The organism is Pantoea sp. X-Soil-OKNW-556, assembly GCF_059730695.1.
In genome coordinates this window covers 115,344-230,686 of the sequence record NZ_AP035991.1, presented here as the reverse complement: position 1 = coordinate 230,686, position 115,343 = coordinate 115,344, and the positions used below count along the sequence as shown (strand labels likewise).

Below are 115,343 nucleotides of genomic sequence, written 5' to 3'. Positions count from 1 at the left end.
GGACAGGCCGATTTTATCCGTCAGGTACAGGCGTATGACGAAAAACAGGCCACCGCACAAAACTTCCCGATTTATGCGGCCCCCACGCGTGGTGTCAACGACAGCATCAGTTTTCGCCCGGATAACCCGCTGGTCAGCGATGTGAAGGTGCGCCAGGCCTTGCTGCATGCCACCAATGCGCAGCAAGTGGTGCAAACCCTGTTCTCTCCCAATTATCCGCAAGCGACGTCCGTGATTGCTGCCTCAGCGGCGGGTTACGTCAACCTGAGTGACAAGCTGAAGTACGATCCGGCACAGGCGAAACAGCTGCTGGAGGAGGCAGGCTGGCATACCGACAGCGATGGCATCCGTGAAAAAGGCGGTCAGAAACTGGCGCTGACGGTGTATGAATCCCCGCCTCAACCACAAAACAAAGAAGTGCTGCAACTGGTGGCGCAGCAGTGGCGTCAGGTGGGCGTGGTGCTGACGGTGAAAGCCGGTGATGCGGGCAGCAAAACCCTGGATAACCTTGATCCGCTGAAAACGCCGCTGACGGTGTCGGAAGTGGGACGTGCCGATCCGGATGTAGTAAAAAGTATGTTCTATCCCACCAATCGTGATGCGCTGCTGCAAAAAGGCGGCTCCAGCGACAAGGTGAAAAATTTCCGTGACGACCAACTGAACAGCTTGCTGGTCAATATCTCGGCGGAAGTCGCACCACGAAAGCGTCTGCAATTAACCGCAGACGCCCAGCGTTACCTGCTGGACCACGCCTATGTCATCCCGATCTTTGAAGAACCGCAGGTGTTTGCCGGTGCGCCCTGGCTGAAGGGCATCAGTTTTGAAGCCGTAGGCCGTCCGTCATTCTACGGCGCGTGGCTGGAAAAACACTAACGGGGGCTGACGATGCGACACTCTCTGCTGCACAGGTTGGGACAAAGTCTGCTGGTGCTATGGGCGGCGTTTACCCTGTCATTCTTTCTGCTCCAGGTGCTGCCGGGCGATGCGATTCTGATTAAGTTTCAGAACCCGGACCTCGGCCTCAGCCCGGCGCAAATTGCGCAAATGCGGCTGGCGTACGGGGCCGACAGCCCGATCTGGCAGCAGTATCTCCATACCCTGCTGGCGATGTTGCGTGGTGATTTTGGTTATTCGGTACAGGCTGGGGTCGCGGTGAGCGCATTGATCGCCAGTAATCTGCCAGCCACCCTGAGCCTGGCACTACCGGGTTTTCTGTTGGCGGCATTGCTGGCGTTTGCCCTGGCGGCGTTGTCACGTCTGCCGGGCCTGCGTGGGCTGCGAACATTTTTGCAATCAGTCCCGGCGTTATTTATCTCGTTACCCACCTTCTGGCTCGGCATCGCCTTGATCCAGATGTTCTCCTTTCAACTGCGCTGGATCCCGGTCATCAACCCTTCCCCTCTTCAGGGCTTGATTCTGCCGGTGATCACCGTGGCGATCCCTATCTCCGCGCCGCTGGCGCAGATTTTGTTGCGCAGCATTGATGAAGTCGCTACCCAACCCTTTGTCGCGGTGGCGCGCGCCAAAGGGGCCAGCGAAAACCGGGTGTTATGGCGTCATGTGCTGCGCAACGCGCTGCTGCCGGTACTGAACATCGCCGGTTTACTGCTCGGCGAATTGATTGCCGGGGCGCTGATTACCGAAACCGTGTTTGGCCGCAGCGGGCTGGGCCAACTGACGCAACAGGCGGTCAACAATCAGGATGTCGCGGTACTTCAGGCGGTGGTGATGATCTCGGCGCTGGGGTTTGTGCTGATTAATTTGCTGGTGGATGTGTTGATGCCATTGCTCGATCCCCGTTTGCAACCTATTCCAGGAGGCCACTGATGAGTCTGGTGGATTACGCAGCCGCACGCCGTGGCGAACGCGTGTCTGGCCCACGCGCCAGGTTATCGCTACAACCGGGTTTGTGGCTGGCGTGGGGGGTGATAACGCTGGCGCTGTTAGCCGCCCTCGCGCCGGGACTGCTGACCCATTTCAGTCCCACCGCAGGCATCGCCGGCGCGCAGCGATTGCCGCCGCAGGCCACTTACTGGCTCGGCACCGACCAACTCGGACGCGACCTGTTCACCCGCATCGTGTATGGCGCGTCGCAGTCGCTGGCGGCAGCCTTTGCCGCCGTGGCAATGGGGTTTGTCGGCGGCACCACGCTGGGGGTGATTGCCGGGGCCGTCGGACGACGTACCGAAAGCGTGCTGATGCGGCTGGTGGACGTGTTGCTCTCCATCCCTTCCTTGCTGCTTTCCCTCAGCATCCTGATTTTGCTGGGATTTGGCACAATTCATGCGGCACTGGCGGTGGGTATTGCTTCGGTTGCCAGTTTTGCCCGCCTGGCGCGCGGTGAAGTGGTACGCGTCAGACGCAGTGAATATGTCGAAGCCGCATACGGCAGCGGCGGCAGTTTCTGGCGCGTGTTATGGCGGCACATTTTACCCAATTCGCTGACGGCGGTGGTCGCCTTTGCCGCTCTGCAATTTGGTCAGGCGATTCTGGCGCTCTCCACCCTGAGTTTTCTCGGTTATGGCACCCCACCACCGACACCGGAGTGGGGATTGTTAATCGCGGAAGGTCGCAATTATCTCGCCACCGCCTGGTGGCTGACCCTGTTTCCCGGCATCGTGGTGGTCGCCGTGGTGCTGGCAGCCAACCGCATCAGTCAACAATTGGCCGGAGGCGCAAAATGAGCGCATTGCTGACCCTTGAAAACCTCACCCTCAGCTATCGCCAGCAGGGGTTATGGCGTCCGGTGGTGCATAACGTCAGCTTCAACTTGCAGGCGGGCGAAATGGTGGCGCTGGTCGGCGAGTCCGGCTCCGGTAAAACCACCACGGCTCAGGCGATTATTGGTTTGCTGGCGGAAAATGGTCGCCGCGACCACGGGCGGATTCTGCTTAACGGCACTGATATCAGCAACTGGTCCGCCAAACGGCTGGATAGCCTGCGCGGGGTGCGCATCAGCCTGGTGCCGCAGGACCCTGGCAACTCGCTCAACCCGGTCAAGACCATCGGTGAACAGGTGGGTGAGATGTTGCAACTGCATCTGCGCATCAGCCGTCAGGAGCGGCAGCAGCGGGTAATTGAGTTACTGAGCCGCGTCGGCCTCAGCCATCCCGAGCAGCGTGCTGCCCAGTACCCGCATCAACTCTCGGGTGGGATGAAGCAACGGGTGTTGATCGCAATTGCCCTCGCCCTGCGCCCGCAAATTATCATCGCCGATGAACCGACCAGCGCGCTGGATGTGACGGTACAGAAGCGCATTCTCGATCTGCTGGATGTGCTACGCCGGGAATCCGGCACCGCCGTGCTGTTCGTCACACACGATCTGGCGCTGGCCGCGGAACGGGCGGATCGTTTGCTGGTGTTTCGTCACGGTGAGATTCAGGAACAGGGTGACACCGCGCGAGTGATCCATGCTCCGCAGCATCCCTACACCCGCCAGCTTTTGCAGGATGCTCAGCTTAATCGCCTGGCACAGGCTCCGCAGGTGAACGCGGCGTTTTCCACCCCGGCGATACAGCTTTCTGCCATTGGTAAACAGTTTCGACTGGGACGACGGCAGCAGTTTCATGCCCTGCGCGAGGTCAGCGTCAGCGTACCGCGTGGCACCACCCACGCGCTGGTGGGTGAGTCCGGCTCAGGTAAAACCACCCTGGCGCGCATTCTGGTCGGTTTTGAGAAAGCCGACAGTGGCCGCGTTGTGATTGATGGCATTGACGCCAGCGGCCTGAGCAGCGAAGCACGTCGCCAGCTGCGACGCAAAATTCAGTTCGTTTATCAGAACCCGTACGCATCGCTCGATCCGTGCCAGACGCTGTTTGCCATCATCGAAGAACCGCTGCGCAATTTTGAGCGTCTGAGTCGTGACCAACGCCGTCAGCGGGTTGAGGCGGTAGCGCAACGCGTGGCACTGCCGCTGGAGCTGCTGACACGCAAAGCACGCGAATTGTCCGGTGGACAGCGGCAGCGGGTGGCGATCGCCCGCGCGCTGATCCTCGAACCGGCCATTCTGGTGCTGGATGAAGCCACCTCAGCGCTGGATGTCACGGTGCAGGCGCAGATTTTGCAATTGCTGCAACAGCTCCAACGCGATCTTGGCCTGACCTATCTGTTTATTACTCACGATCTCGCTACGGTGCGGCGGCTGGCGCATAGCGTCACCGTGCTACGCGCCGGGGAAGTGATAGAGCAGAGTGACGTTGTCACCTTGTTCACTGCCCCACAGCATCCCTACACCCGGTCATTGATCGAGGCGATTCCCGCTTTCCGTCCGCTGATTAAGGAGTCTGCATGACGCGCAAACGCATTGGTTTTTTTACCCGTCTGCTGGATGAAGGCAGCGCCCAACAGCGCTACCGGCTGGCGACCGAACAGATTCAACACGCCGAGCGCTGCGGCTTAGACAGCGCCTGGATCGCGCAACACCATTTTCATGAGCACGAAGGCGGGCTGCCTTCCCCGCTGGTGTTTCTCGCCTATATGGCCGCACATACCCGCACCATCCGTCTTGGCACCGGCATCATTACCCTGCCACTGGAGAATGCGCTGCGCGTGGCGGAAGACGCGTCAGTGCTGGATTTGCTCAGTAACGGGCGTCTGGAGGTCGGTTTTGGCTCCGGAGGCACGGCGACCTCGTTTCTGCCGTTTGGTCTGACAATCGAGCAACGCGCGCCTTTTTTTGCCGAACAATTGCATAGCGTATTGAGTGCCTGGCGTGGCGATAGCCTGGCGCACCCCGATAACCATCTTTATCCGGCGGCCACTTCATTGCCACAGAGGGTGTGGATCGCCACCTTTTCGGTGGAGGGAGCCGCACGCGCCGGTCAGGCGGGGCATGGTTTGATGCTATCGCGTACCCAACCGCGTCCCGCCGAACAGCCCGATTTGCCGCTGGATGCGTTGCAAAACCCGATGATCGACGCCTATCTGGCGGCGCTACCGGCAGGGATTGCGCCACGTATCCTCGCCTCCCGCACCGCCTTTGTCGCGGATTCCAGCGGCTATGCGCGGCGTCTGGCGCAAGCCGGTTTGCAGCGTCAGGCCGACCAGTTTCGCGCCAGTGGACATCACCTGTTCGGTGATTCACTGGATGACCATATTCGGCAGTTTGACGCCCATCTCGGCGATGTCGCAGCGGTGCAGGCCTCACTGGCGCAGGACAGTGTGCTGGCGCGCGCCACCGATATCACCTTCCAGGTGCATTCGATTGATCCTCCCCACGCCGATATTTTGCGCTCGATTGAACTGATTGCCGACCACATCGCGCCACAACTGCGCAATGCTTAACAGGAGAAAGAGATGTCTCAAGTGAATGATTTGCTCGCGGCACTGGCCGATATCGATCCGGCATCGGAACTGGCGCAGGCGCGTGCCCAACGCGATGCTGCCACCCGCCATACTCAGGGCAGCTATGAGGTGCTCTTTGGTCAGCATGACGACGATTTCCCGCTCCCGGCGCGTTTTGCACTGGCGGCACAGGTGGCGGCCTGGCATGGCGAAGTGGCTTTGCAGGCGCATTACCAGCAGCAGGCTTCGGGCGCGCAGCATAGCGCGCGCGATGAGGCGGCGCGTGCTTTTGCCGAACGCCTGAGTTTCCGTCCTGTCGAAGCAACACCGCAGCATATTGCCAACCTGCACAGCGCCGGCTGGACACCACGCGGCATCGTCACGCTGGCGCAGTTGGTCGCCTTTGTCAGCTTCCAGAGTCGGCTACTGGCCGGGTTCCGCTTACTTAACGGCGACAGTTTAGCGTCTACACAACACGCGGTAGCCGGTATCTGGCATAACGCCCCGCGCACCCATAGCGGGAAAACCGCCCTCACGGCTTTCACGCAGCAGGAACTGGGCTGGGAACCCTGGCTGGCGGCTAAACCGTTGCATGAATTTACCACCGAAGAAAAAGCCACGCTGGCGCGCTTTGGTCACAGCGATTCTGATTACTTCCGCCTGTTGGGTCGCAACCTGCCACTGCTGGAACAGCGTACCCTGACCGATAAAGGCATCTTTTATACGTCCGGCGGTTTAGCGCGTGCGGAGCGTGAGCTGGCAGCCACGGTAGTGAGTAAAGTCAATGGCTGCATCTATTGCGCCTCAGTGCACGCACGTAAAGCCAGCCAGTTAGCGAAAGATGATGCGGCGGTGCAAAAGCTGCTGAATGTGTCACCTGGCGCGGAGTTATCCCACGGTCAATCGCCGCGCTGGCAGGCCATCATTGATTTCAGCGCCGCACTCTCCGTCACTCCCGCCAGTGCCAGCCAGGCACAGCTACAGGCGCTGCGCGCGCAAGGGCTGGACACCCTGCAACTGCTGGATCTGGTGCAGTCCACCGCCTTCTTCGCCTGGGCCAACCGTCTGATGCTAACCCTCGGTGAACCCTTTCTCCCCGCTGATGCTCAAGGATAACCATGACGGCCATTTCCACAGAACAACTGATCCACTGGCGACGTGAACTGCATCAGCACCCTGAGTTATCCAATCAGGAACACGCCACCACCGCACGGATTACCCGCTGGCTGCAACAGGCAAACATTCGCGTGTTGCCGCTCGGCCTGAGCACCGGGGTGGTCGCGGAGATTGGTCAGGGCGACGCGGTGATTGCGTTACGCGCTGATATTGATGCCCTGCCGATTGAGGAATTGACGCAGCAACCGTGGCAATCCCAACAGCCGGGCGTGATGCATGCCTGTGGTCACGACCTGCACAGCAGCGTGATGCTGGGGGTGGCGCATCAGCTCAAACGCATTGAAGCGCAACTGCCTGGCCGGGTACGCATCCTGTTTCAACCCGCAGAGGAAACCTTCAACGGTGCACAGCAGCTGATTGATGCAGGCGCGCTGGAGGAGGTGCAGGCGATTTTTGGTTTACACAACGCGCCAGATTTGCCGGTTGGCACGCTGCGTACCCGTGGCGGTGCGATGTACGCCAATGTCGATCGTTTTCAGATCAACATTAGCGGCAAAGGCGCCCATGCCGCGCGCCCGCATGAGGGCATTGATGCGATCGTTATTGCCAGCCATATCGTCACCGCGTTGCAACATCTGCCCAGCCGGGTATTCAGCGCGCTGGCATCGGTGGTGGTCAGCGTGACGCGTTTTACCGCAGGCAATAGCTGGAATGTGTTGCCGCATCAGGTGGAGCTGGAAGGGACGGTGCGTACCCATGATGCCGCCATCCGCGCAGAGATTCCGCAAAGAATCCGCAGTCTGATTGCCGGTATCGCCGCAGGCTTTGACGGTGGCGCCGAGCTGGTGTGGCAACCTGGCCCACCTTCGCTGATCAATACCCCGGCGTGGGCAGAGGTGGCGCTGCATCTGGCGCAACAGCAGGGATATGACATCCATACCGCGACACCGCAGATGGGCGGCGAGGATTTTGCCTTTTATCTGCATCAGGTGCCGGGGGTATTTGTCAGCATCGGCAGCGCCAGCACACACGGGTTGCATCATCCCGCCTTCGACCCGGATGAAGCGATGCTCGCCCCGGCGGTGCAATATTTTACGGCCCTGGCACAGCGGGCGCTGGCTGAGGTGCAGCAAGCGCAGGAACTGGCCTCGTGACGGTGAGAACAAGGAGAAAACCGATGGCGATAACCGTTCCGCTGCCACGTCTCGATCATGTGGTGATCAACGTGGCAGATCAACTCGATGCAGCCAGCACGCTGTTTCAGCGGCTGGGTTTTCAACTGACCGAACGTGGTCACCACTCGCTCGGGTCCAGCAATCATCTGGCGGTGTTTGGCGAGAATTATCTGGAGTTGCTGGGTTATGAAGCGGCGCGCGGCAATCTGCGTCAGGATCTCTGGCAGTCCCCCCTCGGATTGAGCGGCCTGGTGTGGAAAAGTGATGATGCTGACGCAGTGTGGCGTTATCTGGAGAGCCTGGATATTGATGGCGAGCCACCCGCCAGTTTTTATCGGCCGGTGACGCTGCCGGATGGTTCAGCGCAACAGGCTCGCTTCCGTACCGTGCGTTTACGCAGCGATCTGGTGCCGAATGGCCGCAGCTTCTTCTGCCAGCATGAAACACCGCAGGCGGTCTGGCAACCGGCATGGCAGCAGCACCCGAACGGGGTCAGCAACATCGTCGAGTTTGTGGTGGTGGCGCAGGATCCGGCAGCCGCCGCGCTGGTGTATAGCCGGCTGTTTGGTGCCGGACGGCTGGTGGCCTGTCAGGAAGGGGCTTTTGTGCTGAAAGCCGGTGCCGCAACGGTGCGCTTCGCTGCCGCCGAGTACGTGGTGAAGCGATTTAACAGCCTGCCGGACGATTACGATGGCAGCGCACGCATGGCGGCACTCAGCCTGCACACCCTGGACCTGAGTAAGGTGAAAGCCTGTTTGCTGCTGGGGGACGTGCCCTTTAGCGAGGCGGAGAACGCGGTGAGGGTGGCGGCCGAACACGCGTTCGGTGTCGCGTTACGGTTTCAGCACTAAACACCTTGCGCGATAAATCGCAAAACATTGCGCGATAAATCGCGCCGCTACGGGGGAGTATGACGTGTAGCGGCGCGATTTATCGCGCGTTTCTCAGGCTGCCGCTCGCTCTGCCCCCAGCAGATCGAGAATGCGGCTGCGCAGCGCCACCAACTGTGCATCGTCGCGACGGCGCGGCCAGGGTAAATCCACCGTGATGATATCCAGCACTTTCGCCGGACGCGGGCTGAACACCACCACGCGATTCGCCATGACCAACGCTTCTTCCACATCGTGCGTCACCATCAGGGTGGTGAATTGTTGCTCCTGCCACAAATCGACGATCTCCTGCTGCATACGCAGGCGGGTTAATGAATCCAGCTTACCCAGCGGCTCATCCAGGATCAGCAGACGTGGATGATTGACCAGCGCCCGCGCCAATGCGGCACGTTGCGCCATACCGCCGGATAACTGGTGCGGCCAGGCACGGGCAAACTGCGTCAGGCCGACGCGATCCAACATCGCATTGATACGCTGTTCCCGCACCGTGCGGCCCTCACCACGGATTTGCAGGCCAAGACCGACATTGTCGTACACCGTCCGCCACGGATAGAGCGTGGGGTCCTGAAACACCACCACGCGCGACGGATCGGGCGCGGTGATGGCGCGCCCCTCTTCCGCCAGCAAGCCGCTGACCGGTTGTTCGAGGCCAGCCAGCAGACGCAGCAGCGTCGATTTGCCACAGCCCGACGGCCCGAGCAATGCCACAAATTCTCCGGCGGCAACGTGCAGATTAATATTTTCCAGTACCGGTAACGCCCTGCCTTCAAGGCTGAAATGGTGGCTGACTTTTTCTATCGCAATATTCACCCCTGACAGTTCACCCGCCATATATTTGCTCCCACTGTTCAGAAAAATAAAAAATAATTAGCACGCGCCTTCTCGCCCACGAAATAGCAATTTCGGCAATCAATACCCCCGAAAAACATAAAGGGAAATCGCATGAAGACATGCGGGATTGTTATTTGGTGGCGCAGTCAGGCTTTGCCATAGTGCCTGAAGTGATTTTTTTACATGGAAGGAATGATGGCAATGCACAATATCTCTCTCACTCGCCGCCGCTTATTACGTGGATTAGGTTTGCTGGGTGCCGCTAGCGCGGTAAATCCGACGGTATTTGCGGCGGATAACACGCTGAAAACCGTCAAACTGGCCTGGGGGCAAACCGCTGTCTGTCAGGCCCCCATTTCCGTCGCGCTCAAACAAGGTTTCTTTAAAAAATATGGCCTGAATGTTGAGCCGGTTAACTTTAGCGGGCCAACCGATGCGCTGTTGCAGGCAATCGCGACCGGACAGGCGGATGGCGGCATCGGCATGGCGCTGCGCTGGCTTAAACCGCTCGAGCAGGGTTTTGATGTCGATCTTACTGTCGGTACCCACGGCGGTTGTATGCGTCTGCTGGCACCGCAAAACAGCGGTATCCATCGGGTGAAAGATCTGGTGGGCAAATCCGTGGCGGTGAGCGACCAGGCCAGCCCGATCCGCAACTTCTTCGCCATTCAACTGGCGAAACAGGGCATCAATCCTGATACCCAGGTGAACTGGCTGCAATATCCCTCTGACCTGTTCGGGGAAGCCCTGCGCAAAGGTGAAGTGCAGGCGCTGGCGACCGACGATCCCCAGGGCTGGTTGCTGAAAAAGCAGCATAACCTGGTGGAGGTGGACAACAACCTCAACGGGGAATACGCCCACCTCACCTGCTGTGTGCTGGGCCTGCGTGGCTCGCTGGTGCGTGACGATCCGGCCACCGCGCGGGCAATCACCCAGGCGATTGTCGATGCTCAGCAGTGGACCGCCGACCACCCCGATGAAACCGCGCGCATTTTCCAGCCGTTTGTCCCCGGCTCAGTACCGGTAGCGGATATTGCCGCCATGCTGCGCGAGCATACGCACCATCACCACTCCACTGGCGCGCAATTGCGCAGTGAAGTCGCGGTGTATGTCGATGAATTGAAGAAAATCAATGTAATCCGGCCAGATACGGATGCGCAGCGCTTTGCCGAGCACTACGTCCCGCAGTTGCTGACCGAGTCCTCCAGCCACCAGCACGCCAGCACCCTGGCGTCGATGAGTAACATGTCCAGCTAAGGAGACAATGATGGCCAGTGAAACGCTGACGATAACCCGCAGTCAGGCAAGCGTACGCCGGGTGCAGCCCGCCATCTGGGGTGCGCTGGTGTTGTGGTGGGCGCTGGTAGCGCTGATGGTGGCGGTGCCAGATAAGCCAGTTGGCTTCGCTGCGCCGCGTTTTGTCGATCAAACCCATGAACTGTTTGCCGCTCTGGCGGGGTTACTCAGCGTGCTGGCGATTATTGCCGGTCTGTTTCCCCGGTTGCAGGCACTTTCCCCTCTCAAGCGCAGCGGCCCCTGGCTGATGGTACTGGCAGTGCTAATCGGCGTGTGGGAGATCGTCACCGCCAAGCTGGCGTTGCTGCCCGCCCCCTTCTTTGCGCCACCGCGCGCGCTGATTGAGGCGTACGCCACCGACTGGCCGCGTCTGCTTGACAGCGTGCTCAACTCGCTGCGCCTGCTGGCATTGGGGTTTCTCTACGGTAGCCTGGTTGGCTTTGTCACCGGTGTCGCCATCGGTTGGTCGCGTGGGTTGGGATATTGGGTCCATCCGATTTTACGCTTCCTTGGGCCGGTGCCCTCAACGGCGCTGTTGCCGCTGTCACTCTATTTCTTCCCGTCCAGCTTCTCGGCGGCGGTATTTTTGATTGCGCTGGCAACCTGGTTCCCGGTGACGGTGCTGACCTGGTCGGGCGTCGCCAGTGTCGATAGTCGTTACTACGATGTGGCGCGCACCCTGGGGGCAAACGCGTGGTTCCTGGTGCTGCGGGTGGCAGTCCCGGCCGCGTTACCTCATCTGTTCGTGGGTTTGTTTATGGGATTGGGTGCGTCGTTTTCGGTGCTGGTAGCGGCGGAAATGATGGGGGTGAAATCAGGCCTTGGCTGGTATCTGCAATGGGCGCAGGGCTGGGCGGCTTACGCCAATATGTATGCCGCGCTGATCGTGATGGCGTTGTTGTTCTCCTCACTCATCTCCCTGCTGTTCCTGATTCGTGACCGCACTCTGGCGTGGCAGCGTAGTGCGGTGCAATGGTAACCCCTGACTACATGAGGTCGACTATGGTGGCAAAGATTGCTGGTTCCATCACCGAACTGATTGGCAACACTACGGGTGGCACCCTCACCGGCACCGGACGCTACCTGAAGGCGCAAAATCCGGCAGTGCAGATCATCGCGGTGGAACCCGGTATCGCTTCGCAGCCCAGCGAATTACGCCCGGAACCGCTGGAGATCACCGGTGTGCATGCCTTCAGCAACCAGACGCCGGAACGTATCCCCGCTAATCTTGACCATCGCGTCTATGACGAGGTGATTGCGGTAGACACCTGGCAAGCCTACGCCGCCGCACGGCAACTGGCGTTAAGTGAAGGTGTGCTGGTTGGTGATTCGTCCGGTGCGGTGTTGTGGGCGGCGCAGCAGGTGGCGGCACGCGAGGAGAACCGAGGCAAACGCATCGTGTTGTTACTGGCGGATGGCGGCAGCAGTGACCTTTCAACGCAGCTTTATGCTCACCAGGTTCCGGCGGAAAGCCTGAAACTGGCGAGTGCAGTGCAAACCTCGCAGAAGATTGCCTGATTACGACCGTAACGGCGCGATGCGCAAGGTATCGCGCCGTTACGGTCAGACCAATACATTCGAGGTAATCCCTTTGGCGAACAGCAGCGGATCGGTTTCTGGTCGCAATACGTTGATGGCTTTCAAATCCCGCGCATAGATATCAATCTCTTGTACAAACGCATTGCCCACCGAGTAATGGCCGTGGGTATGGGTTTTCAACACGCTGGCGATTTCCTGTGGCGTGGTGTTGAGCGCTTTGCCGTTAAACGCCTGAGCGACGACCTCCGGGTGTTGTGCGGCGTAAGCGTGGGCCTGCAAAATCGCGTGGGTGATCGCCGCAGCGACGTCCGGCTGATCGCGGATCAAACTGCCACGCGTCCCCACCACGCAGCAACTCAGGTTGGCGTATTCATCCATCAGGTTGGTCGCCACTTCGCGATAACCCGGCTGCTGGGTTAAACGCCACATAATCGGGTCGGAGCCGCTGGCGGCCTGAATCTCGCCTTTTTGTAACACCATCGGCAGCAGGTCCTGCGGAAAGACGCGCCAGTTCACGTCGGTAGTGGGATCAACGCCGTGCTTTTTCAGCAGCAGCGAGAAAAAGTTCTTATCCGCGCCAGCCATATCGGTCACCCCAATGGTTTGGCCTTTCAATTGTTCCAGCGAACGCGGGCCATCATCACGCGTCAGCAGGCGCATACAGCCACCGTGGGTTCCGGCGGTCAGCTTGACATCAAAACCCTGTTCCAGCGCCTTTAGCCAGCGCAGCGCCATGCCAATCGCCGCTTCAGCCTTACCGGTGGCGATCGATTCCAGTAACAGTTCAGTCGAGTTGCCAAAATTGACGAACTCCACTTCGAGGTTGTGCGCTTTAAAGAATTGATGCTGGTCGGCCACCACCACCGGCGCGAGGCAAATGGCGTTCAGATTGACCGCCATGCGAATGTGGGTGGGTTTAGCCAACGCCCATTTTCCCGCTCCGCCCTGCAATAAATCGCCGGACATGTGCATTCCGGCCATCGCATCGTCAGCGAACACCTGGCCTGGTGCCAACATAGCGGCAGCGGAATAACTGAGAAAATGGCGGCGTGAAAGTGAATAATTAACTGGCATGGTTTTACTCCCAAAAATAAATGCAGGTTGAGATGTTGTTGCTGTAATAATTCTTTTCAGGAGCAGGCAGGTTAATCGTAATTAACCGTGGCAACCAGCCGCAGAATTATGCCGATTACGCATGTGGTTATCCGCTTTATTGCTTTTACATCCCCGGCATAAAAATAAACAATCAGACCTTATTAAAAATATGCATGAATAAGGCGGCACGTAATGGCGGATAATATTTCTCTGCTCAACGAAATTTTACCGGTGATGACCCGTTCGTTAGAAAGCCAGGCAGCCGCCGTGGATGAAAACGGCGATTTTCCCCACGCCATTTTTGCGCTGCTGCGCCAGCACGGTTTGTTGCATTACGCGTTGCCGCTGGAAGCCGGTGGCAGCGGTGCGACGTTGCGTGAATGTCAGGCGGTTATCGCTGCCGTGGCACGCGGAGAGCCTTCCAGCGCGCTGATTCTGATCATGCAATATCTCAATACCCGCCGTCTGGGCAAAGACGCTGACTGGCCTGACGCCGTACGCCAGCAGGTTGCCGCCAGCGTTCGGCAGCACGGTGCTTTAATCAATGCGCTTCGGGTGGAACCCGAGCTGGGCACTCCGGCACGCGGGGGGTTACCGCGTACCCGGGCACGGCGTACCGCCGAGGGCTGGCGTGTTAGCGGTGAAAAGATTTACTCCACCGGCAGCCACGGTTTGCACTGGTTTCTGGTGTGGGCCAGCAGCGATGATGCCGATCCGCTGGTCGGTGGCTATCTGATACCCGCCAGCGCGCCTGGCATCCGTATTATCGAGGAGTGGGATCATCTGGGTATGCGTGGCACCTGTAGCCATCGGGTGGTGCTGGATGAGGTGCTGATCCCCTTCGATTACGCGGTGAACGTCGCCCCCTGGAGCACACCCAAACCGGGATTGAGTGACGAGGAGCAGATATGGATGGCAACGCTGCTTGGCACCCTGTATGACGCCATCGCCCGAAGCGCGCGCGACTGGTTTATCGCTTTCCTGCAACAACGCGTTCCGGCCAACCTTGCCGCGCCACTCGCCTCCCTGCCTCGTTTTCAGGAGATAGTGGGACGAATCGACACCCGGTTGTTTACCAATGCCTGTTTGCTGCATAGCTGCGCGCAGGGAGAGATCGCCAGCGCGCATGCCTCCCAGGTGAAACAGGTGGTGACGGAGAACGCCATCCACGCTGTACAACTGATGGTGGAGAGCATCGGCAACCACGCCTTAACCCGCCAGAATCCGTTACAACGTCACTTACGTAACGTGTTGTGTGGCCGTATCCATACGCCGCAGGATGACGCTATCTTCACTTCGGTGGGAAAAGCCGCCCTGGGCGCGGCGACATAACATCCCCTGTAGTGGCACAGTTTTGTAACAGCGCGATGAATCGCGCCGCTACGCATGGAGGCACCCGGCATGAGATAAAAAACAGTGATATCAAATATCATAACTATCAATTTCACTTATATGAAAAACAGGCTCATGCTAATCCCATCAAAACACATGAGAGGTGATTACCATGAAAATGAATGCCATTGTCTGGCCGGAAGGCTTTATCCCCGGTTTTACCGATAACTACTGTTCTAATGAAGTGATTGTTGCGGGTCTGTCTGCCGCAGACATTTGGCCGCTGCTGGTGACACCGGCGCTGTGGCCGACCTACTACAAAAACTCCGCCAATGCCCGTTTCTACGACAACAAAGGACCGGTACTGGCACAGGATGATCGCTTCTACTTTGAAACCTTTGGTTTCCCGGTTGAAGCCCGCGTAACAGAATACGTTGCGCCGTCAGCCGATGAAGCGGGACGTGTTGCGTGGCACGGCTGGGCTGGCGAAGAAGGGGCGGCAGATCGCCTTGATGTGCTGCACGCCTGGCTGGTGGAAGATTTATCTGACAACCGTGTGCGCATCCTGACCCAGGAAACGCAAAACGGTAACCCGGCGAAAGAGCTGGCTAAAGCCCAGCCGAACCCGATGATTAATGGTCATCAGGACTGGCTGGATGGCCTGGTGGCCGCCGCCAGAGCGCAAAAAGGTCAGTAATATTCATTCGTCGCGGCGCGATTAATCGCGCCGCGACAGAAGACGCCGCAGAGGCGTCTTATTATCAGAAGCGGAAAGTCGCGCTGACCGAGAAGTTTCGCGGTTCACCGTAGACAATGCCGCCGCTGCCGACGTTGGTGTCGTACTCTTTGTCAAACAGGTTATTCAGGTTGGCCTGTAAGCTAACGTTTTTGGTGACGTCATAACGGGCAAACAGATCCACCAGCGTATAGCTACCCTGACGGGCACGCCAGGTGCCATTGCCGTCCGGACCACTCACATCTCCCCAGGTTTTTGATTGCCAGGTCGCGCCGCCACCCAGTGTTAACGCGTCCAGTTGCGGCAGGCGATAGCTGGTGAACAGGTTGAACGAGGTGCGTGGCAGCTGCGAGTTGTAGGCATCGCCATTACGATCTTCCGCCAGATAGGTGGTGCCGCCGAAGGTCATCTGCCAGTTATCGGTCAACGCACCATTGACTTCAAATTCGACGCCTTTGCTGACCACGCCATTCTTGCCTTCATAAATGGTGTTGCCGGTGCTGGCATTCACCTGCCCGGTGCTCACCGCAACATTGTCCAGCTCAGAACGGAATACGGAGAACGTGGTGGTCAGACGGCTGTTATACCAGTCCGATTTCACGCCAGCTTCGTAGTTTTTGCCAATCACCGGGGAGAGGTAACCACCGGAAGCATCCTGATAATCCTGCGGCTGGAATACCGAGGTGTAGCTGGCATAGGCTGACCAGTTATCCGAGATGTCATAAATCACACCACCATAGGGGGTGATGTTGTTTTTCTCCATCTCTGCACTCATGGTCTGGCGGTTCCAGTTGGTATAACGGGCACCGAGGATCACATGCAGTGGATCGGCCAGAGAAATGCGTGTCGCAAGATAGGTCGATTTCTGCCGCACCAGTTGGCTGTCGCTGGACTCGGTACGCGGGTTCCAGTCGGTTTCCGGGTACTGTCCGTTGAAATCGCTGTAGTCACCCAACTGGGTTGGAGAGATATTGTCCCAGGCGCTGTAGTATTTGTTGTCCTGGCGGCTGTAGCTCACGCCCACCATCAACTCATGCTGACGACCAAAGAGTTCATACGGACCGCTGGCGAAGGCATCCACCGCATCGACTTTACGTTTTCCGGTGTTATAACCGGTGCCACCGATGACTGGATAGTTGGCATACGGCGAGGTGCCGATACCGGTGGATTTATCGAAATAGCCATCGACATACAGCATCTTACTGTCGAGAAACATCTCGTTGTGCGTGCCGTTCAGCGTGATGTTCCAGCCGTTATCGAAGTTTTGTTGCAGATTAACAAAGACCTTTTTGTTCTCTTTGTCGTTATAGGCCCAGTCCGGCGCGGTGTTATAACCACGGCGGGTACGAATCTGCGTGCCGTCGGTGTACCAGCGCGGCGCACCACTCCACATCGGTGAATCAGTATTAACCTGGCTGAATTCATAACCGACCGAGAGTTTGGTGGAATCGGTCAGATCGGCGTCCACCACGGCATAGACAAACTGTTTCTGGTTATTGTAACGCTCGATAAAGCTGTCACGGTCCTGATAACCCGCCACCACGCGACCACGCACGCGGCCATCTTCGCTCAGCGGTGCGGAGAGGTCAGCAACATAGCGTTGCTTATTCCAGCTGCCATAGCTGGCTTCAAGGCTGCCGGTAAATTCTTTGCTGTCGGCGTGTTTGCGCACCATGTTGATGGCGGCTGAAGGGTTGCCCGGACCGGTGAGCAGGCCAGTCGCGCCACGCACCACTTCCACGCGCTCATAAAGGGCCATATCGGTCTGCACATCGCCGAGGTTCCAGCGTGAAGCAAACGCGGTGGGAATGCCGTCGATCATGTAGTTATCAATCAGGAAGCCACGCGAATAGAACAGTGGGCGGTCCATATCCTGACTGACACTTTTGATACCGGTGGTATTTTTCAGCACGTCATTCAACGTTTGCAACTGCTGATCTTCCATACGTTGCTTGCTGATAATGCTGACTGATTGCGGAATATCACGCGCGGTCAGCGCCATTTTGGTACCGGCACGGGTCACAGGCACGCTGTAATCCTGTGCGCCCTGCTCCTGCTGGTCGGCATTCGTGGCACTGGCATTAACCGTCAGCGTTTGTTCTTTATTGGCCGTATCTGCCGCATGGGCGATACCCGAGGTAATCAACATCGCCAGCATTGACAACCGCAGCACGCGCTGCGAAGTCCGGGCGTGTTCCCTGACGCGCTTTTCTTCGAAAGACATAATATTCCTCAATTTTTTGTTATTAATGACGACATGCCCGCTGGCGTCTGCTGGCATCCGGCCATAAATAGCTGTTGAAGAATAACGGTCAGGAGGAAATAAGCGCCTGACTGTGCCGTCCCGGCACGTACAGTGCGACAGTAAAGATGTCGTCAAGAAAGCAAATGAGAAATATACGCATTAAGATTTTCATTGCAAGTAATTGTTTCCAGTTGCGTAGAATTTTTTCGTGGAAAAATCACTTATTCTTCAATGATTAAGGAAAGATGAGAGTTTCTGATGGCAATCATCACTCAAGGAAAGCTCCGTAGCGGCGCAATTTATCGCGCGAGCCGTTGCGTATTGAGGCAAAAGCGCGATAAATCGTGCCGCTACGGATCACGAAGATCGTATTACCAATGCCAGCGTTTTTCCGCTAAATCAACCAGTAAACGTGAGGCGGGGGAAAGCTCGCTCAAAGAGCGGAACTGCCAGCCAAAGGTTCGGGGCATGGTGACCAGCGGCAGAGGAATCTCCACCAGCGAAGCATCTTCGCCCTCGCCTTTCAGCAAACGCCGCGAGAGAAAACTCAGCAATTGCGTACTGGCGATGACCTGACGCAGCGGCGACAAGGTATTACTTTCCATTTGTACGCGCGGGGGCGCATAGCCTCCGCTGCGTAAACGTTGCTCCAGCCACTGACGCGTCGCCACCTGCATGGAAGGCAACAGCCAGTTAAATTGATCAAGCTGTTCCGGTGTCGGATGGATATTCGCCAGCGGATGCCGTTTGCTGGCGGCAATCACCACCGGATCGTCAATCAGCGGGCGGGTAATAAACTCGCTGTTGCCATCCGGCAAATAACCGAGGATGAGATCGATCTTGTTTTCCCGCAGCATTTTTTGCAGCAAGTCATTCATCCCCACGGTCACTTCCAGCCGTGCCGTTGGCGCTTTATGTAGCAAATCACGACTCAGCATTGGCAGCATAAATTCTGCCGCGGTGGCAGCCACGCCGAGGCGGATCACCCCCGCCGTCCCTGCCCCCAACGCCTGTAAATCCTGGCGCGTCACCTGCATCATGTGCACGACTTTTTGAGCACGTTCACAAAGTAGCAGTCCCGCTTCCGTCAGTTGCATGCCACGCCCGACCTTCAAAATCAGTCGGGTGGCGTAGAACTTTTCCAGCCGCTGCAAACATTTGGTCAGCGCAGGCTGAGTGATACCAAGGGATTGCGCCGCTTTACCCAGATGCCCGGTCTCCTTCACCGCCAGCAGATAATGCAGATCTTTCAGCTCCATTCATTCCCACCAGGAATTAATTGATAAAAATCAGAGAATATAATTTATCACTCCGGACTGCCAGGATGGAAAGACATTAACAACAGAGCAACAAATAACCTGCCATGTTCAGAAGGAAGATAAGGATGAAGCATTCGCTGCAAGCGCTGATCGCGGCGCTGACCGTAACCGTCGCCGCACCGCTACTGGCACAGGATACCCTGCCGGTTAAGCTACCCACCCAACAAGATAGCCGCCTGCAACAGGTGACCACCTCCCCACGGGTGTGGAATGGCATCACCGTCAGCCACGATGGCCGCATTTTTGCCTCTCTGACCCAATCGGAGGGCAGCGGTTTACAGCTGGCTGAAGTGGTGAACGGTCAGCTTAAGGCGTATCCCGATGCGGCCTGGAATCAATGGCAGAGCACCGATCCTGAGCATCATTTCTATCACGTTAATGCCCTGCGGATTGGCCCGGATGGCGATCTCTGGGTGATGGATGCCGGTAACAAAGGCATCGGCACCGGCGATCACGCGGTAGCAGGTGCAGCCAAACTGGTACGCATCAATCTGCAAAGCGGCAACGTGGTCGGCAGCTACGTGTTTAACGCTCCGGTACTGAAAGCCACCAGCTATCTGGATGATGTGCGTTTCAATGGGGATTACGCCTATCTGACCGATCCCGGTGCGGTGGGGTTGGTGGTGTTAAATATGAAAAGTGGTAAAAGCTGGCGCGTACTGGATGATCATCCGCTCTCTATCGATCATCAACCAATCTATGCCGACGGCAAAAAACTGTTCCTGCGCGATGGCCGGGAAAAACGTGTTGGCCTCGATCAGCTGGAAGTCTCACCTGATGGCAAATGGCTCTACTATCAGGCTATTCCCGGACCGCTGGCGCGCATCGAAACCCGTTATCTGAATGACGAGAAACTTTCACCGGCTGACGTGGCACTACACGCTGAGAAAGTGCGCGACACCTGGAGCACCGGCGGCACGGCGATTGACGCCGCGGGCAATATCTATGCCTCGGATATCAATACCCGCAGCATCAAACGCATTGCGCCGGATGGTGCCGTGACCACGGTGATTCAGGATCCACGCCTCGTTTGGATTGATGCGATGTGGATTTCTAAAGGGGCGTTATGGATGCCTTCGGCACAAATTAACCGCACGCCTGCCACCACCGGCGGGAAACCTTCAACCGTAGAATATCCGGTGAAACTTTATCGCCTGCCATTACCGATTGCGCCTTCACCACGCGATCACGGTTAATTTATGCGCCCGGTTGCAGTGGCCGGGCGTGTTTTATTTCTTCGCGATATGGTTGAGGAGCGCAAATAATACCGCGATAAATCATAACCTGAAGCGATTTTAATTTTATTAAAAATAAGAAGTTGCACGCATTTTTCCCATAAATGCACCTTGCTCTCGTCAAAATAATTTCCGGATAATAATGTCCGAATGATGAGGGGAAAAAAGGTGTGACTGAACAATAAATAGTCGTTTGTTTTTATACCCGAAACCTCTGAACAGGACACCTGCCATGCTGTTAATCCTCAGTGTGCTTATGATCGGCTGTTTTATCGGCTTATTAATGAGCAAGAAACTCTCCGCCTTAACGGCATTGATTATTATCCCAACAATTTTCGCGCTGTTATCCGGCCAGGGTGCGGAAATGGGTGCCATGGTGATTAAAGGATTACGTACCGTTGCCCCCACCGGTGTGATGTTGATTTTCGCCATGCTTTATTTTATGAGCGTCACCGATGCCGGAATGTTTGATCCGATTATTAAACGCATCGTATCCGCCGTTGATGGTGACCCGGTCAAAATATTTATCGGCACCGCCCTGCTGGGTTTTATTGTGGCGCTGGATGGTGACGGCGCAACGGTATATATGATTGTACTGGCGGCTTTTATGCCGATATATGAACGCGTTGGCTTATCAAGACTGAGTGTGGCCTGCCTGCTATTACAATGCACCGGCCTGGGGAATATGTTTCCCTGGGGTGGCCCGACAGCGCGTGCCGCTACGGCGGTGCATGCCGATGTTGCCACCTTGTTTGTGCCAATGCTGCTGCCGCTGCTGGCCTGCGTGGTCTGGACCTTTGTCATGGCCTGGTTGCTGGGCCGCCGCGAGCGCACCCGCATTGGGTTTCACCGCGGGCACTCAGCAACGCTGAGCGGATTGCAGTTTGAAGAGAAACCCTGTGTGGCCTGGCGTTTCTGGTTTAACTGGGCGCTGACAATCGCGCTCATGACCTTGCTGGTGCTGGATGTGGTGCCGATGGCCTATTTGTTTATGCTGGCAACCGCCATCATGTTCGTCGTGAACTATCCGCAACTCAGTCAGCAGCAGGAGCAAATTGCGCGCCATGCCCCGGCCATCCTCGCCGTGGCCGGGTTGATCTTCGCGGCTGCGGTGTTTACCGGCATCTTCTCAGAAACCGGTATGGCAGATAGCCTGGCAACCGCGATAGTGAACGTGATTCCGCCTGCGCTTGGCCCTTATCTGGCGGTAATTACCGCGTTAATAAGCATCCCGGTCACCTGGATGGTTTCCAACGATGTGTTTTATTTCGGCATGTTGCCAGTGCTAGTTCAGGCGGCAGGACATTATGGTATCGCGCCAATTGAAATGGCACGCGCCGCGTTGGTGGGACAACCGGTGCATATTCTCAGCCCGCTGGTCGCCTCAACCTATTTACTGATTGGCATGCTGAAACTGGATTATGCGCAAGCTCAACGCTTTACATTACGCTGGTCGTTTATAACCTGCCTGGTGTTATTGCTGGTTGCGCTGATTACCGGCTGCTTTCCGTTTTATCGTGATGCCTAAAATATCCTCGCTTTGAACGACGGGATATCAGGTTATAGTTTGCCATCCTGATATCCCGATATTTTTCAGGACTAATCTGGCTGCGACAGAATATTTTCTTTTGCCTTCATTTCCCGTAGAATGCCCTTTTTTGATTGAGTCATACCATTACTAAGGGTTTATTTATGAGCGATGCACTGAAGGCATTGAACAATCTTCGTACACTGCGTGCCCAGGCGCGTGATATTGAGGTTGAAGTTTTAAACGAAATGCTGGAAAAGCTCAGCGCGGTGATCGCCGAACGTCGTGAAGAAGCTGCGGCGGAAAATGCCGCACAGCGCGAGAAAGAAGAAAAACTGGCGCTGTATAAAGAAATGCTGCTTAACGACGGTATTGATATTAATGAACTGGCGCAATTAACTCACGGCGAAAGCAAACCTAAAGCAAAACGCGCACCGCGTCCGGCGAAATATAAGTTTACCGATGAAAACGGTGAAGAGAAATTCTGGACCGGTCAGGGCCGTACGCCTTCCCCGATCAAAAGCGTACTCGACGCTGGCGGTTCGCTGGATGATTTCCTGATCTAATATTCAGGGAAAACGCCTTGCTCCATCGTGGGCAAGGCTTGCCCTTCTCTTCCAGGCTACGTAGCGGCGCGATTTATCGCGCGTTTTTTTCCATCGTAAAGGTCAAAAGAGCGCGATAAATCGCGCCGCTACGGTGACGTGCAATTAAATCAATGCTGCACAGGCACGAGCAATGCGATGCCCTGCCTCGGTGACACTCGCAATATCCGTGGCAATCGACAGACGAAAATACGGCGACAAACCGTAGGCACTGCCGGCGACACCGGACACCCCACTTTCCAGCAGGTAGTTCAGCACATCATCTTCACTTTCCAGCCGTTTGCCATCCGGGCGGGTTTTCCCCAGCAGACCAGCACAGCGACAGAAAATAAAAAACGCCCCTTCCGGGTTAAGCACCTCAATACCCGGCACCTGACTCAGCGTTGCCATGATGGCATCACGTCGTTGCTGATACGCTTCGCGCTGCGGCGGCAGAAAATCCAGCCCCCCGTTAAACGCAGCGACCGCAGCGGCCTGGCTGATGGCGCTGGCACCGGAGCTGTTTTGCGACTGCACCACGGTCATGGCGCTGATCAATTTTTTCGGACCGGCGCCAAAGCCGATGCGCCAGCCGGTCATGGCATAGGTTTTCGATACCCCGCCGACCAGCAAGATGCGTGGTGTTAAATCTGGCGCAACGTGCAGCAGGCTAACGTGCTGACGACCATCAAACAGAATATGTTCATACAACTCATCCAGCATGATCAGGACGTCGGGATGATCGCGTAGCACTGCCGCCAGCGCGGTCAACTCTTCGTGGCTGTACACCATACCTGAAGGGTTGCCGGGGTTATTCAGCACCAGCCAGCGTGTCTTGTGGGTGATTGCCGCAGCCAGTTGTTGCGGTTGCAACTTGTACTGCTGCTCCAGCGGGCACGCCAGTAACACCGGCTCGCCACCGTTAAAACGCACGCTGTCCGGGAAGGTCGGCCAGTATGGCACCGGCACAATCACCTCATCGCCCTCGTTGAGGGTGGCAGCAAAGGCGTTGAAGATAACCTGCTTAGCGCCATTGGCGATGGCGATCTGCTCCACCTCATACCACAACTGATTTTCCCGCGCCAGCTTCTGCTGTACCGCTTTGCGCAGCGCCGTGGTGCCGGGCGTAGGCGTATAACGGGTTTCGCCCGCTTCCATTGCTACCACAGCCGCCTGGCGGATAGGGGCCGGGGTATCGAAATCAGGCTCCCCGGTGGTGAGGTCGAGAATATCCACGCCCTGCTCCTTAAGCTGGCGCGTCAACTGACGCGCCGCAGCATTGGCGGAGAGAGACACGGACTGCACACGCTTTGATAAGGTGACCATGCTGTTCTCCAGTCGTTACACCACAGGCAGGCCGAGGTTTTCGCGCAGGGTGGCAAATTCATACTCATCACGGAACAGGCCGCGACGACGCAACTCCGGGATCACCAGTTCAACGAACAGGTCAAGCTGCTCCGGCATAATCGCTGGCATGATGTTGAAGCCATCCGCGCCCCCCTGCTCCAGCCACAGCTGGAAGTCATCGGCGATATCTTCGGCGGTGCCGACAATCACGCGGTGTCCACGGGAACCGGCAGCAACCGCGGCCAGCTCGCGCAGCGTCAGGTTTTCGCGCTTCGCCATATCGGTCATCAGCTTGACGCGACTCTGGTTACCTTCACCCAGCGGCACTTCCGGCACCGGACCATCGAGCGGATACTGGCTCAGATCCATGCTGAAACGCAGGGAGAGCTGACGCAGACCGTTTTCGATATCCACCAGGGTGTTCAACTCTTTCCACAGCGCTTTGGCTTCTTCACGGGTGTGACCGACAATCGGCATCACGCCCGGCATAATTACCACATGGTCCGGGTTGCGTCCGGCGGCAATCACCTGATCTTTCTGCGAACGGTAGAATGTCTGCGCTTCTTCCAGGCTGGCTGCCGCAGTGAAGATTACTTCGGCGGTTTCCGCCGCCAGCTTCTGACCATCGGCAGAGGAACCGGCTTCGATAATCACCGGACGCCCCTGCGGCGAACGGGTGATGTTCAGTGGCCCCTGAACCTGGAAATGCTCGCCTTCGTGGTTGATCGGCTGGATCTTGTCATCAATAAAATATTGGCCGGTGGCTTTGTTTGGCTGCACCGCATCTTTTTCCCAGCCTTCCCACAATTTGTAAGTTACTTCGAGGAACTCACGCGCCCGCGCATAGCGCTCAGCGTGATTTGGCATATCGCTGCGGCTAAAGTTGCGCGCAACGTCGGTGGAGAAAGAGGTCACTACGTTCCACGCCGCGCGACCACGGCTGATATGGTCCAGCGAGGAGAAGCTGCGCGCCATAGTGAACGGGTCGCTAAAAGTGGTGGACGCCGTTGCCGCCAGGCCGATGCGTTTGGTATTGACCGCGAGGGCTGACAGCATGGTCAACGGCTCAAGGCGTGCCATAGTGGAAGGCAGGCGGTACATACTGGTCGCCAACGCATCGCCAACAAAAAACAGGTCAAATTTGCCTGCTTCCGCTTTTTTCGCGATGGTGATCAGCCAGTCGATATCGGTCGGATCGCCGAGTTGCTGCGTCAGACGCCAGCCACTGACGTGTTGACCAACGGGTTGTACAAAAAGGCCGAGTCGCAGGCGACGAGATGAAGTTGCGCTGTCCATAAAAGATGTCCTGGTCTGTAAAAGAGAAAATGTGCGCCGCAGCGCACGCTTAAAATGCGTTGTCGGTTGCCAGCAACGCCTGTTCCAGCGCCTCTGCGGACAGGCTAAACGGCAGACGTTCGGCACTGGCGGCCGGAAATTTAATTTGCTGCGCGATGGCACGAATACGCTCAGCGCGATCGCCGCTTAGCGGAGCCAGCGTCAGCGGCATATCGTATTGACGCAACAGCGCCAGCAATTCAGCATCCGGTACGCCATCATGTTCGATGAGCGACTGAACCAGCAGGCTGTAGCCGACCTTTTCGCCATGCAGCCAGTGATGCAGCTCCGGCTGGTGGGTCAGGCGATTATGAATGGCGTGAGCAAAACCTGGGGTGGGCAGCACGTCGCGTACGCTGTTCGCCAGCCCGGCCAGCACGATATTGGCATCAATGACTTTTACCAGCGCCGGGGTGACCTGCTGCTGCTGATTGGCGGCCACCGCCTCAGCGCCAAACTGACGAAAGGTATCCAGTGCGCGTAACGCGGTCATCACCTTGAGATCGAGCGCCAGGTCGTCGGGGTTGTGGCGTTGATAAGGGCGGAATTCGTAGTATTTTGCCAGCGCATCAACAATACCCGCCTTCAGATAACGGGCGTCGCTGCGCGCGATCACCTCACTATCTACCAGCACCAGTTCAGGCATTTTGCCAAGCGGCTGGCTGCGAACATGCCCGCCCTCCGGGGTGTAGATAATCGCGACCGGCGACCAGGCGGCACAGGTGGCGGCCAGCGTGGCGAAATTAATCACCGTCAATTCCGGCATCTGGCTGCCAACGGCTTTGGCGGCATCCAGCACGCGACCACCACCAATGGCAAACAACAGTTCCGCGCCTTGCTGCTCAACATTGTGTTGCAAGGTGGCGATGGCGTCATCGGTGCATTCACCGTGCAGATATTCCAGTTGCCAGCGAATGCCATGCGCCTCAAGGCTGGTGGTTAATTCTGGGTTCACCGCCTGCCAGGCGTTGGGAGAAGTGAAGATACGGATATGTGTGGCGTAAGGTTTAATAAACTCACCAGCGCGTGCGCGCAGGCCCGCCTCATGCGCATAGGCGCGCGGAGATTTAATCGCTAACACGGCGTTACCCTGATAAAAAGAAAGGCTATAACGGATAAAATTGAGTTGTTACAGAGAGTTAATGCGAATTTGTTATAGCGCTGTATGCTTTCTGCATACTACGGTAAATAAGGATTTAAGCAATAAAAAAGCGGTGATTTCATTTTCACAAATATGCATTAGCTTAGTTATTTTTTAGATATAGCGCGCATAGCCTTTGCTGTTAATCTCATTACCCTTCACGCGTGCCTTAATTATCATGCGCGTTGCCATAAATTCGTAGCGGCGTGATTTATCGCGCGAATCGCAGACCAGCGCGATAAATCGCGCCGCCTTAAACGCCAACAGGGCGGTTTTTCCGGGGAATACTATGCAACTCGATTTTCGCCAGGTCAGAGAAGACGAAGTTGAAACTTACCAGGCGCTGATGCATGCCGCTTACGCGTCCACCAAAGCACTGGGAATAAAATTCGATGCCGCCAGCGCCGATCTTGAAAAAACGCTGCGTCATCTGCAAAGCCACGGGGTGTATGGGTTATATGCCGATGGCGAAATGGTTTCTTCCATTACCATCCGCTATCCGTGGGGACCGCTACCCGGTCCGTTTGGCTTGCCGCATATTGGCTGGTTTGGCGCGCATCCCAACTATCCCGGTCAGCAATATGGTCGCAAGATTCAGGACTGGCTGGAGCAGGAGATCATCATCGGTCAGTTGCGCGCCCCAGCGGTATCGTTGGGGACCGCCATCAGCCATCCGTGGTTAAAGGAAATGTACCTGAAGCGTGGCTTCCAGCCGATGCATACCACCGACCTGGGTAAAGGTCATATCACGCTCTATATGAAGAAAGTGCTGGATGAAAGCGCACATGATGCCTGGCTGACGCGCCAGGCAGCACAACAAGGGAACAAGGCATGAGTACCATTGATGAATCCGCGCTGGGTGACTATCTCGTCGCTTTCCGCCAGGAATTGCACCGTTTTCCAGAACTGTCTAACCAGGAATTCGAAACCACCGCGCGTCTGCGCCAGCAACTGGAACACCATCAGATTCGCATTCTCGATTTGCCGCTGAAAACCGGCCTGGTGGCTGAAGTCGGCCCGCAACAGGGGCCGTTGATAGTGCTGCGATCCGATATCGATGCCCTGCCGATTGAAGAACAATCTGACGTCAGTTTTCGTTCCGAACGACCGGGCGTCATGCATGCCTGCGGTCATGATTTCCATAGCTCAGCCGCGCTGGGCGCAGCAATTTTGCTTAAAAAGCAGGAAGCCACCCTTCCCGGCCGCGTGCGTATCTTGTTCCAGGCGGCGGAAGAGACGGGCCAGGGTGCCCCGGACGTGATTGCCACTGGCGCATTGCAGGATGCTGTGGCCATTTTCGGCATCCATAACGATCCTTCATTGCCGCCCGGCCTCATTGGCAGCAAAGCCGGACCTCTTACCGCCGCCGTGGACCGTTTTGATATCACCATTACCGGCACCGGCAGCCATGCTGCCAAACCGCATGAAGGTAACGATCCGATCATCGTCGCCGGGCAGATTATCGCGGCGGCGCAAACGCTGATCAGCCGTAACGCCCCGTCGGCTGATAATGCCGTGGTGTCGATTACCCAGGTTCACAGTGGCAGCACCTGGAATGTGATTCCCGACAGCGCCTGGCTGGAAGGCACGGTGCGTTCGTTTTCGCAAACCACCCGTGAACGGCTGGAGCAGCGTTTTCGCGAAATCGTGCAGGGAATCGGTGCCGCCTTTGGCGTAGTGGTGAAATTTAACTGGCATGCGGGGCCGCCGTCGGTGGTCAACGATGCGTACTGGGCCGATTTTGCGTTACAGCAGGCCAGCGCCAGCGGTTTTGAAGCCCGCGTAGTGGAAGCCAGCCCGATTGGCGAAGACTTTGCCTTCTATCAACAGCAATTACCCGGCGCCTTTATGATGATTGGCACCGGTGAGCCTTATGCGCTGCATCATCCGGCATTTCGCATCAACGATCAGGTGTTGCTGCCGACGTCGCGTTACCTGGCAAATCTGGCCGTGGCCGCATTGCTCAGCCTGGAGCCACAGCCATGACCCTCACACGCGCGTTGGCAGAACGTATTGTTCACAGCCAACCCGATTACCTGGCGCAGACCAAAGCGCGCGAAGGCATACGTGATTTCCTCGCGGTGAGCTGGCCGGTGCTACGCGGCCAGGTACCGGACAGCGGCTTACCGGCGCTGCGCACCGTTTACGGCGATGGCAGCATCCGTTCCCAGGCGTTGTTACTGGGCTATGCCAGCCATGCGCTGGATTACGATGATTTCCATGCTGATTTTCGTGGCCATCCCAGCGTGGTGATCCTGCCGGCGTTGTTTGCCTGGCATCAGCACCAGCCACAAGCCACGCCTGAGCAGTTCCTCGATGCTTACGCCATCGGCGTGGAAGTAGCCGGACGGCTCGGTCTGGCGGCCAGTCAGCAACATTACGCGCTGGGATATCACAACACCGCCACGCTTGGCACCCTCGCTGCGGCTGCCGCGCTGGCCCGTTTTCTGCGGCTGGATGTCGCCGCAACCGCGACCCTGTTGGGCATTGCCGCCACCCAGGCGAGCGGGTTACGGGCGCAATTTGGTTCTGCCATTAAACCGTTGCACGCCGGATTTGCGGCGGAACGGGCTGTTGCAGCGGCGCAGCTGACGCTGGCCGGAATCGATGGCAAACAGGATGGCGTGCTTGAGGCTTTCCTCGCGGCCAGCAGCAACGGTCAGGCACAGCCGGAAAAGCTGTCAGAAAACTGGGGCACTCCCTGGCGTATCATCACCCCGGGGCTGGAGTTCAAACCTTTCCCGACCTGTGCCGGGACTCACAGTGCCGCCGAGGCTGCGCGCTTATTAAGGCAGGAGTGGCTGGCAAGCGGGCAACCGCTGGAGGCATTGCTGGATAACATCGTCGATATTAGCGTCGCGTTCCCGCCGGGTGGCGATATTGCGGCGTCGATACAAGTGCCAGCCAACGGCATCGAGGCACGCTTCAGCCTCGAATATGTTATCGCCGCAATGTTGATGTATGACGACCTGCGTCTGGAGGATTTTGCCGAAGGCGACCTCAACCATAACGTGATGCCGCTGGCGGCAAAAGTACGGCGTACGCCAGATGAATCCGCCCCACCGGATGCAATTAACCCGGCGCTGCGCTTTCATGAAGTGACATTGTCACTGAAAAATGGCACGCAACTGCGTCAGCGTCGTACCCGGCAGGAATCGCTGGCCGATGCGGTAGATGTGGCGGGCAAACTGCGTCTGGCGCTGAGGCAGGAAACGGCAGAACGCCAGGCTTTGTTGTGGCAAAGCAGTGAGTTAAAGACGTCAGCAGATTTGCAGGCGTTGGCAGACGTGTTGCGGGGATAGATGCCTGTCATCAAGTAACAGCGCGATAAATCGCGCCGCTACGTGATCAAAATATCCGACGCGATTTATCGCGCGCCGTTACGGATGGGTTAGCAATACGGCGGAATAAATGCCTGTACCGGCGTGAGTTCCCCGGCATACTTCCTGACCTGCACCACGGTAATTTGCCCGCTACAGCCCTGAGTTAATGACGAGGTGCCAATATCCAGCGTCAGCACGTTGGGATTCCCATGACGACACAACGGCCGCTCAGCGGTGGGATCAACCGGATCGTACCAGGCTCCCGTCGGTAGTTGGACCACGCCCGGCATGATGGTATCGGTGACGCGCGCGCTGGCCAGCACATGTCCCCGCTGGTTGTATAACTCGATAATGTCGCCATCATTGATGGCTAACCGCAACGCATCCTGCGGATTCAGGCTGCATACTTCCCGGCCATCACGTTTCCCACTCAGACTGTAATCACCAAAATCCAACTGGCTATGCAGACGCGTGGCGGGTTGATTGGCAATCAGCCAGAACGGATGTTCATCGTTCGGTTGTTGCTGTGGTTCGCGCCATACCGGGTGTCCGGGGCAGTTTTCATAATCAAAACTGGCGATGGTGGCCGAGTAGATTTCAATTTTTCCGCTCGGCGTCGGCAGCGGTGCCGCATCCGGGTCGGCGCGGAATGCGTTGATCATGCGCCCGCCGTCCTTCAATTGCGGCAACTCCACAACGCCCTGTTGCCAGAACTGCTCAAAGGTTGGGACCGTGACCTGATGCGCCGCAAGCTTTTCCTGCAACTGCTGGTAATGATGTTGCAACCAACCGCGCGTATCGCGTCCTTCGGTAAACGCCTCTTCCCGGCCCAGCCTGCGTGCCAGTTCACTGAAAATCGCGTAATCATCTTTCGCCTCAGCATAAGGTTGCGCCACGGGTTGCATGGCGAAGAGATGGCGATCGGTTGGTGCTCCACCTATATCTTCGCGCTCCAGCGTCATGGTGGCGGGCAACACAATGTCGGCGTGTCTGGCGCTGGCCGTCCAGGCAATTTCATGGACAATCAACGTATCCAGCTGACAAAACGCCTGGCGTAAGCGCGCCAGATCCTGATGGTGGTGGAACGGATTGCCGCCCGCCCAGTAAGCGAGGCGGATATGGGGATAGGTCAGGCGACGGCCATTGTAATCAAACTGCGTGCCGGGGTTGAGCAGCATATCGGCGATGCGCGCCACCGGGATCAGGCGGTCGATACCATTTTTACCCTGCGGCAACGCCGGGAAGCTGACCAGGTTATGATGCTTACCATAGTGACCGAGTGCGCCGAGGGCGTAGGTGTATCCGCCGCCGGGCAAGCCGGGTTGCCCCAATGCCGCCGCCAGCACCAAACCCAACCACACCGGCTGTTCGCCATGTTCGGCACGTTGCAAGGCGTGCGCCACCGTTACCAACACACGTTTACCCTGTAACTGACGGGCAAATTGGGCGATAAACGCCGCATCAACACCGCAAATCGCCGCCGCCCAATGCGTATCTCGTACCGTGCCATCCTCTTCGCCGCGAATATACGCCACCATCTGCGGCCAGCCGACAGTGTAGCGGGCGAGGAAGGCTTCATCGGTCAAGCCTTCCGCAATCAGTACCGAAAGCACGCCAAGGATAAACGCCGCGTCAGTACCAGGATGTAGCGCCAGCCACTCACCCTGAGCTTCATCCGGTAAATCACTTTTTAATGGGCTGACGGAGATAAAGCGCGTGCCGCGTTGTGCCGCCTGCTGCATAAAGCCACGTTCGGTGTGTTCGCTCAGGCCACCACTGGCCACCTGTGAATTTTTCAGCGCCAGACCGCCAAACGCCAGCACCACGTCGCTGTGTTGGGCAATCTCTTCCCAGCTTACGCCGCGGCGGGCAATCTCGTTCATATCGCCCACGATATGTGGCAACAGCACGGACGCCGAGCCGGAGCTGTAGCTGTTAACCGAGCGTACATAGCCACCCAGGGTGGTATTGAGAAAACGATGTACCTGGCTTTGCGCATGGTGGAAACGCCCCGCGCTCGACCATCCGTAAGAACCACCAAAAATGCCTTCCGGGCCATAGTTTTCGCCAACACGTTTTAATTCGTTTGCCACCAGGGTATAGGCTTCTTCCCAACTGACGGCAACATACTCATCGTTACCACGGCGTTGATCCGGTCCGGGGCCATTTTCCAGCCAGCCACGACGTACCATCGGACGCGCCACGCGCGCCGGATGGCTGAGGGCGTGACGGAAATTTTGTAACAACGGGCTGGGATCGGGATCGCGGTGGAATGGCTCAATGGTGAGTTGATCGCCCTGCTGTTGAGCATGGAAAGCTCCCCAGTGTGCGCTGTGCATGACTGGTTTCTGCGTCATCATTGTTCCTGGCTAAAAAAGAAAAACGGTGCTTAAAGCACCGTTGCAATAAAGTTTCTCACGCGCCCGTTTTCCGGGTCGTCGAGTACCTGCTGGGTCGGACCAGCGGCGACAATTTTGCCACCTTCCATAAACACAATGTTGTCGGCCACTTCACGGGCAAAGCCAATTTCGTGCGTGACGATCACCATAGTGATGCCGGAATGCGCCAACTGTTTGATCACCTGCAACACCTCACCCACCAGTTCGGGGTCGAGTGCGGATGTCGGTTCATCAAACAACATCACACCAGGGTCCATCGCTAACGCACGGGCAATCGCCACGCGTTGCTGCTGACCACCAGATAGATTCTGCGGCCATTCATCTTCACGGCCCGACAAGCCCACCTGTTTCAGCAACGCCAGCGCTTTGCTGGTAGCCTGCTGGCGACTCTGCTTTTTGATGCGCATCGGGGCATCGATGATGTTCTGCAACACGGTACGATGTGGAAACAGGTTAAACTGCTGAAATACCATGCCAATTTCCGCACGCTGACGCGCAATCGCGCTACTGCTCAACTCGTGCAGTGCCTGACCTTTCTGCTTGTATCCCACCATTTCGCCGCCGATACGGATGGTACCGCCATCCAGCTTTTCCAGATGGTTGATACAACGCAACAGCGTCGATTTCCCGGAACCGGAGGGACCCAGGATCACCGTCACCGAACCCGCCGGAATATCGAGGTTAACTTCATCCAGGATGGTGACACCGGAGAAACGTTTGGTCACCTTACGCAGCGCGATTGCCTCAGCCATTGCTCACGCTCCTTTCGGTCTTGGTGGCAGAAAAACGTGGCAGCGACTGCCACAGGCTGCGTTTCTCACGACGTGTCACGCCGCGACCAAAATAGCGCTCGACATAATATTGTCCTATCGACAGGACCGAGGTCATCAGCAGATACCATAACGTTGCGACCAGCAGCAGCGGGATCACTTCATAGGTGCGCTGATAAATAATCTGCGCGGAAAACAACACATCCTGTAGCGAAATAACTGAAACCACCGCCGTGGTTTTTAACTGACCAATAATTTCGTTACCCGCTGGCGGCATAATGGCGCGCATCGCCTGCGGCAGGACGGTATGGCGGAAGATCTGCGCCGGACGATAACCCAACGCACGGGCCGCTTCCAGCTGACCATTACCTACGCTCTGGATGCCCGCGCGAACAATTTCTGCCGCATAAGCGGATTGATGCATTACCAGCGCGATCACTGCCGCACTGAACGGGCTAACCAGCGAGTTGGACTGAGCGCTCCAGATCTCACCCAGTCCCGGAATCCACAGCGAAATTTTGGGATAGAGCGCCGCAATGTTGTACCAGAGAAACAGCTGCACCAGCATGGGCACACCACGGAAGAACCAGGTATAGGCCCAGCTCACCGCGACCAGTACCGGATTGGATGACAAACGCATCAACGCCAATACCGTACCGAAGGCAAAACCCAGCACCACGGATATCACTGTAAGTTGCAGCGTCATCAAGACGCCCTGCAAAATGGAGGGGCCGGTGAAGTTCTCCGCAATCACCCCCCATTCAAAACGCGGGTTGTTGATCATGGAGTGCGCCATCGCCACGACGCACAACAGTACCACCAGCGCACTCAGCCAGCGTCCGTAGTAGCGTTTGCCGACGATTTTCAGATCGTCGGTGTGGTCCTGAAAATCACTCATTTAAAGATCTCGTCATTACGTTTAGCTTCGGTCACAGCACCAAATCCAATCCCCCAGTTGTCGAGGATTTTCTTGTAGCTACCATCTTTGATTAATGAGTTCAGGGCCGCCTGGACAGCCGGTTCCAGTTCAGACTCTTTCGGGAAGGCAACGGAAACCGGGTAGTCGGTTACGCTGATCTCACCACTCATGGTCAAAGGTTTGATGACTTTAACCTGCCACAGCAGACCTTCGTACGGACCGAGGAACATCGGCACGCGTCCACTCACCACCGCCTGAACACCAGCCGGGCGGTCCGGGAAGACCGAAACTTTGATTGGCGGTTTGCCCGCGGCTTCACAAGCTTTGCTGGCTTCTTCCAGACGGGTTACCTGAGTGGTGCCAGAACCCGCCCCCACTTCTTTGCCGCACACGGCATCAAAGGATTTGAAAGGGGCGATATTGGCGTCTTTCTGCGAGATGATGCCAAGCAGGCTGGCATTGTAGTAGCTGACGAAATCTACCTGTTTAGTACGCGCTTTAGTCGCGTTGATGTTGGAGAGCGCGACATCATAACGACCGGTTTTCAGGCCAGGAATGATGTTGTCGAAGCCACCGGTATCTTGCCAGTGCACCGGGATACCGAGGCGCTCACCTACCGCATTCATAATGTCGATTTCACGACCGGCCAGAGTTTTGTTGTCTTCTTTATAGAAGGTGGTCGGTGGCGTGTTGGGGTTGGTTCCGGCAACAATGTAGCCACGTTTCACGATATCCGCAGGTAACAGGCTTTTCAGCGCCGGATCGGCTTTAACATGGACTGAGCTGTCGGTGGGAACAGATTGTTCAGCGGCAAACGTGGTGTGCGCACTCAGAGCAAGTGCGAAAAGGGTCATTCCTTTTGCGAATTTCACTGGAACCTTTCTCCTGATATTTAAAATGTTTCCCCAGCGGGAAAAGGCATTGGAGGTAGCGATGTATTGTTCACCTCATAAGCCACATTTATTTTGTGCCTTACGGGTTTATTCATCCTCGTAATGTCCCGTGGTCATTTTCTGTGAATATATGCAGGGATCACAAATGCGAAAAACAGATATCTATTGCCGAAATCTGGCAATAGACTTTTTCAGTGAGTCGGAGGAGACACGAAGTTGTGGTCAGCAGCGGAATTACAGGGATTTTGGCAGAGAATCAATGGGCTACAAATGCAGCACTCACCTCTCTTTTTATTCTTAGACATAACCATGTTTTCTAAGCGATTGCAAAACGCGTGAGGACAAACATCCATCACCCAATAACCGTGAGTGCCTGATAAAATTTCTCCGCAGCACAATTGACTCAGAACAGCGCGATATTTATCAGCAACGCCGGGAATTTTCCCATCCTTCAGTATGTTGTAATTAAATACCCCTCCCCTGATGCGAATCGAACGAATGTTAAGCAATTAAGGAGAAATCAGGGAGATTCCTTACTCAATATATACAATGAGAATTATTCTCATTATCATGCGCATTTGCTTACAAACGTTAACATATCAGGGAGAAATCTTAAGTGAATGTAACCAGATGTAGCCAAAAGCGACCTGTCGCGCTGTTTTTGGCCAGCCTGCTGAGTACGTCAGCTTATGCTGCCAATGAGGAGCCAACCGAAAAACTGGCTGACGATGAATCAATGATCGTCACGGCGGAAGAGGAATTGAAGCAACAGCCGGGTGTTTCAACCATCACGGCGGAAGACATCCAGAAAAGTCCGCCGGTTAACGATTTGTCCGACATTATTCGTAAGATGCCCGGCGTGAATCTCACCGGTAACAGCGCCAGTGGCAGCCGGGGCAATAACCGTCAGATCGATATTCGTGGCATGGGACCAGAGAACACCTTAATTATGATTGATGGTGTCCCTGTCACCTCGCGTAACTCAGTACGGTATAGCTGGCGCGGCGAGCGAGATACACGCGGTGATACCAACTGGGTGCCCGCTGAAATGGTTGAGCGCATTGAAGTCATCCGTGGTCCGGCAGCATCACGCTACGGCTCAGGAGCGGCGGGTGGCGTGGTGAATATCATTACCAAACGCCCGACTAACGACTGGCACGGCTCATTGTCATTGTTCACCAATCAGCCGGAAGATGATAAAGAAGGTGCGACTAAGCGCGCCAACTTCAGCCTGAGCGGACCGTTAGCCGGAGATGCGCTGACCATGCGTTTGTATGGCAACATCAATAAAACGGATGCCGACGCTTACAACATCAATACCGCGGAAAACGGTTCCTACGCGGCAGGCCGAGAAGGTGTGCGTAATAAAGACATCAACACGGTGTTTTCCTGGAAAATCACCCCGCTACAAATTGTTGATTTCAGCTATGGCTATAGCCGCCAGGGCAATATTTATGCGGGTGATACGCAATACAGCAACGGCAATATCAGTCCGAATGGTTTGGTCGAGTCACTTTATGGTGATGAAACCAACCGCATGTATCGTCAGAGTTATGGTGTAACTTACAACGGCATCTGGGATTGGGGTACGTCTAAGCTCAATTTTAATTATGAGAAGACCAACAACACCCGCTTGCAGGAAGGTTCGACCGGTCGCGTTGAAGGGATGATCAACAGCAATGACTACGCAACCAGCCGTCTCGAAAGTTATCGCGCGGGGGGTGAGATTAACTTCCCGGTTGAATTGCTGGTTGATCAAACCATGACATTGGGTGCCGAATGGAATCGTGATGAATTGAATGACCCCGCTTCCATGACCGCGACCGATGCATCAGGTGTGATTATTGATGGCGTTTCGGGTGACCCAGCCTCACGCAGCAGTAAAAACAGCGCCACCATTAGTTCGCTTTATTTTGAAGATAACATCGCCGCCACCGACAGTACTGAGGTGATTCCCGGCCTGCGTTTCGATTATCACAATAAATTTGGTGCTAACTGGAGCCCGAGCCTGAATATTTCTCAGGGGCTGGGTGATTATTTCACCCTGAAAGCGGGTATCGCTCGCGCCTTTAAAGCACCGAATCTGTATCAATCAACGGAGGGTTATTTGCTCTCGACCCGTGGCAACGGCTGCCCGGTGGGGATCTCTACCGGAAGCTGCTATTTATTAGGTAATGAAAATCTCGATCCTGAAATCAGCGTCAATAAAGAAGTCGGGATCGAGTTCCATAATGACGGTTACACCGCCGGTATTACCTGGTTCCGCAATGATTATAAAAATAAAATCGTCGCGGGTGACGAGGCAGTGGGCTACACCTCAAACGGATACAATGTGTTGCGCTGGGAAAACGGTGGCAAAGCCATTGTTGAAGGTCTGGAAGGCAACCTGACAATTCCGGTGATCGACGATACGCTGGAGTGGCGTACCAACGCTACCTATATGTTCCGTTCGGAAAGTAAGAAGACCGGTAACCCATTGTCGGTGATCCCGGAATTCACCATCAACTCGCAGTTGGACTGGCAGGTCACGGACAAACTGGACGCCAATATCAACTGGACACAGTACGGTCGTCAGAAACCGCGCCAGTACGCTGAGATTCGTAACGAGTCCGGTGCCATTTCTAATCGTGAAATCAGCCCCTACTCTATCTTTGGTCTGAACGTAAATTACGCTATCACCAAAAATCTGCGTGCCAACGCGGGTATTAACAACCTGTTTGATAAGCGGGTTTATCGTGAGAATGATGGCGCATCCACCTATAACGAGCCAGGTCGGGCTTATTATGCAGGGGTGACGATGTCGTTTTGATGAATGCCACCACCCTGTTGGATATTGACAGGGTGGTTGTTCTGAAGTGGATAGTTATTTGCCAGACGGGTGCGAAATGATGTTGAGTTCAATGGCGAGACTGATGGCATGTTTAGCGTTATTCACACCGAGCTTTTTCACAACTTTACCCATGTGAAACTTGACCGTACTTACCGTAATATCCAACATACGTGCGATTTCAGGGTAGGTTTTCCCAGTACTGCTCCAGTAGAGAATTTCGTTTTCGCGGGCTGAGAGTGCATTCCCCTCAGCAGTAGGCGTCTCATTTTCTTCACGATAGAGATGAAGTAGCATTTCATGGGTATCGATTAAAAGTCCCTGAATATCATTTTTATTTTTTGTTATATTATCATACATTTCTGCTTCTAAGTACTTATTCACATACAATGATAATGTAACCAAATTGTTTTTTTGATCATGCAAGATAAACGTATGGCCACTCACGATATTATAAGGCGTGACCGATTCAAATATTCTTTCGATAACCCATCGAGAATTAATCATTAAACTATCATCCCAAATAATTGGAGAGATACGGTTTAATGCATTTATTATAACAGGATCTATATTCTGATACTTGCTCTCCAGATAAACCTGTGAAAAGTAATCTGGCAAATCGGAAATGATAATCATGTCATCTGAATTACGCTTATTCATTACTGCAAATGCATAATTCATATCACCATATTTTTTTAGCTGTTTTTCCAGATGTTTCTTTACGATTTTATTTTTTTGAGGATCTGAGAAAAACTTACTATTCATTCACTTATTCCCCTGAACTCATTACACTACAACAAATGTTGCAGTTGAGAATAGTATCGTATCCAATGATATAGCACAAACATAAATCACAAAAGACGGCATGATGTGAGCCAGCCCACTAAAAGGCTGGTTCGTTTTTTAGTAGCCTGCATCAAACCGATGCCAGCAGTGGAGCAGATACTTCGAGGAAAGCACCTCTAATTGACTTTAAACTCAACCTATTGAATTAGGTTCACGCCAGATTGGGAAAAGTTCAGGAAAACCTTCAATTTGCAAAGGTTTGCCCGCATCACGATAACCAAAACGCCTGACTAAAGTACGTGTACTAAAAGCTGTACATTCGGCGTAGCACGGCAGCTTTGCCTTATCCAGAATAACATTCAGCTTGCTGAACAATGCTTTTACAATTCTTCCCCCTCTGTTAGCGCGTGAAACTGCGACAAGGAAAATATAAAAATGCGGTGGTGTTCGAGGATGATACTGGTCAAGCCCGCTCATAAAGGCTGAGGCTGTAGTGTAATCAACCCCACACTCCTGCTTAAGCAAACTATCGATTCGTTCATTTTCTTCTTTAGTCATTTCCATCAACTGCGGATGAAAATATACCAGGACGCCAACGTCGTCCTCAGCCAGAAGAACGCCGCCATTTTGTTGAGCAAGATCCACATAAATACGGAAAAATTTTTTCATTGTACCCAGACGTCTTGACATATTCTCATCAGTAAAGGCGAATTTGAGTACTGGATCGTGATAAAATTCTGAAGCCAATAACTCACAGACTTTTTCCAGTTCGGAAGTTTTCGCATGTCTACATTTCATTGTTCATTCCCCTAATAATTTAATAATCATTCCATTATATTTTATATTCAGACCAGTGCTTGCTTATTCTTTAACTCAGTAATAAGACTATCAATTGCTGCTCGTGTCACATGCGGCATAATAACGATATGTGCTAACTTTCCTCTGCCACTGAGTTGGAATAGATTGAAGATCTCTTCTCTCGGACGGCTAAAAATCACCACCAGCGATTGCGGTCCACGCTCAACACAAAATGAAGGATGAATCGCTTTTATCGATTGCATCTGTTGATAAGCATAAGCGGCAAGTTTCTCGCAGCGTGCTGCAATAGCAGCCTGCATCGTGGGTGTCACCGTATTTATGGCGTACCAGAGAATTAATGCGGCCAAACCATTGCGCGTCCCCCCCAGCGTGGTATCCGGTGTATCGACATATTCAGGCAATGTCGCCGGAAGCATGCGATACTTTTCCTTGCTCATGTAAACGCCTGAAGCAAAGGGTGCACCAAACCATTTATGGGTACTCATCACGATCGAATTCACAAACGGCAGGCGAAAATCAAAAAGCGACCCTCTCTCTGACGTTAGCCGCTGTTCACTGGCTAACTCCAGGTAAGGCAGATACGCGGCCCCCAATGCCCCATCAATATGAATCCAGCAGTCCGAATGATCACAACCATGCCGTTCCAGAATGCCTGACACCTGCTGCCATACCCGCACGGCGTCATCGAATCCACCCAGAAATGTCGTACCCACATTCAAAACAATAATCGGTGGATGCCCTCTGGAGACGAAGAAATCGACCAACGCCGACAATGCTCCCACATCCACCGCACCATGCTGGTCCACCGGTACGCCATTAGGCCATTGACCATCTGGGGTGACAGGACACTGCCCCGGAAAGTATTTATTACCCGCTTCCTGAAAAGCGGTAATATCCAAAACATTTGCACATTTTTCTAGTGAATAATGCGCTTCCTGAGAATAATAAAGTACAGGTTCACGCATCGTATTCTGGCATATTCCCCTGGCTCTCGCCCGTGAGCTGAAATATTCACGCGCACTCCATAATGCGTACATGTTCCCCTCCGTGGCCCCCATGGATAACACATAGCCCCAAAAGGAATCCTGAGTCAAAGGCGAGCGCGGAAGCGCATGCCAGAGCTTGCAAAAGTATTCCAGCACCTCTTGTTCCAGCTCGCGTGTATTCAATAAGGTCGAGTTGGCTTCGTAAGGGTCACCGAGATTATTCAGGTGAACATCGATAAATGGTGCCAGTGCCGAATAGTCGAAGTTTTGATTAAGTGGATAACCTAAAGATAATTTCTGACGACCGATGACTTCACTGTAAATATTTCTCAACCGCTTCATCACTTTTTGCTGCACCAGTTCTTCAGGACAGGCTAACAAATGAGGGTTGTAATCCCCGCACCTCCCAAGCTCACTCGAAATGGCTTTATTTACGTCAATTAATTTTTCCATAAAAATACTCCATAAACGCGTACTGACGTATCACCCAGACAACCATTGAAATATCTCGCTGACTGTCATCCTTAAACAAATCTTTTTTATCCTGCCATATTTCTAAATGATTTGTCGCGTTAATGGTAACAACTCAGACCAAATAAATATATCTGGCTCACAGATGATATATATTCATTTCTGAATATATAATAGTTTTCGTGAATTTCGTTATTTATGTATTCAGGTATAGCAGTTATTTCCCTACCCCGCCTCCACCAGCAAACGTCCCAATTCCCCCGCCAGTTCTGAGTTCGCCTGCCCGGCCCGCTGCACCAGCCCTACCTCGCGGTAAAACGTCTCCGCTCCCATCTCCACCACCCGCACCGTCTTCGGCCAGCGCTGAGTCGGTTGGGTTTGTGGCACCAACGCCACCCCCAACCCATTCGCCACCAGTTTTACAATCGCCTCCAGCTCATCCACTTCGCACAGCTCCTGCACATCGATACTGCGCTCCCGCAGATAACGGTCCACCTGGCGGCCACCAAATGAAGTACGGTCATAACGAATAAACGGATGTGTCGCCAGCAATTGTGCCGCTTCATCCCCCGTCACCTGACGCGGCACAATCAATCGGTAAGGTTCGCGACGTAAGGTGGTCCAGTGCAAATCGGTTTGCAGCGCAAACGGCGGGCGGATCACTGCCGCCAGATCCAGCTCCCCGGCGTCCACCAGGTTGACCAATTCCAGCGACAAACCCGGTACGATGCGCGTCTGGCAACCGGGAAACTGCTTATGAAATCGCGTTAACGCAGTGGGCAACAGCGAACGCTGAATAGAGGCAATTGCACCCAGGGTGACGCGAGCTGCCGGACGGGGCAGTTCGGCCTTATCACCGAGATGGCGGTATAGCGTCAGCAGCTCATCCACCTGCGGCAACAATTGTTGACCGCGCAGATTAAGCCTGGCGCTGCGCCCGCTGCGGTCAAAAAGATCAAAACCTAACTCGGCTTCCAGTCTGAGCATTTGCGCGCTCACCGCTGCCTGGGTCAGACCAATTTTGTCACCCGCTGCGGCAAAGTTGCCCTCCTGCACCACCACCATGAAGGTTTTTAGTTCCCGAATCATCGATGACACTCAAAAATTATTTGTATTAACCCCAACTATATATTGTTTTTATTCAAACAAAACCATTCGTATGATTTTGAGCAGATGCTGCACCAGCGGCGCACCGCCCCCTCTTTTTGATGCTGGAGACACTATGAGCCTTTCCCCTTTTCACCTTGCCATCCCGGTTTACGATCTTGATGCAGCACGCACCTTCTACGGCACCATTTTTGGTCTGGCAGAAGGTCGCTCCAGCACCCAGTGGGTCGATTTTGATTTTTATGGTCATCAGTTGGTGATCCACGAGCACCCCAAAACCGCCTCCCAGGAAAACGTACATTCCAACCCGGTCGACGGCCATGATGTGCCTGTGCCGCACTTCGGCATTATTCTGCATTGGGATGAGTGGGAAGCGTTGGCTGAACGCCTGCGCGGGTTCAACACCAAATTCGTGATCGAACCCTATATTCGCTTTAAAGGGCAGGTCGGCGAACAGGCTACGATGTTCCTGTTCGACCCGTGCGGTAACGCGCTGGAATTCAAGGCGTTTAAAGATATGAGCCAACTGTTTGCCAAATAAGTTTTTGGTGTCAGCCCGCGTGCTTAACGGAAAAAGTGCGCCAGGGCAGCGGCCAGCGCCAGCGGTTGTTCATCCGGGATGAAATGGCCACTTTGGGCGATAGTGATCCCGGTGACATCGTCGGCAAACTGCCGTAGCGGTGTCGCCATATCGGGGATGGAACCCTGATCGGCGCTGATTGCCAGCAGCGGCAGCGTCAGTTTGCCCTGCTCACGCAGCGCCCGATTCTGCTCCGCCGATTGCGTCACTACCCGATAGGGTGCCAGTCCGGCGCGCAACGCGCCATTCTGACGTAGCAAACGCACATATTCAGCCATGTCAGCGTCGCTGAATACCATCGGGCTGGCGGTTTTACGCCGCAGAAACCACTCCAGATAAATCTCCTCGCGCCCACTGATTAAGGCTTCCGGTAAATCCGGCAATAAATGGAAGGCAAAGTGCCAGGTCTTCCAGGCTTTATCCGGCGTGGCTGGAAGCGCCTCGGGCAATGTGATCCCCGGAATGCCCGCGTCCAGCAGCGCCAGTTTGATAACTTGCTGGCTGTAGCGCACGGCATACGGCCAGGCGACCCAGGCTCCTACGTCATGCGCGGCCAGGTAATAGCGCGGATGACCAAGCTGTTGCATCAGCCCCTGAACCTTAGCCGCCAGTGCCTGAGTATCGTAACCAGCCGACGGTTTGTCAGAGTCACCCTGTCCGGGCAAATCCGGCGCGATAATGAAATACCGATCGGCCAACTGCGCCATGACCTGATGCCAGGCGTACCAGCTTTGTGGGAAGCCAGCCAGCAACAGTAAAATTTCTCCCTGCGGATTGCCGCCGCTGACATAGTGCAGACGAACGCCCTCCACGGTGGCGTAGTGATGCGCAAAACCGGGCAGATTCGCCACCGGTTGGGACCAGGGTTGGGCGATAGCATGATCGGACATGTAAACCTCCAGTTATTTAGGAAATGATTATTTCCTTATTAGGTAAAAAATTTTAATTCAGCAGCGTCAGGGCGCTGGCTATCAGTCGCTCACGCGCCGGTAAATCCTGCATTTTTCCAGCCACGCGCATTCCCAACACCAGACAGAGCAACACGCCTCCCACGGCTTCAGCGTCAAGTTGTGGATTAACCGAACCATCCTGCTGCCCCTGCTCCAGCAATTGCAGCATCGATTGCTGGTTGCGTTCGAGCGCCGCACGCACCAGTTCAGCAAGCTCTGCATCCAGTACCTGGAGCTCGATAGCACTCCCCACCACCAGGCAACCGCGCCGCCCTTCAATATCACTGGCGGATTCAAGGTAAAAACGCAGCACTTCAGCAATACGCGACCGGCCATCCGGTTGTTGCGCCAGCCGCTGGCGCAGCGCCTGATTACGTAGCGAGGTATAGCGCGCGAACACCTGCAAAAACAGGCCGCGTTTGTCGGTAAAGGCTTTGTAGATACTGCCGGCGGTAAGTTGCATCGCTGCGCTGAGATCGCTGATTGACGCGCTGTGGTAGCCCTTTTCACGAAATACCAGCATGGCACGATCGAGCGCGGCATCGGTGTCAAACTGACGCGGGCGACCGCGTTCACGGGGCTGTACAGACATCTTATTACCATTTAGGAAATGATTGATTCCTAAATGATGCCACAGTTTTGTTTTGAGGGGAAGCACGACAGCTCGCGGCTGATTTCATATTCTAATCACCTTGCCACTTGCCCTGTTTAAATTTACAGTGTCGCCCTTACCCAATCCTTCATCAAAGAAAACCTTATGCGAACAACGGATACGTTACGCCTCCTGCTGCTGGCAGCCATCTGGGGAGCCAGTTTTTTGTTTATGCGCATTGCCGTTCCGGCATTAGGTGCCGTCAATACCGCGTTTCTGCGCGTGGTTTGCGGCAGTATCGGCCTGCTGGTGATTATGGCTGTGCTGAGAATGCCGCTGCGTTTCGACGGCAAACTGCGCTGGGCAATGCTGCTTGGGGTGATCAACTCCGGGCTGCCGTTCCTGATGTATTGCCTCGCTGCACGCGTGTTGCCCGCTGGCTATTCCGCCATCCTGAACGCCACTGCGCCGCTGATGGGCGTAATCATGGGTGCGGCCTTCTTTGCCGAAAAACTGACGTTGAAGAAAGTGATGGGTATGGTGGCGGGGTTTGCCGGTATCCTGCTAATCAGTACCACCGGTGAAGCACATCTTACCCGCGCGTTAATCCTTGGCATTCTGGCTTGTCTGGTAGCAACCACCTGCTACGGCATCGCTGGGTTTCTCGCCAAACGTTGGATCACTGCACGCGGAGGGATGGATGCCACCAAAGTGGCGTTTGGTAGCCAACTGGGGGCATCCTGCTTTCTGCTGCCGTTCTTTGCCGTTACCGCGCCGCAGACCGCAGCCAGCCAGTGGCAAATCCCGGAGGTCTGGGCTTGCATTCTGGCGGTGGGCTTTATCTGTACGGCGCTGGCTTACATTCTTTATTTCCGCTTGCTGGCAGATATCGGCCCACTGCGTACCCTGACCGTGACTTTCCTGATCCCACCTTTCGGCATTTTCTGGGGTTGGCTGGTACTGGGCGAGGCGTTAAATCAAGGATTTACCGCCGGAGCGTTGCTGATCGTTTGTGCGGTTTGGCTGGTGGTCAAAGCTGACCGACCAACCCCGCAGGTCGCCAGCGTAAAATAACCCGACTACTTTTTGCTGGTCGGTTTCATGCTGCGATTCAGATCCTGAATGCGCTTCATGGTTTTGACGGTGCGCGTCGCATTGGCCGACGCCACCGACAAAATCAGCATTTCCAGACACACCAGCACCGCGCTATGCAACGGCATACGGCCATCTTCCCCGCCGCGTGGCACATTGATCACCACATCCGCTTCTTTGGCGAAAACAGAATCCGCGGCATTGGTCAGCAAAATAATCGGGATCCCCAGACGTTTTGCTTCCTTGATGGTGGTAATCCCTTCCCGATGCGCCGATTTTTGCGCCATCATGATCAACACGTCACCACGTTGTAAGGCGATAAGTTGTTCCGCCAACGCAATACCGGAGCGATTTATCGAGACTGCCGGAATACCAATACGCACCAATAAGCGGCGGCTATAATCCGCCAGCACACCTGAGGCATTAATGCCAAATAAGCCAACCTGACGCGCCTCAATTAATAATGCCACCGCGGCGGCAATGGCCTGGCGATTATGCGGTTCAGCTAACGCATCACAGGCGCGTTTATGTCCATCCAACACAAAATCGATCCCGGAGTTAATATCGCAGGAAAGCTCACTGACGGTGGTGGCCATTTTTTCTTCGGAATTCATGACCGGGCCAAACCAGACTTCCAGCGTTTTTTTTAAATCTCGTAATCCGGCAAAACCTAATGCCTGCACCGCACGGACTACCGTGGCATCTGAACTGTTGGTCGCTGCCGCAATCTCCATTGCCGTGGCTTCCACCACCGCCTCACGATTTTCATGGATATAGCGCACCACGGTTTGTAGCTGTGGTGAAAGCGAAGCAGCCCGCGCGCGATAGCGTTCACCCAGAACATCGACACGATTTTTTATTTTATTTACTGACGCCATATTATGTCCGATCTGTTTGTTTTAAATGAGATTGTTGCCGACTGGCGCACTCCCCACGGCCACATCCGTAGTGACACCAAAGGAATTTCACAACAAAAACTACAGGGAAATGTGACGGAAAACCATCGCCTTATATCTTTATAATGGATATTATTCAATAGGTTATTAATAAAATGACTGGTTCAAAAATGTCGCTATTGTCGCTGTAGCGACTCGGGTGTTTTTTAAATTTACTACTACATTCCCTCATGGTTGAATGATTCTCAATTACATCATAACCCACCAAATTCGCTGAGAAAGAGAGGCGATCGTTGAATTCTAAGGCGTTAATCATCCGGCCATTACGCGGGGTAATGGCCCTGTTTTTACTGCTGCTGAGTAGTCATGCGTTGGCAAAAACCATCACCGATATTGATGGCAATCAAGTCACCATTCCTGACAATCCACAGCGCATCGTGCTGGGCGAAAGCCGTATGCTGTACACGCTGGCAATGCTGGAACCGGGTGATCCGTTCAAATATATTGTCGGCTGGCCGCAGGACCTGAAAAAGTATGACAGCCAGACCTGGGACATCTTTGCGCGTCAGTTTCCGCAGATGCTGAAGATCCCGACGCTGGGTTCCGGTGGTATCAATGATATAAACCCGGAGCAGGTGCTGGCGTTAAAACCGGACGTGGTGATCCTGCCAAGCCTGGCACGCTATGACGACGGCGATTTGCGCCTGGCAGCGATGCTCAAGGCGGCGCACATTCCGGTGGTTAAAATCGACCTGCGCGTACATTTGCTGAAGAACACCACGCGCAGCGTCGCAATCTTTGGTGAAGTACTGAACCAGCAGGCACGAGCCAACGCCTTCAATGATTTCTACCGCGCGCACATGCAGGTGATTCAGCAGCGTCTGGCGAGTTATCAGGGGCCAAAACCGACGGTGCTGCTGCAACTCCATCTCGGACGTCGCAATGAATGTTGCGTCACCGCCGTAAAAGGCAGCCTGGGTGAATTGCTGAACGCGGCCGGAGGCGACAATATCGCCAGCAAAACTGTGCAAGGCGTGTTTGGGCGTCTGAGTGAAGAGACGGTGATCGCCACGCAACCGGAATACTACATCGCCACGGGTGCAGGGGATAACGATGCGCAAAGCGCGCTGAAGTTAGGTCCGGCAGTGGCTCCGCAAGCAGTGCAAAGCAGCTTTAACGCCATGACCGCAAAACAGAACGGCCTGCGTGAACTGAAAGCACTGCGCAACGGTCATGCGGCGGTGATTTGGATGAATTTCTACCTCAGCCCGTGGCATATCGCCGCCACTGAGTTTATGGCGAAGACGCTGTACCCGGATCTGTTTAAAGATGTCGAACCTGAGCAAACCCTGAAGCAAATCTTCCATGACTATCTGCCGATTCCGTATAGCGGCACGTATTTCCTGCAACCACAGCCATAAAATGCCTACCTTCTCGTAGCGGCACGGTTTATCGCGCAATCCTGTGCATGATGCAGGAAAAAGCCGCGCGATAAATCGCGCCGCTACTGCCCGTGCAGAATTGCGTATCTGCCTGCGATAAATCGCGCCGTTACGGAAAACATGCCACCGTAGTCTATGCTTGTTTCTCACAGGCTAATCCCTGACCACCCCGAAATTTATAGCTCGCATTACCGTATTAGAAACTGCGCGACGTCGTTGACAGCTCACTTCTGGAACCAGCGAGGCGATAAAATGGAGTCCAATACCTTTAACAAAAGTTGGGGTGCTGAGTATGCACCTGACGGCAGCGTGCGCTTTCGCCTCTGGGCCTCCGGCCAGCGCAGCGTCACACTGCGTCTGGCGGGCGATGATCATGTGATGGAAGCCAGTGGCAACGGCTGGTTTACATGGCAGGAGAGCCATGTGACGCCAGGCACGCCTTATCAGTATCTGTTGGCCGATGGCACGCTGGTGCCCGATCCCGCCTCACGCGCGCAACAATCCGATGTGAATGGCCCCTCGCTGGTGATTGATCCCAACCACTATCCCTGGCAGCACCCTGACTGGACCGGACGCCGCTGGGAAGAGAGTGTTTTCTACGAGCTGCATATCGGCACTTTTACACCGCAGGGCACGTTTCAGGCGGCGATTGAAAAGCTGCCGCACCTGGCGGAACTGGGCATCACCATGATTGAGCTGCTGCCGGTTGCGCAGTTTGGCGGTAACCGTGGCTGGGGTTATGACGGCGTGCTGCTCTATGCCCCCCATTCGGCCTACGGCACGCCCGATGAGCTGCGGGCGCTGGTGGATGCCGCGCACGGGTTGGGTATCTCAGTGGTACTGGATATCGTGCTTAACCACTTTGGCCCGGAAGGCAATTATCTGCCGCTGTTATCACCGGATTTTTTCCACCAGCAACGGATGACGCCCTGGGGGGCCGCAATCGCCTATGATGTCGCGCCGGCACGTCACTACATTGTCGAAGCGCCCTTGTACTGGCTGAAAGAATTCCGCTTTGATGGCCTGCGCTTTGACGCCATCGACCAGATCAAAGACCCATCCGGGCAACACGTATTGCTGGAAATCGCTGAGCGTATTCGTCAGGAGATCAGCGACCGGCAGATTCATCTCACCACCGAAGACAGTCGCAACGTTATTTTTCTGCATCCACGCGACCCGGACGGCAGCGCGCCACTGTTTACCGGCGAGTGGAATGATGACTTCCATAACGCGATTCATGTCCTCGCCACCGGTGAAACCCATGCGTACTACACCGATTTTGCCGACCAGCCGGAAAAACTGCTGGCCCGCATCCTGACGCAGGGCTTTGCTTATCAGGGCGAAGTTTCGCCCCACAGCGGCAAGCCACGCGGAGTGGACAGTTCCGGGCAACCGCCGGTGGCTTTTGTCGATTTTATTCAAAACCACGACCAGGTCGGCAACCGCGCCCAGGGTGACAGGCTGCTTACCCTCGCCGGAAAGGCTCGCACTCAGGTATTGTTTGCCACCTTGCTGCTCGCACCACATATTCCATTGCTGTTTATGGGTGAGGAGTATGGCGAGACGCACCCTTTTCTGTTCTTCACCGATTTCCACGGTGATCTGGCAAAAGCCGTACGCGAGGGGCGTGCCCGCGAGTTTACCGGCCATGCCGGACATGAGGCTGACAGCGTGCCGGACCCAAATGCCCGCAACACCTTTGTGAGGTCGAAGCTCGACTGGTCGAAAACCAGCGGCAGCGAGGGACAAGCGTGGCTGGCGTTGACCCGGCAACTGCTGGCGTTGCGTCAGCAACATATCGTGCCATTACTGAATCACACGCCCAAGGGCCGGGTTATCACCATCGCGCCAGGTTTGGTTGCAGTCAGTTGGCATTTTCCCGCAGGGACCCTGTCGCTGGCGCTGAATATCGGCGAGCAAGCACAGCCGCTGCCAGCGCTGCCCGGTACTACCCTGTTTAGCTCGACTCCGGTGACCGCTTCGTTGCCACCCAATTCGGTGATCGTACGGCTGGCGCTGGAGGATCAACCATGACCATTCCAACCGCAACTTACCGCATTCAGTTTCGTGACGGCATGACGTTTGATCGTGCCGCCAGGCTGGTGCCTTATCTGAAAAAGTTGGGCGTGAGCCATCTGTATGCCTCCCCCATTTTCACCGCTACCACCCATTCCACCCACGGTTATGATGTTACGCGGGCCACGCAAATTGACCCGGCATTAGGTGGACGGGCGGGTTTTGATCGCCTGGTGCAGGCACTGCAAAACGCCGGTCTGGGGCTGATCCTCGATATCGTGCCCAATCATATGGCGGCTTCGCTGGAAAATCCGTGGTGGCGTGATGTTATCGCGCACGGCGAGCACAGCCGCTACGCGCATTTCTTTGATATTGACTGGTCGCGCCCGCTGACGCTGCCGTTTCTCGGCACACCTTTTTCCGAAGCGTTGGAAAAGGGAGAAATCAGCGTCAAAGCCGATCCCCTCACCGGTCTGCCCGCTTTCGCGTATTACGACAATGTTTACCCACTGACACTGGATAGCTGGCAGGGGCTAAATCTTCAGGACAAGGTGGACCTTACCGCGCTGCACGAACGCCAGCCCTATCGGCTGATGAGCTGGACCGATGCACCGCGCGATCTTTCGTATCGGCGTTTTTTCGAAATCACCGGGCTGGTCGGCGTGCGGGTCGAAGACCCGGAAGTATTTGACGCAACCCATCAGCTGATTCTCGAACTGGTGCACAGCGGTGCGGTCAACGGGTTACGTATCGATCATATTGATGGTCTGGCCGACCCCAAAGGTTATCTGACACGACTGCGTCAGCAGGTCGGCCCGGCGTGCTATATCACGGTGGAGAAAATTCTGGCAGGCGATGAAGCGCTGGCCGCAGACTGGCCGGTATCTGGCACCACCGGTTATGAATTTATCGCCGCCCTCGCCGATGCGCTGGTCGCCGGCCCTGGCATTCAGGCGCTGCGCCACGCTTACAACGCGGTAACCGGCAAGTCACTGAATATGGACGCTGAATTACGGGCGGCGAAAGCGCTGATGGTTGATCGCAATTTCGCAGGCGAATTTACCCGGCTGCTGGCACTGGCGCAGCAACTGGTCGCCACTGACTCACTGGAGAACGATCTACGTGAATTGCTGCTGGCCTTCCCGGTATATCGCACCTATGCCACCGCTGCGGGGTTACCTGCGACTGATGACCTGCTGCTGCAAAAAATTGTGGCGCAAATCGGGGCGGATACCCCGCTAACCCGGCTTTTTCGCGGTACGGCGCCAGATGACGCTACCGCGCTGTTTCGCACCCGCTTTCAGCAACTTAGCGGCCCGCTGATGGCAAAATCGGTAGAGGACACCCTTTTCTTCCGTCAAAGCGTGGCGCTGGCGTTGAATGAAGTGGGTGCAGAGCCACTGGCAGGTGACTTCTCGCCAACCCGTTTCCACCGCGCAATGCAGGCACGACAGCAACAACAACCCGCCGGACTTTCCAGCACCTCCACCCATGATACCAAGCGCGGCGAAGATGCCCGCGCCCGTTTGTATGCCCTCAGCGAAGCGCCAGAGCGCTGGGCAGCCGCGGTGGCGCGCTGGCGACAGCTGCATCAGCCATTCGTCCGGCAGTTGCGCGATGGCCCGGCCCCGGAACCGGCGGTGGAGTGGCTGCTGTATCAGGCGCTGGCAGGGGTGTGGCCGGTAACGCTGAAACCCGATGACGCGCCAGCATTACAGGCGCTGGAAACACGTTTTATTGATTTTGTCGAAAAAGCCCTGCGCGAAGCGAAACTGCGCACCGACTGGGCGGAGGACAATCAACACTATGAACAGACGGTGCTGGCCTACGCCCATCAGTTACTGTCGCCCGACAACCCGGACTTTTTGCAGGATTTCACCACCACGCTCCAACCGTTTATTCATGCCGGGCTGGCAAACAGCCTGAGTCAGACGCTGATCAAGCTGGTCGCGCCAGGCGTGCCGGATATCTATCAGGGGAGCGAAGCACTGAATTTTAGTCTGGTCGATCCCGACAACCGTCAGCCACCCGATTTTGCCCGGCTACAACAGATGCTGGCTGAGTCGCCGCCCTACAGCTGGCTCAATGGCCAGATAAAACAACAGGCGATCGCCGCGTTACTGTCTGTGCGCCAGCAACATGCGCCGTTGTTTGACACCGGTGCTTATCTGCCGCTGGCAACCTCACGGGACGATGTGATTGCCTTTGCGCGCACCGACGGAGACGCAGCGCTGTTGGTGGTGGTGCCGCGTCTGCCGTTCACGGCGTTTCAGGGGCAGTTGCCGCATCCGCTGCCGCGGGCACCGATTGATCTGCCCGCATCGCTGACTGCACGCCGCTACCGTGACGTGCTGCAAGGCGGCGAAATTGACGTGGGCGATACGTTGATCAGCGCTGAGCCTTACCTGGTTTTATTTAGCAGCTCACAATAACTGCGCGATAAATCGCGCCGCTACCGGATTCATACGACTCGTAGCGGCGAGATTTATCGCGCATATCGAAATCAGGTGTTTATTTACAGGAGAGGGAACCATGTCACACACCAAACCTGGCGTTATTACCGCCGGTTACAGCTATCCGCTGGGGGCCAATTTCGATGGTGATGGGGTGAACTTTGCCCTGTTCTCCGCGCACGCTGAGCGCGTCGAACTCTGCCTGTACGATGACAGTGGACAGCATGAAATCGCCAGATTTGACCTGCCGGAGTACACCCATGAAGTCTGGCATGGTTATATTCCTGGCCTGCAACCTGGCGCGCTATATGGTTATCGCGTACACGGTCCGTTTGATCCGGAAAATGGTCACCGTTTTAACCCGCATAAGCTGCTGCTGGACCCCTACGCCCGTGATCTTTCCGGTGATATCGCCTGGAACGAGGCGCATTTCGCCTATGATTTACATCACGACGGCGAAGACAAGGATCTGACGTTTGATACCCACGACAGCGCCGCCTTTACACCAAAATGTCGGGTTATCGATCCCAACGAATTCGACTGGCACGACCAAAACCGCCCCGTTATCCCCTGGTCGCAGGCCATCATCTATGAAACCCATGTCAAAGGCTTCACCCAGCTTAACCCGGCCATTCCTGAAGCGCTGCGTGGCACCTATGACGGCATGTCGCATCGCGCGTCGGTGAATTATCTCAAAAGCCTGGGCATCACCTCGGTCGAGTTATTGCCGGTGCACTGGTTTCCCGACGACCAGCATCTGCTGGATAAGGGACTGAAAAACTTCTGGGGTTACAACACGCTGAACTTCTTTTCCCCTGCGGCGCGCTATTTTGGCCCACGCGGTATCCAGGGGTTTCGCGATATGGTACGCGCGCTACACGATGCCGGTATCGAGGTGATTCTTGATGTGGTGTATAACCACACGGCGGAGGGCAACGAACTGGGACCGACCCTGTCGTTTAAAGGCATCGACAACTACTCCTATTACCGCACCCTGGCGGATCAGCATCGTTACTACGTTAACGACACCGGCACCGGTAATACCGTCAACACCTCACACCCACGAGTGTTGCAGATGATTATGGATTCCCTGCGCTATTGGGCTGAATCGATGCATATCGATGGTTTTCGCTTCGATCTTGGCACCATTCTGGGACGTGAACCCGGAGGGTTCGACCCACGCGGCGGCTTTTTTGATGCCATGACCCAGGACCCGGTGTTAGGGAAACTGAAACTGATCGGTGAACCCTGGGATATCGGCCCTGGCGGTTATCAGGTTGGCGCATTTCCACCTGGCTGGGCGGAGTGGAACGACAAATATCGTGACACGGTACGTGAATACTGGAAAGGCGACAATGTCTCCAGCGATTTTGCCGCGCGTCTGCTCGGATCCGGCGATTTGTATGATCAACGTGGTCGCCGCCCGTGGGCCAGCATCAATTTTATCACCGCCCATGACGGCTTTACCCTGAATGACCTGGTGTCGTACAACGAAAAACACAATGAGGCCAACGGCGAAGAGAACAACGACGGTCACAACGACAATCGTTCGTATAATTACGGCGCAGAAGGCCCAACCGACGACGAACACATCAATGCGGTGCGTGAACGCCAGAAGCGCAATTTTCTCGCTACCCTGCTGTTTTCCCACGGTACCCCCATGATGCTGGCCGGTGACGAGTTTGGCCGCAGCCAGATGGGCAACAATAACGGTTACTGCCAGGACAGCGAAATCTCGTGGGTTCACTGGGAAAACCTGCCCGCCAGCGCCGACGCGCTGCGCGAATTTACTCGCCAGCTTATTCGGTTGCGCGCCAGTCAGCCGCTGCTGCATCGCGAGAACTGGCGCGACGGCATGGTGATTGAATGGTTCAACGCCGGTGGCGGCCTGCAACAGTCGGAGCACTGGGAAGAAGGCACGACCCTCGGCATGTATATTGGCCGTCCCGACCTGCAAACCGTTGAGGGTATCTGGCATGACGTGTTGATGCTGTTTAACCCATTTGAAGGCAACGTGCCGTTCCGTATCCCACAGTTTGGTGAAGGAGGCTGGGTGCTGGAACTGAGTACCAGCGACAATTATCAACCCGGATTAGTGATCACCAAAGAGAAAGATTTCGAGCTGGAAGGCCGCAGCCTCGCGCTGTTCAGACGCCCCTGAGACGTTGTGGAAACACCGCAATCAGCCAGTCAATAAACACCCGCAACCGCTGCGTCACATGGCGGTTTTGCGGGTAAACCACATGAAACGGATAGGCGGCCGGTCGCCAGGGTTTGAGGATCTCCACCAGCGCCCCTCGTTGCTGCGCTTCCGCAGTGGCATAGGTAAAGGTCTGGATTATCCCCAGCCCGGCCAATGCCGCCGCCAGATGTGCGTTGCTCTCGTTGACACCGATACGGTGCTCGCTCTTGATCTCGGTTCTCTCCCCCTCACGCATAAAGCGAAACGGAAACGGACGCCCACTTTGTGGTGACAGGTAGCTGATCAACCGGTGGCCGTTTTTTAACTCATCCGGGTAAGCTGGCACGCCAAAAGCTTTCAGATAGCCGGGTGTGGCGCAGGTAATCATGGTGGCATTGCCGATATGGCGGGCGATCAACGATGAATCGCTCAGCGGCCCACCGCGAATCACGCAATCGACGTTGTCGCTGATCAAATCCACTGCGCGATCCGACACCCCCAGATCAATGCGGATATCAGGATAACGCGCGAGAAAATCGGGGAGCGCCGGAATCAGCACATCGCGGGCGGTTGAGCCGCCAACATCAATGCGCAGATGTCCACGCAAACGGCTGCTGACCACGTTAAACGACGCATCGATATCCTCCAGGTCGCGCACGATACGCAGCGCTTTTTCGTAGTAATCGCGCCCTTCCGCCGTCACCGTGACGCGGCGCGTGGTGCGTTGCAGCAAGCGAATCCCCAGATGCGCCTCCAGCTCCTGCACCAGCTTGCTCAAGGTAGCATTCGGCATATCGAGTGAATCCGCCGCGCGGGTAAAATTCCCCGCTTCCACCACGCGGGCAAACGCCCTGATCGCCAGCAGTTGATCCATTGCGCCCTCAGTTATTATCCATGTATGTGAATAGTCCTTTTCATTTTACACGATTTATCACTAAACGCGGCAAGGTTACATTGCGTCCATGCACTACACGACACGTTAAATCATCAATCTGGAGAGACAAACATGAACGCATCACTGAAAGGTAAAATTGCATTGGTTACCGGTGGCACCAGCGGTATCGGTCTGGCGTCAGCACAAGTCCTGGCAGCACGCGGCGCGCAGGTGTTTATTACCGGACGCCGTCAGGCAGAACTCGATGCCGCCGTCGCCAGCATTGGCGCAGCCGCTACCGGCATTCGCGCTGATGCGTCGGTCCTGAGCGATCTCGACGCCGTATATGCTCAAATCGCCCAACAGGCTGGCCGCCTTGATATCCTGTTCGCCAACGCCGGTGGCGGCGATATGTTGCCGCTCGGCAGCATCACCGAAGAACATTTTGACCGTATCTTTGGCACCAACGTACGTGGCGTATTATTCACCGTACAAAAAGCGCTGCCGTTGCTGAGTGACAAGGCGTCGGTAATTCTTACCGCCTCCACCACCTCGGTGAAAGGCACCGCCGGATTCAGCGTCTACAGTGCCAGCAAAGCCGCAGTGCGTAACTTTGCCCGCTCATGGGCGCTGGATGTGAAAGAACGCGGCATCCGCATCAACGTGGTCAGCCCTGGTCCGATTCGTACCCCAGGGTTAGGTGAACTGGTTAGCGAAGAGCAGCGTCAGGGTTTGTTTGATGCGCTGGCCGCGCAGGTGCCGCTGGGCCGTCTCGGTGAGCCGGAAGAGATTGGTAAGGTAGTGGCGTTTCTGGCCTCCGACGATTCCAGCTTTATTAACGCCACCGAACTGTTTGTTGATGGTGGTATGGCGCAGATTTAGTTGTCATTACGCGGTTAAATACCCGCCATCCACCGGTAAAATAATCCCGGTAATAAACGACGCCGCCGGACTGCACAGGAAGGTCACCGCCTGTGCCACATCGTCCGGCTGGCCCCAACGTTTCAGCGGCGTGCGTGACAGAATCGGTTGCGCACGTTGCGGATCATCCTGCAACGCCTGGGTTAATGGTGTTGCAATCCACCCCGGCGCAACGGCATTAACGCGGATTCCCTCCTCCGCCCAGGCAATCGCCAGTGACTTGGTGAGCTGCATAATCCCGCCCTTGCTGGCGCTGTACCCCGGAACCAAACCGCCACCAAAAAAACTCAGCATCGACGCAGTATTAACGATACACCCCTGGCTTTGCGCCAACTTTTCACGCGCGGCACGACAACAGCGCATTGTTCCGCTGAGGTTAATATCAATCACTTTTTCAAACACCTCCACCTCATGTTCCCTGCCCCGGCTGATAATTCCGGCGCAGTTCACCAACAGGTCGAGTTGCGGTAACGCGCCGAACACATCCATGATCGCCTGGTTATCACGCACATCCAGTTCCTGAATGCGAACCCGTTCGCTGGCGGCTAACTGATGCTGCTCGCTGCCGACACCCGCCGCGATCACCTCCGCACCGAGGCTGGCAAGCTGGCTGACAATACCGGCGCCGATGCCACTGGTGCCCCCCGTGACCAGCGCGGTTTTCCCGGCAAACAATGTCGGGTGAAAAGTCATCATGCGGGTTCTCCCTGTCTAACGAATAAATTGATCGACAAAATCGCTACCCAATCCGACCGCGTCGTAGTGCTCACGGCACATCGCGATTTTAGTGAACACATCCTCGAACCCAATATGCTCTCCCCAGGGATCGACGTAATACATACAGCCATGTACCTGGAACAGGGTGATCATCTCTTCCACGTCCGGGTCAACCACCAACGTATGCGTCTCGCCTGGCGGTTCGAAGACGTAACCGCCTTCTACCGCTTCCCAGTCATGTTCGAGATAGCGCCAGCGTCCTTTCAGCACAAAAGCATGAACCGGGGCAGGATGACGGTGACGACTCAGCACCCCGGACTTGCGTACTTTCAGCAAGTTCATCCAGTAACCGGCAGACCGGTTGAGGCATAGCGGGCGAAACCAGACGTTTTCTGCCTGGGGCACCCAGATACGGTCGTCCAGTGGTACCGCGTTCGGGATGACCAGGTCCGGCACCATTTCGGCGGGCTGGCTGAACTGATAAGGCATACGACGCAGGGTTTCTGCGTCCGGTGAGGTGTCATTACGCTTCATCGCTGACTCCGTTTTATTAACAATTAAGTTACATAGATTTAGTCGCTGATAACGGCTGTTGGCAACAGGCCACAGGTTGAAATGTGGACACCATCACGAAAATCTGACATGTTATAATTAAGTATAACATCAGCGTATCCTCCTGAGTACAGGAGCGCCATAGCGCGCAAATTCCGCCATTTGTGATCGATATCTAAACAATAAACTCTGCCTCTTGCCGCTTTCACCTGACCCATGACTATTATTCTGACATGTCAGTTAACAACAACAGGATATCGCTATGTCATCGCATCAGGTTGTGGGCAGGAAACGTTGGTTTGTTGCTTTTGTGTTACTTTTGGGCGGTTTTATCAACTATCTCGATCGCGCCAGCCTGGCGGTGGCCGCGCCATCGATGATGGCTGACCTGCATCTCACCAACACCGACATTGGGTTAATGGGGTCGGTGTTTTCCCTGTTTTTTGCCTTTAGCCAGTTTCCGGCTGGCTGGCTGGCGGATCGCTTTGGTCCCCGTAAGGTGTATGCTTCGGCAGCCTCCTTGTGGGGACTGTCGACTATGATCACCGGGTTATGCACCAGCCTACCGGCGCTGCTGGGCGCCCGTGCCTTGCTGGGGATGACCGAAGCCCCCGGCTGGCCGACCTCCGCCAAAATCACCTCGATTTGGTTTCCGCGCAAAGAACGGGCGCTGGCAAGTTCCATCTGGGATGCTTCCTCACGGTGGGGACTGGCATTCGCCCCACCGCTGCTGGTGTTGATGAGCCTGCATTTTGGTTGGGGAGCGCTGTTTTATCTGGCGGGTAGCCTTGGGGTAATTTTTGGCCTGTTCTTCTTCTGTCTCTATCGCCATCCGGAGCAACATCAGGGGCTTGGTGATGCGGAGAAGCAGTACATTGTCGCTGGTGGGGGTGGCAGCGTCTCCAACATCCCCCGCGGCAAACGCGTGAAATGGCGTGAGTTGTTCCGCTATCAATCGATGTGGGGAATGATGCTTGGCTGGTTTTGCTACATTTGGCTGTTCAATATCTTTGTCACCTTTCTGCCCCTGTATCTGATGAAAACCCAGCATCTCTCCCTGAGCAGCATGGGGGTGTACGCCAGCATTCCTTATCTCGCCGGTATTGTGGGTGCCGCGCTGGGCGGCTATGCGGTGAAATGGCTGATCGATCAGCGCAAAGTGGCCGAACCACTCAAGGCGAAAAAAGTGGTGATTATGGTCGCGGCCTTAATCAGCGGCGCAACCACCGTTGCCGTGCCTTTTTGTGATTCGCTGATCGGCGCACTCAGCATGATGACAGTGGCGATGTTTTTCCTCTCCGCCGTCTCCTGTACCTGCTGGGCGATCCCTGGCGATGTCGCGACCAATGATATTGTCGGTTCCGTATGCGGCATCCAGAACTTCGGCGGCTTCTTTGCCGGCGCGCTTTCACCGTTGGTCACTGGCTATATTGCCGATGTCACCGGTTCTTACGCGCTGGCCTTTATCAGCGGGGGCGTCATCGCGGCCCTGACCGGGTTGTGTTACTGGCTGCTGGTACGTAAACCGATTGAACATCGCGATGCGCCTGTCGCCCGTGACACCGTGCCGGTCAGCAATCTTTGAAAAATGCGTTAATGGCCGTGGCGGTAGCCAAATCTTATTTGTCAGGTGGGTAATTCTTGCTATCCATGAAGGCGAGGAAATCACTTAACGAAAGGGAATCAGATGAAAAAATCACTTACCGCCGTTGCTGCATTGCTGATGGTTTCAGGTTCTGCGCTTGCTGCCACCCCGGCCAGTTGCGTGAAGGTGGACCAGCAGCAAATCGAAGCTTTATTTGATAAATGGAATGCAGCGTTAAAAACGGGCAACGCGAAGCAGGTTTCCGACCTGTATCTGGAGGACGCGGTGCTACTGCCGACGGTATCAAACCGGGTGCGTCTGACTGAAGGGGAGCGTATTGATTACTTTGCGCATTTTATGGCCAATAAGCCGAGCGGCAAGATTGATAGCCGTACCATTCGCATCGGTTGTAACAAAGCGGTTGATACCGGCACCTATACCTTCACTTATGCCGACAAGCCTGCGGTTTCCGCCCGTTATACCTTTACTTATGCCTGGACGGGTAGCGAATGGAAAATATCCACCCACCACTCGTCCGCCATGCCGGAGGGATAACCCCGATCAATTGTGCCAGTTCTGCTGGCTTACGCCATTAATATCATGCACCAGGCCAGGATGCAGATCCCTGGGGGAACTGCATCCCAACTGCGCCAGGGTGCGATCTATTTCGGCAATCATCGATTGCAGCGTGGCATTCACCAGCGCTTCACCTCCCGCCGCCACGGCATACAGCAGTGGCCGCCCGAGCAACACCGCATTGGCACCCAGCGCCAGCGCTTTCACCACATCAGTCCCCCGCCGAAAACCGCTGTCGATAAGGATGGAGAAATCTGGTCCCACCGCTGCGCGAATGGCTGCCAACACCTGCATCGGGCTGAAGGTGCCGTCCAGCTGACGGCCACCGTGATTGGACAATACAATGCCGTCGAACCCCAGTTGTCGGGCAATCAGCGCATCCTGTTCGGTCATAATGCCTTTGATATACAACGGCCCCGACCATAACTCGCGCACCCAGCGCAGGGTTTCCCAATTGAGGGTGGGATCCATCTGTTGGGCAAAATAGGTGGCAGCGTTCAGACCACGTTGATATTCCGCAGGAAGATAGGGTTTGAGATTACCAAACCCCGGCATTCCGGCCGGACGTAACGTGCGCCATACCCAACCCGGATGGCTGGCGACATCGGCCAGGGCTTTGACGGAGAGTTTAAGTGGTCGCCGGTAGTGTGATTTATCGCGCTCACGGTTACCGAAATGTACCGCATCCACGGACACCACCAGCGCGGAACATCCCGCTGTCTGGGCACGTTCAATCAGACTCGCAGTGACCTGGCGGTCTTTCAACACATACAACTGGAACCAGCGTGGTCCCTGACTCACCGCAGCGCTCTCTTCCAGCGAGGCAGTGGACACCGTGCTCTGGATATATCCGATCCCATTTTGTGCTGCGGCGCGCGCCAGCATTAAATCGGCCTGGTAACGCAACATGCCATTGTAGCCGGTTGGTGCCACCAGTAACGGTGCCGCCATTGAGTCATTGGCGAGTGACGTTTGCAGACTGCGCCTGCTGGCATCCTTCAATACCGCCGGTTTAAACATCCAACGGGCGAAGACCTCACGATTATGGCGCAGCGTTTGCTCGTCATCGGCACCACCATCAACATAATCAAAGGCAAATCCCGGCAGCGCACGCTGCGCTGCCCGGCGTAAATTTTCCCAGTTAATCACCATATTGGCGAGTTAATCCCTGTTGGTTAGGTGGTTGAGACAGAGTAGATGGGGGGATGGGTGTTGTCGATAGTTTCTGGTGTCGTGCATCCTTTGCTGCGGCGCAATAAATCGCGCCGCTAACCATCGGTTCAGAATCTGAGCTGCGCCCTGTCATTATAAAAGCGTCGATAGGCCAGGTAGACCGCGATGATGGTAGAAAGACTGGCGGTGCCAATTAACATAAAGGTCACCATAATCTGGTACTTGATGGCTTTAACCGGATCGATCCCGGCAAAGATTAAACCGGACATCATGCCGGGTAAACTCACCAGTCCTACCGTTTTTGCCGCATCCACCGTCGGGATCATCGCGGCGCGAATGCTCTCGCGGATAAGCGATGCGGAAGCCAGTTTTACCGAGGCACCAAGGCTCAACATCTCCAGAATTTTTTGCCGGTTGTCAGCGAAACGCTGGTTCAGGTTGCTGTAACATAAGCCCACCGCCACCATAGCATTACCGGCAATCATCCCGGAAATAGGGATCACCTGCATTGGCATAAATTCAATGGCGCCGCTCAGCACCAGAATCACCAACGTCAGCGCCGTGCCGCTGGTGATGGCGACAAAAGAAATCACAAAGGCATGATCAATATTACGGCTGCGTTTGCGCGCGTTCGCCGCCGCATTGACGCAGATAAATAACACCATCAACACCGTTAACCCGTCATTATTGACGTCAAAAATCGATTTCAATACATAACCGACGACCACCAGTTGCACAATGGCGCGGCACACACTCCAGATAATGTCTTTACTCAGCCCCAGCTTCTCTTTCTGGCTAATCAGCACCGCAATCAGCACCAGGACCAGCGCCATAACCAGTGATGAGTTGGTGATATTATGCTGACTCATGGTCGTTCCTCTCTGGTGCGTGCAGTTTCAGCACCCGTGATGCCTGGTGGATTTCCTCAACGTCATGGCTAATCCAGATCACCGCCACCCCCTTGTCAGTCACCATCTCGCTGATCAGTCGATGGATCAGTGCTTTATTGTCTTCATCGAGGGCGCTGGTGACTTCATCCAGCAGCAACACCTGCGGCAGAAACTGCAAATTACGCAGCAAACCCACCCGCTGTTTTTCACCACCAGAGAGTTGATCGATTTTTTTATCCAGCGTGTCAGCGGGCAAATTGACTTTTGCCAGGTCGTTAATGAACGCGTCACGGTTGGGTTTCTGTTGCCGAATCTGCCACGGCAGCGCCAGATTGTCATAAACGGTACTGCCGAACAGCACCGGCGTCTGGAAGCAGTACGACACCTGTTGCCGATACGTTTCGGCTTTCAGTTGCGTGATATCCTGGTTTTGCAAGCGTATCTGCCCGCTGCTGGGGGCGAGCAGCGATGCAATTATCTTCAGCAACGTGCTTTTCCCACTGCCTGAAGGACCGGTCAGCAGTAAAAAATCACCGGGGTTGAGTTGCAGTGAAACGGGCGCCAGTAACTCGCGACCTTCCTGTGAAAACGTAACGCCTTGCACATCCAGCAAGGGAAAATCGTTGGCCATCGTTATCCATCCCTAACAATCTACATTTGCAATGACGGGCTACCGGTCACTGACCAGACAGCCCTGCGCATATTACCAGAAAGGTGATGAGGATAAGCTTAAGGTGCGGCGTCATATTGCAGGAATACCAGACGCCCCTCGCGATAGACCCGTTGAGCCAGGGGCAAATCGTCGGGCATATCGCCACCTCGCTCTAACAACAGCACCAAAGATACCGGGCCGCGTAATTGATGTGAGGCAAGCCACTGACGGAAATCCGCCCTGGAGACAAAACGCGACTGAGAATCGGGATATGCCAGCCCGTAAAGCAGCTCATTTTTCTTCGCGTAGAAATGGATATCGTTGCGCTGTAAATGCCAGGCGATGGCGGAAGCAATGCCGGGATCGTTACTCAAAATATAACGGCTGACCGCGAGTTTTTCGGCTATTTTGCTGACAAACACCTCGGGTTGGTTAGCATTCTGCACACTTTCGGGAATCGCTTTGCCTACGCACAGCGCCAGCGCCAGCGGGCAAAGCGCCGCCAGTTGCCAGCGTTTAAGACTGGCGAAACCGGCCACTGCCCAGCCCGCAAACGCAACGAGCGCCAGGGTTAGCGTCAACATCTCATGCGATTTAAACAGCGACTGCCCCCCTATTCCCCAGGGAGCCAGCACCACCACCAGGGCAAACAGTCCGAGGCAACCAAACAGGATATTGATCCAGGCGTTCAGGCGCAGAATCCGGCTCGCCCTGCTGGCAAGGGTGTGACCGTGATGCGCCATCAGAATCGCCAGTGGCGCAAAACAAGGCAGGATATAGGTGAGCAACTTGCCTTTCGCAATACTGAAAAACAGCAACGGCAACAGGATCCAGCACAACAAATAGAGGCCACCTGGCAGCGTTTTTCTTTGCTTCCAACCACTGCGCAGTGCACCGGGCAGCAGGGCCAGCCACGGCAGCGACCCGGCGATAACAACAGGCAGGTAGAACCAAAACGGTGCCTGATGTTGCGCGTTGGATTGTGCAAAGCGCTGGATATGCTCCACCCAGAAGAAGTAGTGCCAGTAATCAGGTTGCTGATGATGAATAGCCAACGCCCAGGGTGCACAGAGCAGCGCGGCACTGACAATCGCCACCGGGCCGAATATCAGCAATTCGCGCCAACGATGATGCCAGACAGCCCAGGGAACGATAGCCAGTACCGGCACCGCCAGCGCCAGAAAGCCTTTGGTCATAAAGCCCATGCCACAGGCCAGGCCCAACAGCACGTAACCCAGCAGCCGCTGTCTGTGATTCACCGCCCCGGCAGCAAACCAGTAGCTGCACATCGCGGCCACTAACCATAACGACAGCATTGGATCGAGCACCGCATAGGTGCCAATACCGTATACCAACAATAAGGTGAGGAAGATAAGGCCCGCGGTCAGCGCCACCGCACGCTGAGCATAAATGCGCCCTGCCAGCCAGTAAACCAACAAGGCGCTGAGTAACGTGGCAACCACCGAACCAATGCGCACACCAAAACGGCTATGACCAAACAACCACTGCCCAATGTTATTAAACCAATATCCGGCAATGGGCTTTTCGAAATAGCGAATGTCGAAAAAGTAAGGGGTAATCCAGTTGCCACGTTGCAGCATTTCCCGACTGATCTCGGCATAGCGCGTTTCATCAGGTTGCCAGAGGTGGCGAAATTCGAGCGGAATAACGTAATAAAGGAGCAGCAAAATAAAAAGCAAACACGATTTGGTGGTAACGGTCATGCACATTTCCCTGTGAGTCATTCACATCGCACTGGTCTTCCCGGCCAGTGCCTGTATCCATATCGGGAATAAGACCCTGGTTTTGTCGTTCGGTTTCACTGACAGAATATAAAAATGCCAGCACAAACAATGAAGCCTGGATTATGAGGAAGTATCGACGGTTGGCGCCATGCTTAATCTGAAAACCACAATCGCCACCACCACACCAATCAGGGTGTCGAGCGCTCTGGCAGCGAACAGAGAACTCACTTCGCTAAAATCCCGGCCCCCGGCCGCAATCGTCAATGCATTGGCGGTGATAAACACCGTGGCGGCGGCGTATTGCAGCACCACCCCTATCTCGATAGCGAACTGCAACACGCCAACCGTCAACGCGATCCATAACCCTTGAGGATTGAGCGTCAGAATGCTCCACGCCAGCACCAGTCCAACCAGCGTACCCAAAAGCCGGTTAAAGGCACGCCGGGAGGTTCCCGGTAAACCATCCGGCTGGTTAAGCACCACCACCACCGCCGCCATTCCCCAGTACGCATGTTCCAGCCCGAGGATGATGCCGATCGACCCGGCCACCAGCGTGCCAAAGGCGACCCGTGCCGCGGTACGTCTGGCGTTTTCTTTGATTACCTTATCCGCAGCCGGGCTGTTGTCGGCTTCGGCCCGTTCTAACAGGCAACCCAGCATATGCGCCAGCCACGAGATTGCACCACCACACAGCACCCACAAGCCACTCAACCCGGGATCGACGCTACTGTCTGGCATGCCAGTGCCGCTGGCACAGGCCAGAGCAAACATATAGGCACCCGGCGGGCCAATCTGTTGTCGGTTGCAGATCAAGGTCGCAAGAGAGGCAATACCGGTCACGGTCACCACACCGAGCCACGGATAAGGCGCGACGAGAATCCCCAGGGTGACGATAACCGCCAACGCCACCGCAATGATCGCCAGCAGACGCGCGCGTCTGCCCCAGGGGAGGCCATCGCCGTACAACGCCGTAAATCCCCCGATGGTCGCCAGCAGGCCCGCCTGAAGATGTCCGGCGTAATAACCCAGCACCACTGGCAAACCGCAGCATAGCCCCGCGCGCAATGCGAAAGGCAGACGGTGCCGCAGAGCGGCTGAAAGTGGCTTGCTCATCGTTTTCTCCGCGATAGCGTGTTAGCACTCCATTTGTAGCGGCGCGCTTTATCGCGCCACAACGGTCTGAGCTAAACGATAATACCGGACGATCAATTCTAACCCGTTGATTAATGGTAGCCCGTTGCACTTTGCCTGCCATGTTAATTTTTTGTTGTTATTCTTGTTACCCGTATCACATAAAGTAAAAAACATAAAACCTGAAACAGATCCCGCAATTGTCTCATCCCGGCCCGCTTCCTATAACTAACCGTCGATTGACCCTTAGCGATATAAAGACAGGCGGGACTCTTTATGCAAACAAGCTTAACGATAAAAGAAAAAATCAGTTACGGACTGGGCGATATGGCCAGCCATATCGCGATTGATAACGTCATTATTTTTCTCACGTTTTATTACACCGATGTGGTGGGGCTTCCGGCGGTGTTTGTTGGCACGCTGTTTTTACTGGCGCGTGTCGCCGATGCGGTGATCGATCCCGCTATGGGCATGGTGGCGGATCGCACCCGTTCACGTTGGGGACGATTTCGTCCGTGGCTGCTGATGCTGGCGGTGCCGTTTGGTGTGAGCTGCATGTTGATTTACGCCGTGCCGGAAAGCCTGTCGCTGACGGGAAAAATGATTTACGCCGCGGCGACCTACAGCCTGATGATGTTGATGTATACCGCCATCAATATTCCTTATTGCTCGATGGGGGCGATTATCACCACCGACGACACCCAACGTATCTCATTACAATCGTGGCGCTTTTTCCTCGCCACTCTCGGCGGCGCGATGTCCACCTTTTTGATGATCCCGTTAGCCACCTGGCTCGGCGGTGGTAACAAACTGGAGGGCTATTTCGCCGCCATGTCGATTATGGCAACGCTGGCAACCCTGATGTTTTTTATCTGCTTTCTGAATACCCGTGAGCGCGTCAACGCGCCCGCCAGCCACGGCCACTTTCTTGCTGACCTGCGTGATTTGTTACGTAACGATCAGTGGCGCATTGTGGCGCTGCTGGTGTTCTGCAACATCTCATTCGGCGTCGTGCGTCTCGGTGCCATGATGTACTACGTCACCTATTTTCTCGGTAACGCCAGCCTGTTTATGTGGCTACTGGCGGCACACATTGTCGGCAAAAGCGTTGGTAGCGTGCTGGCAAAACTGTTGACGCGCAACGTAAGCAAAATCACCGCCTTTACCCTCAGCGCCATCGTCACCGGCGTGTTAAGCATCAGCATCGTGTTTCTGCCCGGCAACCTTGTGCTGCTGGTGGGCATGACCTTTATCGTCTCCAGTTTCTATCAGGTCACTACCACGCTGATGTGGGTAATGATGTCGGATGTGGTTGATTACGGTGAATATCGTCAGGGCAAGCGCCTCGACGGCACCGTGTTCTCGACGCTGCTGGCGGTGTTGAAAATGGGGATGGCAATCAGCGGGGCGATCGTCGGCTGGACTCTCGGCCTGAGCGGTTATGTTGCCCAGGCCGCACATCAGCAACCCAGCGCAATGATGGCCATCGTCGCGCTATTTTCAGTCATCCCTGGCGTGCTGGCACTGTTCAGCGCGCTGGCGATGCGCGGTTACAAACTTAACGACGCCACCATGCGAACCATCAATCAAAACAAACTGGCAGCACAGCCCGCCACAACCGGCCCTACCGTGCTGCAACCACAGGAGTTGTCATGAGCGAATTACGCGCCGAATCCCAGCGTATTATCTGGACCTTTGACCGTCAGACCCTGGTTATCGAACCCTGGGGGGCAAATAGCCTGCGGGTACGAGCGACCTGCCAGGCGGCACTGACTGACAACGACTGGGCCTTGTTAGCGCCAACGCCTTGCGAGCCAGACATCCAGCGCGAGCCTGAATCGCTACGTATTCGTAACGGCAATATCACCGCCGTGGTCAATATTCGTGGTCAGTTGGCCTTTTACAACCAGCACGGTGAACTGTTGCTGGAAGAGTTCTGGCGTCAACGCAGCACCGTCGGCATAGGTGCGACCGAAAAGAGCCAGGACAAGTACATCAGCGCATTGAAACTGGACGCCCGCACCTTCCGCCCGATTCCCGGCGGGAAGTATCAGCTCAGCGTGCGCTTTGAAGCGCGGCCAGAAGAGAAAATCTACGGCATGGGCCAGTACCAGCAGGATTGTCTGGATCTGAAAGGGTGTACGCTGGAACTGGCACAGCGCAATTCGCAGGCCAGCGTGCCGTTTATGGTTTCCAGCCTTGGCTATGGCTTGCTGTGGCACAATCCGGCGATCGGTGAAGTGACCTTCGGCAAGAACGGCACGCGCTGGCAGGCCGAGGTGACGGACCAGATGGATTACTGGATCACCGCAGGCGATACCCCGGCGGATATCGTGCGCCAGTATGGCCGTGCCACCGGCACCGCACCCATGATGCCGGGCTTTGCTACCGGTTTCTGGCAATGCAAGCTGCGCTATCGTACCCAGCAGGAAGTGCTGGAGGTGGCGCGTGAGTATCGCCGCCGTCAATTGCCCCTTTCGGTCATCGTTATCGACTTTTTCCATTGGCCGAATCAGGGAACCTGGTGTTTTGATGCCCGTGACTGGCCCGATCCACGGGCGATGGTAGCAGAACTGAAGGCAATGGGGATTGAAACTATGGTTTCGGTCTGGCCTACGGTGGACAGCCGCAGTGAAAATTATCGTCTGATGAAATCCAAAGGCCTGTTGGTAAACAGCGAGCGCGGCGTCTCGGTGAACCTGGATTTTATGGGCAACACCACCTTCTTTGATGCTACCCATCCCGCCGCCCGCGAGTTTGTCTGGCAGGAAGTGAAGCAAAACTATTACGATCACGGGATTCGCAGTTTCTGGCTGGATGAGGCTGAGCCGGAATACCGCGCCTACGATTTTGATAACTATCGCTATCATCTCGGTCCGGTACAGGAAGTGGGCAATATCTATCCGCAACTGTTTGCGCGTGGTTTTTATGAGGGGTTGCAACAGCAGGGGGAAAGCGAAATCGTCAACCTGGTGCGCTGCGCCTGGGCAGGTAGCCAGCGTTACGGCGTACTCGCCTGGTCGGGTGATGTTCACTCCTCCTTCCACGCGCTGCGCAATCAGTTCACTGCCGGACTGAATATGGCGATGGCCGGTATTCCGTGGTGGACCACCGATATCGGCGGCTTCCAGGGCGGCAACATTCACGATCCAGCGTTTCACGAATTGCTGATTCGCTGGTTCCAGTGGGCGGTGTTCTGCCCGGTGATGCGGCTGCACGGCTACCGCGAACCGCAGATTGAACCAGCCGAAGCCTGGCGTGACGGCATTGCACAGTGCAACAGCGGCTCGCCCAATGAGGTGTGGAGTTACGGCGACGAGAATTTCGCCCTGATGAAAAGTTGCCTGCTGCAACGTGAACGGCTGCGCCCCTATATTGACGGGCTGATGCGCGAAGCCCATGAGCTGGGCGATCCGGTGATGCGCCCGCTGTTTTATCACTATCCTGAGCAAGCCGAGAGTTGGCAGGTGGAAGATCAGTATCTGCTGGGCCGCGATCTGTTGGTGGCCCCGGTGCTGCACGCTGGACAGCGCGAACGCGACCTCTGGTTACCGGCGGGCGATCAGTGGATTGCGCGCAATGGCGAGCGTTACCAGGGGGGACAGCGTATCACCGTTGCCGCCCCGCTCAGCGCCATCCCGGTGTTTTTACGCGTCGGCGGCAGCGCTGACGTGCTCGAAACCCCCTAGCGCAATAAATCGCGCCGCTACCGCCCGTAGCGGCGTGATTTATCACGCGTATTTTTTTACGGTTTTTCCGCCAGTTTCGTCAGCACCGCACGCCAGCTAAACGGCACCACATCCCGGTAACGCAGATGATGGGCGCTAAGCTGGGCCGGTAAATCGGCCTGCACATGACGGATAGCCTGACTGAGGGTGCCCGCCAGCCCGACATCCTGAAGCGTTTTCACCACTTCCTGCATCTCTTCGGCACGGCGCACGCCGTGTTCTGCCACCCGACTGATCAGATAATCTGGCAGCTCGGCCTGCCATCCCAGCGACGGGAAACTGGCATGCAGCGATTCCAGCACCGCGTCTTCCACGCCATAACGTTGCGCTGCGCCGAGGCACTCGGTGGTTAACGCTTCCAACCCTTTAATCATCACGCTGCGACACATCTTGATGGCAGAAACCGCACCGACCTCTTCGCTGGCGGCGCGCGCCTGACATCCGAGTTCACTCAACTGCGCGGCAATCTGCCTCGCCTGCGTGCCGCCGAGTAGCAGTGGCGTCGCGAGCCGTTTTGGCGGAACCGGGGCCATCACCGCCACATCGATATAACGCCCCGCCCCCTGAGCCACGGCACGCGCCGCCGCGCGTTTCGTCTCCGGTGCTACGGAGTTGAAATCCAACAGGGTTTGCCCCTCGCGTAACAGCGCGGCAGCCTGTTCGGCGACCGCAAACGCGTTACCGGCGGTCACCAGCGACAGCACCAGCTCCGCCCCTGTCAGCGCCAGCGCAAGGTTGCCCGCAGGCTGTACACCAACCTGTTCGGCCTGCGCCTTCAGCGCATCACCTTCCGCATTAAGAAACTTTTTGTCCCACACCTTCACCTGTGCGCCCAGGCTTGCCAGGTCCTGCGCATAGATCCGTCCGGCCTCACCAAAGCCGATAATCGCGATGTTAGTCATTGACCTTCCCCTGCCAGAGTGAACCCGGTACCGCTACCGCACCGATAAACAGCAGTCGGGCGGTGCGAATCAAACCGCTGCGGATAACGTTGCCGGCTTCATCACGCTGCAACATCACGCTGAATTCGCCACTCGGGTGTTCCACCGCCAGCCGTTGTTCACGGCCCGCCTCCAGCCGCGCAATGCCCTGCGCAACCGACCCCGGGATCAGACAAGCCGTTGCCACGCTCACTGCGCCCAGCACCCCGATGGAGGCGTGGCAACGATGCGGAATAAAGGTGCGCGTCGATACACAGCCACCGTGATTCGGTTCGGCTATCAGCGTCATTTTTGGCACGGTACGCGCAGCAACATCGCCCAGATTCATCCGCGGTCCGGCCTGTAGACGGATCGACTCCAGCCGCGCTTTGAGTTCGTCATCATTATCCAGTTGTTCACGGCTTTCACGCCCGGTACGCCCGAGATCGGCAGCACGTACCAGCACCACCGGCATACCGTTATCGATACAGGTCACGGCGACACCGGCAAAGTGATCCTGCGCCTGGCCGGTGGGCAGCAGTGCGCCACAACTCGAACCGGCGATATCGGTAAAATTCAGCACCTGTTGCGCCGCATAACCCGGAACGCCATCAATCTGAACATCGCCTTCATACTCCACCGCGCCATCCGGCGTGGAGAGTTGCGCTTCGGCGATCTGCCCGGTATTGACCATAAAAATGCGCACCCGCGTTAGCGCCCCCTGGACCGCTACCACGCCTTTCTCGATAGCAAACGGGGCCACCGCCGCCAGAATGTTGCCGCAGTTCTGCCCGTAATCAACCAGCGCTTTATCGACATTCACCTGGGCGAACAGGTAATCCACATCGGCATCTGCACGGGTTGACGGCGAAATGATCGCGACCTTGCTGGTCAGGGGATCGGCACCGCCGATCCCGTCAATCTGACGTGCATCAGGCGAGCCCATCACCGCCAGCAGCACCCGATCGCGCAACGCCGGGTCAGTTGGCAAATCCTGCGCCAGAAAACAGGCGGCTTTCGAGGTGCCGCCACGCATTAACACACAGGGGATCAGCGTCTGTTTCATAGTTAGCTATTCTTCAGTTCAGCCAGCGTTTCGACATAGCGCAGTCCCTTCGCCGCCAGTTTTTGTCGCATCTGATAGATATCCAGTCCCAGCTCACCTGCGGCAAGCCGCTGCCGTTTGCTCTCCTCCACCTCAATGCGCTGCGCCGCCGCCTGCGCAACGGTCGGAATGTCGGCACGGGGAACAATCACCACACCGTCATCGTCAGCCACCACTACATCGCCAGGATGGACTAACTGACCGGCACAGATCACCGGCACATTGACCGAACCCAGCGTCTCCTTGACTGTGCCCTGCGCGTAAACCGCGCGTGACCAGACCGGGAATGCCATTTCACGCAAGGTTTGGCTATCGCGGATGCCGATATCCCCCACCAGTGCGACCACGCCTCGCGCCTGCAACGAGGTCGCCAGCAGATCGCCAAAGAAGCCGTCATAGCAATCTGAGGTGGGAGCCACCAGCAACACGTCACCGGGCTGGCATTGTTCCACCGCAACGTGGAACATCCAGTTATCCCCCGGCGATACCAGCACCGTCACCGCGCTGCCCGCTATGGTGGTGCCCTGCTGCACCGGACGAATGCGCCTGTCCAGCAAGCCCTGACGCTGCTGCGCTTCATGTACCGTCGCCACGCCGAAGCGCGCGAATTGCGCGATCAACGCCGCATCGGCACGCTCGATATGCCGTACCACCACACCTTTCTGGTTGACATCACTCATGCCAGATCCTCCGTCACGCGCGGGAACAGGCTTTGATAACCCTCACCGTGGCTGAGTACGCGTGAGGAAGCGATACCGACATTACGTTTTGCCTGCACGCCACGTTGCAGCGCCACGCGGGTGTAGTACTCCCACAGATGCTCCTGACCGGCCATGCATTGAATCGCGGCGTATTTCTTTTCCCACACCGAGGTGATGTCCAGCAGCACGTCCGGTTTCCAGTGGCACTGCTCGGGCTGATGCGGTTCAAAACAGTAAACCGGCGGGGCGCCAATAATCGGTTCTCCCGGACGGTAACCCTCCGCCTGGGCAATGATGCGTGCTTCCTGGGTCAGATTGGCCGCCAGCGGGTGGTCATAGTTATAGGGATCAGCCACAGAATGGGTCAGGACAAAGTGCGGCTGAATCTTGCGGAACACATCAGCCAGACGGAAAAGCGTCTCTTTATCGGCACGCAGCGGGTAATCACCAAGATCAAAAAACTCAATCGAGGCACCGAGGATGTCTGCGGCTGACTGCGCTTCGCTGCGACGGTTCGCTTTGACGATCTCCTCCGTCATATTGCCTTTACGCCACAGTTTGGCGGATTCACCCCGTTCGCCAAACGAAAGACAAACCACATGGACGTCATAGCCACGTTCAGCGTGCAGCGCGATTGCGCCACCTGCGCGCCAGACGAAATCGGCGGAGTGAGCACTGACGACGAGGGCACTTTTTTTAGCGGTGTTTTCCATCTTGTATTCCTGCTGTTGCGTTTTTTTTCATCCTGACATGCAGCCATCCGCGCGAATAATGCCTTTCATTGCGCGAGCTATGATTTTTATTTATGTTGTGATTTTGATCGCCGCAGGACGTGAGGCTGAACCGAAAATGACGCAGCAAGATAATGATATTAAAATCATGCAACTACGTGCTTTTTGTATGATTGCAGAACGCGGTACAGTGTCAGAAGCTGCGGAGAAATTATTTCGAACCCAGTCGGCGATCACCCGTTCTATTCGTGATCTTGAACACACTTTAGCGATGCCGTTGTTTGAACGTCATGCCAGCGGCATGCTGCTGACCGAAATGGGAAAATGCGTGTTGCCGCGTGCCCAGCGCGCGATCAACGAATTGCAGCACATTCCCGCGGCGCTGGCACGGCTGAAACAGCGTGACCACCAGCGGGAAGAGGCAGAACCGATTTGGTTATTTAATGTGCGACGCCTTCAGGTGTTTCTCCGGCTGTATCGCCTGCACCATACGCAAAGCGTGGCTAACTCTCTCAACATCAGCCAACCAGCGGTGAGCGCCGCCCTTAAGGTGCTGGAAAAGGGTGCCGGGCTGACGCTGTTTCAACGTACGCCAAAAGGGATGATGCCTTCTACCGCGGCGCGCGAGATGGCCCCCTTTATCAGTCGCGCGCTGAATGAAATCCGTCATATCCCGGAAGATCTCGCCGCTGCAACCGGGATTTTGCGTGGCACGGTGCATGTTGGCGCGCTGCCGCTGTGCCGCAGCACCCTGCTGCCGCTGGCGATAACCCGGCTGGTGGCGGCGCATCCGGGCATTAAAGTGGTGACCAATGAAAGCGCCTTCGACGCCTTAATTACCGAGCTGCGCGCCGGGGATATTGATTTCATTCTTGGGGCATTACGTCAGGACGAGCAGGTGTTGGATATCCACAATCAGGTGTTGTTTGCTGAATCGCTGGTGTTGCTGGTAAGGCCCCAGCACCCTCTGGCGGGACGCACCCTGACGGCCAACGATTTGGCTGATGCGCAGTGGATATTGCCGCGCGATAACACCCCTTCCCGTCACTTGCTGGACGCGGCTTTCGCGACGTTGGGAATGGCCGCCCCCACCCCGGTGGTGGAAAGCGGCGATCTGGCGATTGTGCGCGGTCTGCTGCTAAATTCCGATATGATAGCCGCCGTTTCCTCGCACCAACTGGAGTACGAACTGCAAGCCGGAATTTTGCAGCCGTTGAGGTTTGCCTTACCGGACACCCGCCGTGAGATTGGCTTAACCCTGCGCCAGGGCGCACTTCATGCTCCGGCGGCTGAAGCGCTGATTCAATACATTGTTGAGGTGGCATCGTAGCGGCGCGATTTATCGCGCGGGTTTGCCCACATCGTGCACAGCATCGCGCAATAAATTGCGCCGCTACGGTTGCGTTCGGCCCGTTGCGGCGCGGTCTCCGGCACCGCGACGCGACGAGCGGGTTACGACTCCACTTTGTTAATCCCCAAACGCTTCATCCGCGAAAGTAAGGTGGTTCGCTTGATGCCCAGACGCTGGGCTGCACCACGCGGTCCGGCCACCACACCGTTCGATTGGCTTAACCCTGCGCCAGGGCGCACTTCATGCTCCGGCGGCTGAAGCGCTGATTCAATACATTGTTGAGGTGGCATCGTAGCGGCGCGGTTTCCGGCACCGCGACGCGACGAGCGGGTTACGACTCCACTTTGTTAATCCCCAAACGCTTCATCCGCGAAAGTAAGGTGGTTCGCTTGATGCCCAGACGCTGGGCTGCACCACGCGGTCCGGCCACCACACCGTTCGTTTCACGCAGCACCCGCATAATCAGCTGATATTCATCCTCTCCTTCGCGTGGCTCGGTGACGGGCGCGGCGATTTTTTTGGCGGTCGGAGTGTCCAGCATTTCCGGCAGCGACAGATGCAGCACATTGCCGCGCGTCATCAGCACCGCCCTTTCAATCACATTCTCCAGTTCTCGCACATTTCCCGGCCACTCCATGCGTCGCAGCATACTCAGGGTTTCCGCGGGAATGCTGTCAATATTACGATTCAGGCGGTGAGCGATTTTGAAAGTGAGCGATTTCACCAGCAGCGGGATATCTTCCGGTCGCTCACGCAATGGCGGTAATCGGATGGGAAAAACGTTCAACCGATAGTAAAGGTCGTTACGAAATTCACGGTCAGCCACCATTTGCTTCAGGTCACGGTTAGTCGCCGCAATCAGTCGCACATCGACCGTTTGCAGTTTGTTGCTGCCAAGGCGTTCAAACTCCTTTTCCTGTAACACGCGCAGCAGTTTCGGCTGCAACTCCAGCGGCATATCCCCCACTTCATCAAGGAATAACGAGCTTTTATCCGCCAGTTCAAAGCGACCAATTCGCTGGGTATTGGCCCCGGTAAAGGCCCCCCGTTCGTGACCAAACAAATCGCTTTCCAGCAGCCCGGCAGGCATCGCGGCGCAATTCATTTTTACCATTCGCCGACGATTGCGTTGGCTTTGGTTGTGAATGGCGCGCGCAATCAACTCCTTTCCGGTGCCGGTTTCGCCAAGGATCAACACCGTGCTGTCGCTGGCTGCCACAATCTCGACCTGTTTCAGCACATCCATCATCACTTCGCTGCGGCCAATAATTTCACCAACATCAGGGTTCCCGGCATTGATCGACTCCGTGGCCCACGAACCTTTATCCGTCAGGCTCTCCTTTAGTCGATTGATTTCCTGCCATGCCAGCGCATTATCGAGCGCAATCGCAATGCGTTCAGCGATTTGATGCAACAACTCAAGGTTGGCGGCGCTAAAGCCCCGTTCACCGCATTGCGCCAGCTTCATCACCCCCAACATATTGTCACCAAATTTCAGCGGCATCAGGCACAACGTCTGAGCCTGATTATCCCAAAGCTCCAACAACCTGCGCTCGTAGGAAGCCGCTTGTTGCTGCGGGTAAAGGTTCAGCAACAACATTTCACCACTGGCAAACACCTGTTCGGAGAGCGTACCCGCTTCAGGCACTTCACTCAGATCATGAATAGGTGACGCTTCATCGACAAAATGGGTGGAATAAATAGTGAGCCACGCTTTACGGCTGCTGCGCACCACGATGCTGATGGAATCAATGGCAAAGTGGTGATGGATTTCACGCGCGGTTTCCTGCATCACCTCGTCAAGATCCAGTTTCGACAGCACTGCATTGGTCACCGCCACCAAAATGCGAAAGTCATCCCGCTCACGACTCAGCACCTGGCAATGGTGATCGATATCCTGGGTGCTGCGAATCTGCTGGGCGCACAACCCCACCACCTGCGTCAGGGTATGCAGACGTTCCAGCTCTTTCTCGCTCCAGCCCTTGTTGCTGTCGCGAATAAACTCACAGCCACCGTAGATCTCGCCACTGGAAACCAGCGGTAGCAGGCAGTAGCGCCCAAAAGGTGTATAAAGCGGCAGGCTAGCTACTTGGGGCCAGGCCGCCTCAAACTCACGCCAGGGACAAATCAGCGCTTCAGGACGGGAAAGGATGCGTTGCATCGGTCCCGTCGCCAGTAAGCTCTGCTGATCCGGCGTGAGCGTCTTATCTCTGCCATAAAAACTGACTTGCCGGTGTTGCGGATGATAAAGCAACACATTCACGCGGTCCGCCAATGCCCCTTGTTTAACCAAACGGGTCAGGCAATCAGCAAGCGCACTAAAATCGGGCTGTTGCAGCAGGGTCTGGGTGATATCAAACAATCCCTGCTGCCCGATATCGCTCATCGGGGTATATGCCATGTATGTCGTCCATTGAAAGACCTCCCGCTAAATATGGAGGTGAGTCCATCGTCCAATATTGATGAGAATTAAAGTTTATGTGGTTTTCTTTCGGGGAGACCAGGCATAGATCAACAAATTCGTGGCAAGGGTTCTGCATGCGGGAGTTCCAGGGTACGTCTGACGCCATAAAGTCCGTTCATTCTGACGCCGGGCTTTTCAGTCACGATGCCGATAATTGCGGCACGCTCACCCAAAGGATGGCGCTGCAATGCAGCGACGACTGCCGGTGCCGCTTCGGCTGAAGCTGCTATCAGCAGTTTTCCTTCATTGGCAAAATTCAGCGCATCCAGACCTAACAATTCGCAAACACCTCGCACCGCCGGGGAGAGCGGTAGCTGACTTTCGTGGATTTCCATCCCGCAGTGGCTGGCAGCGGCGAACTCATGCAGTACCGCATTGACGCCACCGCGCGTGGCATCACGTAACGCCTTCACGCCGCTGATGCCGACCAACGGCGCAATCAACGTAGACAGTGGCGCGCAATCACTTGCCAAATCCCCATCCAGCCCCAGCTGTTCACGCAAATTGAGGATCGTGGCTCCGTGGTCACCCAGGGTGCCACTGACGATCAACACATCGCCAACGTCAATCTGTGCTGCGCCCCAGCTTAATCCGGCAGGAATCGCGCCAAGACCGGCGGTATTGATGAATAGCTTATCGACCGCGCCACGCGGCACCACTTTGGTGTCGCCGGTAACGATGCTGACCCCCGCGTCTCTGGCCGTCTGCGCCATGCTGGTCACCACCCGTTCCAGCGTCACTAACGGCAGCCCCTCTTCAAGGATAAAACCACAGGAAAGCCAGCGCGGCTGCGCGCCACTGACGGCAATATCGTTGACCGTGCCGCACACCGCCAACTTGCCGATATCCCCGCCAGGGAAAAAAAGCGGATCGATAACGTAGCTGTCGGTGGAAAATGCCAGCCGATCCCCTTTACCGGTCAGCTCGCTTAACCCCAACCGCGCCTGATCTTCCTGCTCCGCCAGCCAGGGATTGTCAAAAGCCTGGAGAAACAGATCGGCGATCAGTTGCTGCATCATTCTGCCGCCACTGCCATGTGCTAATTCAATTGATTTCATCATTCACTTCCTGACTTCTGTACTGATACCAGGCCGCGCAGGCCCCTTCCGAGGAGACCATCAGCGCACCAAAGGCGTTTTGTGGATTGCAGCCCTTGCCGAACATCGGACATTGATGCGGTTTACAACGCCCGGTGAGCACATCGCCACAACGTGCGCGCGGGTCGTCACTCACCTGCTGCTGCTGTGGCCGGAATCTGACCTCCGCATCATAGGATTGATACGCCTCCGTCAACTGAACACCGGATTCCGCAATCACCCCCAATCCGCGCCATTCAGACGCCCCTCGGAGGCAAAAAACCTCGCGCATGGCTTGCTGCGCCAGCAGGTTTCCCTCATCCGGCACCACACGTTTGTATTGATTCTCCACCCGGCTTTGCTGCTTGATTTTTTGCTCCACCAACATCAACACGCCCTGCAACAAATCCATCGGCTCGAAACCCGCCACCACCAGTGGCCGCCGGAAATGCCGGGGGATAAACTCATAGGCGGCAGTGCCGATCACCATGCTGACATGACCCGGTGCCAGGAAGGCGTCGATGCGGTTATCCGGCTGCGACAGCAGGCTGCGCAGGGTGGGGATAAGCGTAATGTGCTGGCAAAAGAAGAAGAAATTGGTGACCTGTTGCGCTTTGGCCTGTTGCAGCGTAATGGCCGTGGCGGGCATGGTGGTTTCAAAGCCGAGAGCGAAAAACACCACCTTACGGTGTGGATTCAGACGCGCCAGCGTCAGGGCATCCATCGGTGAATATACCACCCGTACATCCGCCCCCTGCGCTTTGGCCTGCATTAGCGATCCCTGTCTGCCCGGCACGCGTATGGCGTCGCCGAAGGTACAGAAAATCACTTCAGGATGGCGGGCAATTTCAATGCAGCTATCAATGCGCCCCATCGGTAACACGCATACCGGACAGCCCGGACCGTGGATAAAATCGATGTTATCAGGCAGCAACTGATCGAGGCCAAAACGGAAGATGGCGTGGGTATGTCCCCCGCACACCTCCATAATCTGCAACGGATGCTGTGCATCGTAATCCAGCAATGGCGCCCGCTTATTCAGGGTTTCAATCAGCTGCATCACGCGGGTGGGATCGCGATATTCATCAACATAACGCATCAGCCACGCTCCTCGCCGTACAGCAAGGCCCCGACATCAGGTTCCATGTCGAACATGTTTTGCAGCGCATCGAGGGTGTCACGCGCCTCCGCTTCATCAATGATGCTCATGGCAAAGCCAACGTGCACCAACACCCACTGGCCCACCGCCGCATCACCCACCAGCGTTAAATTCACATCGCGCTGCACACCACACACATCCACTTTCGCGTCATTACCCTGGCGCTCAACAATCTGGCCCGGAATGCCTATGCACATCGCTCGCTCTCCAGCCAGTTAATCCACGCTTCCATGCCTGCGCCGCTGGTGGCGGAAACCAGCATGATCTGGATATCCGGGTTGACCTCGCGGGCATAGGCCAGACAACGGTCGACATCGAATTGCAGATACGGCAACAAGTCAATTTTGTTGAGCAACATCAGCGAAGCCGCAGCAAACATATACTTATATTTTAGTGGCTTATCCTCACCTTCCGTCACCGAGAGCAGCGCAACTTTGTGGCGTTCACCCAAATCAAAACTCGCCGGACACACCAGGTTGCCGACGTTTTCAATAAACAGCACCCCGTTGTCTGCCAGCGGCAGACGCTGCATCGCCGTCTGAACCATTTGCGCATCCAGATGGCAACCTTTGCCGGTATTCACCTGAATCGCTGGTGTGCCCGTGGCGCGGATGCGTGCGGCATCATTTACCGTCTGCTGATCTCCCTCGATCACCGCGCAGGGCACCTTGCCCTGTAACCGTTTCAGGGTTTCGGTCAGCAGGGTGGTTTTACCGGAGCCAGGGCTGGACACCAGGTTCAGCACCAGTTGACGCTGCGCAGTAAAAGCGGCGCGATTCGCCTGCGCCAGCTGATTATTTTTATCCAGCACATCAAGCTCCAGCTCCAGCATCTTACGCTGGCTGATACCCGGTGCATGGGCTTCGGCCACGCCGTGCCCATAATGCAGATCGCCATGCTCACTGAGGTTTATGCCAGAAATCCGCGGCACCCGACGTGGTGCCGGGGCAAACGGGGCGCTGCGAAACGCCGAATGCGGGTTACGCTCATCGCCTTCGATATACAGGTTGCCTTCACCGCAACCACAGGTACTACACATGATTGATCTCCTGATCGATTTCCAGCCGCTTAATTTGCACGCCATCATCCGCCACGATGCGCAGTTGATGACCGCCACATTGCGGGCACCGTCTGACGCGCTGCGTAAGCAGCGTGATGTACTGCTGGCAATCGTGACACCAGCACTCCGCCTCCTGCTGATGAAGATGAAGTTCACACCCTTCAGCCAGGGTGCCCCGGCACGTCAGTTCAAAGCAGAACTGCATCGCGCTGGTCTCCACGCAAGAAAACGCCCCGACCTCCAGCCAGACCGCAGTGACACGGCGTGCGCCATGTTGTCGTGCGTGGTTATCGATCAGTTCGACTGCGCGTTGACAGAGGGTAATTTCGTGCATGCTGCCTCCTGGGTTCACTGAGGGCTGCTAATGCAAAGACGGTGCCAGCGCGGCGGCGTGTCGATGTCAAAGATGACGAAATGACATGTCACTGACGGTTTTTTTGCAACGGGAATTTATATATTAACCATAAAATTCAATACGTTAAAAACATGGCACGAAATGTGCCTTAGGGGAATATCCGCACAAACAGAGTGATTTAATAATGGATATTAGGGAACTGAGTGACAAAGCAGCCTACATCGCTGATAAGCATCAACGCTTGCAGGCACAGTGGAAACAATACGGCAACGCCTTAGTTCAGGGGATAACCCTGTCAAAAGCCAAACTGCACCACACCATCGCCTGCACACCGGGGGATGACTTGCGCTTCTTCTTATTTGAACACTTCGTCATTCATATTCAGCCAGGCGAAGGCTTTAACAATCACCGTATCGAGTACTTTCTCGCGCTGCCGGATGACAGCGATAAGATATTGATTGGTCATGCCAATATCGATAATGACGGTTGCATCGACAATGCCTTCAGCAATCGCGATCGCGAGAAAGTACTTACCCACTATCTGGAACTGATTCAGCCGATTTACGACAGCCTCTATCTGGCGGTCCATGAAAACACCCCGGTGTCGATGGAACGGCTACAACAAGCCGCCGTGGCGTAAAGAGGTTGAGGGTGTCGAAAACTGTCGAAGCGACAGGTTATCGGCATGATTTCGTCATTAATGACGACAGTCACCAGAGGAATCCGTTGGTGAACCGTTTTGTAATCGCTGATTCAACATTATGCATTGGTTGTCATACCTGTGAAGCGGCCTGCGCGGAGACGCACCGGCAACAGGGTTTACAGTCGATGCCGCGTTTAAAGGTGATGCGCAACCGGGACGAATCCGCCCCGCAGTTGTGCCGCCACTGCGAAGACGCCCCTTGTGCCAGCGTCTGCCCGGTGAATGCCATTAACCGTGTGGATGGCGCGGTACAGCTGAACGCTAACCTGTGCGTCAGCTGCAAACTGTGCGGCATAGCCTGCCCGTTTGGGGCTATCGAATTTTCCGGCAGCCGCCCGTTACACATCCCGGCAGACGTCAACAGCCCCAAAGCGCCTGCCGCCCCTGCCGATCCCCTGCGCGTTAGTTCGCTGCTGGACTGGGTTCCTGGCATTCGTGCTGTCGCGGTGAAATGTGATCTGTGCAGCTTCGATGAGCAGGGTCCAGCCTGCGTGCGCACCTGTCCGACGAAAGCGCTGCAACTGATCGACAACACCGATATCGCCAAAGCCAGCAAACGCAAGCGTGAACTTACGCTGGCGGGTGCGCTGGGTGATTTAAGCCTGTTCAGCCAGCCAGAGGCACGTAAATGAATGTTTTTTTTCTGATCCACTGGGCACTGACCGGTCTGATGCTCAGTGCGTTACTGGCGGGCATCACCGCGTTTAACCGGCACATCAGTGGCGTTGTTGCCGGTATCGGTGGCGCGATAAGTTGTGCGTTGCTGCTGGCAGCCAGCGTCCAGGGCCTGCTCGGATTCAGCGCCATCCTGACGCTGTGGCGTTGGCAGCTACAACTGAATAGCTTTAACAGCATATGGTTAGTGACAGTGTCACTCTGCGGCCTGTTTATCTGCCTGTTTAACGTAAGCTGGCATCGGCATTCTCAGGTTAAAGCCAACGGTTTGCTGGTCAATCTGATCCTCGCCGCCGCGACTGTTGCTCTGCTCGCCGCTAACCTCGCCACCCTGGTGGCGATGGCCGAAATTGTCGCGCTGGCAGGCTACTTCCTCACCGGATGTCGCAAGTCCGGCCAACTCTGGTTTGCACTGGGTCGCCTTGGCACGCTTCTGCTGGTCGCTGCCTGTTGGTTGCTGTGGCAGCAGTTTGGCACGCTGAGTTTTGACGGATTACGCCTGGCGCTCCAGGGGGCGGCGCTCTCTCCGCTGGTGTTGCTGTTAAGTTTGCTCGGCTTTGGTCTGCTGGCGGGCATTATTCCGCTGCACGGCTGGGTACCCCAGGCGCATGCCAATGCCCCGGCTCCGGCCGCAGCGCTGTTTTCCGCCGTAGTGCTGAAGGTAGGGTTGTACGGCATGATCAGCGTTTCACTGATCGCCGACGTGTTGCCGCTGTGGTGGGGGGTGCTGGTGGTGGTGCTCGGTATGGTGACCGCCTTTACCGGCGGGCTGTACGCCCTGATGGAGCACAACATCAACCGCCTGCTGGCTTATCACTCGCTGGAAAACATCGGCATTATCCTGCTGGGCGTGGGTTGCGGCTTTATCGGCATTGCGCTGCACCAACCGGCGCTGGTGGCGTTGGGGATGATCGGTGGCCTCTACCATCTGTTTAATCACAGCCTGTTTAAAACCACGCTGTTCCTCGGCGCTGGCGCGGTGTGGTTCCGCACTGGTCAGCACGACATTGAGAAACTGGGCGGGATTGGCAAGCGTATGCCGCTGATTTCGTTGGCGATGCTGGTGGGTTTGATGGCGATGGCCGCCTTGCCGCCGCTTAATGGCTTTGCCGGTGAATGGGTGATCTATCAGTCATTCTTCCAGTTAGGCAACCAGGCTTCCTTTATTGCGCGTGTCCTTGGGCCGCTGCTGGCGGTTGGACTGGCGATCACTGGCGCGCTGGCGGTGATGTGTATGGCCAAGGTCTATGGCGTCACCTTCCTCGGCGCACCCCGCAGCCCGGAGGCCGAACAGGCCACCAACCCGCCCGGCCTGATGAATATCACCGTCGTTCTGCTGGCGTTGGGTTGCGTGATTGCCGGTGTCGCGACTCCCTGGTTGCTGCCGTTGCTGCAACATGCCATCCCACTCCCACTCAACACCGCGCAGACGCTGGTATCGCAACCGCTGATCGCCCTGCTGCTGATTATGACGCCACTGCTGCCTGTGCTGTTGCTGGTGCTGTTCCGTGGCGAACGCCTGCCGCACCGCACGCGTGGCCCGGCATGGGTTTGTGGCTACGACCACGAAGCAGCGATGGTGATCACCGCATCGGGTTTTGCCCAACCGGTGAGAGCGGCCTTTGCGCCCCTCCTCGCCTTACGCAAACACCTTAATCCGGTGCGATGGGTGCCTGGCTGGCGGGGTGACGGGATCGCCATCACGTTCCGGCGTCTGGCATTTATTGAACTGGCGATTTTGCTGGTCGCGGTCATCGCCTGAGGAACCACTATGACGACGTTATTTTTTGCCCTTACCCAGGCGTTGGCCTTATTTCTGGCTGCGCCCTTGCTCTCCGGCATTTCGCGCATGGCCCGCGCGCGCTTGCATAACCGGCGTGGTCCTGGCGTGTTGCAGGAGTATCGGGATCTGTTCAAGTTACTCGGTCGCCAGAGCGTGGCACCCGCCGCTGCGGGTTGGGTTTTTCGCCTGATGCCGCTGGTGATGGTCGGCGTGATGTTGACCATTGCTACTGCGCTGCCGGTGGTTACCCTCACCTCGCCGTTGCCGCCAGTTGGCGACCTAATCACCTTGATTTATTTGTTCGCCATCGCCCGCTTCTTTTTCGCCATTGCGGGCCTGGACACCGGCAGTCCGTTCACCGGCATCGGTGCCAGCCGCGAGACGATGCTCGGCGTGCTGGTGGAGCCGATGTTGCTGCTCGGCCTGTGGGTGGCGGCTCAGGTGGCAGGCAGTACCCATATCAGCAACATTGCCATGACCGTCCATGCCTGGCCGCTCAGCCACAGTCTGACGCTGTTGCTGGCGCTGGCCGCCTGCGCCTTCGCCACGTTTATCGAGATGGGGAAACTGCCGTTTGACCTGGCGGAAGCCGAGCAGGAGTTGCAGGAGGGGCCACTTTCCGAATACAGCGGCGCAGGCTTTGCCGTACTGAAGTGGGGCATTTCGTTAAAACAGTTAGTGGTGCTGCAAATGTTTGTCGGGGTGTTTTTGCCCTGGGGGCAGATGCACGCCTTTAGCTGGGGTGGCGGGGTACTCGCCGTGGTACTGGCCATCGTCAAACTGATTGCCGCTGCCCTGCTGATCGCGCTGTTTGAAAACAGCATGGCACGCCTGCGGATGCTCGAAACGTCACGTATTACGTGGGCCGGTTTTGGTCTGGCCTTTTTAGCCTTCGTCTCCTTGCTGGCGGCGTAATTGCAGAGAACTTATTTCATGTCTGAAGAGAAAATCGGTCAACACTACCTTGCTGCACTGCACCTCAAGTTCCCCCACGCGGTGCTGGAGGAGAGCTGGCAGACCAAAGATCAAATCACCATTACCGTCAAACTCAACATGCTGCCGGAAATTGTCGAATGGCTGTATTACCAGCAGGGAGGCTGGTTATCGGTGCTATTCGGCAATGATGAACGCCAACTCTGCGGCAGCTATGCGGTTTACTACGTACTGTCGATGGAGAGCGGCACCAAATGCTGGATCACCGTCCGGGTGGCGGTAGACGCCCATCGACCAGAGTTTCCATCGGTGACGCCACGCGTCCCTGCTGCCGTCTGGGGTGAACGCGAAGTCCGCGATATGTATGGCTTGCAACCAATTGGGCTGCCGGACGAACGTCGTCTGGTGCTACCGGACGACTGGCCCGATGAACTCTACCCATTGCGTAAAGACAGCATGGATTATCGCCAACGTCCGGCCCCTACCAGCGATAGCGAAACCTACGAATTTATTAATGAACTGGGTAGCAGCAAGAACAATGTGGTGCCCATCGGACCGCTGCATGTCACCTCCGATGAGCCTGGCCATTTCCGCCTGTTTGTCGACGGTGAGAATATTATCGATGCCGATTATCGCCTGTTCTACGTCCATCGCGGCATGGAGAAACTGGCAGAAACCCGCATGGGATACAACGAAGTCACCTTCCTCTCCGATCGCGTGTGCGGCATCTGTGGCTTTGCCCACAGCACCGCCTACACCTCTTCGGTGGAGAATGCGATGGGGATTGTGGTGCCCGCGCGCGCGCAGATGATCCGCTCGATTTTGCTCGAAGTGGAGCGTCTGCACAGCCATCTGCTGAACCTCGGTCTGGCCTGCCACTTTGTGGGTTTTGACTCCGGGTTTATGCAATTTTTCCGCGTGCGTGAGTTGTCGATGAAGATGGCGGAGATCCTGACCGGCGCACGTAAAACTTACGGGTTGAACCTGATCGGCGGAATTCGTCGTGACCTGATGAAAGACGACATGATACAGACGCGCCAACTGGCGCAGCAGATGCGCCGCGAGGTCTATACCCTGACCGACATTCTGCTCAGCACGCCCAATATTGAATCGCGCACCGTGGGCATTGGCCGTCTTGATCCGGGTATCGCACGCGATTTCAGTAACGTCGGTCCGATGGTGCGCGCCAGCGGCCACGCTCGCGACACCCGTTCCGACCACCCGTTTGCCGGTTACGGCCTGCTGCCGCTGGAGGTACATACCCTTGCCGGTTGTGACGTGCTTTCGCGGCTTAAAGTGCGCATCAATGAAGTGTTCACCGCGCTGAATCTGATTGATTTCGGCCTTGATAACCTGCCTGGCGGCCCCCTGATGGTGGAAGGGTTTACCTACATCCCGCAGCGTTTTGCTCTCGGTTTCTGCGAAGCGCCGCGCGGTGACGATATCCACTGGAGCATGACCGGCGACAACCAGAAGCTGTTCCGCTGGCGCTGCCGTGCGGCGACCTACGCCAACTGGCCGACGCTGCGCTATATGTTGCGCGGCAATACGGTGTCCGATGCGCCATTGATCATCGGCAGTCTCGACCCCTGCTACTCCTGCACCGATCGCATGACGGTGGTGGATGTACGCAAAAAGAAAAGCCAGGTGGTGCCGTACAAAGAGCTGGAGCGCTACAGCATTGAGCGCACCCATTCACCGCTGAAATAGTCGGGAGTCATCATGTTTAGTTTTATTAAAAACGCGCTCAAAGGCGGTATCGCGACCGAATCTTATCCCTTGCGACCCATCGACGTGGATGACAACTTCCGCGGTAAACCCGAGCACAATCCGCAGCAGTGCATCGGTTGTGCTGCCTGCGTTAATGCATGTCCTTCCAATGCGTTAAGCGTGGCAACCGATCTCGAAGCCGGGCAACTGGCGTGGAGCTTTAACCTCGGGCGCTGCATTTTCTGCGCCCGCTGTGAAGAGGTGTGTCCAACCGCCGCAATTACCCTGTCGCAGCAGTTCGAACTGGCGGTGTGGAACAAAGCCGATTTGCTGCAACAGGCGCTTTTTCCGCTGTGCTATTGCCGGGAATGTGGTCATCCCTTCGCGGTACAAAAGGAGATCGACTATGCCATTGCCTTGTTGCGCCATAACGGCGACCAGGGGGCGGAAAACCGGCGGTCGGCGTTCGAAACCTGCCCGGCATGTAAACGTCAGCACAGCCTGGCCTCATCCGGCAGCGCCGTGTTTCACCGTCAGTTACGAGGAGCCAACGGATGAGTAACGTATCAGGTCCACGCGACCATAACGGCCTGCCACTGCCGCTCTCGGTGGAAGAGTCGATTGCCAGCATGAAGGCTTCATTGCTGAAAAAAATCAAACGATCAGCCTACGTTTATCGCGTTGACTGTGGCGGTTGCAACGGCTGTGAAATTGAGATTTTCGCCGCACTTACCCCGCTTTTTGACGCCGAACGCTTCGGAATCAAAGTGGTCCCCTCACCGCGCCATGCTGATATTTTGCTGTTCACCGGCGCGGTCACCCGCGCCATGCGCTCACCAGCGTTACGTGCATGGGAATCCGCCCCGGACCCGAAAATTTGTATCTCCTACGGGGCCTGTGGCAATAGCGGCGGTATTTTCCATGATCTCTACTGCGTCTGGGGCGGGACGGACAAAATCGTGCCGGTAGACGTGTATATCCCAGGCTGCCCACCCACACCCGCCGCCACCCTGTACGGCTTCGCCATGGCGTTGGGTCTGCTGGAGCAAAAAATCCATGCCCGTCCGGCAAGCGAACAGGATCTGCAACCCGCACGCATCCTGCATACGGCGATGGTACAGCCGCTGCGCGTTCGCATTGATCGCGCGGCGCGCCGTCTGGCGGGTTATCGCTATGGACGACAAATTGCCGACAACTTCATGCACAAACTGACCGACGGCGATGGCGCAGTGCAGCAATGGCTGGCGGAAGAGAACGATCCACGTCTGACGGAGATTGTTACGCATCTGGAAAATCTGGTGCAGATGGAGCGCGTGTAATGAGCGAGTCCGTGGTGTTTTGCCAACTTAGCCGCAAATTTGTCGATGAAAATGACGCAACGCCGGCAGAAGCACAACAGGTGATGTACTACAGCCTGGCCATTGGTCATCACCTTGGCGTGATTGATTGCCTGGAAGAGAGCCTGGTATGTCCCTGGGCGGCTTATCTGGCGTGGATTGCCACGCTTCCGGCGGCAAGCCAGGCCAGCCGTAAGATGGCCGGCGTGCCGCGCTACGGGGAAATTGTGATCGACCACAGCCATGTGGTGATGCTGGCACAGGCATTTGATACCGCCAGAGCGTGTCAGACGCCGCAGCAACAGCAATGGAGCCAGGCACTGTTGGCGATGCTCCAGGCCATTCAACAGGAACCGGCTATCTATCTGATGGTCAGGAGGCGTGATGACTAAGGTTTTATTGTGTGTCGGCAACAGCATGATGGGTGATGACGGCGCAGGCCCGTTGCTGGCGGAGAAATGTCGCGCCGCCCCCTGTGGCGACTGGCTGGTGATCGACGGCGGCAGCGCGCCGGAAAACGATGTGGTCGCCATTCGCGAACAACGGCCCGATTTGCTGCTGATTGTTGATGCCACCGACATGTTGCTGTCCCCCGGTGAAATCCGCGTTATCGACCCGGATGACATCGCCGACATGTTGCTGATGACCACCCACAATATGCCGCTCAATTACCTGATTGACCAGCTTAAAGACGATGTCGGTCAGGTGGTGTTTCTCGGCATTCAGCCTGATCTGGTGGGCTTTTGCTATCCCATGACCGAGGCGGTGAAGAACGCGGTAGACCAGGTCTATCGACATCTTGACGACTGGGTGGGTGACGGAGGGTTTGCAGCGCTCACCAGCGAAGCGTGATGGCACACAACCGTAGCGGCGCGATAAATCGCACCGCTACGACATGTGCCGACAGATGTCATCGTCAAAAGTGTCAATGCCAACAAGGCCGACAAGCAACTCATTGTTATTAAACAACTAAAAAACTGGCACGGTTTGTGTATAGCTCCCTGACAATAACAAGTTCAATGCAGGAGTTTATGATGAACCGCTTCATCATTGCTGATTCAAGCAAGTGTATCGGCTGCCGTACGTGTGAGGTAGCCTGTGTCGTGTCCCATCAGGAAAACCAGGATTGCTCGGCGCTCACCCCGCAGACCTTCCTGCCCCGCATTCATGTCATCAAAGGCGTGAATGTCTCTACGGCCACCATGTGCCGCCAGTGTGAAGATGCCCCTTGCGCCAACGTCTGCCCGAACGGCGCAATCAGCCGTGATAAAGGTTTTGTCCATGTGATGCAGGAACGCTGCATTGGCTGCAAAACCTGTGTCGTCGCCTGTCCTTACGGTGCGATGGAGGTGGTGGTTCGCCCGGTGATTCGCAACAGCGGTGCCGGACTGAACGTCATGGCGGAAAAAGCCGAGGCTAACAAATGTGACCTCTGCCACCAGCGTGAATCAGGTCCGGCGTGCATCGACGCCTGTCCGACCAACGCCATCATGTGCGTCGATCGCAACAAACTCGAACAGATGAGCGCAGAAAAACGCCGCCGCGCCGCGTTAGATGCCCCCTCATCGCTGTCGTTTTAATCCTGGCTTTTCAACTTCTTACAGGTTGGCTATAGATGAAAAAAGTGACTACCGTCTGCCCCTATTGCGGTGCAGGCTGCAAACTGAAACTGGTCGTCGAGAACAACAGAATTCTGCGTGCCGAAGCGGCCGATGGTGTGACCAACCAGAACGAATTGTGTCTGAAAGGCTACTATGGCTGGGACTTCCTCAACGACACCAAACTGCTCACGCCACGTCTGACGCAGCCGATGATCCGTTATCAGAAAGGGGGCAAACTCCAGCCCGTTAGTTGGGAGGAAGCTATCCGCTACACGGCCAAACGCCTTGGCGAGATTAAGCAGCAGTTCGGGCCACGCGCCATTATGACCACCGGTTCCTCACGCGGCACCGGTAACGAAACCAACTATGTGATGCAAAAATTCGCCCGTGGCGTGCTGAACACCAATAACGTCGATTGCTGCGCACGCGTGTGCCACGGTCCCTCCGTCGCCGGGCTACAGGTGACGCTGGGGAACGGCGCGATGAGCAACTCCATCGGTGATATCGAAAACTCCAAATGCCTGCTGGTAGTGGGCTATAACTGTGCCGACTCTCACCCCATCGTGGCGCGCCGCGTGATCAAAGCCAAAAGTAATGGCGCGAAGATCATCGTCTGCGACCCACGCCGCATCGAAACCGCCCGTATTGCCGATCAACATTTGCAAATCAAAAACGGCTGCAATATGGCGCTGGTTAACGCCTTTGGTTACGTATTGCTGGATGAGCAACTTTACGACAAGGAGTATGTCGCTAAATACACCGAGGGGCTGGATGCCTATCGCGAGACCGTTAAAGGTTACGCCCCGGAAGATGTCGAGCATTTGACCGGTATCCCGGCCCAGCAGATTCGCCAGGCAATGCGCACCTACGCCGCAGCACCTTCCGCCACCATTATGTGGGGCATGGGGGTGACGCAGTTTGGTCAGGCGGTGGATGTGGTGAAAGGCTTGTCCAGCCTGGCGCTGCTGACCGGTAATCTGGGCCGCGAACATGTCGGCGTCGGGCCGGTGCGCGGTCAGAACAACGTGCAGGGTGCCTGCGATATGGGCGTCATCCCCAACCAGTTTCCCGGCTACCAGGACGTGGTTGATCCGGCGGTGCGAGCGAAGTTCGCCAGCGCATGGGGCATTGATCCGGCAGTGATGGACGACAAAGTTGGCGTGCGCATCACAGAAGTGCCGCATCTGGCGCTGGAAGGCGAGATGAAGGCTTACTACATCATGGGGGAAGATCCGCTCCAGACCGAGGCGGATTTAGGCCTGGTGCGTCAGGGTTTTGAAGCGCTCGACTTCGTGGTGGTGCAGGACATCTTTATGACCAAAACCGCCGAAGTGGCCGACGTGCTGCTGCCCGCCACCTCATGGGGTGAACACGGCGGCGTGTTTACCTGTGCCGACCGGGGTTTCCAGCGCTTTGAGAAAGCCATCGAACCGCAATACAACGTCAAACGTGACTGGGAAATCATCAGCCTGATTGCCACAGAAATGGGCTACCCGATGCATTACGACAATAACCAGCAGATCTGGGATGAGCTGCGCGATCTGTGCCCGCTGTTCTATGGCGTAACCTACGAAAAAATGGGCGAGATGGGACACGTTCAGTGGCCTTGCCCGACGCTGGACCATCCCGGCACCCCTTATCTCTACAAAGGGAATAAGTTTGATACCCCAACCGGTAAGGGGCAGTTGTTCGCCGCTAAGTGGCGCGCCCCGGCGGAAGTGCCGGATAAAGACTACCCGTTGGTGCTTTGCACCGTGCGTGAAGTAGGGCACTACTCCTGTCGATCCATGACCGGTAACTGCGCGGCGCTGCAAACCCTCGCCGACGAACCCGGTTATATGCAAATCAACCCGCTGGATGCCGAAGCATTGGGGATAAAAGACCAGCAACTGGTGTGGGTCAGCTCACGACGCGGCAAAGTGATCAGCCGCGCCGACGTCAATGAACGCATCAACAAGGGTTCGGTGTATATGACTTATCAATGGTGGATTGGTGCCTGTAATGAGCTGACTCAGGACAATCTTGATCCGATTTCCAAAACACCGGAAACCAAATATTGCGCGGTCAACGTCAGCGCGATTGAGGATCAGGCGTGGGCTGAACTCTATGCGCAGACCACCTATAACCAGATGAAAGCGCGCCTGCGCGAAGCGGCAGAAGCGTAACAAGGGCTTCGTAGCGGCGCGATTTATCGCGCGGGTTTTTCCATTATCGCGCAATAGATTGCGCCGCGACGGTATAAATTCCTATGAATAACAACGGTATCGCATTACGTATTCGCGGCAAGGTCCAGGGCGTCGGTTTTCGCCCCTGGGTCTGGCAACTGGCACAACAACTCCAGCTCAAAGGCGACGTCTGCAACGACGGCGCGGGCGTGTTGGTGCGTCTGACCAGCCCGGCAACAACGTTACTGGCGGCGCTGCATCAGCACTGCCCGCCGCTGGCGCGGATTGATAGCATTGAACAACAGACAATGTGCTGGATAAGCCTGCCGGAGAGTTTCACCATTCGTCACAGTGACGAGGGTGCCATGACCACGCAAATCGTCCCCGATGCCGCAACGTGTCCCGCCTGTCTGCGCGAACTGCATGATCCCACGGACCGACGTTACCGCTACCCCTTTATTAACTGTACCCACTGCGGTCCACGCTACACCATTATCCACGCCATACCTTACGATCGTCCCGCCACGGTAATGGCCGCGTTTCCCCTGTGCCCGGCCTGTGAACGGGAGTACCGCAACCCGCTAGACCGCCGTTTTCATGCTCAACCGCTGGCCTGCACGGATTGCGGCCCGCAGATAATCTGGCACCACAACGGGCAACGGTGTAAGGGAGATTCGGCACTGCAACAGGCCGTGACGCTGCTGAAAAAAGGCGGGATTGTCGCCATTAAAGGACTGGGTGGGTTTCATCTGGCGGTGGATGCCCGCAACCCGCTGGCGGTGCAGCGCCTGCGGCAGCGTAAGCAGCGGCCAGCAAAACCTTTTGCTGTGATGATACCGGATACGCTGGGCTTACCGGATTCGGCCACCGCGTTCCTCACCTCACCAGCCGCGCCGATTGTGCTGGTCGACCGTCACCTGTTAAGCGGGTTAAGCGCCGGGATTGCGCCAGGTCTGAATGAAATCGGTGTGATGCTGGCGGCCAATCCTCTCCAGCATCTGTTGATGGCGGATTTTGGCGGCCCACTGGTGATGACATCCGGCAATCTGAACGGTTTGCCCCCTGCAATAGAGAATGATCGCGCGCTGGCGGAGCTGGCGGGGATTGCCGATGGATGGCTGCTGCATAATCGCCCGATCCTGCAACGCATGGATGATTCTGTGATGCGCGCCAGCGGTGAAATGTTACGGCGCTCGCGTGGGTTTGTGCCCGATGCCCTGCCGCTACCGCCCGGTTTCAACCAACTGCCACCGATACTGGCACTCGGCGGCGATCTGAAAAATACCTTCTGTCTGGTGCGTGACGACCAGGCGGTGCTCAGTCAGTACTTTGGCGATTTAGCGCAAAGCGGCGTCGAAACCCAGTGGCGTCAGGCATTGCAGCTGATGTGCGAGATCTACCACTTTACGCCACAGCAGATTGCGGTTGATGCGCATCCGGCCTGGCGTAGCGCACAACTGGGGCGTGAGATGGCGCTGCCGCTCTCAGAAATATTGCATCATCACGCTCACGCTGCCGCCTGCCTGGCCGAACATCACTGGCCGCTGGAGGGTGGCAAGGTGCTGGCGCTGGCCCTTGATGGTATTGGCTATGGCGCTGACGGTCAGCTCTGGGGGGGTGAATGCCTGCGGGTGGACTACCGGGAATGTACGCACCTCGGCGGTCTGCCACCCGTGGCGCTTCCGGGTGGCGATCTGGCAGCGCGGCAGCCCTGGCGTAATTTGCTGGCACAATGCGAAGCCTTTGTGCCGCACTGGCAACACTATGCGGAAACGGCGGTGGTTCGTGCCCAGCCCTGGCAGCCGTTGGCGCGGGCTATCACCCGCGGGGTCAATGCCCCGCTCGCCTCCTCCTGTGGTCGCCTGTTTGATGCCGTGGCAGCCGCCCTGGGCTGCGCGCCCCTCCAGCAAAGTTATGAAGGCGAAGCCGCCTGCCTGCTGGAGACAATGGCCCTCGACCACGGTCCTTGCCCGCATTCCGTGACGTTGCCGCTGGTGCAGGGATGTCCCGATATGGCTACCTTCTGGCAGCAATGGCTGGGATGGCAGGCCAGCGCCCCGGCGCGTGCGTGGGCATTTCATGATGCCCTGGCTCAGGGGCTGGCCGAGCTGGTTCGTCAGCATGCCAGTCACCTGGGCATTTCCACCCTCGTTTGCTGTGGCGGGGTGATGCATAACCGTCTGCTACGTGAACGCCTGCGCTGGTGGCTTTCTGATCTGGAGATTCTGTTTCCGACACAGTTGCCTGCGGGCGACGGTGCGCTTTCACTCGGCCAGGCATTGATTGCCGCCGCGCGTCTTATACCTCATACACAAGGAAAAAATGATGTTGTTGCGTGTTCTTCGTGAAACCCCGCGCGCTGGCGCTTTATTGGGCGCGCTGGTGGCCGCGAATTTTGCCGCCTGGATTTGGGCATTGGTGGTGTTCCAGCAAAGCACCGCATTGATGGCAACCTGCCTGCTGGCATGGTGTTATGGACTGCGCCATGCGGTTGATGCCGACCATATCGCTGCCATCGATATTGTCACGCGTAAAATGATGCAGCAGGGAAAACGTCCGACAACTATTGGCGCCTGGTTTTCCCTGGGTCACTCAACCATCGTTATTCTGGCATCGATTGCCATCGCCGCCACTGCCGCCGCTTTCCAGAAAAATATGGCCTGGTTCCATGAGGTGGGAGGCGTGATCGGCACCGCAGTGTCGGCCTGTTTCCTGCTGGCGATGGGGCTGGTTAATCTGGTGATTCTGCGCAGTGTCTGGCGTAACTTCCGCCAGTGGAAACGCGGCGAGCCGCTTACCGCCGACGCGCTGGAAAGCAGCGGGGGTGGCCTGATGAGCCGCTTATTCAACACCACCTTTAAGCTGGTGAATAAAAGCTGGCATATGTACCTGGTCGGTTTTCTATTTGGCTTAGGCTTCGATACCGCCACAGAAATCGGCGTGCTGGGTCTTTCGGCCGCTACCGCCTCTTACGGCATCTCAATGTGGTCGATTCTTATCTTTCCGGTGATGTTTGCCAGCGCCATGATGCTGGTGGATACCCTCGATAACCTGGTGATGCTCAATGCCTATGGTTGGGCGTTTAATAAACCGCAGCGCAAACTGTATTACAACATGACCATTACCGGCACGTCGGTGGTGGTGGCGCTGTGTATCGGTGGCGTGGAGGCTCTGGGGCTATTGATCGACAAACTCGGATTGCAGGGTGGTATCTGGCCGTGGATTGGCAAACTGAGTGACAACCTGGGTAATGCGGGCTTTGTGGTGGTTGGGTTGTTTGTCGTGTGTTGGGGCATTTCGATGCTTAATTACCGCTTGAGGAACTATGACGCGTTGTAATCAGTTAACGGTTTAATCCCTCTGCTTTCAGGCAGCCAACGAAGTAACAATTTGTTAGCTGCCATGTTTATCTATTACAAACCCTTATCTTTTCCCCTCATTTTTTGACAAAAAATGCATTTTTTCCCCTGCTAAAGCCCGCTTTTGCCGAAAGGCCTTACATTTAACAATTGTAAAATGTTAATGATACAAGGTCGCAACATAAAAATTGACTGCTTGTTTCAATGTCCTGAAAAACAACCTTTGTTTCAAATTTGTTCAACTTAATTAGGAAGCAATATGAAAAAAAGAGCCAAAACACTGCCGGGGGTGACACGACGGCAGGTGTTGACGTGGACAACGTTGGGTGTCGCTGCCACGGTGACACAAGCGGCTGATGCCGTGTCTCTCAAAGGTACACCGGGCTGGACGCCCTTTTCTGACAATCCTCCCGAATCATTCGATCAACAAGGCTGGCTGTTCTTTACCCCTGAAGAAGCGCAAACCCTGGAAGCGATCGTTGACCGTCTGATCCCTGCCGATGAACTCAGTATCGGTGGCAAAGAAGCCGGTTGTGCCGTGTTTATTGATCGCCAACTGCACGGTTTTTACGGGACATTTGAACGGCTGTACATGCAAGGCCCATTTCACCAGGGCACACCGCAACAAGGTGACCAGTCTCCGCTGATACCACAGCAGCGTTATCGCCAGGGCATCGCAGCGCTCAACCGCTTCGTGCAACAGAGCGCAAAAAAGAACTTCGCCGACCTTCAACCGGAGCAGCAGGACCATTTGTTGCAGGCAATGGAGGCAGGCAAGGTGCATTTCGACGGCTACGATGCGCAATCCCTGTTTAACGATGTGCTGACTAACACCATGGAAGGCTTTTTTGCCGATCCGATTTATGGCGGCAACAAAGACATGGTTTCGTGGAAGATGCTGGGATTCCCTGGCGCGCGTTACGACTATCGCGACTATATCGATCGCCATAACGAGAATCTGGGAATAGAACCCATCAGCATGATGCAATGGAAAGCCAGGGGATAACAGCATGAAAAAATTACCAAAAACGGATGTCGTGGTCATTGGCCTCGGCTGGGCTGGGTCGATCATTGCGAAAGAACTGGCCGATGAAGGCCTCGAGGTGATCGGCATTGAACGTGGCCCCTGGCGCGATACCGCGCGTGACTTCAATGTCGCCACCGTGACCGACGAACTGCGCTATGTGATGCGCGAAGAACTGATGCTGCGCACCCGGCAAAATACCTGCACCATGCGTAACAATCCATCACAGACCGCACTGCCGATGCGCACCTGGGGATCATTCCACCCCGGTAACGGCACGGGTGGCGCAGGCAACCATTGGGCAGGCATCACCTTCCGTTTCCAGCCGGAGGAATTTCGCCTCAAAAGTCATCTGACCGAACGGTATGGCGCAAATGCCATCCCCGATGAACTGGTACTCCAGGACTGGGGGACAACCTGGGAGGAGATGGAGCCGCATTATATGCAGTTTGAGCGGGTGGCCGGTACATCGGGCTATGCCGCCAACCTCAATGGTGAAAAACGTGCTGGCGGTAACCCGTTTGAAGGTATGCGTTCCGGTGATTACCCCACGCCGCCACTGCGTCAGCCTTACGGCCCCACGCTGTTTGCCGAAGCCGCAAGGAATATGGGATATCAGCCTTTTCCGGTTCCCTCATCGTTGGTGTCAGAGGCCTATACCAATCCTTACGGCGTGACGATGGGTCCCTGTACTTTCTGCGGTTTCTGCACCAACTACGGTTGCGCCAACTATTCCAAAGCCAGTGCCATTACCACGGTACTTCCGGCGTTGATGCGTAAGGAAAATTTCACCGCTTACACCAACTGCGAGGTGCTGGAGGTGCTGACCGATTCATCCGGTAAGAAAGCCACCGGCGTGACCTATATCGACTCCTCTGGTGATAAGTGGGAACAACCCGCCGACCTGGTGATTGTCGCCGCGTTCACGTTTGAAAACGTGCGCCTGATGTTGCTGTCAAAGATTGGCGAAGCCTACGATCCCGTCACAAATCGCGGCACCACTGGCCGCAATTACGCTTATCAGACCGCAAATGGCGTAACGTTGTTTTTCGACAACAAAAACTTCAATCCCTTTATCGGCGCAGGTGCCGTCGGCATGGGGATTGACGAGTTCAACAACGACAACTTCGACCATAGCGGCCTTGGCTTTCTCGGCGGAGGCAGTATTCGCGTCACGCCCATCGGTTCTGCGCCGATTGGTTACCGGCCAGTGCCGCCGAATACACCAAAATGGGGTTCCCAGTGGAAGCGTGCGGTCAAAGATAACTACCTCAGCACCATGTCGATCGGATGTGAGGCGAGCAGTTACACCACGCGTACCAACTATCTGTCGCTCGACCCCAATTACAGCGATCCCCACGGGCGTCCACTCCTGCGTATCACCTTTGACTTCGCGGAGAATGATCTGAAGATGGCGCAATACTGCACCGGTAAGGTGGCAGAAATTGCGCAATCAATGAATCCGCGCCAAATCGTCGCCAAACCGATGTCCGGCCACTGGAACAGCGTTCCCTACCAATCATCCCATGTGGTGGGCGGTTTCATTATGGGAGCCGATCCCAGCACCAGTTCGGTGAACAAACATTTGCAGGTCTGGGATGTGCCCAATTTGTTTGTCGTCGGTGCATCGGCCTTCCCGCAAAACCCTGGCTATAACCCAACCGGTACTGTCGGTGCGCTGGCATTTAAAGCGGCTCACGCCATTCGTCATTACTATCTCAAACGTCCCGGGGAGATGATCACCGCATGAAAACGCTCACGTCTCTCTCACTCGCGGCGTTACTGGCTACGGCCAGCTTCGTTGCGCAGGCACAACCGGAATATGATCAAATCAGTCGTGGCAGCTACATCGCTACACTCGGCGATTGCACGGCGTGCCACACCACCGATGCCACACAGCCTTTCGCCGGTGGTGTAAAACTCCAGACGCCTTTTGGCACCCTGGTGGGAGCCAACATCACGCCGGACCCCGCAACCGGTATTGGCAACTGGAACTATGACGACTTTAAACGCGCCATGACGGCAGGCATCGGTCACGGAGGCAAACGGCTGTATGGTGCGATGCCGTTTACGGCTTACACCAAAATGTCCGATGCGGATCTGCGCGACCTTTGGGCCTGGATGCAAACATTGCAGCCGATTCACCATGAGGTAGAGACCAATCAACTGCCGTTCCCCTTCAATATCCGCAGCAGCCTGATGGTGTGGAACTGGATTAATTTCGACAAAGGAGAATTCCAACCCCATCCCGACAAATCAGCACAATGGAATCGCGGGGCGTATTTGGTTGAAGGCCCAGGCCACTGCGGCACCTGCCACACCCCCAAAAATCTGCTTGGTGGCGATAAAGGCGGCCAGTTTCTCACAGGCGAAGTGGTTGAAGGCTGGTATGCCCCCAACCTGACCAACAGCGACCATAGCGGGCTAGGGAAATGGACAACGGAAGACATCGTCAGCTACTTGCGTACCGGCGTCAACCGCTTCGACATCGCCTCAGGACCGATGGCCGATGCGGTCAGTCATTCAACACAACATTGGCGTGATGACGATCTTCAGGCCGTCGCAACCTATCTGAAAGGTGGAGATAAACAAAGCGAAAAAGTCCCGCAACCCTTGCCAGCCAGTGATGAGCGCATGCAACTTGGTGCGCAGATTTATGCGTCCAAATGTTCGGCCTGCCATAGCCCGGGTGGACGCGGCGAGCAAAATATCTTCCCGCAATTGAAAGATAACCCTTTGCTTAACCAGTCGGATGCAACGTCGTTGATTCGCGTGGTCGCAGCGGGCAGTCGTGGTGTAAACACCGACATCCGCCCGACTGCACCCGCTATGCCCTCTTTTGCTGGTGTGTTGGGTAACGACCAGATTGCCGCGGTGGTGACGTATATCCGCAACAGTTGGGGTAACGCCGCAGCACCGGTTGATGCCACGGCGGTTCAGAAAGTGAAAGACAACCTGCAATAACCTCTTTGGGTGGCAGGGAAGCCACCTCGTTCGCGGCAACATGACTGGCAAAATTGCGCCAAATCAATTCCCCTGCAAATCACGCGAAATTCTTCTGGTTGGTTTTCATCATCAGGATTAGCCTAAAGTTGCATTTAAAATACAACTTATAAAGGGCTATGATTATGTTCTGTGTGCAATGTGAGCAAACCATTCGAACCCCGGCAGCCAACGGCTGTTCGTATGCGCAAGGTATGTGTGGCAAAACCGCCGAAACCTCCGATTTACAGGATCTGCTGATCGCCACATTGCAGGGACTGTCTGCCTGGGCCGACAAAGCCCGTACCTATGACCTGATCGATCACGACATCGACCATTTCGCCCCGCGCGCCTTTTTCTCTACCCTGACTAACGTTAACTTCGACTCCCTGCGTATTGTCGGCTACGCGCGTGAAGCCATCGCCAAACGTGAAGCCCTGAAGGCGGCCTGCCTGGCGATTGACCCGCGAGCATCTCTCGACCATCCACTGGCGGATTTACAGTTGGTCAGTGACGATCTCGGCACATTGCAGCAACAAGCCGCCAGTTTCGCGCCCAATCGTGATAAGGCGCTGATTGGCGACAATATTCTCGGTCTGCGTCTGCTGTGCCTGTACGGCCTGAAAGGGGCGGCGGCCTATATGGAACACGCCCATGTACTGGGTCAGTATGACAACGCCCTTTACGCCACTTATCATCGCATCATGGCGTGGCTGGGCACCTGGCCTGCGGATATGGATGCCCTGCTGGCCTGTGCGATGGAAATCGGCCAAATGAATTTCAGCGTGATGCGTATTCTCGATAGCGGCGAAACCAACACCTATGGTCATCCCACGCCGACGCAAGTCAACGTCAAAGCCGTCGCTGGCAAATGTATCCTGATTTCCGGCCACGATCTCAAAGACTTATACAACCTGCTGCAACAAACCGAAGGCACTGGCGTTAACGTCTATACCCACGGTGAAATGTTGCCCGCGCACGGCTACCCGGAACTGCGCAAATTTAAGCATCTGGTCGGCAACTACGGCAGTGGCTGGCAGAACCAGCAGGTGGAATTCGCCCGCTTCCCTGGCCCGATTGTCATGACCTCCAACTGCATCATCGACCCGATGGTCGGTGCCTATGACGCGCGTATCTGGACACGTAGCATCGTCGGCTGGCCAGGCGTGAAGCATCTGGAAGGGGATGATTTCACCGCCGTGATCCAGCAGGCACAACAACTCAATGGCTTCCCGTATAGCGAGATTGAACATTTGATCACTGTCGGCTTCGGTCGTCAGATCTTAACCGGGGCGGCGGATACCTTGATCGACCTGGTCAGCCGGGAGAAATTGCGCCATGTATTCCTGGTAGGTGGCTGTGACGGTTCGCGTAGCGAACGGAGCTACTTCACCGATTTCGCCACCCAGGTGCCGCACGACTGCCTGATTCTTACGCTGGCATGTGGCAAATATCGCTTCAACAAACTCGATTTTGGCGACATTGAAGGGCTGCCCAGATTGATCGATGCCGGCCAATGCAACGATGCCTACTCAGCGATCATTCTGGCAGTGACGCTGGCGGAAAAACTCGGTTGTGGCGTCAACGATCTGCCGCTGTCGCTGGTGCTGTCATGGTTCGAACAGAAGGCGATTGTCATTTTGCTGACGTTGTTATCGCTGGGCGTCACCAATATCGTCACTGGCCCGACGGCCCCTGCCTTCCTGACACCGGACCTGCTGGCCGTGTTGAACGAGAAATTTGGTCTGCGTCAGGTCACCACCGTTGCGCAGGATATGCAGCAGTTACTGAGCGCCTGAGGAGATCAACATGACCATGCCAACTCCGCAATGCCCGTGGCGTATGCAGGTGCATCACATCCACCAGGAAACACCGGATGTCTGGACGCTGTCGCTGTTGTGTCACGATTATTATCCTTATCGTGCCGGGCAATATGCGTTAGTCAGTATCGCCAACAGCGCGACCACCCTGCGTGCCTATACCCTCTCCTCCACACCCGGTGTCAGTGAATACATCACCCTCACCGTGCGTCGCATTGCAGGCGGTGCTGGCTCGCAATGGCTTACCGGTGAAGTCAAACGCGGTGATTATCTGTGGCTCTCAGATGCTCAGGGGCACTTTACCTGCGACAACGAAGCGCAGGACAAGCTATTGCTGCTGGCTGCGGGTTGTGGCGTGACACCGATAATGTCGATGCGTCGCTGGCTGGCAAAGTACCGTCCGGCTGTCGATGTGCAGGTCATTTATAACGTACGTTCGCCGCAGGAGGTAATTTTTGCCGACGAATGGCGCGACTACGCGGTCACGCTGGTGGCAGAGCAGTCGGCCAGCGCCGGTTTTGTCTCTGGCCGCCTGAGCCACGCGCTATTGAGTGAAGTCCCCGACCTCGCCGGACGCACGGTATTTTGCTGCGGCCCGGCACCCTATATGGCGTGGGCGGAAGAGGCGGTGAAACAAGGCGGCGTGACGTGCTTCTTTAAAGAACAATTTTTCACCCCGACAACATCGGTGGCGGCGGCGACCGAAGGGCTAACATTCAGCAAACTCTCCGCCGGTAAGACCTTTTTCGCCCCGCAGGGCAGTTCGCTGCTCCAGGCGCTGGAGAGCAACAACGTGCCAATCATTGCAGCCTGCCGTGAGGGCGTGTGTGGCTGCTGTAAAACCCAGGTGCTGGCGGGCGAATACCACGTCAGCAGCACCGCGACCTTAACCCAACAAGAAATCGATGACGGTTTTGTGTTGGCGTGTTCGTGTCAGCCTGAAGGAGACATGGTGCTGGCCTGATCGACTGATACGTAGTGGCGCGATTTATCGCGCCGCTACCGTTGGCATTAATCCACCAGATCCTGCAACTCACTGGCGGTGACGCGACTCGACAATGCCGTAAGTTGACCAAACAGCGGGTCCCATTCCTGTATGTCCAGTTGCGCAATGAGATTTTCACGCGCAAAAGGATCGGCGTTCACCAGCTTGCTCACTTCTTCACGGCTATCTGCGTTGAAAATCAAAAAACCAGCGCGTAGCGGAGTCTGCTTCAGCGGCCCTGAAGCGATAAGTTTCCCTTGTTTAATCAAGTCCTTCAGATAAACCACATGTTCCCGAACAAAGCTATTCCACTCGGGACCTGCCGGATGGTCCATTCTCACAATATAGATACTCATGATTCACCTCTGCTTATTTGCTGATTAAAAGCGAGTGTAATAAGTACTATTGATACTTAAAATGACCTGATATTGCGTTCTGAAACAACCAGGAGTTGTTAATGTTGGACAAAATCACCGGGATGCGCGTATTTGTCGCCACCGTACAACAGGGATCTTTTGTTGCTGCGGCGGAAAAGCTGGCTATGTCTCCGCAGATGGTGGCCCGGCACATCGCTTCAATGGAAAAGCAGCTGGAAACACGTTTACTCACACGAACAACACGTCAGCAGAGTCTTACCCCGACTGGCAACCAATATTTCAAACGCTGCCAGACGATTTTACAGGCGATTGCCGATGCCGATAGTGAAGCCCGTGGCAGTGCTGACGTTCCCAGCGGTACCTTGCGGTTGAATGCACCTGTCACCTTTGGACGCTATGCCCTGACTGACTTTCTCACTGATTTTCTGGCGCGCTATCCCCACATCAATATCGAACTCACGCTGTCGGACGACGTGATCAATCCGGCAGCGGAAGATTTTGATGCGGTGATCCGCATTGGTGAACTGGATAAAAACTTGCGACTGGCCGCGCGGCCCTTAGCCGCCTATCGGCTCATTACCTGCGCTGCGCCAGAGTACCTGGCGAAACAGGGGTGGCCGCAACACCCCGCCGATCTGGCACATCATCAATGCCTGACATTCGCGCCCTGGCAGGCAGGATTGAGCGATCGCTGGCCGTTTATCAGCGAGGGATTACTTTATGACGTTGACGTTAATTCCCGGCTGAAAATTAACGATTGGGGCGCCTTGCTGGAGGCCGCTATCCGGGGAGCAGGCGTGGTCATGGGTTATGATAAAGCGCTGGCCTTGCCACTCAAACGGGGGCAATTGGTTGCTATTCTGGCTGACTACCCATGCCCGGAACGGGCAATGCATCTGCTCTGGCAACCTGCGCGCGTCAACGAAACCCGTTACCGGGTGTTTATTGACGCGTTATGCGAATACTTTCACTGACTGCGCGATAAATCGCGCCGCTACCGGATATCGGTTCTCACCCCTGATATCCACACTGGCATGAAAGCGCCAATGCTGCTTCACGCATCTTTTCACCCAAACTTTCAACCAACCCCGTCCGGGCTTCGCTGCTGAGAAAACTGGTAGCGATGCCCGCAATCGCCTTGCCAGTATGATCGTAAATCGCTGCGCCAACGCAGGTCATCGCGGCGTGAATCTGACCGTTATCAATCGAAAAATGGCGCGCGCGGATCGCGATCAACTCCTGGCGCAACTCATCAAGGTTACTCACGCCGGCAGCTGTCATGGGCTGAGGGAAACCGTTCGCGAACAATGCCGCCAGCGCGTCGTCGGGCAGTTCGGAAAGCAACATCTTGCCGGTGGCGGTAAAAGGGGCAGGCAACCGCATACCAATACGGAACGTATGACCGAGGGGTTTTTCTGAATTTCGGCAACTGATGTAGACCACTTCATCGCGGTCGAGCACAGTCAGCGTGATGGTATAGCCAGCCAGCTCGCTGTCGCTGGCAAAGTATTCCCGGAACAGCGCCACGATATCCATCTGTGACAAAAAACCGTCTGCCCAGCGCATCAGATGCGGTCCGAGGCGGAACGCTCCATCGGCGGTCCTGACTAACAGCCCCAGTTCCGTCAGGACATTCAACTGCCCATGCGCGGTACTTTTTGGCAGGGCCAGTTGACGCGTGATATCCGCCGCGGAGAGTGCGCCGCCCTGCGCGGCGACCAGATCAAGAATGGTCACCGCCCGACGCAGTGCAGGAACAGTATCAATATTTTTGCGCGTTTGATCGCTTTTTGTTACGGAATCCCCTGACATACTGCCCCCTGTCCAACGTTCACTATACAGATCTTAGTTCAATATATTGAACTTATCTTAAGGGGGAGTCGATGATCAAACTAAAAAACCCAACATTGCTACGCGACCGTTGTCTGGTAAATGGCGAATGGGTCAGCGGCAGTAAAGGTGAAGTGATTGAAGTAGATAATCCTGCCACCGGCAAAATTATTGCCACCGTACCTGCTCTCTCGGCATCCGATACGGAGAACGCAATCCATGCAGCACAAACAGCGTTCCGCAGTTGGAGCAAAATGGCGGCCAAAGATCGCACCGCCGTACTGCGCCGCTGGTTCACTCTGATGGTCGACAATGCCGACGACCTCGCAGCCCTGATGACCGCAGAACAAGGAAAACCGCTGGCGGAAGCTAAAGGCGAAGCGCTGTATGCCGCCTCCTTTGTCGAGTGGTTCGCCGAGGAAGCCAAACGTGTGTATGGCGAAACCATTCCGGCTCCGACCAATAACAAACGGATTGTGGTGATCAAACAGCCGATTGGCGTCTGTGCCGCCATCACCCCGTGGAATTTCCCGGCCGCGATGATCACCCGCAAAGCCGCGCCCGCCCTGGCCGCAGGTTGCACCATGATCGTCCGTCCCGCCGAAAAAACACCGCTGACCGCGTTGGCGCTGGCAGAACTGGCGCAACAGGCTGGCATGCCGGCCGGCGTGTTCCAGGTGATCACCGGCGATGCGCGTGAGCTGGGCGGCGCGCTTACCGCCAGCGATATCGTCACCAAACTCTCCTTTACCGGCTCGACCCAGGTTGGCCGCCTGTTGATGGCCCAGTGCGCACCGACCATCAAAAAGCTGTCGCTGGAGCTGGGGGGTAACGCCCCCTTTATTGTGTTTGAGGACGCCGACCTCGATGCCGCTGTCGAAGGGGCGCTCGCCTCCAAATACCGTAACGCCGGGCAGACCTGCGTCTGCTCCAACCGCCTTTATGTGCAGGACGCGGTTTACGACCAGTTTGCGGAAAAACTCGCAGCGCGAGTAGCGGCGCTGAAAGTGGGCGAAGGTCATCAACCGGAGGTGCTGATTGGGCCGCTGATCGATGGCAACGCCGTCAAAAAAGTCGAGGAGCATATCGCCGATGCGCTGGCAAAAGGGGCACGACTGGTGACCGGTGGTAAGACTCATGCCCTCGGCGGGACATTTTTCGAACCCACCGTGCTGGCGGAGGTCACCCAGCAGATGAAAATCGCGCGCGAGGAAACCTTCGGCCCGGTCGCCCCGCTGTTCCGCTTTAACAGCGAAGAAGAAGTGATCGCGATGGCGAACGATACCGAGTTTGGCCTTGCCGCCTATTTCTATACCGAAAATGTGCGCCGCACCTGGCGGGTAGCCGAAGCGCTGGAATACGGCATGGTCGGTCACAACACCGGACTGATCTCTAACGAGGTCGCGCCGTTCGGTGGCGTCAAACAATCCGGCCTCGGCCGTGAAGGTTCCCATCACGGCATTGATGAGTACCTGGAAATCAAATACCTGTGCTCAGAAATCGCCTGACTCGAGCAGCCAACAAAGAGGAGAGGAGATGACTATCAATCCATTTGAGTTCCGCACCGTACCCTCGATTGAGATGAAGTGGGGAGGTGCGCAGCAACTCGGCACCAGCATCGCCAGTCGTTTTACACAACGCAACGCCTGCCTGATCACCGACGCCGGGTTGGTCAAAGCCGGTCTGATTGCGCCGATCGTCGAGAATCTCACCACTGCCGGATTTAGCGTCAGCGTGTTTGATCAGGTGGTGGCGGATCCGCCGGAGGCGATTGTCCACGCCTGCGTTGACGCCGTGAAACAGGTCGGTACCGATATCATTATCGGCCTCGGCGGTGGCTCCTCGCTGGATATCGCCAAAGTCGCGGCGGTAATGGCCGAAGGTGATCAACCGTTAGCCGAGATGTACGGTATCGGTAAGGTGACCGGTTCCCGACTGCCGCTGGTGCTGATCCCCACCACCGCTGGCACCGGCTCTGAAGTGACCAATATCGCCATCATCACCACCGGTGAAACCACCAAGATGGGCGTGGTTGCGCCACAACTGTATGCCGATTTCGTGCTGCTCGATGCCGAACTCACCGTGGGTCTGCCGCAAATCCATACCGCCGCCACCGGTATCGACGCTATGGTGCATGCCATTGAGGCCTACACCAGCAAGCACAAGAAAAATCCGTTGTCCGATGCGCTGGCGCGTGAAGCGCTACGACTGCTGGGGGCCAATCTGATCACCGCCTGCCAGGATGGCAGCAACCGCGCAGCGCGCGAAGGGATGTTGCTCGGCGCGACCCTTGCTGGTCAGGCGTTTGCCAATTCACCCGTTGCCGCGGTGCACGCCCTCGCCTACCCGTTGGGAGGGCACTACCATGTCGCGCACGGTCTTTCCAATGCGCTGATGCTCGGGCCGGTGTTGCGTTATAACGCCAGCGCCGCAGCACCGCTGTATGCCGAACTGGCGGAAGTGCTGGGCGTGGCCGGCAGCGGCGATGCCGCTACGCGTGCCAGCGCCTTTGTCGAACATATGCTGCAACTGATGGAGCGCAGCGGCGCACCGCGTCGCTTACGTGATGTTGGCGTCACCGAGGAGAGTTTGCCTCGCCTGGCAAGTGATGCCATGTTGCAAACCCGTCTGCTCACCAATAACCCGGTAGAGGTGCTGGAGCAGGACGCGCTGAATCTGTACCGCGAAGCCTTTTAAGTTTTTACCCCTAAAACAAAAAAGTACCCACGACTAACCAGAGGAATGCCCAGTATGAAAGATATACGACTCTACATGCTCCAGTCCGGCACCCTGAAATGTAAGGTTCACAACATTAAGATGAACCAGGGTGCGGGGGCCGATTATGAAATCCCGGTCCCCTTCTTTCTGATCACCCATCCTGATGGTCACACCATTATCGATGGCGGTAACGCGATTGAAGTGGCCACCGATCCGCGCGGTTATTGGGGCGGGATTTGTGATGTCTACTGGCCGGTATTGGGCGAAGACCAGGGCTGTGTCGATCAGGTCAAAGCGCTCGGCATCGACCCGGCGGATGTGAAATATGTGGTGCAGTCGCACCTGCATCTCGACCACACCGGTGCCATTGGCCGCTTCCCGAATGCCCGGCATATTGTGCAACGCGCCGAGTATGAGTATGCCTTTACCCCGGACTGGTTTGCGGCGGGCGGCTATATCCGCCACGATTTCGATCGTCCCGGCCTGAACTGGCAATTCCTGAACGGCACCGATGATGATTTCTACGACATCTACGGTGATGGCACCCTGACCACTATTTTCTCGCCCGGTCACGCGCCCGGACACCAATCCTTCCTGGTCCGTCTGCCCAATAGCAAACCCCTGCTACTGACCATAGATGCGGCCTATACGGTGGATCACTGGGAGCAAAAAGCGCTGCCCGGCTTCCTCGCTTCGGCGGTGGATTCGGTGCGCTCGGTGCAGAAGCTGCGTGCGGTCGCCGAGCGGGCAGATGCGATTGTCGTCACCGGCCATGATCCGGATGCCTGGGCCGGATTTAAAAAAGCCCCCGAATACTATTCCTGAATCCCGAGGGGCGTTAAGCCCCTTTTTGTTGCCTGCTAAACGAAATTCATACGTTAACTTTACCTCTTCAGCGGCCAAACCCAGCCTGGCCGCGTTTTTCCTCTCTCACAGATTGTCAGCCAGCTCACAATATAAATCTAACTCATACCCCTAAAAGCCTTTTTTGACAGACACTGCCTCCTGCCATGCTTAAGGTGTGATCGGATTGTTAAATTTCTCTCACCATGACAATAGCCGTCTGACACGGCATAACAGAGAGCGTACCCATGAACACAAACAACCTGGTCGATATCAAAGCATGGATCGACGCCCGGCCGATTTCACGCTTTCAATGGCGTGTGTTATTCCTCTGCCTGGTAATCATCATGTTCGACGGTTACGATGCCGCCGCTATGGGTTTTATTGCTCCGGCGCTGATTGAACATTGGGGTATCTCCCGCGCGGCGATGGGACCGATCCTTGGGGCGGCGATGTTTGGCGTCGCCATCGGCGCGCTAATCGCCGGACCGCTTTCCGATCGCTTTGGCCGTAAACGTATCATTCTGCTCTCCTTCCTGGTGTTCTCGGCGTTTAGCCTTGCCTGCGCTTTTGCCAGTACGCCGCTGCAAATGGCGCTGCTGCGCTTTCTCACCGGGCTGGGACTGGGGGCGGTAATGCCGAACTGCGTCACCCTGCTGTCGGAATATATGCCGGAACGCCGCAAAGGGGTGATGATCACCCTGATGTTCAGCGGTTTTAACATTGGTTCCGGTCTGGGTGGCTTTATCGCCGCGGGCTTGTTGAGTATCTGGTCGTGGCAAGCGGTGCTGGTGTTTGGCGGTATCGTTCCGCTGTTGATGTTGCCGTTATTTATCTGGCTGTTGCCGGAATCCGCCCTGAATCTGCTGGTGCGCAAAGCGCCGCGTCGCCAGATTGCCGCGCTGCTGAACCGGATGGGCGGCAGCTTCAGTCATGACAGCAGCTTTGTGCTGCACTCACCTCGCGTGAATGGTCACAGTCCGATTTCGCAACTGTTCCGTCATGGTTTTGCGCGCGGCACCATTATCCTGTGGCTGACCTACTTTATGGGGCTGTTCGTGATTTACCTGCTGAACGGCTGGCTGCCAACCATTATGCGCTCTGGCGGCATTTCGCTGGAGCAGGCGGCGATTCTGGCCGGATTGTTCCAGCTCGGCGGGCCGTTAGGCGGCATTATTGTCGGTGCGCTGATGGATAAGCTGCACGCCAAATATGTGATTGGTGTGGTTTACCTGCTCGGCTGTCTGTGCCTGGTGGCGCAGGGGATGTTCGGCTTTAGTGGTGTGGCGCTTGGGGCCTTCATTTTTGTCATCGGCATGTGCATCAACGGTGCGCAAAACGGCCTACAGGTTTACTCACCGGCTTATTATCCCACGGAAATCCGCGCCACCGGCGTAAGCTGGATGCATGGCATTGGCCGTACCGGAGCGATCCTCAGTTCTTCTGTCGGTGGACTTCTGATGGGCGCTTTCCCTGGACAGTCGGCGATTTTCTTTGTCCTCGCCCTGCCTGCTCTGCTGGCAGCGCTGAGTATCGTGTTGCATCGCAACCTTCCTTTAACCCTAAAAATCAAAGGCGCCGGACTTGCCGACATCCCCGCGCTGTCACAAACCCTAAATAACCGATAGTAGCGGCGCGATTTATCGCGCCATTACGAAACAACGGATTAGAACGTCACCACCGTTTTCAGCTCACCTACCCAGGCATCCTGGGTTTCGCTCAGGCTGCCCGGACGGTGCCAGTATTGAATGCCCGGTTGTAACTCCAGCCAGCTCACGGGACGGAAGCGATAATAAAGCTCAGCGTTTACCGCATGTCCCGGCACCGGGCTGTACAACGGATCATAATAATCACCCACCCCTTGCAGGCTATTTTTCTCCTGCTGATTGCGGCTGTAGTGATTGCTGATATCGATATACGACACGCCCACACCAATCCAGTCTTCCGGGCGGGCATCAAACAACCCACGATAACGCAGGGTCGCCGCTGTGACATAGTGGATATAATTACTGCGCTGGTCGCCAAATCCCGCGTTGATGCCACCGCTTAAGCCGCGATTAGCGTCATCTGCATGGCGAGTGAGTTGCTGATTAAATCCGCCGTAAAAAAACCAGGTACGGTTATATTCTTTATAACCTTCAGGATCATTCGCCCCGGCATTTTGTGTTTTACCGCTGTAAAGATCGGATTGTTTGGCGTTAGTAAATTGCGTACCTAAATTATAAATACCGGGTAATTCATGAATGTGGGTTTTCCACTCCACTTCCAGCGGCAAAATAAACCCTTTGCTACCTTTGGTTGACCAACTCCAGGCATGGCTGCGATCGGTAGCCGAGGGATTTTGCTCCAGAATACCCGCTTTCAGGGTCAATTCAGGGGTGACTTTATACGCAAACGTGGTTCCCCAGGTGTGAATATTCCAGTTGCTCCACAACATTGAGTTGGCTGATTTACCACCGCACAACATCAGCGTCTGAAAATCACAGGGCGCAATTTGGTCGAATGTCTGGACTTTATTCATCATCCCGATACGCCATTGTAACCGGCGATCGTCAAATGTCCGGCTGAAGGTTAACCAGCCCAGACGGGTAATTGAACCGGTTCCGGCACTTTCCTGAGTGGCATCATTAATATTCACCCGCGAATCCTGCACCCGTTTTGTCAGCAGGCTGTCATCGTGATTACGGTTAACAATATTGCCTTCAAGGGTGGCATCGGGAATACCGGTAAAGCGTTCTAAATCCTGGGTAAACGTGATGGCAAATTGATCAATATAGGCGAGGTGGTGATCGTGATTGTAGCCCCCGGCGATGTTGTACGCATTTTCATTGAGATACTGAAAATTATAGTTAAAGCCGTTATCGCTCAGAATGGGACGAATTCCCAGCATATCACCCAGTAAACCTTTACCCGGTGCTTCAAATCCCAATAACGTACCATTCCACTGCGGGTCTTCAGCGTGGGTATTTAGCGCAGTAAAAAGTAATCCAGCCAGAATTGTCGAACGAAAAACCCTCATGCTTTTTATCATGATTATCTCTTCTCTCTTTTTTAGGGCGTAGTTAACCCGGCAGATAAATATCTGCCTGAGTCAATTCACTGTCGGAATTTTGAGCAAAAAAAAACCTAAATCGCCGGACTCTGAATAACGAGAGCCAGGTGATTTAGGTTTTGCCTGTAAAACAGTAACAATCCTGAATGGGGAGCATCATCATCAAAGTACGACGCACAGGCAAGCGGTTATCGAAACCTTAATTAAATAATGTGAAGGAGATCTTATTAACATCGCTTTCAGGTCTGCGCATTAAAGCACATTCCGTAGCGGCGCAATTGGGGTTGTCCACATTACGGGTGCATATCCGCGCCAAAACCCTGTGGATAAACTTCTCCGGGCCGCGCCCCGCTTACCCGGAGAAATATCCGGTCATTTATTGACCGCCTTGCCGCCACTTTTCCTTAACGCAGAAAGGCTTCCGTTAATCGCGCCCAATAGGTTGCACCGATCGACAGGCAGGCATCATTAAATTGATACAACGGATGGTGCACCGCGTAGTCTGCCTCGCCGGTGCTGGTGCCCAGCCAGATATAGTTTCCTGGTACGTCCTCCAGCATAAATGCAAAATCCTCGCTGCCCATCAGCGGTTTGACCTCCGCGTAATCGGCAACACAATCGGCACCAAAGGTATCCCGTGCCACCTGGGTCGCGAAGTCCGTTTCCGCCGCATGATTGATGGTGACCGGGTAGCCAAAATCAGGCTGGATAGTGGCGGTCAGGCCAAAACTGGCGGCCTGCGCCTGTACCAGTTGTTCAATCCTCGCCTTCGCCTGCTCACGCACCTTCGCACTGAAGGTGCGCAGATTCAGTTTGAGTAACGCGCTGTCCGGGATGACGTTATGGGTGCTGCCACTTTGCAGGCTTCCTACCGTGACCACCACCGCATCCTGTGGATCAACATTGCGTGACACGATGGTTTGTAACGCCATCACCATCGCCGCCCCCGCCACGGTGGGATCAAGGGTGTTTTCCGGGGTCGCGCCATGCCCTCCTTTACCGTGGAGCGTAATGGTCATGCTGTCGGAGGAGGCCATCAGGGGTCCGGGTTTGGTAAAAAAATGTCCGGCAGGCAACAACGGAAAATTGTGCAGACCAAACACCGCATCGCAGGGGAACAAACGAAACAAACCGTCATCCATCATGCGGCGCGCCCCGCCGTATGACTCTTCCGACGGTTGGAAGATCACATGTAATGTGCCGCTGAAGGGACGTTTTTCCGCCAGATAACGCGCCGCCGAGAGCAGCATCGCGCAGTGCCCATCGTGGCCGCAGGCGTGCATTTTGCCCGGCACCTGGCTGCGCCACGGAATATCGGCTAACTCCTGCATTGGTAAGGCGTCCATATCGGCGCGTAATCCCAGCCGTTTGCTGCCGTTACCTGCCTTCAGCGTACCCACTACGCCAGTGCCACCCAGGCCACGATGCACGTCATAACCCCATGACGTCAGCAGTTCGGCAATGCGCGCGCTGGTACGAACCTCTTCAAAACCCAATTCCGGGTGCTGATGAAAATCACGGCGGATGGCAATCATCTCGTCTTCGAATGCGAGAATTTCTTTAATCAACATGTCAAACCTCAGCTTTTAGTCATCGGATAAAACCGGTTGCTCACGCCATGCCAGCAACGCCGACAGGGACACCACTGCACTCAACAGCAGATACCACGCCGGGGCCATAGCATCGCCAGTGACATTCAATAACCAGGTCACATTAAATTGGGCAAAACCGCCGAACAGGGTGACGCCAATGGCATAGATTAACGCCATACCCGAGGCGCGCACCGGACGCGGAAAGGCTTCGAGGATCAGCAGGAAAAAGGCCACCGCCGTGATATTCGCCAGAATCTGATCAAGGCTAATCAGGGCGATAGTCAGTGCAAAAGGTGCGCCGTGGTGCAGACTGGCAAAGATCGGCCATACCAGCAACAGCGATCCGATGCCACAACCCAACAACAATGGCTTGCGGCTCGGCAGGCGATCCGCCAGTTTCCCGGCAAAGAACGGCACCACCAGCGTTAATGTCGCGGCCATCAGGCTAATCCAGTACGACGTCCCCTCCGGCATGTGCAGGGTATGCACCATATAGGCGGGCATGTAATAGACGATGATGTAAAACGTGGTGGTACTTTTCATCACCAGCAGAATGCCCAGCAGCATAGTGCGGCGATGTTCGCGCCACAGACGGGCTGCCGGTGTTCCCTCGGCGTGAACAGCCGATGGCGTATGGGTTTCATTCAGGTGGCGACGGATATAGATCCCCACCGGCATAATCGCCAACCCAACGATGAACGGTATGCGCCAGCCCCAGCTATACAGGGCATCATGGCTTAAGCTATGAGTTAATAACGCCCCCATCGCCGCCCCGAGCAATGCCGCACCGCCCTGGCTGGCCATTTGCCAACTGACGCGAACGCCTCGCTGTGACTTGCCTCCCGCCTCCATTAACCAACTGGTCGCAGCGCCCACTTCGCCACCGGCGGAGAAACCCTGTAGCAAACGCCCGCAAACCAGTAAGACCGGGGCCAGCATACCGACCTGTTCATAGGTCGGTGCAAAGGCGACCAACGCCACGCCCAGCGCCATCAGCGCCATAATCAACGTCAGGGCCGCTTTACGCCCATGCTTATCGGCGTAGTGCCCCAGCACCAGGCTGCCGAGCGGTCGCATAAAAAAACCGACGCCAAAAGTCGCCACCGCCAGGAGTAACGAGGCGGAATCACTATCGGTGGGAAAGAAAAGGTGTCCAATAATGACAGAAAAGAAGCTGTAAACAGCGAAATCATAGATTTCGAGACCATTGCCGAGGGTCACGGCAAACAGCGATTTTGCATGAGCTCGTCGGCTATCCATAGCGGTAGCGCAGAAAGGAAGCGATACCGCAGCCTCCGCTTCGGCAGGCGCACATTTGACTTTTTTCATACGCATATCCTTCCAGTAACGTTCAATAAACGGTGGAAGGTGCACTATTGTCATAAATAAATTACATTTCAATCATGAGAAATTGTTATGCCCTGAGTTATCTGTCCTGAATGCTGATGGTGCGTTTTCTGCACCATCTCGTGAGTGAAGCCCGAGGAAAACGTGAAAATAAAACTCAATCAGCTCGATGTGTTACTGGAAGTGGCGGCTCAGGGCAGCATTGGCAAAGCCGCCCGCACTCTGCACCTGACACAACCCGCCATCAGTAAAACCATTCAGGAGATGGAAGCGGAGATCGGCATGCCAATTGTCGAACGTTCTTCGCGCGGCGTAGTGCTGAATGAGTATGGGCAGGTACTGCTGCGCCATGCGCGCGATATCGATCGTTCGTTGAGTCAGGCGCGTGAAGAGATTGACCACCTGCTGGGTAAAGCGATGCGCCAGCTTCGTGTCGGTTTCACCTCCGCCGCCGCCTGGGGGCCATTTACCACCACGTTACTTCAGTACCAGCAACGCTTTCCCGGCGTAAAACTGATCGCGATGGAGGGGCGTCCCCATCAGCTTTATGATGCGCTGGAGAATCACCGTATCGACCTCGCCGTGATTTCCTCCACTGATGGGATGCGTATTGCCCCGATGTATTATGAAATGCTCTATTCCCTGAGCAACGCCATCATCGCCGGTAAACAGCATCCGATTACCCACACCACGTCATTGCGCAATTTGCTGAGCTACACCTGGCTGGATTGGGATGAGCCGGGCGACCATTCCATTCTGGCGCAAGTTTTCCGCCGCTATAACCTGCCGCTACCTGAACGGGTGATCCACTGTTCATCACCCACCATCATGGCGCGTTTAATGGAAGAGGCTGAGATGGTCAGTATGTGGACGTCGGTAAGGCTGCGCTTTCCTGGTTATCAGGAAAGCTTGCGCCCCTTGTCCTTGAAGGAGGTACTTCCGGCCACCGACATCGGCATTTTGTGTGCCAATATTGGCCGTCTGTCGAGTGCCGGGCACAGCTTTTTGGAGCTGCTACGGGTGATTAGCCGTGACTGGTTGCAGCAAAGTGATGCCCACGAAATGGTGGTAAATCAGGGCTGAAGGCATGACTCAACAAAGGAAGCAAACTGGCGTGCTTTCGCCGTCGCCATGCGCCCACCAGGGAAAACGGCCCATAAATCAATGTCGGGCAATTGCCATTCCGTCAACACACGCAGCACCGTGCCGTTGATAATTTCCTGCGAAAACATCCAGTCTGAGGCGATGGTGATACCCATATCGGCCAACACCGCCGCCCGGATACCCTCGGCGGCACTGAGATGCAAACGGCTTTCCGCGGTCACACTCTCTTCCTCACCCGCGCGGGTAAAGCGCCACTGGTTGTTGAGCTGACTGAACACCAGCGTCTGATGTTGCGTCAGGTCCTGTGGATGTTGTGGGTAACCACAGCGTGCCAGATAGGCAGGTGTCGCCAGCACGGAACGTCGCGTGGTCGCCAGCTTGCGCGCCACTGCGCTGGAATCATTCAAGGTTCCCATGCGCAGGCAGATATCAATCCCTTCCGCGACCAGATCAATCGGGCGATCGTCCAGCACAATATCCACCTTTAATTGCGGATGCTGGTCCATAAAACGAGCCAAATGGGGAATAACATGCAAACGGGAAAACGTCGGTGCGGCGGCCACACGCAAGACACCCGATAAGCCTTTTCCCGCCCCACGGGCCGCCATCTCAGCCTCTTCCGCCTGTTGCAACGTGATACGCGCCCGTTCGTAGTAGCGCTGTCCGGCCTCGGTAGGGGTCAGCCCGTGGGTCGTTCGCAGTAGCAAGCGGACTTCGAGATGCTTTTCCAACTGCGCGATGGTTTTTGAAACCGCCGGTTGACCGATGTTCATAATCCGTGCCGCTGCTGAAAACGATCCTGCATCAACCACCTGAACATACATCTGCATCGCCTGAAATCGATCCACCCTATTCCTCCTGGGAATATCCATTATCGTTTTTTGCTGTCTGCCATTACCGGGTGACATTAGCAGATACTTGTCTGCAACGACAACGGGATGCAGTCACCGCATCCTGACCACGGGAGAAAACCGATGTACGAACTCTATGCCTTCGCCACACCTAACAGCATCAAGCCCGCCATTATGCTGGAAGAGATCCAGCAAGCCTGGCAACTTCGCCCGGTCAATGTGCGTCAGGGGGAGCAAAAACAGCAGGACTTTCTGGCCTTAAACCCGAATGCAAAAGTGCCGGTGCTGGTTGATCACAGCAACGATATGACTCTGAGCGAATCGGCTGCAATTTTGGTTTATCTCGCCGAGAAACATCAACGCTTATTACCCGCTGCGGGTGCGCCACGCGCTCGTGTGTTCGAACAACTGTTTTTCCATGCTTCAGCCGTCAGTCCGGCTTTTGGTCAGGCGGGCTTCTTTAATCGTCTTGCCAGCGAACCCCAACCCCTGGCGCAGCAGCGTTTCAATACCGAGGCCGCGCGTGTCACTGGCCTGCTGGACAACCTGCTCGCTACGCAGCCGTTCCTCGCCGGTGAAGCGTACAGCATCGCTGATATCGCTCACTACGGTTGGCTCTGGCGACGTGAATTTGCTGGCGTAAGCCTCGACGGATTGCCACATCTGGCCCGCTGGTTCGACACCCTTTCTGCTCGCCCTGCCGTTCAGCGGGCGACTGAAAAACTTAATGCTGTTATTTAATTACGCTAACTGAAAAGGAACTATGCCATGTCTCGCTTTGAAAACTATCGCCATGCCTTTGCCAATGCCCACTTAACCCGCTCTGCCAGCGGTGTGCTGGAAGTTAAGTTTCACACCGACGGCGGCGCGTTACTGTTCAACGGCCACACCCACGAAGAATTTGTCGAGTTGTTCCATCAGATTGGTGCCGACCCGGACAACCGCATCGTGATCCTGACGGGCTCAGGTGAGGCGTTTATGGAAAGCATCAGCCCGGAAGGCTTTGATTTCTTCACGCCACGCGGCTACGACAAAATTTACCGCGAAGGGAAGAAAGTCTTGATGAACTTGCTCGATATTGAAGTCCCGGTGATCGCTGCACTGAACGGCCCGGTTCGCCTGCATTCCGAATATGTATTGCTGGCGGATATGGTCCTGGCAACGCCGGATACGGTGTTTCAGGATAAGCCGCACTTCGAATTCGGTATCGTTCCCGGCGATGGCGTTAACCTGTTATGGCCAGAAGTTATCGGTAGCGTACGTGGTCGTTATTTCCTGCTCACACGTCAGGAACTGGACGCGACAACAGCGAAGGAATGGGGCGTGATTAATGAAATCGTACCACGCGACCATTTGTTGACGCGCGCACATGAACTGGCGGAGTCGCTGGCGACATTGCCGCCGCTGACCACCCGCTACACGCGTATCGCCCTGACGCAAAAATTACGCCGCCTGATCGATGAAGGCGCGGGCTATGGCCTGGCACTGGAAGGCATCAGTGCAGCGGATGTGGCGTTACAGGCCAGTTCCGGCGTCTGATCATCACGCAGATTTTC

General features: G+C 55.9%; 101 protein-coding genes (1 of these 101 only partly in view). 58 read left to right on the top strand and 43 right to left on the bottom strand.

Translation table 11 applies throughout. The features are described from left to right. The 8 genes in view from AC6I8T_RS21720 to AC6I8T_RS21685 are tightly spaced (at most 23 nt apart) and all read left to right on the top strand, a layout consistent with a single transcriptional unit that may run on beyond the window. Positions 1–873 carry the 3' portion of a TIGR04028 family ABC transporter substrate-binding protein gene (locus tag AC6I8T_RS21720; RefSeq protein WP_208725757.1) on the top strand. Its footprint begins 750 nt before the window's first position, so 873 of the gene's 1,623 nt are visible here — the last part of the coding sequence; the start codon falls outside the window, past its left edge; the stop codon is at positions 871–873. Positions 874–885: 12 nt separating this feature from the next. Continuing rightward, positions 886–1,827, top strand: coding sequence for an ABC transporter permease (locus AC6I8T_RS21715; protein ID WP_497834386.1), 942 nt, complete (start codon positions 886–888; stop codon positions 1,825–1,827). Then, a complete protein-coding gene (locus AC6I8T_RS21710) occupies positions 1,827–2,684 on the top strand; it encodes an ABC transporter permease (protein WP_497834385.1) in 858 nt (285 codons plus the stop codon). The genes AC6I8T_RS21715 and AC6I8T_RS21710 overlap by 1 nt, the downstream gene beginning before the upstream one ends. Next, positions 2,681–4,291, top strand: a complete 1,611-nt coding sequence (locus tag AC6I8T_RS21705) for a dipeptide ABC transporter ATP-binding protein (protein WP_497834384.1) — start codon at positions 2,681–2,683, stop codon at positions 4,289–4,291. The genes AC6I8T_RS21710 and AC6I8T_RS21705 overlap by 4 nt, the downstream gene beginning before the upstream one ends. After that, a complete protein-coding gene (locus tag AC6I8T_RS21700; RefSeq protein ID WP_497834383.1) occupies positions 4,288–5,283 on the top strand; it encodes a putative FMN-dependent luciferase-like monooxygenase in 996 nt (331 codons plus the stop codon). Before AC6I8T_RS21705 ends, AC6I8T_RS21700 begins: the two co-directional genes overlap by 4 nt. 12 nt (positions 5,284–5,295) lie before the next feature. Next, positions 5,296–6,399 carry an alkylhydroperoxidase domain protein gene (locus tag AC6I8T_RS21695; protein ID WP_497831068.1) on the top strand — a complete coding sequence of 368 codons (1,104 nt, stop codon included), beginning with the start codon at positions 5,296–5,298 and terminating at the stop codon, positions 6,397–6,399. Between the two features lie 2 nt (positions 6,400–6,401). Then, positions 6,402–7,553 carry an amidohydrolase gene (locus tag AC6I8T_RS21690; RefSeq protein ID WP_497834382.1) on the top strand — a complete coding sequence of 384 codons (1,152 nt, stop codon included), beginning with the start codon at positions 6,402–6,404 and terminating at the stop codon, positions 7,551–7,553. Between the two features lie 23 nt (positions 7,554–7,576). Then, positions 7,577–8,425 carry a VOC family protein gene (locus AC6I8T_RS21685; RefSeq protein ID WP_497834381.1) on the top strand — a complete coding sequence of 283 codons (849 nt, stop codon included), beginning with the start codon at positions 7,577–7,579 and terminating at the stop codon, positions 8,423–8,425. A 93-nt stretch (positions 8,426–8,518) separates the two neighbouring features. Here AC6I8T_RS21685 and AC6I8T_RS21680 read toward each other — a convergent pair whose 3' ends face one another. After that, positions 8,519–9,295 carry an ABC transporter ATP-binding protein gene (locus AC6I8T_RS21680; RefSeq protein ID WP_208725782.1) on the bottom strand — a complete coding sequence of 259 codons (777 nt, stop codon included), beginning with the start codon at positions 9,293–9,295 and terminating at the stop codon, positions 8,519–8,521. Positions 9,296–9,490: 195 nt separating this feature from the next. On the opposite strand from AC6I8T_RS21680, the gene AC6I8T_RS21675 reads away from it, so the two are divergent. The 3 genes from AC6I8T_RS21675 to AC6I8T_RS21665 are packed head-to-tail and all read left to right on the top strand — an operon-like array spanning position 9,491 to position 12,109. Next, entirely contained in the window at positions 9,491–10,552 is a 1,062-nt protein-coding gene (locus AC6I8T_RS21675; RefSeq protein WP_497834517.1) for an ABC transporter substrate-binding protein, read from the top strand. Positions 10,553–10,562: 10 nt separating this feature from the next. Next, positions 10,563–11,570, top strand: a complete 1,008-nt coding sequence (locus AC6I8T_RS21670) for an ABC transporter permease (protein WP_208726606.1) — start codon at positions 10,563–10,565, stop codon at positions 11,568–11,570. A gap of 23 nt (positions 11,571–11,593) precedes the next feature. Further along, entirely contained in the window at positions 11,594–12,109 is a 516-nt protein-coding gene (locus AC6I8T_RS21665) for a pyridoxal-phosphate dependent enzyme (protein ID WP_244634058.1), read from the top strand. A 45-nt stretch (positions 12,110–12,154) separates the two neighbouring features. On the opposite strand, the gene AC6I8T_RS21660 is transcribed toward AC6I8T_RS21665, so the two are convergent. Next, on the bottom strand, positions 12,155–13,204 hold the full coding sequence (locus AC6I8T_RS21660) for an ABC transporter substrate-binding protein (RefSeq protein WP_208725784.1): 1,050 nt from the start codon (positions 13,202–13,204) through the stop codon (positions 12,155–12,157). Positions 13,205–13,417: 213 nt separating this feature from the next. On the opposite strand from AC6I8T_RS21660, the gene AC6I8T_RS21655 reads away from it, so the two are divergent. Together AC6I8T_RS21655 and AC6I8T_RS21650 are read left to right on the top strand one after the other, a co-directional pair. Next, positions 13,418–14,557 carry an acyl-CoA dehydrogenase family protein gene (locus AC6I8T_RS21655; protein WP_208725786.1) on the top strand — a complete coding sequence of 380 codons (1,140 nt, stop codon included), beginning with the start codon at positions 13,418–13,420 and terminating at the stop codon, positions 14,555–14,557. A 178-nt stretch (positions 14,558–14,735) separates the two neighbouring features. Then, positions 14,736–15,254, top strand: coding sequence for an SRPBCC family protein (locus tag AC6I8T_RS21650; protein WP_208726608.1), 519 nt, complete (start codon positions 14,736–14,738; stop codon positions 15,252–15,254). 64 nt (positions 15,255–15,318) lie between these two features. Here AC6I8T_RS21650 and fhuE read toward each other — a convergent pair whose 3' ends face one another. Further along, complete coding sequence (gene fhuE, locus AC6I8T_RS21645; protein WP_497834380.1) at positions 15,319–17,517, bottom strand: ferric-rhodotorulic acid/ferric-coprogen receptor FhuE; 2,199 nt, start codon at positions 17,515–17,517, stop codon at positions 15,319–15,321. A gap of 392 nt (positions 17,518–17,909) precedes the next feature. Then, a complete protein-coding gene (locus AC6I8T_RS21640; protein ID WP_208725789.1) occupies positions 17,910–18,797 on the bottom strand; it encodes a LysR family transcriptional regulator in 888 nt (295 codons plus the stop codon). A gap of 125 nt (positions 18,798–18,922) precedes the next feature. Here AC6I8T_RS21640 and AC6I8T_RS21635 point away from each other — a divergent pair, with 125 nt between their 5' ends. The 3 genes from AC6I8T_RS21635 (at position 18,923) to AC6I8T_RS21625 (ending at position 22,186) form a co-directional block, all read left to right on the top strand. Then, entirely contained in the window at positions 18,923–20,053 is a 1,131-nt protein-coding gene (locus AC6I8T_RS21635) for an L-dopachrome tautomerase-related protein (protein WP_208725792.1), read from the top strand. 271 nt (positions 20,054–20,324) lie between these two features. After that, positions 20,325–21,620, top strand: a complete 1,296-nt coding sequence (locus tag AC6I8T_RS21630) for a CitMHS family transporter (RefSeq protein ID WP_208725794.1) — start codon at positions 20,325–20,327, stop codon at positions 21,618–21,620. 164 nt (positions 21,621–21,784) lie between these two features. Then, a complete protein-coding gene (locus tag AC6I8T_RS21625; protein WP_208725796.1) occupies positions 21,785–22,186 on the top strand; it encodes an H-NS family histone-like protein in 402 nt (133 codons plus the stop codon). A gap of 144 nt (positions 22,187–22,330) precedes the next feature. Here the strand turns inward: AC6I8T_RS21625 and AC6I8T_RS21620 are convergent, their stop codons facing one another. From AC6I8T_RS21620 to AC6I8T_RS21610, 3 genes are read right to left on the bottom strand one after another with little or no spacing between them, the layout of a single operon-like run. Continuing rightward, positions 22,331–23,530, bottom strand: coding sequence for an aminotransferase class I/II-fold pyridoxal phosphate-dependent enzyme (locus AC6I8T_RS21620; protein WP_497834379.1), 1,200 nt, complete (start codon positions 23,528–23,530; stop codon positions 22,331–22,333). 15 nt (positions 23,531–23,545) lie between these two features. Then, positions 23,546–24,847 carry an LLM class flavin-dependent oxidoreductase gene (locus AC6I8T_RS21615; protein ID WP_415174622.1) on the bottom strand — a complete coding sequence of 434 codons (1,302 nt, stop codon included), beginning with the start codon at positions 24,845–24,847 and terminating at the stop codon, positions 23,546–23,548. A gap of 49 nt (positions 24,848–24,896) precedes the next feature. Further along, positions 24,897–25,967, bottom strand: coding sequence for an iron-containing alcohol dehydrogenase family protein (locus AC6I8T_RS21610; protein ID WP_497832862.1), 1,071 nt, complete (start codon positions 25,965–25,967; stop codon positions 24,897–24,899). 349 nt (positions 25,968–26,316) lie between these two features. On the opposite strand from AC6I8T_RS21610, the gene AC6I8T_RS21605 reads away from it, so the two are divergent. From AC6I8T_RS21605 to AC6I8T_RS21595, 3 genes are read left to right on the top strand one after another with little or no spacing between them, the layout of a single operon-like run. Next, complete coding sequence (locus AC6I8T_RS21605; protein ID WP_497834378.1) at positions 26,317–26,862, top strand: GNAT family N-acetyltransferase; 546 nt, start codon at positions 26,317–26,319, stop codon at positions 26,860–26,862. Continuing rightward, positions 26,859–28,013, top strand: coding sequence for an amidohydrolase (locus tag AC6I8T_RS21600; protein WP_497834377.1), 1,155 nt, complete (start codon positions 26,859–26,861; stop codon positions 28,011–28,013). The genes AC6I8T_RS21605 and AC6I8T_RS21600 overlap by 4 nt, the downstream gene beginning before the upstream one ends. Beyond that, positions 28,010–29,329 (top strand): MmgE/PrpD family protein, encoded by a 1,320-nt coding sequence (locus AC6I8T_RS21595; RefSeq protein ID WP_497834376.1) that lies wholly within the window; start codon positions 28,010–28,012, stop codon positions 29,327–29,329. Before AC6I8T_RS21600 ends, AC6I8T_RS21595 begins: the two co-directional genes overlap by 4 nt. 89 nt (positions 29,330–29,418) lie before the next feature. Here the strand turns inward: AC6I8T_RS21595 and AC6I8T_RS21590 are convergent, their stop codons facing one another. From AC6I8T_RS21590 to AC6I8T_RS21575, 4 genes are read right to left on the bottom strand one after another with little or no spacing between them, the layout of a single operon-like run. Next, the gene (locus tag AC6I8T_RS21590) at positions 29,419–31,707 is read right to left on the bottom strand and encodes a molybdopterin-dependent oxidoreductase (protein ID WP_497834375.1); all 2,289 of its coding nucleotides are present in this window, start codon (positions 31,705–31,707) and stop codon (positions 29,419–29,421) included. A 32-nt stretch (positions 31,708–31,739) separates the two neighbouring features. Beyond that, positions 31,740–32,501, bottom strand: coding sequence for an amino acid ABC transporter ATP-binding protein (locus AC6I8T_RS21585; protein WP_208725816.1), 762 nt, complete (start codon positions 32,499–32,501; stop codon positions 31,740–31,742). Beyond that, on the bottom strand, positions 32,494–33,417 hold the full coding sequence (locus tag AC6I8T_RS21580) for an amino acid ABC transporter permease (RefSeq protein WP_208725817.1): 924 nt from the start codon (positions 33,415–33,417) through the stop codon (positions 32,494–32,496). Before AC6I8T_RS21580 ends, AC6I8T_RS21585 begins: the two co-directional genes overlap by 8 nt. Then, entirely contained in the window at positions 33,414–34,310 is an 897-nt protein-coding gene (locus tag AC6I8T_RS21575) for an ABC transporter substrate-binding protein (RefSeq protein ID WP_244634059.1), read from the bottom strand. Before AC6I8T_RS21575 ends, AC6I8T_RS21580 begins: the two co-directional genes overlap by 4 nt. Positions 34,311–34,947: 637 nt before the next feature. On the opposite strand from AC6I8T_RS21575, the gene AC6I8T_RS21570 reads away from it, so the two are divergent. Next, entirely contained in the window at positions 34,948–37,140 is a 2,193-nt protein-coding gene (locus AC6I8T_RS21570) for a TonB-dependent siderophore receptor (RefSeq protein ID WP_497834374.1), read from the top strand. A gap of 54 nt (positions 37,141–37,194) precedes the next feature. Here the strand turns inward: AC6I8T_RS21570 and AC6I8T_RS21565 are convergent, their stop codons facing one another. The 4 genes from AC6I8T_RS21565 to AC6I8T_RS21550 form a co-directional block, all read right to left on the bottom strand. Then, positions 37,195–37,923, bottom strand: coding sequence for a helix-turn-helix transcriptional regulator (locus AC6I8T_RS21565; protein WP_208725819.1), 729 nt, complete (start codon positions 37,921–37,923; stop codon positions 37,195–37,197). Positions 37,924–38,136: 213 nt separating this feature from the next. Beyond that, positions 38,137–38,742: a GNAT family N-acetyltransferase gene (locus AC6I8T_RS21560; protein WP_497834373.1), complete on the bottom strand. Its 606-nt coding sequence runs from the start codon at positions 38,740–38,742 to the stop codon at positions 38,137–38,139. A gap of 47 nt (positions 38,743–38,789) precedes the next feature. Further along, positions 38,790–40,202 (bottom strand): pyridoxal-dependent decarboxylase, encoded by a 1,413-nt coding sequence (locus AC6I8T_RS21555; protein WP_208725822.1) that lies wholly within the window; start codon positions 40,200–40,202, stop codon positions 38,790–38,792. A 243-nt stretch (positions 40,203–40,445) separates the two neighbouring features. Further along, entirely contained in the window at positions 40,446–41,309 is an 864-nt protein-coding gene (locus tag AC6I8T_RS21550; protein ID WP_208725824.1) for a LysR family transcriptional regulator, read from the bottom strand. 133 nt (positions 41,310–41,442) lie between these two features. On the opposite strand from AC6I8T_RS21550, the gene AC6I8T_RS21545 reads away from it, so the two are divergent. Beyond that, a complete protein-coding gene (locus AC6I8T_RS21545) occupies positions 41,443–41,868 on the top strand; it encodes a VOC family protein (RefSeq protein ID WP_208725826.1) in 426 nt (141 codons plus the stop codon). 23 nt (positions 41,869–41,891) lie between these two features. Here the strand turns inward: AC6I8T_RS21545 and AC6I8T_RS21540 are convergent, their stop codons facing one another. Continuing rightward, positions 41,892–42,797, bottom strand: a complete 906-nt coding sequence (locus AC6I8T_RS21540; protein ID WP_208725828.1) for an alpha/beta fold hydrolase — start codon at positions 42,795–42,797, stop codon at positions 41,892–41,894. Positions 42,798–42,849: 52 nt separating this feature from the next. Then, a complete protein-coding gene (locus AC6I8T_RS21535) occupies positions 42,850–43,449 on the bottom strand; it encodes a TetR/AcrR family transcriptional regulator (protein ID WP_208725830.1) in 600 nt (199 codons plus the stop codon). A 165-nt stretch (positions 43,450–43,614) separates the two neighbouring features. Between AC6I8T_RS21535 and AC6I8T_RS21530 the strand changes: the two genes are divergently transcribed. Continuing rightward, entirely contained in the window at positions 43,615–44,523 is a 909-nt protein-coding gene (locus AC6I8T_RS21530) for a DMT family transporter (RefSeq protein WP_208725832.1), read from the top strand. Between the two features lie 5 nt (positions 44,524–44,528). Here the strand turns inward: AC6I8T_RS21530 and AC6I8T_RS21525 are convergent, their stop codons facing one another. Further along, positions 44,529–45,419, bottom strand: a complete 891-nt coding sequence (locus AC6I8T_RS21525; protein WP_208725834.1) for a MurR/RpiR family transcriptional regulator — start codon at positions 45,417–45,419, stop codon at positions 44,529–44,531. A 353-nt stretch (positions 45,420–45,772) separates the two neighbouring features. Here AC6I8T_RS21525 and AC6I8T_RS21520 point away from each other — a divergent pair, with 353 nt between their 5' ends. The 4 genes from AC6I8T_RS21520 (at position 45,773) to glgX (ending at position 53,509) form a co-directional block, all read left to right on the top strand. Further along, positions 45,773–46,858, top strand: coding sequence for an ABC transporter substrate-binding protein (locus AC6I8T_RS21520; RefSeq protein ID WP_497831047.1), 1,086 nt, complete (start codon positions 45,773–45,775; stop codon positions 46,856–46,858). Positions 46,859–47,131: 273 nt separating this feature from the next. Further along, positions 47,132–48,913: a malto-oligosyltrehalose trehalohydrolase gene (gene treZ, locus AC6I8T_RS21515; protein ID WP_497834372.1), complete on the top strand. Its 1,782-nt coding sequence runs from the start codon at positions 47,132–47,134 to the stop codon at positions 48,911–48,913. Next, positions 48,910–51,327, top strand: a complete 2,418-nt coding sequence (gene treY, locus AC6I8T_RS21510) for a malto-oligosyltrehalose synthase (RefSeq protein ID WP_497834371.1) — start codon at positions 48,910–48,912, stop codon at positions 51,325–51,327. Before treZ ends, treY begins: the two co-directional genes overlap by 4 nt. Positions 51,328–51,427: 100 nt before the next feature. Next, positions 51,428–53,509 (top strand): glycogen debranching protein GlgX, encoded by a 2,082-nt coding sequence (gene glgX, locus AC6I8T_RS21505; protein ID WP_208725851.1) that lies wholly within the window; start codon positions 51,428–51,430, stop codon positions 53,507–53,509. Here glgX and AC6I8T_RS21500 read toward each other — a convergent pair. After that, positions 53,496–54,404: a LysR family transcriptional regulator gene (locus AC6I8T_RS21500; protein ID WP_208725853.1), complete on the bottom strand. Its 909-nt coding sequence runs from the start codon at positions 54,402–54,404 to the stop codon at positions 53,496–53,498. The two genes, glgX and AC6I8T_RS21500, sit on opposite strands and share 14 nt — an antisense overlap. A 132-nt stretch (positions 54,405–54,536) precedes the next feature. On the opposite strand from AC6I8T_RS21500, the gene AC6I8T_RS21495 reads away from it, so the two are divergent. Continuing rightward, entirely contained in the window at positions 54,537–55,286 is a 750-nt protein-coding gene (locus AC6I8T_RS21495; protein ID WP_208725856.1) for an SDR family NAD(P)-dependent oxidoreductase, read from the top strand. 6 nt (positions 55,287–55,292) lie between these two features. Here AC6I8T_RS21495 and AC6I8T_RS21490 read toward each other — a convergent pair whose 3' ends face one another. Beyond that, entirely contained in the window at positions 55,293–56,018 is a 726-nt protein-coding gene (locus AC6I8T_RS21490) for an SDR family NAD(P)-dependent oxidoreductase (protein ID WP_208726614.1), read from the bottom strand. 18 nt (positions 56,019–56,036) lie between these two features. Next, positions 56,037–56,576, bottom strand: a complete 540-nt coding sequence (locus AC6I8T_RS21485) for a 2,4'-dihydroxyacetophenone dioxygenase family protein (protein ID WP_208725858.1) — start codon at positions 56,574–56,576, stop codon at positions 56,037–56,039. 280 nt (positions 56,577–56,856) lie between these two features. On the opposite strand from AC6I8T_RS21485, the gene AC6I8T_RS21480 reads away from it, so the two are divergent. Both AC6I8T_RS21480 and AC6I8T_RS21475 read left to right on the top strand, forming a co-directional pair. Then, positions 56,857–58,179 carry an MFS transporter gene (locus tag AC6I8T_RS21480; protein WP_497834370.1) on the top strand — a complete coding sequence of 441 codons (1,323 nt, stop codon included), beginning with the start codon at positions 56,857–56,859 and terminating at the stop codon, positions 58,177–58,179. 102 nt (positions 58,180–58,281) lie between these two features. Continuing rightward, entirely contained in the window at positions 58,282–58,734 is a 453-nt protein-coding gene (locus AC6I8T_RS21475) for an SgcJ/EcaC family oxidoreductase (protein ID WP_497834369.1), read from the top strand. A gap of 6 nt (positions 58,735–58,740) precedes the next feature. Here the strand turns inward: AC6I8T_RS21475 and AC6I8T_RS21470 are convergent, their stop codons facing one another. From AC6I8T_RS21470 to AC6I8T_RS21450, 5 genes are all read right to left on the bottom strand, one after another. Further along, complete coding sequence (locus tag AC6I8T_RS21470) at positions 58,741–59,907, bottom strand: alpha-hydroxy acid oxidase (protein WP_497834368.1); 1,167 nt, start codon at positions 59,905–59,907, stop codon at positions 58,741–58,743. Between the two features lie 128 nt (positions 59,908–60,035). Next, positions 60,036–60,797: an iron efflux ABC transporter permease subunit FetB gene (fetB, locus tag AC6I8T_RS21465; protein ID WP_208725868.1), complete on the bottom strand. Its 762-nt coding sequence runs from the start codon at positions 60,795–60,797 to the stop codon at positions 60,036–60,038. After that, complete coding sequence (gene fetA, locus AC6I8T_RS21460) at positions 60,784–61,449, bottom strand: iron efflux ABC transporter ATP-binding subunit FetA (RefSeq protein WP_208725870.1); 666 nt, start codon at positions 61,447–61,449, stop codon at positions 60,784–60,786. Before fetA ends, fetB begins: the two co-directional genes overlap by 14 nt. Before the next feature lie 98 nt (positions 61,450–61,547). Continuing rightward, a complete protein-coding gene (gene arnT, locus AC6I8T_RS21455) occupies positions 61,548–63,194 on the bottom strand; it encodes a lipid IV(A) 4-amino-4-deoxy-L-arabinosyltransferase (RefSeq protein WP_497834367.1) in 1,647 nt (548 codons plus the stop codon). A gap of 141 nt (positions 63,195–63,335) precedes the next feature. Continuing rightward, positions 63,336–64,328, bottom strand: coding sequence for an FUSC family protein (locus AC6I8T_RS21450; protein ID WP_208725872.1), 993 nt, complete (start codon positions 64,326–64,328; stop codon positions 63,336–63,338). Positions 64,329–64,622: 294 nt separating this feature from the next. Between AC6I8T_RS21450 and AC6I8T_RS21445 the strand changes: the two genes are divergently transcribed. Both AC6I8T_RS21445 and AC6I8T_RS21440 read left to right on the top strand, forming a co-directional pair. Then, complete coding sequence (locus AC6I8T_RS21445) at positions 64,623–66,002, top strand: glycoside-pentoside-hexuronide (GPH):cation symporter (RefSeq protein ID WP_208725873.1); 1,380 nt, start codon at positions 64,623–64,625, stop codon at positions 66,000–66,002. Then, positions 65,999–68,035 (top strand): glycoside hydrolase family 31 protein, encoded by a 2,037-nt coding sequence (locus AC6I8T_RS21440; protein WP_497834366.1) that lies wholly within the window; start codon positions 65,999–66,001, stop codon positions 68,033–68,035. The genes AC6I8T_RS21445 and AC6I8T_RS21440 overlap by 4 nt, the downstream gene beginning before the upstream one ends. Before the next feature lie 56 nt (positions 68,036–68,091). Here the strand turns inward: AC6I8T_RS21440 and AC6I8T_RS21435 are convergent, their stop codons facing one another. The 4 genes from AC6I8T_RS21435 to galB are packed head-to-tail and all read right to left on the bottom strand — an operon-like array spanning position 68,092 to position 71,513. Continuing rightward, entirely contained in the window at positions 68,092–68,976 is an 885-nt protein-coding gene (locus tag AC6I8T_RS21435) for an NAD(P)-dependent oxidoreductase (protein WP_497834365.1), read from the bottom strand. After that, positions 68,969–70,060: a 4-oxalomesaconate tautomerase gene (locus AC6I8T_RS21430; RefSeq protein WP_208725876.1), complete on the bottom strand. Its 1,092-nt coding sequence runs from the start codon at positions 70,058–70,060 to the stop codon at positions 68,969–68,971. The genes AC6I8T_RS21435 and AC6I8T_RS21430 overlap by 8 nt, the downstream gene beginning before the upstream one ends. A gap of 2 nt (positions 70,061–70,062) precedes the next feature. Beyond that, entirely contained in the window at positions 70,063–70,779 is a 717-nt protein-coding gene (locus AC6I8T_RS21425) for a 4-carboxy-4-hydroxy-2-oxoadipate aldolase/oxaloacetate decarboxylase (RefSeq protein ID WP_208725877.1), read from the bottom strand. Further along, positions 70,776–71,513 (bottom strand): 4-oxalmesaconate hydratase, encoded by a 738-nt coding sequence (gene galB, locus AC6I8T_RS21420; RefSeq protein WP_497834364.1) that lies wholly within the window; start codon positions 71,511–71,513, stop codon positions 70,776–70,778. The genes AC6I8T_RS21425 and galB overlap by 4 nt, the downstream gene beginning before the upstream one ends. Before the next feature lie 136 nt (positions 71,514–71,649). Here galB and AC6I8T_RS21415 point away from each other — a divergent pair, with 136 nt between their 5' ends. Beyond that, the gene (locus tag AC6I8T_RS21415) at positions 71,650–72,861 is read left to right on the top strand and encodes a LysR family transcriptional regulator (protein ID WP_208725879.1); all 1,212 of its coding nucleotides are present in this window, start codon (positions 71,650–71,652) and stop codon (positions 72,859–72,861) included. A 122-nt stretch (positions 72,862–72,983) separates the two neighbouring features. Here AC6I8T_RS21415 and AC6I8T_RS21410 read toward each other — a convergent pair whose 3' ends face one another. The 7 genes from AC6I8T_RS21410 to hypA all read right to left on the bottom strand — a co-directional run bounded on the left by AC6I8T_RS21410 (position 72,984) and on the right by hypA (position 78,975). After that, positions 72,984–73,172, bottom strand: coding sequence for a hypothetical protein (locus AC6I8T_RS21410; protein ID WP_497834363.1), 189 nt, complete (start codon positions 73,170–73,172; stop codon positions 72,984–72,986). Between the two features lie 41 nt (positions 73,173–73,213). Continuing rightward, positions 73,214–75,283: a formate hydrogenlyase transcriptional activator FlhA gene (gene flhA / locus AC6I8T_RS21405; protein WP_208725880.1), complete on the bottom strand. Its 2,070-nt coding sequence runs from the start codon at positions 75,281–75,283 to the stop codon at positions 73,214–73,216. Between the two features lie 110 nt (positions 75,284–75,393). After that, on the bottom strand, positions 75,394–76,404 hold the full coding sequence (gene hypE / locus AC6I8T_RS21400; protein ID WP_497834516.1) for a hydrogenase expression/formation protein HypE: 1,011 nt from the start codon (positions 76,402–76,404) through the stop codon (positions 75,394–75,396). Continuing rightward, entirely contained in the window at positions 76,391–77,521 is a 1,131-nt protein-coding gene (gene hypD, locus AC6I8T_RS21395) for a hydrogenase formation protein HypD (protein WP_208725881.1), read from the bottom strand. Before hypD ends, hypE begins: the two co-directional genes overlap by 14 nt. Further along, entirely contained in the window at positions 77,521–77,778 is a 258-nt protein-coding gene (locus AC6I8T_RS21390) for a HypC/HybG/HupF family hydrogenase formation chaperone (protein ID WP_208725882.1), read from the bottom strand. Before AC6I8T_RS21390 ends, hypD begins: the two co-directional genes overlap by 1 nt. Next, positions 77,769–78,620 (bottom strand): hydrogenase nickel incorporation protein HypB, encoded by an 852-nt coding sequence (gene hypB / locus AC6I8T_RS21385; RefSeq protein WP_497834362.1) that lies wholly within the window; start codon positions 78,618–78,620, stop codon positions 77,769–77,771. The genes AC6I8T_RS21390 and hypB overlap by 10 nt, the downstream gene beginning before the upstream one ends. Continuing rightward, positions 78,613–78,975, bottom strand: a complete 363-nt coding sequence (gene hypA / locus AC6I8T_RS21380) for a hydrogenase maturation nickel metallochaperone HypA (RefSeq protein WP_208725884.1) — start codon at positions 78,973–78,975, stop codon at positions 78,613–78,615. The genes hypB and hypA overlap by 8 nt, the downstream gene beginning before the upstream one ends. A 205-nt stretch (positions 78,976–79,180) precedes the next feature. Between hypA and hycA the strand changes: the two genes are divergently transcribed. The 18 genes from hycA to hcr all read left to right on the top strand — a co-directional run bounded on the left by hycA (position 79,181) and on the right by hcr (position 100,052). Continuing rightward, positions 79,181–79,636, top strand: coding sequence for a formate hydrogenlyase regulator HycA (gene hycA / locus AC6I8T_RS21375; protein WP_208725885.1), 456 nt, complete (start codon positions 79,181–79,183; stop codon positions 79,634–79,636). 89 nt (positions 79,637–79,725) lie between these two features. Beyond that, entirely contained in the window at positions 79,726–80,331 is a 606-nt protein-coding gene (locus tag AC6I8T_RS21370) for a 4Fe-4S dicluster domain-containing protein (RefSeq protein WP_415174707.1), read from the top strand. Continuing rightward, on the top strand, positions 80,328–82,136 hold the full coding sequence (gene hycC / locus AC6I8T_RS21365) for a formate hydrogenlyase subunit 3 (protein ID WP_497834361.1): 1,809 nt from the start codon (positions 80,328–80,330) through the stop codon (positions 82,134–82,136). Before AC6I8T_RS21370 ends, hycC begins: the two co-directional genes overlap by 4 nt. A 9-nt stretch (positions 82,137–82,145) precedes the next feature. Further along, positions 82,146–83,072, top strand: coding sequence for a respiratory chain complex I subunit 1 family protein (locus AC6I8T_RS21360; protein WP_208725888.1), 927 nt, complete (start codon positions 82,146–82,148; stop codon positions 83,070–83,072). Between the two features lie 18 nt (positions 83,073–83,090). Then, positions 83,091–84,800 carry a hydrogenase large subunit gene (locus AC6I8T_RS21355; protein WP_208725889.1) on the top strand — a complete coding sequence of 570 codons (1,710 nt, stop codon included), beginning with the start codon at positions 83,091–83,093 and terminating at the stop codon, positions 84,798–84,800. 12 nt (positions 84,801–84,812) lie between these two features. Continuing rightward, the gene (locus AC6I8T_RS21350; protein WP_208725890.1) at positions 84,813–85,358 is read left to right on the top strand and encodes a formate hydrogenlyase complex iron-sulfur subunit; all 546 of its coding nucleotides are present in this window, start codon (positions 84,813–84,815) and stop codon (positions 85,356–85,358) included. Next, positions 85,355–86,119, top strand: coding sequence for an NADH-quinone oxidoreductase subunit B family protein (locus AC6I8T_RS21345; RefSeq protein ID WP_208725891.1), 765 nt, complete (start codon positions 85,355–85,357; stop codon positions 86,117–86,119). The genes AC6I8T_RS21350 and AC6I8T_RS21345 overlap by 4 nt, the downstream gene beginning before the upstream one ends. After that, positions 86,119–86,529 (top strand): formate hydrogenlyase maturation HycH family protein, encoded by a 411-nt coding sequence (locus tag AC6I8T_RS21340; RefSeq protein WP_208725892.1) that lies wholly within the window; start codon positions 86,119–86,121, stop codon positions 86,527–86,529. The genes AC6I8T_RS21345 and AC6I8T_RS21340 overlap by 1 nt, the downstream gene beginning before the upstream one ends. Beyond that, positions 86,522–86,989, top strand: coding sequence for a hydrogenase maturation peptidase HycI (gene hycI / locus AC6I8T_RS21335; protein ID WP_208725893.1), 468 nt, complete (start codon positions 86,522–86,524; stop codon positions 86,987–86,989). The genes AC6I8T_RS21340 and hycI overlap by 8 nt, the downstream gene beginning before the upstream one ends. Positions 86,990–87,171: 182 nt before the next feature. Next, positions 87,172–87,717 carry an electron transport protein HydN gene (gene hydN, locus AC6I8T_RS21330; protein WP_208726618.1) on the top strand — a complete coding sequence of 182 codons (546 nt, stop codon included), beginning with the start codon at positions 87,172–87,174 and terminating at the stop codon, positions 87,715–87,717. Positions 87,718–87,752: 35 nt separating this feature from the next. Then, the gene (fdhF, locus tag AC6I8T_RS21325) at positions 87,753–89,903 is read left to right on the top strand and encodes a formate dehydrogenase subunit alpha (RefSeq protein ID WP_497834360.1); all 2,151 of its coding nucleotides are present in this window, start codon (positions 87,753–87,755) and stop codon (positions 89,901–89,903) included. An 83-nt stretch (positions 89,904–89,986) separates the two neighbouring features. Continuing rightward, entirely contained in the window at positions 89,987–92,251 is a 2,265-nt protein-coding gene (gene hypF, locus AC6I8T_RS21320) for a carbamoyltransferase HypF (RefSeq protein WP_497834359.1), read from the top strand. Beyond that, positions 92,229–93,242, top strand: a complete 1,014-nt coding sequence (locus tag AC6I8T_RS21315) for a HoxN/HupN/NixA family nickel/cobalt transporter (RefSeq protein WP_208726620.1) — start codon at positions 92,229–92,231, stop codon at positions 93,240–93,242. Before hypF ends, AC6I8T_RS21315 begins: the two co-directional genes overlap by 23 nt. 279 nt (positions 93,243–93,521) lie before the next feature. Continuing rightward, positions 93,522–94,268, top strand: coding sequence for a gluconate 2-dehydrogenase subunit 3 family protein (locus AC6I8T_RS21310; protein WP_497834358.1), 747 nt, complete (start codon positions 93,522–93,524; stop codon positions 94,266–94,268). A gap of 4 nt (positions 94,269–94,272) precedes the next feature. Continuing rightward, the gene (locus AC6I8T_RS21305) at positions 94,273–96,036 is read left to right on the top strand and encodes a GMC family oxidoreductase (protein ID WP_497834357.1); all 1,764 of its coding nucleotides are present in this window, start codon (positions 94,273–94,275) and stop codon (positions 96,034–96,036) included. Further along, complete coding sequence (locus AC6I8T_RS21300) at positions 96,033–97,250, top strand: c-type cytochrome (RefSeq protein WP_208725898.1); 1,218 nt, start codon at positions 96,033–96,035, stop codon at positions 97,248–97,250. The genes AC6I8T_RS21305 and AC6I8T_RS21300 overlap by 4 nt, the downstream gene beginning before the upstream one ends. Before the next feature lie 164 nt (positions 97,251–97,414). After that, positions 97,415–99,067 (top strand): hydroxylamine reductase, encoded by a 1,653-nt coding sequence (gene hcp, locus AC6I8T_RS21295; RefSeq protein WP_497834356.1) that lies wholly within the window; start codon positions 97,415–97,417, stop codon positions 99,065–99,067. 10 nt (positions 99,068–99,077) lie between these two features. Continuing rightward, positions 99,078–100,052, top strand: a complete 975-nt coding sequence (gene hcr / locus AC6I8T_RS21290; RefSeq protein WP_497834355.1) for an NADH oxidoreductase — start codon at positions 99,078–99,080, stop codon at positions 100,050–100,052. A gap of 47 nt (positions 100,053–100,099) precedes the next feature. Here the strand turns inward: hcr and AC6I8T_RS21285 are convergent, their stop codons facing one another. After that, positions 100,100–100,429: a YciI family protein gene (locus AC6I8T_RS21285; RefSeq protein ID WP_208725901.1), complete on the bottom strand. Its 330-nt coding sequence runs from the start codon at positions 100,427–100,429 to the stop codon at positions 100,100–100,102. A gap of 101 nt (positions 100,430–100,530) precedes the next feature. On the opposite strand from AC6I8T_RS21285, the gene AC6I8T_RS21280 reads away from it, so the two are divergent. Continuing rightward, positions 100,531–101,424, top strand: coding sequence for a LysR family transcriptional regulator (locus AC6I8T_RS21280; protein WP_208725902.1), 894 nt, complete (start codon positions 100,531–100,533; stop codon positions 101,422–101,424). Between the two features lie 37 nt (positions 101,425–101,461). On the opposite strand, the gene AC6I8T_RS21275 is transcribed toward AC6I8T_RS21280, so the two are convergent. Then, the gene (locus AC6I8T_RS21275) at positions 101,462–102,262 is read right to left on the bottom strand and encodes an IclR family transcriptional regulator (protein WP_208725903.1); all 801 of its coding nucleotides are present in this window, start codon (positions 102,260–102,262) and stop codon (positions 101,462–101,464) included. 71 nt (positions 102,263–102,333) lie between these two features. Between AC6I8T_RS21275 and AC6I8T_RS21270 the strand changes: the two genes are divergently transcribed. The 4 genes from AC6I8T_RS21270 (at position 102,334) to AC6I8T_RS21255 (ending at position 107,469) form a co-directional block, all read left to right on the top strand. Further along, a complete protein-coding gene (locus tag AC6I8T_RS21270) occupies positions 102,334–103,788 on the top strand; it encodes an NAD-dependent succinate-semialdehyde dehydrogenase (protein WP_497834354.1) in 1,455 nt (484 codons plus the stop codon). A 28-nt stretch (positions 103,789–103,816) separates the two neighbouring features. Next, positions 103,817–104,977: an iron-containing alcohol dehydrogenase gene (locus AC6I8T_RS21265; RefSeq protein WP_208725905.1), complete on the top strand. Its 1,161-nt coding sequence runs from the start codon at positions 103,817–103,819 to the stop codon at positions 104,975–104,977. A 54-nt stretch (positions 104,978–105,031) separates the two neighbouring features. Then, positions 105,032–105,823 (top strand): AttM family quorum-quenching N-acyl homoserine lactonase, encoded by a 792-nt coding sequence (gene attM, locus AC6I8T_RS21260; RefSeq protein WP_497834353.1) that lies wholly within the window; start codon positions 105,032–105,034, stop codon positions 105,821–105,823. A 266-nt stretch (positions 105,824–106,089) separates the two neighbouring features. Further along, positions 106,090–107,469 (top strand): MFS transporter, encoded by a 1,380-nt coding sequence (locus tag AC6I8T_RS21255; RefSeq protein WP_208725907.1) that lies wholly within the window; start codon positions 106,090–106,092, stop codon positions 107,467–107,469. Positions 107,470–107,507: 38 nt separating this feature from the next. On the opposite strand, the gene AC6I8T_RS21250 is transcribed toward AC6I8T_RS21255, so the two are convergent. From AC6I8T_RS21250 to AC6I8T_RS21240, 3 genes are all read right to left on the bottom strand, one after another. After that, positions 107,508–108,860, bottom strand: a complete 1,353-nt coding sequence (locus tag AC6I8T_RS21250; protein ID WP_497834352.1) for a carbohydrate porin — start codon at positions 108,858–108,860, stop codon at positions 107,508–107,510. Positions 108,861–109,297: 437 nt separating this feature from the next. Further along, complete coding sequence (locus AC6I8T_RS21245) at positions 109,298–110,464, bottom strand: M20 aminoacylase family protein (RefSeq protein WP_208725909.1); 1,167 nt, start codon at positions 110,462–110,464, stop codon at positions 109,298–109,300. 15 nt (positions 110,465–110,479) lie between these two features. Continuing rightward, a complete protein-coding gene (locus AC6I8T_RS21240) occupies positions 110,480–111,814 on the bottom strand; it encodes an MFS transporter (RefSeq protein ID WP_497834351.1) in 1,335 nt (444 codons plus the stop codon). Between the two features lie 162 nt (positions 111,815–111,976). Here AC6I8T_RS21240 and AC6I8T_RS21235 point away from each other — a divergent pair, with 162 nt between their 5' ends. Continuing rightward, on the top strand, positions 111,977–112,915 hold the full coding sequence (locus tag AC6I8T_RS21235) for a LysR family transcriptional regulator (RefSeq protein ID WP_208725911.1): 939 nt from the start codon (positions 111,977–111,979) through the stop codon (positions 112,913–112,915). Here AC6I8T_RS21235 and AC6I8T_RS21230 read toward each other — a convergent pair. Then, entirely contained in the window at positions 112,906–113,784 is an 879-nt protein-coding gene (locus AC6I8T_RS21230; protein WP_497834350.1) for a LysR family transcriptional regulator, read from the bottom strand. The genes AC6I8T_RS21235 and AC6I8T_RS21230 overlap by 10 nt on opposite strands. Before the next feature lie 126 nt (positions 113,785–113,910). Between AC6I8T_RS21230 and AC6I8T_RS21225 the strand changes: the two genes are divergently transcribed. Next, complete coding sequence (locus tag AC6I8T_RS21225; RefSeq protein WP_497834349.1) at positions 113,911–114,528, top strand: glutathione S-transferase family protein; 618 nt, start codon at positions 113,911–113,913, stop codon at positions 114,526–114,528. A gap of 27 nt (positions 114,529–114,555) precedes the next feature. After that, positions 114,556–115,326, top strand: a complete 771-nt coding sequence (locus AC6I8T_RS21220) for an enoyl-CoA hydratase/isomerase family protein (RefSeq protein WP_208725914.1) — start codon at positions 114,556–114,558, stop codon at positions 115,324–115,326. Positions 115,327–115,343 lie beyond the last annotated feature (17 nt).

Coding starts and splice junctions, on each gene's coding strand:
- fhuE (WP_497834380.1), bottom strand. CDS start 17,517: ATGTCTTTCGAAGAAAAGCGCGTCAGGGAACACGCCCGGACTTCGCAG.
- AC6I8T_RS21620 (WP_497834379.1), bottom strand. CDS start 23,530: ATGGTCACCTTATCAAAGCGTGTGCAGTCCGTGTCTCTCTCCGCCAAT.
- AC6I8T_RS21655 (WP_208725786.1), top strand. CDS start 13,418: ATGGCGGATAATATTTCTCTGCTCAACGAAATTTTACCGGTGATGACC.
- AC6I8T_RS21355 (WP_208725889.1), top strand. CDS start 83,091: ATGTCTGAAGAGAAAATCGGTCAACACTACCTTGCTGCACTGCACCTC.
- AC6I8T_RS21240 (WP_497834351.1), bottom strand. CDS start 111,814: ATGAAAAAAGTCAAATGTGCGCCTGCCGAAGCGGAGGCTGCGGTATCG.
- AC6I8T_RS21445 (WP_208725873.1), top strand. CDS start 64,623: ATGCAAACAAGCTTAACGATAAAAGAAAAAATCAGTTACGGACTGGGC.
- hypF (WP_497834359.1), top strand. CDS start 89,987: ATGAATAACAACGGTATCGCATTACGTATTCGCGGCAAGGTCCAGGGC.
- AC6I8T_RS21565 (WP_208725819.1), bottom strand. CDS start 37,923: ATGAATAGTAAGTTTTTCTCAGATCCTCAAAAAAATAAAATCGTAAAG.
- AC6I8T_RS21480 (WP_497834370.1), top strand. CDS start 56,857: ATGTCATCGCATCAGGTTGTGGGCAGGAAACGTTGGTTTGTTGCTTTT.
- AC6I8T_RS21280 (WP_208725902.1), top strand. CDS start 100,531: ATGTTGGACAAAATCACCGGGATGCGCGTATTTGTCGCCACCGTACAA.
- AC6I8T_RS21700 (WP_497834383.1), top strand. CDS start 4,288: ATGACGCGCAAACGCATTGGTTTTTTTACCCGTCTGCTGGATGAAGGC.
- AC6I8T_RS21345 (WP_208725891.1), top strand. CDS start 85,355: ATGAGTAACGTATCAGGTCCACGCGACCATAACGGCCTGCCACTGCCG.
- AC6I8T_RS21600 (WP_497834377.1), top strand. CDS start 26,859: ATGAGTACCATTGATGAATCCGCGCTGGGTGACTATCTCGTCGCTTTC.
- hcp (WP_497834356.1), top strand. CDS start 97,415: ATGTTCTGTGTGCAATGTGAGCAAACCATTCGAACCCCGGCAGCCAAC.
- hypB (WP_497834362.1), bottom strand. CDS start 78,620: ATGTGTAGTACCTGTGGTTGCGGTGAAGGCAACCTGTATATCGAAGGC.
- hycC (WP_497834361.1), top strand. CDS start 80,328: ATGAATGTTTTTTTTCTGATCCACTGGGCACTGACCGGTCTGATGCTC.
- AC6I8T_RS21675 (WP_497834517.1), top strand. CDS start 9,491: ATGGCAATGCACAATATCTCTCTCACTCGCCGCCGCTTATTACGTGGA.
- glgX (WP_208725851.1), top strand. CDS start 51,428: ATGTCACACACCAAACCTGGCGTTATTACCGCCGGTTACAGCTATCCG.
- AC6I8T_RS21665 (WP_244634058.1), top strand. CDS start 11,594: ATGGTGGCAAAGATTGCTGGTTCCATCACCGAACTGATTGGCAACACT.
- AC6I8T_RS21660 (WP_208725784.1), bottom strand. CDS start 13,204: ATGCCAGTTAATTATTCACTTTCACGCCGCCATTTTCTCAGTTATTCC.
- AC6I8T_RS21680 (WP_208725782.1), bottom strand. CDS start 9,295: ATGGCGGGTGAACTGTCAGGGGTGAATATTGCGATAGAAAAAGTCAGC.
- AC6I8T_RS21605 (WP_497834378.1), top strand. CDS start 26,317: ATGCAACTCGATTTTCGCCAGGTCAGAGAAGACGAAGTTGAAACTTAC.
- AC6I8T_RS21615 (WP_415174622.1), bottom strand. CDS start 24,847: ATGGACAGCGCAACTTCATCTCGTCGCCTGCGACTCGGCCTTTTTGTA.
- fetB (WP_208725868.1), bottom strand. CDS start 60,797: ATGAGTCAGCATAATATCACCAACTCATCACTGGTTATGGCGCTGGTC.
- arnT (WP_497834367.1), bottom strand. CDS start 63,194: ATGACCGTTACCACCAAATCGTGTTTGCTTTTTATTTTGCTGCTCCTT.
- AC6I8T_RS21350 (WP_208725890.1), top strand. CDS start 84,813: ATGTTTAGTTTTATTAAAAACGCGCTCAAAGGCGGTATCGCGACCGAA.
- AC6I8T_RS21590 (WP_497834375.1), bottom strand. CDS start 31,707: ATGACGCAGAAACCAGTCATGCACAGCGCACACTGGGGAGCTTTCCAT.
- AC6I8T_RS21715 (WP_497834386.1), top strand. CDS start 886: ATGCGACACTCTCTGCTGCACAGGTTGGGACAAAGTCTGCTGGTGCTA.
- AC6I8T_RS21530 (WP_208725832.1), top strand. CDS start 43,615: ATGCGAACAACGGATACGTTACGCCTCCTGCTGCTGGCAGCCATCTGG.
- AC6I8T_RS21220 (WP_208725914.1), top strand. CDS start 114,556: ATGTCTCGCTTTGAAAACTATCGCCATGCCTTTGCCAATGCCCACTTA.
- AC6I8T_RS21285 (WP_208725901.1), bottom strand. CDS start 100,429: ATGAGTATCTATATTGTGAGAATGGACCATCCGGCAGGTCCCGAGTGG.
- AC6I8T_RS21545 (WP_208725826.1), top strand. CDS start 41,443: ATGAGCCTTTCCCCTTTTCACCTTGCCATCCCGGTTTACGATCTTGAT.
- hycI (WP_208725893.1), top strand. CDS start 86,522: ATGACTAAGGTTTTATTGTGTGTCGGCAACAGCATGATGGGTGATGAC.
- AC6I8T_RS21690 (WP_497834382.1), top strand. CDS start 6,402: ATGACGGCCATTTCCACAGAACAACTGATCCACTGGCGACGTGAACTG.
- AC6I8T_RS21300 (WP_208725898.1), top strand. CDS start 96,033: ATGAAAACGCTCACGTCTCTCTCACTCGCGGCGTTACTGGCTACGGCC.
- AC6I8T_RS21650 (WP_208726608.1), top strand. CDS start 14,736: ATGAATGCCATTGTCTGGCCGGAAGGCTTTATCCCCGGTTTTACCGAT.
- AC6I8T_RS21390 (WP_208725882.1), bottom strand. CDS start 77,778: ATGTGCATAGGCATTCCGGGCCAGATTGTTGAGCGCCAGGGTAATGAC.
- AC6I8T_RS21425 (WP_208725877.1), bottom strand. CDS start 70,779: ATGAGTGATGTCAACCAGAAAGGTGTGGTGGTACGGCATATCGAGCGT.
- AC6I8T_RS21595 (WP_497834376.1), top strand. CDS start 28,010: ATGACCCTCACACGCGCGTTGGCAGAACGTATTGTTCACAGCCAACCC.
- AC6I8T_RS21580 (WP_208725817.1), bottom strand. CDS start 33,417: ATGAGTGATTTTCAGGACCACACCGACGATCTGAAAATCGTCGGCAAA.
- AC6I8T_RS21695 (WP_497831068.1), top strand. CDS start 5,296: ATGTCTCAAGTGAATGATTTGCTCGCGGCACTGGCCGATATCGATCCG.
- AC6I8T_RS21255 (WP_208725907.1), top strand. CDS start 106,090: ATGAACACAAACAACCTGGTCGATATCAAAGCATGGATCGACGCCCGG.
- AC6I8T_RS21540 (WP_208725828.1), bottom strand. CDS start 42,797: ATGTCCGATCATGCTATCGCCCAACCCTGGTCCCAACCGGTGGCGAAT.
- AC6I8T_RS21710 (WP_497834385.1), top strand. CDS start 1,827: ATGAGTCTGGTGGATTACGCAGCCGCACGCCGTGGCGAACGCGTGTCT.
- AC6I8T_RS21275 (WP_208725903.1), bottom strand. CDS start 102,262: ATGTCAGGGGATTCCGTAACAAAAAGCGATCAAACGCGCAAAAATATT.
- hcr (WP_497834355.1), top strand. CDS start 99,078: ATGACCATGCCAACTCCGCAATGCCCGTGGCGTATGCAGGTGCATCAC.
- AC6I8T_RS21635 (WP_208725792.1), top strand. CDS start 18,923: ATGAAGCATTCGCTGCAAGCGCTGATCGCGGCGCTGACCGTAACCGTC.
- AC6I8T_RS21305 (WP_497834357.1), top strand. CDS start 94,273: ATGAAAAAATTACCAAAAACGGATGTCGTGGTCATTGGCCTCGGCTGG.
- hydN (WP_208726618.1), top strand. CDS start 87,172: ATGAACCGCTTCATCATTGCTGATTCAAGCAAGTGTATCGGCTGCCGT.
- AC6I8T_RS21525 (WP_208725834.1), bottom strand. CDS start 45,419: ATGGCGTCAGTAAATAAAATAAAAAATCGTGTCGATGTTCTGGGTGAA.
- AC6I8T_RS21550 (WP_208725824.1), bottom strand. CDS start 41,309: ATGATTCGGGAACTAAAAACCTTCATGGTGGTGGTGCAGGAGGGCAAC.
- AC6I8T_RS21670 (WP_208726606.1), top strand. CDS start 10,563: ATGGCCAGTGAAACGCTGACGATAACCCGCAGTCAGGCAAGCGTACGC.
- AC6I8T_RS21640 (WP_208725789.1), bottom strand. CDS start 18,797: ATGGAGCTGAAAGATCTGCATTATCTGCTGGCGGTGAAGGAGACCGGG.
- AC6I8T_RS21490 (WP_208726614.1), bottom strand. CDS start 56,018: ATGACTTTTCACCCGACATTGTTTGCCGGGAAAACCGCGCTGGTCACG.
- attM (WP_497834353.1), top strand. CDS start 105,032: ATGAAAGATATACGACTCTACATGCTCCAGTCCGGCACCCTGAAATGT.
- hycA (WP_208725885.1), top strand. CDS start 79,181: ATGGATATTAGGGAACTGAGTGACAAAGCAGCCTACATCGCTGATAAG.
- AC6I8T_RS21265 (WP_208725905.1), top strand. CDS start 103,817: ATGACTATCAATCCATTTGAGTTCCGCACCGTACCCTCGATTGAGATG.
- treY (WP_497834371.1), top strand. CDS start 48,910: ATGACCATTCCAACCGCAACTTACCGCATTCAGTTTCGTGACGGCATG.
- AC6I8T_RS21270 (WP_497834354.1), top strand. CDS start 102,334: ATGATCAAACTAAAAAACCCAACATTGCTACGCGACCGTTGTCTGGTA.
- AC6I8T_RS21585 (WP_208725816.1), bottom strand. CDS start 32,501: ATGGCTGAGGCAATCGCGCTGCGTAAGGTGACCAAACGTTTCTCCGGT.
- AC6I8T_RS21500 (WP_208725853.1), bottom strand. CDS start 54,404: ATGGATCAACTGCTGGCGATCAGGGCGTTTGCCCGCGTGGTGGAAGCG.
- AC6I8T_RS21560 (WP_497834373.1), bottom strand. CDS start 38,742: ATGAAATGTAGACATGCGAAAACTTCCGAACTGGAAAAAGTCTGTGAG.
- hypD (WP_208725881.1), bottom strand. CDS start 77,521: ATGCGTTATGTTGATGAATATCGCGATCCCACCCGCGTGATGCAGCTG.
- treZ (WP_497834372.1), top strand. CDS start 47,132: ATGGAGTCCAATACCTTTAACAAAAGTTGGGGTGCTGAGTATGCACCT.
- hypA (WP_208725884.1), bottom strand. CDS start 78,975: ATGCACGAAATTACCCTCTGTCAACGCGCAGTCGAACTGATCGATAAC.
- AC6I8T_RS21245 (WP_208725909.1), bottom strand. CDS start 110,464: ATGTTGATTAAAGAAATTCTCGCATTCGAAGACGAGATGATTGCCATC.
- AC6I8T_RS21225 (WP_497834349.1), top strand. CDS start 113,911: ATGTACGAACTCTATGCCTTCGCCACACCTAACAGCATCAAGCCCGCC.
- AC6I8T_RS21555 (WP_208725822.1), bottom strand. CDS start 40,202: ATGGAAAAATTAATTGACGTAAATAAAGCCATTTCGAGTGAGCTTGGG.
- AC6I8T_RS21470 (WP_497834368.1), bottom strand. CDS start 59,907: ATGGTGATTAACTGGGAAAATTTACGCCGGGCAGCGCAGCGTGCGCTG.
- AC6I8T_RS21630 (WP_208725794.1), top strand. CDS start 20,325: ATGCTGTTAATCCTCAGTGTGCTTATGATCGGCTGTTTTATCGGCTTA.
- AC6I8T_RS21535 (WP_208725830.1), bottom strand. CDS start 43,449: ATGTCTGTACAGCCCCGTGAACGCGGTCGCCCGCGTCAGTTTGACACC.
- AC6I8T_RS21250 (WP_497834352.1), bottom strand. CDS start 108,860: ATGAGGGTTTTTCGTTCGACAATTCTGGCTGGATTACTTTTTACTGCG.
- AC6I8T_RS21415 (WP_208725879.1), top strand. CDS start 71,650: ATGACGCAGCAAGATAATGATATTAAAATCATGCAACTACGTGCTTTT.
- AC6I8T_RS21495 (WP_208725856.1), top strand. CDS start 54,537: ATGAACGCATCACTGAAAGGTAAAATTGCATTGGTTACCGGTGGCACC.
- AC6I8T_RS21410 (WP_497834363.1), bottom strand. CDS start 73,172: ATGCCACCTCAACAATGTATTGAATCAGCGCTTCAGCCGCCGGAGCAT.
- AC6I8T_RS21685 (WP_497834381.1), top strand. CDS start 7,577: ATGGCGATAACCGTTCCGCTGCCACGTCTCGATCATGTGGTGATCAAC.
- AC6I8T_RS21440 (WP_497834366.1), top strand. CDS start 65,999: ATGAGCGAATTACGCGCCGAATCCCAGCGTATTATCTGGACCTTTGAC.
- fetA (WP_208725870.1), bottom strand. CDS start 61,449: ATGGCCAACGATTTTCCCTTGCTGGATGTGCAAGGCGTTACGTTTTCA.
- AC6I8T_RS21435 (WP_497834365.1), bottom strand. CDS start 68,976: ATGACTAACATCGCGATTATCGGCTTTGGTGAGGCCGGACGGATCTAT.
- AC6I8T_RS21485 (WP_208725858.1), bottom strand. CDS start 56,576: ATGAAGCGTAATGACACCTCACCGGACGCAGAAACCCTGCGTCGTATG.
- AC6I8T_RS21315 (WP_208726620.1), top strand. CDS start 92,229: ATGTTGTTGCGTGTTCTTCGTGAAACCCCGCGCGCTGGCGCTTTATTG.
- flhA (WP_208725880.1), bottom strand. CDS start 75,283: ATGGCATATACCCCGATGAGCGATATCGGGCAGCAGGGATTGTTTGAT.
- AC6I8T_RS21475 (WP_497834369.1), top strand. CDS start 58,282: ATGAAAAAATCACTTACCGCCGTTGCTGCATTGCTGATGGTTTCAGGT.
- AC6I8T_RS21360 (WP_208725888.1), top strand. CDS start 82,146: ATGACGACGTTATTTTTTGCCCTTACCCAGGCGTTGGCCTTATTTCTG.
- AC6I8T_RS21705 (WP_497834384.1), top strand. CDS start 2,681: ATGAGCGCATTGCTGACCCTTGAAAACCTCACCCTCAGCTATCGCCAG.
- AC6I8T_RS21430 (WP_208725876.1), bottom strand. CDS start 70,060: ATGAAACAGACGCTGATCCCCTGTGTGTTAATGCGTGGCGGCACCTCG.
- AC6I8T_RS21450 (WP_208725872.1), bottom strand. CDS start 64,328: ATGAGCAAGCCACTTTCAGCCGCTCTGCGGCACCGTCTGCCTTTCGCA.
- fdhF (WP_497834360.1), top strand. CDS start 87,753: ATGAAAAAAGTGACTACCGTCTGCCCCTATTGCGGTGCAGGCTGCAAA.
- galB (WP_497834364.1), bottom strand. CDS start 71,513: ATGGAAAACACCGCTAAAAAAAGTGCCCTCGTCGTCAGTGCTCACTCC.
- AC6I8T_RS21310 (WP_497834358.1), top strand. CDS start 93,522: ATGAAAAAAAGAGCCAAAACACTGCCGGGGGTGACACGACGGCAGGTG.
- AC6I8T_RS21625 (WP_208725796.1), top strand. CDS start 21,785: ATGAGCGATGCACTGAAGGCATTGAACAATCTTCGTACACTGCGTGCC.
- hypE (WP_497834516.1), bottom strand. CDS start 76,404: ATGAAATCAATTGAATTAGCACATGGCAGTGGCGGCAGAATGATGCAG.
- AC6I8T_RS21340 (WP_208725892.1), top strand. CDS start 86,119: ATGAGCGAGTCCGTGGTGTTTTGCCAACTTAGCCGCAAATTTGTCGAT.
- AC6I8T_RS21520 (WP_497831047.1), top strand. CDS start 45,773: ATGGCCCTGTTTTTACTGCTGCTGAGTAGTCATGCGTTGGCAAAAACC.